63 protein-coding genes, 2 tRNA genes and 1 riboswitch (1 of these 66 cut by a window edge) are annotated in these 88,980 nt (G+C 74.4%); of the genes, 21 read left to right on the forward strand and 44 right to left on the reverse strand.

All coding sequences use genetic code 11. The features are described 5' to 3' along the window. The 3 genes from HCK00_RS19890 to hutU all read right to left on the reverse strand — a co-directional run. Positions 1–686: the 5' end (the start) of a formimidoylglutamate deiminase gene (locus HCK00_RS19890; protein WP_168103429.1), read on the reverse strand. The gene continues 703 nt to the left of window position 1, outside the view; the window shows 686 of its 1,389 coding nt (coding positions 1–686); its start codon is at positions 684–686; its stop codon lies off the left edge, out of view. Between the two features lie 119 nt (positions 687–805). After that, on the reverse strand, positions 806–2,113 hold the full coding sequence (locus tag HCK00_RS19895; protein ID WP_168103370.1) for an allantoate amidohydrolase: 1,308 nt from the start codon (positions 2,111–2,113) through the stop codon (positions 806–808). After that, positions 2,110–3,858: a urocanate hydratase gene (gene hutU / locus HCK00_RS19900; protein WP_240965739.1), complete on the reverse strand. Its 1,749-nt coding sequence runs from the start codon at positions 3,856–3,858 to the stop codon at positions 2,110–2,112. The genes HCK00_RS19895 and hutU overlap by 4 nt, the downstream gene beginning before the upstream one ends. Before the next feature lie 341 nt (positions 3,859–4,199). Here hutU and HCK00_RS19905 point away from each other — a divergent pair, with 341 nt between their 5' ends. Next, positions 4,200–5,966, forward strand: coding sequence for a type III PLP-dependent enzyme domain-containing protein (locus tag HCK00_RS19905; RefSeq protein ID WP_168103371.1), 1,767 nt, complete (start codon positions 4,200–4,202; stop codon positions 5,964–5,966). A gap of 109 nt (positions 5,967–6,075) precedes the next feature. On the opposite strand, the gene HCK00_RS19910 is transcribed toward HCK00_RS19905, so the two are convergent. The 4 genes from HCK00_RS19910 to HCK00_RS19925 form a co-directional block, all read right to left on the reverse strand. Then, positions 6,076–6,840, reverse strand: coding sequence for a hypothetical protein (locus HCK00_RS19910; protein ID WP_311765399.1), 765 nt, complete (start codon positions 6,838–6,840; stop codon positions 6,076–6,078). 175 nt (positions 6,841–7,015) lie between these two features. Next, complete coding sequence (locus HCK00_RS19915) at positions 7,016–7,402, reverse strand: VOC family protein (protein ID WP_168103372.1); 387 nt, start codon at positions 7,400–7,402, stop codon at positions 7,016–7,018. Next, positions 7,399–7,692 (reverse strand): ArsR/SmtB family transcription factor, encoded by a 294-nt coding sequence (locus HCK00_RS19920; protein WP_168103373.1) that lies wholly within the window; start codon positions 7,690–7,692, stop codon positions 7,399–7,401. The genes HCK00_RS19915 and HCK00_RS19920 overlap by 4 nt, the downstream gene beginning before the upstream one ends. Positions 7,693–7,789: 97 nt before the next feature. Then, complete coding sequence (locus HCK00_RS19925) at positions 7,790–8,743, reverse strand: MurR/RpiR family transcriptional regulator (protein WP_168103374.1); 954 nt, start codon at positions 8,741–8,743, stop codon at positions 7,790–7,792. A gap of 273 nt (positions 8,744–9,016) precedes the next feature. Between HCK00_RS19925 and HCK00_RS19930 the strand changes: the two genes are divergently transcribed. Next, entirely contained in the window at positions 9,017–9,424 is a 408-nt protein-coding gene (locus tag HCK00_RS19930; protein ID WP_168103375.1) for a hypothetical protein, read from the forward strand. 358 nt (positions 9,425–9,782) lie between these two features. Here HCK00_RS19930 and HCK00_RS19935 read toward each other — a convergent pair whose 3' ends face one another. Beyond that, on the reverse strand, positions 9,783–11,168 hold the full coding sequence (locus HCK00_RS19935) for a cystathionine beta-synthase (RefSeq protein ID WP_168103376.1): 1,386 nt from the start codon (positions 11,166–11,168) through the stop codon (positions 9,783–9,785). Between the two features lie 590 nt (positions 11,169–11,758). Between HCK00_RS19935 and HCK00_RS19940 the strand changes: the two genes are divergently transcribed. The 3 genes from HCK00_RS19940 (at position 11,759) to HCK00_RS19950 (ending at position 15,563) form a co-directional block, all read left to right on the forward strand. Then, positions 11,759–12,973, forward strand: coding sequence for an SGNH/GDSL hydrolase family protein (locus tag HCK00_RS19940; protein ID WP_375781987.1), 1,215 nt, complete (start codon positions 11,759–11,761; stop codon positions 12,971–12,973). A gap of 112 nt (positions 12,974–13,085) precedes the next feature. After that, a complete protein-coding gene (locus HCK00_RS19945) occupies positions 13,086–14,306 on the forward strand; it encodes an acetyl-CoA C-acetyltransferase (RefSeq protein WP_168103377.1) in 1,221 nt (406 codons plus the stop codon). A 396-nt stretch (positions 14,307–14,702) separates the two neighbouring features. Then, a complete protein-coding gene (locus HCK00_RS19950; RefSeq protein WP_168103431.1) occupies positions 14,703–15,563 on the forward strand; it encodes a hypothetical protein in 861 nt (286 codons plus the stop codon). A gap of 191 nt (positions 15,564–15,754) precedes the next feature. Here the strand turns inward: HCK00_RS19950 and HCK00_RS19955 are convergent, their stop codons facing one another. Then, positions 15,755–16,150, reverse strand: coding sequence for a hypothetical protein (locus HCK00_RS19955; protein WP_168103378.1), 396 nt, complete (start codon positions 16,148–16,150; stop codon positions 15,755–15,757). A gap of 98 nt (positions 16,151–16,248) precedes the next feature. Between HCK00_RS19955 and HCK00_RS19960 the strand changes: the two genes are divergently transcribed. Then, on the forward strand, positions 16,249–16,479 hold the full coding sequence (locus tag HCK00_RS19960; RefSeq protein WP_168103379.1) for a DUF4287 domain-containing protein: 231 nt from the start codon (positions 16,249–16,251) through the stop codon (positions 16,477–16,479). Between the two features lie 160 nt (positions 16,480–16,639). Here the strand turns inward: HCK00_RS19960 and HCK00_RS19965 are convergent, their stop codons facing one another. Together HCK00_RS19965 and HCK00_RS19970 are read right to left on the reverse strand one after the other, a co-directional pair. Then, on the reverse strand, positions 16,640–17,461 hold the full coding sequence (locus HCK00_RS19965; RefSeq protein WP_168103380.1) for a Bax inhibitor-1/YccA family protein: 822 nt from the start codon (positions 17,459–17,461) through the stop codon (positions 16,640–16,642). A 719-nt stretch (positions 17,462–18,180) separates the two neighbouring features. Continuing rightward, positions 18,181–18,263 (reverse strand) — tRNA-Leu (locus tag HCK00_RS19970). Between the two features lie 494 nt (positions 18,264–18,757). Here HCK00_RS19970 and HCK00_RS19975 point away from each other — a divergent pair. Both HCK00_RS19975 and HCK00_RS19980 read left to right on the forward strand, forming a co-directional pair. Continuing rightward, positions 18,758–19,591 (forward strand): ABC transporter ATP-binding protein, encoded by an 834-nt coding sequence (locus HCK00_RS19975; RefSeq protein WP_168103381.1) that lies wholly within the window; start codon positions 18,758–18,760, stop codon positions 19,589–19,591. Positions 19,592–19,680: 89 nt separating this feature from the next. Beyond that, positions 19,681–22,194: an ABC transporter permease gene (locus HCK00_RS19980; RefSeq protein WP_168103382.1), complete on the forward strand. Its 2,514-nt coding sequence runs from the start codon at positions 19,681–19,683 to the stop codon at positions 22,192–22,194. Positions 22,195–22,416: 222 nt separating this feature from the next. Here the strand turns inward: HCK00_RS19980 and HCK00_RS19985 are convergent, their stop codons facing one another. From HCK00_RS19985 to HCK00_RS20040, 12 genes are all read right to left on the reverse strand, one after another. Next, the gene (locus HCK00_RS19985; RefSeq protein WP_168103383.1) at positions 22,417–23,751 is read right to left on the reverse strand and encodes an SAM-dependent methyltransferase; all 1,335 of its coding nucleotides are present in this window, start codon (positions 23,749–23,751) and stop codon (positions 22,417–22,419) included. 487 nt (positions 23,752–24,238) lie between these two features. Beyond that, complete coding sequence (locus HCK00_RS19990) at positions 24,239–25,672, reverse strand: NAD(P)/FAD-dependent oxidoreductase (RefSeq protein WP_168103384.1); 1,434 nt, start codon at positions 25,670–25,672, stop codon at positions 24,239–24,241. 515 nt (positions 25,673–26,187) lie between these two features. Next, positions 26,188–27,174, reverse strand: coding sequence for a Ppx/GppA phosphatase family protein (locus tag HCK00_RS19995; protein WP_168103385.1), 987 nt, complete (start codon positions 27,172–27,174; stop codon positions 26,188–26,190). Then, positions 27,171–27,791 (reverse strand): DUF501 domain-containing protein, encoded by a 621-nt coding sequence (locus HCK00_RS20000; protein WP_240965741.1) that lies wholly within the window; start codon positions 27,789–27,791, stop codon positions 27,171–27,173. The genes HCK00_RS19995 and HCK00_RS20000 overlap by 4 nt, the downstream gene beginning before the upstream one ends. Before the next feature lie 107 nt (positions 27,792–27,898). After that, complete coding sequence (locus tag HCK00_RS20005) at positions 27,899–28,447, reverse strand: FtsB family cell division protein (RefSeq protein WP_168103386.1); 549 nt, start codon at positions 28,445–28,447, stop codon at positions 27,899–27,901. A 156-nt stretch (positions 28,448–28,603) separates the two neighbouring features. Continuing rightward, a complete protein-coding gene (gene eno, locus HCK00_RS20010; RefSeq protein WP_206320628.1) occupies positions 28,604–29,890 on the reverse strand; it encodes a phosphopyruvate hydratase in 1,287 nt (428 codons plus the stop codon). Between the two features lie 401 nt (positions 29,891–30,291). After that, complete coding sequence (locus HCK00_RS20015; RefSeq protein ID WP_168103388.1) at positions 30,292–31,083, reverse strand: LysM peptidoglycan-binding domain-containing protein; 792 nt, start codon at positions 31,081–31,083, stop codon at positions 30,292–30,294. A gap of 4 nt (positions 31,084–31,087) precedes the next feature. Beyond that, positions 31,088–31,250, reverse strand: a riboswitch (cyclic di-AMP (ydaO/yuaA leader). Positions 31,251–31,676: 426 nt separating this feature from the next. Beyond that, positions 31,677–32,543 carry a transglycosylase family protein gene (locus HCK00_RS27000; RefSeq protein WP_206320629.1) on the reverse strand — a complete coding sequence of 289 codons (867 nt, stop codon included), beginning with the start codon at positions 32,541–32,543 and terminating at the stop codon, positions 31,677–31,679. A 127-nt stretch (positions 32,544–32,670) separates the two neighbouring features. Next, positions 32,671–34,050 carry a cytochrome P450 family protein gene (locus HCK00_RS20025; RefSeq protein WP_168103389.1) on the reverse strand — a complete coding sequence of 460 codons (1,380 nt, stop codon included), beginning with the start codon at positions 34,048–34,050 and terminating at the stop codon, positions 32,671–32,673. A gap of 120 nt (positions 34,051–34,170) precedes the next feature. Next, positions 34,171–34,605 (reverse strand): DUF6479 family protein, encoded by a 435-nt coding sequence (locus HCK00_RS20030; RefSeq protein WP_168103390.1) that lies wholly within the window; start codon positions 34,603–34,605, stop codon positions 34,171–34,173. 85 nt (positions 34,606–34,690) lie between these two features. After that, complete coding sequence (locus tag HCK00_RS20035) at positions 34,691–35,830, reverse strand: nucleoside triphosphate pyrophosphohydrolase (protein WP_168103391.1); 1,140 nt, start codon at positions 35,828–35,830, stop codon at positions 34,691–34,693. A 172-nt stretch (positions 35,831–36,002) separates the two neighbouring features. Next, positions 36,003–36,644: a SurA N-terminal domain-containing protein gene (locus HCK00_RS20040; RefSeq protein ID WP_168103392.1), complete on the reverse strand. Its 642-nt coding sequence runs from the start codon at positions 36,642–36,644 to the stop codon at positions 36,003–36,005. A 796-nt stretch (positions 36,645–37,440) separates the two neighbouring features. Between HCK00_RS20040 and HCK00_RS20045 the strand changes: the two genes are divergently transcribed. Then, positions 37,441–38,496, forward strand: a complete 1,056-nt coding sequence (locus tag HCK00_RS20045) for an acyltransferase family protein (protein WP_168103432.1) — start codon at positions 37,441–37,443, stop codon at positions 38,494–38,496. Positions 38,497–39,157: 661 nt separating this feature from the next. Then, positions 39,158–40,195, forward strand: a complete 1,038-nt coding sequence (locus tag HCK00_RS20050) for a glycosyltransferase family 2 protein (RefSeq protein ID WP_168103393.1) — start codon at positions 39,158–39,160, stop codon at positions 40,193–40,195. A gap of 49 nt (positions 40,196–40,244) precedes the next feature. Here the strand turns inward: HCK00_RS20050 and HCK00_RS20055 are convergent, their stop codons facing one another. Together HCK00_RS20055 and HCK00_RS20060 are read right to left on the reverse strand one after the other, a co-directional pair. Further along, entirely contained in the window at positions 40,245–41,825 is a 1,581-nt protein-coding gene (locus HCK00_RS20055; RefSeq protein ID WP_168103394.1) for a serine/threonine-protein kinase, read from the reverse strand. Continuing rightward, positions 41,822–42,580, reverse strand: a complete 759-nt coding sequence (locus HCK00_RS20060) for a hypothetical protein (protein WP_168103395.1) — start codon at positions 42,578–42,580, stop codon at positions 41,822–41,824. The genes HCK00_RS20055 and HCK00_RS20060 overlap by 4 nt, the downstream gene beginning before the upstream one ends. A 523-nt stretch (positions 42,581–43,103) precedes the next feature. On the opposite strand from HCK00_RS20060, the gene HCK00_RS20065 reads away from it, so the two are divergent. Continuing rightward, a complete protein-coding gene (locus HCK00_RS20065) occupies positions 43,104–45,137 on the forward strand; it encodes a neutral/alkaline ceramidase (protein WP_311765401.1) in 2,034 nt (677 codons plus the stop codon). A 113-nt stretch (positions 45,138–45,250) separates the two neighbouring features. Here the strand turns inward: HCK00_RS20065 and mfd are convergent, their stop codons facing one another. From mfd to HCK00_RS20110, 9 genes are all read right to left on the reverse strand, one after another. Next, complete coding sequence (gene mfd, locus HCK00_RS20070) at positions 45,251–48,787, reverse strand: transcription-repair coupling factor (RefSeq protein WP_168103397.1); 3,537 nt, start codon at positions 48,785–48,787, stop codon at positions 45,251–45,253. Positions 48,788–49,162: 375 nt separating this feature from the next. Further along, positions 49,163–51,727, reverse strand: a complete 2,565-nt coding sequence (locus HCK00_RS20075) for an ABC transporter permease (protein ID WP_168103398.1) — start codon at positions 51,725–51,727, stop codon at positions 49,163–49,165. Then, positions 51,724–52,536, reverse strand: a complete 813-nt coding sequence (locus HCK00_RS20080; RefSeq protein WP_168103399.1) for an ABC transporter ATP-binding protein — start codon at positions 52,534–52,536, stop codon at positions 51,724–51,726. Before HCK00_RS20080 ends, HCK00_RS20075 begins: the two co-directional genes overlap by 4 nt. Positions 52,537–53,286: 750 nt before the next feature. Then, positions 53,287–54,186 carry an AraC family transcriptional regulator gene (locus HCK00_RS20085; RefSeq protein WP_168103400.1) on the reverse strand — a complete coding sequence of 300 codons (900 nt, stop codon included), beginning with the start codon at positions 54,184–54,186 and terminating at the stop codon, positions 53,287–53,289. A gap of 381 nt (positions 54,187–54,567) precedes the next feature. Beyond that, entirely contained in the window at positions 54,568–55,095 is a 528-nt protein-coding gene (locus tag HCK00_RS20090; RefSeq protein ID WP_168103401.1) for an SUKH-3 domain-containing protein, read from the reverse strand. A 1-nt stretch (position 55,096) separates the two neighbouring features. Beyond that, a complete protein-coding gene (locus tag HCK00_RS20095) occupies positions 55,097–55,624 on the reverse strand; it encodes a YwqJ-related putative deaminase (RefSeq protein WP_168103402.1) in 528 nt (175 codons plus the stop codon). A 543-nt stretch (positions 55,625–56,167) separates the two neighbouring features. After that, the gene (locus tag HCK00_RS20100; protein ID WP_168103403.1) at positions 56,168–57,580 is read right to left on the reverse strand and encodes a family 2B encapsulin nanocompartment shell protein; all 1,413 of its coding nucleotides are present in this window, start codon (positions 57,578–57,580) and stop codon (positions 56,168–56,170) included. Positions 57,581–57,859: 279 nt separating this feature from the next. Next, on the reverse strand, positions 57,860–60,490 hold the full coding sequence (locus HCK00_RS27810) for a terpene synthase family protein (RefSeq protein ID WP_311765402.1): 2,631 nt from the start codon (positions 60,488–60,490) through the stop codon (positions 57,860–57,862). Between the two features lie 158 nt (positions 60,491–60,648). Continuing rightward, positions 60,649–61,434, reverse strand: coding sequence for a bestrophin-like domain (locus HCK00_RS20110; protein ID WP_168103404.1), 786 nt, complete (start codon positions 61,432–61,434; stop codon positions 60,649–60,651). A gap of 1,517 nt (positions 61,435–62,951) precedes the next feature. Here HCK00_RS20110 and HCK00_RS20115 point away from each other — a divergent pair. From HCK00_RS20115 to HCK00_RS20125, 3 genes are all read left to right on the forward strand, one after another. After that, complete coding sequence (locus tag HCK00_RS20115) at positions 62,952–63,959, forward strand: SMI1/KNR4 family protein (RefSeq protein WP_168103405.1); 1,008 nt, start codon at positions 62,952–62,954, stop codon at positions 63,957–63,959. A gap of 7 nt (positions 63,960–63,966) precedes the next feature. Continuing rightward, positions 63,967–66,147, forward strand: a complete 2,181-nt coding sequence (locus tag HCK00_RS20120) for an SUKH-4 family immunity protein (protein ID WP_168103406.1) — start codon at positions 63,967–63,969, stop codon at positions 66,145–66,147. Positions 66,148–66,414: 267 nt separating this feature from the next. Continuing rightward, positions 66,415–67,443, forward strand: a complete 1,029-nt coding sequence (locus tag HCK00_RS20125) for a coiled-coil domain-containing protein (RefSeq protein WP_168103407.1) — start codon at positions 66,415–66,417, stop codon at positions 67,441–67,443. 68 nt (positions 67,444–67,511) lie between these two features. On the opposite strand, the gene HCK00_RS20130 is transcribed toward HCK00_RS20125, so the two are convergent. Both HCK00_RS20130 and HCK00_RS20135 read right to left on the reverse strand, forming a co-directional pair. Continuing rightward, the gene (locus HCK00_RS20130) at positions 67,512–68,639 is read right to left on the reverse strand and encodes a serine hydrolase domain-containing protein (protein WP_240965747.1); all 1,128 of its coding nucleotides are present in this window, start codon (positions 68,637–68,639) and stop codon (positions 67,512–67,514) included. 234 nt (positions 68,640–68,873) lie between these two features. Next, the gene (locus HCK00_RS20135; protein ID WP_168103408.1) at positions 68,874–70,325 is read right to left on the reverse strand and encodes a sensor histidine kinase; all 1,452 of its coding nucleotides are present in this window, start codon (positions 70,323–70,325) and stop codon (positions 68,874–68,876) included. Positions 70,326–70,615: 290 nt separating this feature from the next. Here HCK00_RS20135 and HCK00_RS20140 point away from each other — a divergent pair. The 5 genes from HCK00_RS20140 to pth all read left to right on the forward strand — a co-directional run bounded on the left by HCK00_RS20140 (position 70,616) and on the right by pth (position 75,313). Further along, positions 70,616–70,687: transfer RNA gene (locus tag HCK00_RS20140), tRNA-Gln, on the forward strand. A gap of 115 nt (positions 70,688–70,802) precedes the next feature. Then, positions 70,803–72,260: a bifunctional UDP-N-acetylglucosamine diphosphorylase/glucosamine-1-phosphate N-acetyltransferase GlmU gene (gene glmU / locus HCK00_RS20145; RefSeq protein WP_168103409.1), complete on the forward strand. Its 1,458-nt coding sequence runs from the start codon at positions 70,803–70,805 to the stop codon at positions 72,258–72,260. A 200-nt stretch (positions 72,261–72,460) separates the two neighbouring features. Then, on the forward strand, positions 72,461–73,438 hold the full coding sequence (locus tag HCK00_RS20150; RefSeq protein ID WP_168103410.1) for a ribose-phosphate diphosphokinase: 978 nt from the start codon (positions 72,461–72,463) through the stop codon (positions 73,436–73,438). A 354-nt stretch (positions 73,439–73,792) separates the two neighbouring features. Beyond that, entirely contained in the window at positions 73,793–74,455 is a 663-nt protein-coding gene (locus HCK00_RS20155) for a 50S ribosomal protein L25/general stress protein Ctc (protein WP_168103411.1), read from the forward strand. Positions 74,456–74,722: 267 nt separating this feature from the next. Then, a complete protein-coding gene (pth, locus tag HCK00_RS20160) occupies positions 74,723–75,313 on the forward strand; it encodes an aminoacyl-tRNA hydrolase (protein ID WP_168103412.1) in 591 nt (196 codons plus the stop codon). Between the two features lie 109 nt (positions 75,314–75,422). On the opposite strand, the gene HCK00_RS20165 is transcribed toward pth, so the two are convergent. Together HCK00_RS20165 and HCK00_RS20170 are read right to left on the reverse strand one after the other, a co-directional pair. After that, positions 75,423–76,349 carry an SDR family NAD(P)-dependent oxidoreductase gene (locus tag HCK00_RS20165; RefSeq protein WP_168103413.1) on the reverse strand — a complete coding sequence of 309 codons (927 nt, stop codon included), beginning with the start codon at positions 76,347–76,349 and terminating at the stop codon, positions 75,423–75,425. 14 nt (positions 76,350–76,363) lie between these two features. Next, a complete protein-coding gene (locus tag HCK00_RS20170; RefSeq protein ID WP_168103414.1) occupies positions 76,364–77,269 on the reverse strand; it encodes an oxidoreductase in 906 nt (301 codons plus the stop codon). A 65-nt stretch (positions 77,270–77,334) separates the two neighbouring features. Between HCK00_RS20170 and HCK00_RS20175 the strand changes: the two genes are divergently transcribed. Then, positions 77,335–77,952 carry a TetR/AcrR family transcriptional regulator gene (locus tag HCK00_RS20175; RefSeq protein WP_168103415.1) on the forward strand — a complete coding sequence of 206 codons (618 nt, stop codon included), beginning with the start codon at positions 77,335–77,337 and terminating at the stop codon, positions 77,950–77,952. A gap of 70 nt (positions 77,953–78,022) precedes the next feature. Here HCK00_RS20175 and HCK00_RS20180 read toward each other — a convergent pair whose 3' ends face one another. From HCK00_RS20180 to HCK00_RS20200, 5 genes are all read right to left on the reverse strand, one after another. Beyond that, positions 78,023–80,035, reverse strand: a complete 2,013-nt coding sequence (locus tag HCK00_RS20180) for a beta-galactosidase (RefSeq protein ID WP_168103416.1) — start codon at positions 80,033–80,035, stop codon at positions 78,023–78,025. Continuing rightward, a complete protein-coding gene (locus tag HCK00_RS20185; protein WP_168103417.1) occupies positions 80,032–80,886 on the reverse strand; it encodes a carbohydrate ABC transporter permease in 855 nt (284 codons plus the stop codon). Before HCK00_RS20185 ends, HCK00_RS20180 begins: the two co-directional genes overlap by 4 nt. Further along, positions 80,883–81,848, reverse strand: coding sequence for a carbohydrate ABC transporter permease (locus HCK00_RS20190; RefSeq protein ID WP_168103418.1), 966 nt, complete (start codon positions 81,846–81,848; stop codon positions 80,883–80,885). Before HCK00_RS20190 ends, HCK00_RS20185 begins: the two co-directional genes overlap by 4 nt. A gap of 175 nt (positions 81,849–82,023) precedes the next feature. Continuing rightward, positions 82,024–83,331: an ABC transporter substrate-binding protein gene (locus HCK00_RS20195; RefSeq protein WP_168103419.1), complete on the reverse strand. Its 1,308-nt coding sequence runs from the start codon at positions 83,329–83,331 to the stop codon at positions 82,024–82,026. A 562-nt stretch (positions 83,332–83,893) separates the two neighbouring features. Beyond that, on the reverse strand, positions 83,894–85,057 hold the full coding sequence (locus HCK00_RS20200; RefSeq protein WP_168103420.1) for an ROK family protein: 1,164 nt from the start codon (positions 85,055–85,057) through the stop codon (positions 83,894–83,896). Between the two features lie 279 nt (positions 85,058–85,336). Between HCK00_RS20200 and HCK00_RS20205 the strand changes: the two genes are divergently transcribed. Beyond that, positions 85,337–85,858, forward strand: a complete 522-nt coding sequence (locus HCK00_RS20205) for a hypothetical protein (protein ID WP_168103421.1) — start codon at positions 85,337–85,339, stop codon at positions 85,856–85,858. A gap of 77 nt (positions 85,859–85,935) precedes the next feature. Here the strand turns inward: HCK00_RS20205 and ppc are convergent, their stop codons facing one another. After that, on the reverse strand, positions 85,936–88,677 hold the full coding sequence (gene ppc / locus HCK00_RS20210) for a phosphoenolpyruvate carboxylase (RefSeq protein ID WP_311765403.1): 2,742 nt from the start codon (positions 88,675–88,677) through the stop codon (positions 85,936–85,938). Positions 88,678–88,980: the final 303 nt, after the last annotated feature.

Here is an 88,980-nt window from a genome sequence, read left to right on the forward strand (position 1 = left end):
GGCAGCCCGGCGGCGGGGACGGCGCGCACGGAGTGGACGGCCGCGCCGATCCGGGCGTGCGCCGCGGGTTTCAGCGCGGCGGCGCGCTCCGCCCAGGCCTCGGCGGTGCCGTCGCCGAAGCGGAGCTGCGGGCCCTCCAGCGGCTCTCCGCCGGAGCCGGAGCCCAGGCCGGCGGAGAGATAGGCGGTGTCGAGGAGGGTGATCCGGATGCCGGCCTCGGCCGCCGCCGCGATCAGCGCCTCCCCCATGGCGTTGGGGTCGGCGTAGCGGACGCCGCCGGGCGCGTGGTGGAGGTAGTGGAACTCGCCGACGCAGGTGATGCCCGCCAGGGCCATCTCGGCGTAGACCGCGCGGGCGAGGGCGTGGTAGCCGTCCGGGGTGAGCCGGGCGGCGGCCGCGTACATGACCTCGCGCCAGGCCCAGAAGGAGCCGGGCGCCCCGCCGGGCCGGGCCCGGGCCGCTCCCCCGCCGGACGCCTCCGCTCCCCCGCCCGGGCCGCCCGGGCCGCCGCCGGACTGCGTACGGCCGCGCAGGGCACGGTGGAAGGCGTGGGAGTGCGCGTCGGCCAGGCCGGGGAGGGTCAGCCCGCGCAGCGGCTCCGCTCCGGGCGGCGGGGCCGGGACGCCGGGGGTGACCTCGGTGATCCGCCCGTCCTCGCCGGTCACGACGGTCACCCCGGCCTGGATCCCGGACCCCGCCCCGGCCCCGGCCCCACCACCGCTTCCGTCACCGCCGCCCCGGCCGTCGCCGCCGTCGCCGCCGTCACCGTTACCGTCACCGGTCCAGGCGTACTCGGCCCAGTAGGTCAGGGGCACGCCAGTCCCTCCAGTACGTCGGCGAGCGCGGTGACCCCGGCGAGACAGTCGTCCTCGGCGGCGGTCTCGGCGGGTGAGTGCGAGACGCCGGTGGGGTTCCGTACGAAGAGCATGGCGGACGGGACGGCCGCGGAGAGGATGCCCGCGTCGTGTCCGGCGCCGGTCGGCAGCAGCCGGGCACCGCCGAGCAGCCCGGCGATCCGGTCCCGCAGGGCGTGTTCGAACTCCACCACGGGGGTGTACGACTCCCGGGTGACGCGCACCGTCACCCCGTCCCGCTCCCCGTGGGCGGCCGCGGCCCGTTCGACGGCGGTGACCAGCGCGTCGAGGGTGCGCTCGTCGGCGGCGCGCGAGTCGAGCCAGCCGCGGACGAGGGAGGCGATGGCGTTGACGCCGTTCGGCTCGACGGCGGTCTTGCCGAAGGTGGCCAGCGCCCCGGCGCGGTGGGCCTCCTCACGGGCGGCGAGCACGGTGTGCGCGTAGGTGAGCATCGGGTCGTGCCGGTCGGTGAGGAGCGTGGTGCCGGCGTGGTTGGCCTCACCGTGGAAGTCGAAGCGCCAGCGGCCGTGCGGCCAGATGGCGGAGGCCACGCCCAGGGGGTCACCGGTGCGGGCCAGGGTGCGGCCCTGTTCGACATGGAGTTCGACGAACGCGCCGATCCGGGCGAGGCGTCCGGGGTCGGGGCCGAGTCCGTCCGGGTCGTGCCCGGCCCGCTCCATCGCCGTGGCGAGCGTGGTGCCCCCGGCGTCGCGGAGCGCGCGGGCGGCCTCGGGGGTGAGCCGGCCGGTGGTGAGGCGGGAGCCCGCGCAGGCGAGGCCGAAGCGGGCGCCCTCCTCGTCGGCGAAGTTGGCGACGGCCAGCGGACGGGACGGGCGGGCACCCCGGGCGAGGAGTTCGTCGAGGGCGGCGAACGCGGAGACGACGCCGAGCGGCCCGTCGAAGGCGCCGCCGTCCGGTACGGAGTCCAGGTGCGAGCCGGTCACCACGGCGCCGGACCCCGCGCCGGGGCTGCCGGAGGCGCCGCCGGTGCCGGGTCCGCCGGACGGGGCCGGATCCGCGTCCGCGGGCTCGCCGAGCCAAGCCCACTGGTTGCCGTTGCGGTCCGTCTCGCAGCTCAAGCCGCGGGCGCGGGCCTGGTCGGCGAACCAGGCGCGGCAGTCGGCGTCGGCCGCGGTCCAGGCGTACCGGCGGTAGCCGCCGCTGCCGGGGTGACGGCCGAGGGGCGTGAGGTCGCGCCACATCTCCTGGAAGGACGCGCCGCGCGTCCAGCCCCGGACGGCGGGGGCGGCGGGGCTCATCCGGCCACCCCTTCCCCGCCGTTCCCGGAGCCCCCACCGGGGACGGTCCCGGGGACGCCGCCGGAGCCCTCGGGGCCGCCCTCGCGCATCGGGACGCGGACGCCGCGCTCGGCGGCGATCTCCTCGGCGCGCTCGTACCCGGCGTCGACATGGCGGATGACGCCCATCCCAGGGTCGTTGGTGAGCACCCGGCGGATCTTCTCCCCGGCGAGCGCGGTGCCGTCGGCGACCGTCACCTGCCCGGCGTGGAGGGAACGGCCCATACCGACGCCGCCGCCGTGGTGGATCGAGACCCAGGAGGCCCCGGAGGCGACGTTCACCATGGCGTTGAGCAGCGGCCAGTCGGCGATGGCGTCCGAGCCGTCGCGCATGGCCTCGGTCTCGCGGTACGGGGAGGCGACGGAGCCGCAGTCGAGGTGGTCGCGGCCGATGACGACGGGGGCGCGCAGCTCGCCGGAGGCCACCATGTCGTTGAAGCGCTCACCGGCCTTGTCACGTTCGCCGTAGCCGAGCCAGCAGATCCGGGCGGGCAGCCCCTGGAAGTGCACGCGCTCGCCCGCGAGCTTGATCCAGCGCGCGAGCGACTCGTTGCCGGGGAAGAGGTCGAGGACGGCGCGGTCGGTGGCGGCGATGTCGCGGGGGTCGCCGGAGAGCGCGGCCCAGCGGAACGGGCCCTTCCCCTCGGCGAACAGCGGCCGGATGTAGGCGGGGACGAAGCCGGGGAAGTCGAACGCCCGCCCGTATCCGGCGAGCTGGGCCTCGCCGCGGATGGAGTTGCCGTAGTCGAAGACCTCGGCGCCCGCGTCCTGGAAGCCCACCATCGCCTCCACGTGCCGGGCCATGGACTCCCGGGCACGGGCGGTGAAGTCGGCGGGCTTCTCGGCGGCGTACCGGGCCATGTCCGCGAAGTCCACGCCGACGGGGAGGTAGCTGAGGGGGTCGTGGGCGCTGGTCTGGTCGGTGACGATGTCGATCGGCGCACCCTCGGCCAGCAGCCGGGGCAGCACCTCGGCCGCGTTGCCGAGCAGTCCGATCGACAGCGGCTCACGGCGGTCGCGGGCCTCGGTGGCCAGCCGCAGCGCGTGCTCGGGACTGTCCGCGCGGACGTCCAGGTAGCGGTGGCCGATGCGGCGTTCGATGGCGCGGGGGTCGCAGTCGACGCAGAGGGCGACACCGCCGTTCATGGTGACGGCGAGCGGCTGCGCCCCGCCCATGCCACCGAGTCCGGCGGTGAGGGTGACGGTGCCGGCGAGGCTGCCGTCCCCCCGCCCGCGTTCCGCGAGCCGGGCCGCGACGGCGGCGAAGGTCTCGTACGTGCCCTGGAGGATGCCCTGGGTGCCGATGTAGATCCACGAACCGGCCGTCATCTGCCCGTACATGGTGAGGCCGAGCGCCTCCAGCCGGCGGAACTCCTCCCAGGTGGCCCAGTCGCCGACGAGGTTGGAGTTGGCGATCAGCACGCGCGGCGCCCACTCGTGGGTCCGCATCACCCCGACGGGGCGGCCGGACTGGACGAGCATCGTCTCGTCCGGTCCGAGGCCGCGCAGGGTGCGGACCATGGCGTCGAACGAGTTCCAGTCGCGGGCGGCCTTGCCGGTGCCGCCGTAGACGACGAGCCGGTCAGGGTGTTCGGCGACCTCCGGGTCGAGGTTGTTGCTCAGCATGCGCAGGGCGGCCTCCTGCGGCCACCCCCGGGCGCTCAGCTCCGTGCCGCGCGGCGCGCGCACGGGTCGCGGTCCCGCCATGGGCCTGCCTCCCTGCCGGGCCGGGCCTCCGCCCGACCGCATGGATTGATTCATTCACATGGTCGCCCCCTGAATATCTCTAGTCAACCAGGGGTGAACGCCCGTGCGGCGGGCAGAGGAAGGCTGCCTCCCGCCCCGTCCGCCCTCTCCTTCTCCTTCCTCTCCTCCCGCCGGCCCGCGGCCTCTCCCGCACCCCGCATCCCTCGCCCCTCCCCCCTTTTCCTGTCTCTGTCTCTTCCCCTGGCTGCCGCTGCGCCACCGGGACGGCCCGGTGGCGGAAGGAGCGGACGGCTCCCGGGCAGCGGAGGCGTCCTGACCCGCCTGATGATGGAGTTGGCACCATGACGAGCTATGAGGACGGACCCGGGCGGCCGGACGCCGGGACGGTGGCGGCTCCCCCGCCGGCGACCTCACCGGCGCCCCCGCCGGTTGCCTCACCGGCGGCGTCCGGCCGGAACACCAGGCCCGGCGGCGGCGCGGCCGGGGCCGGAGCGGCGGACGGGCCCCCGGCCGTACCCGGGACCCCGGCCCGCGCCGCCGGGGACACCGCGGCGGCCGCCACCGCCGCCGCTTCCGCCGCGCGGCGGGACCGGGCGGTGTGGGCCGCCGTCCGCCAGGGTCTCGTCGGCCCGGCGGAGCCGGTCGCCGGGTTGCTGGACGTGGCCGGTATCCGGGCCTCCGCCGCCGCGCTGCACGCCGCGTTCGCTGAGGTCACCGCCCCCGGTACGCCCGTCCTGCACTCCTTCGCGGTCAAGGCCGCGCCCCTGGTGCCCGTCCTGCGGCTGCTCGCCGCGGAGGGGCTGGGGTGTGAGGTGGCCAGCCCCGGGGAACTGGCGCTGGCCCGCGCGGCGGGGGTCCCCGCGTCCCATGTCGTCCTGGACTCGCCCGCCAAGTCGGAGGCCGAACTGCGGGAGGCGCTGGCGCTCGGGATCGCCGTCAACGCCGACAACGCGGAGGAGCTGTCCCGCCTGGACTCCCTCGTCGGCGGGTCCTCCCTCGTCGGCGGGGCTTCCGGCGCGCCGCGCGGGCCACTCGGCATCCGGGTCAACCCGCAGGTCGGCGGGGGTTCCATCGCGGCGATGTCCACCGCCACCGGCACCTCCAAGTTCGGCGTGGCGCTGCGCGACGAGGGGGCGCGCGACTGGCTGGTCCGCGCCGCCGTCGCCCGGCCCTGGCTGACCCGGCTCCACGCGCACACCGGCTCCCAGGGCATCCCGCTGGACCTGATGGTCCGCGGGGTGCGGGAGCTGTACGAGCTGGCGGAGGAGATCAACGCGGCGGCGGGGGAACGCCGCATCACCAGTCTGGACCTCGGCGGCGGACTCCCGGTGAACTTCACCTCCGACCAGGAACACCCGTCCCATCGCGACTACGCGCGGGCCCTGCGGAGCGCCGTGCCCGGCCTCTTCGAAGGGCGGTACGGGCTGGTCACCGAGTTCGGCCGGTCGCTGCTCGCCAAACACGGCACCGTCCTGGCGCGCGTGGAGTACACCAAGTCGTCGGGCGGGCGGCCGATCGCCGTCACCCACGCGGGAGCGCAGCTCGCCACCCGTACGGTGTTCGCGCCGGACTCCTGGCCGCTGCGGGTGGCGGCCTACGACGCGGCGGGCCGGCCGCGGACGGGACCGGAGATCGCGCAGGACGTCGCCGGGCCGTGCTGCTTCGCCGGTGACCTGGTGGCGCGGGAGCGCCCGCTGCCGCTGCTGGCGAGCGGCGACCTGGTCGCGCTGCTGGACACCGGCGCCTACTACTTCTCCAACCACTTCGCCTACAACAGCCTGCCCCGGCCGGCGGTCTACGGCTTCGCCGAGGAAGCCGTGGCGGCGGAGGCGGCCGGGGACCCCGAGGCGGCCGAGGCGGCCGGGGAGCCCGGCGAAACCGGGGCACCTGCCCGGCCGGACGGAACGGCCGCCCCGGACGGAACGGTCACGGGCGGCGGCCGGAGCGCGAGCGGCGGACCGGGCGGCGACCCGGCCGACGGTGGGGGCCGGACGGCGGAAGCCGCCCCCGGGGGCGTGCGGTTCGCACTCGTACGCCCGGCGCAGCGGATCGACGAGATCGTCGCCGAGAGCGGCGGTGACCACCGGGAGGCGCTCCTCGGCCTCTGACCTGCCGGAGCCCGGGGGCCGGGGCCCGCGCGTCGTCGCGGTGGGACGGCGCGGCCCCCTGCCCCGGACCCCCGTACGCCGGTACGTACCGACGGCTACGTACCGACGGCTACGTACCGGCGGCCTCGACGGCCCCGGCGCGCCCGGAGCTTCCGGTTTCCCGGGTCTTCCCGGCGCCCCCCTGTGCCGGCTTCCGTCCCCCCACTACGCCGGCGCCGGGGCGCCCCGGCCGCCTACGGGACGGCCCCGCGGCCCCCTTCGGCCGGGGCGGCGGGGTGGGCGCGACCGGAGCGGGAGCCGCGGGGACGGCCTTCCGCCTGCCGCCGCCCGGACCGGCGTCCCCGGCGGCGATGCCCGTCGTGCGGTACCCGTCGACCGCCGTGCCCACGGGGCCGCGCCCGGCGCGGTCGGCACGGAACCACAGCAGCGTCTCGTTCCGGCGTTCGAGGCTGCCCAGCCACACCGCCTTGGCCCACAGTCCGGCCCCGGCCCCGGCCAGCAGCAACCCGCCCGCCGCGGGGGCCAGCAGGGACGAGACAAGGGCCGCCACCGCGCCGGCGAGCAGCCACCAGCGGCGCCGGCGCCGCCAGGCCCGGACCGTCACGGCGCGGTCCTGGAGGAGATCCCGCCGTCCGGCGCGCACCGCGCCCCCGGCGAGTTCCCGGTAGCGCCCGCGGCGGAGGACGAAGGCGGCCACCGCGGCGAGCGGCAGCAGCGCCGCGCCCGCGAGCAGTCCGATCCGCGTTCCCACCAGGCTGACCGGGACCAGGGCGCCCAGCGCCGCGGCCACCAGCCCCGTCCACCACATCCACACCCCTGGTGCCCGTACCGCAACCGCCACCCGGGCCAGCACCGTCGCCGTCTCGCGCTTCACCGCGCGCCTCCTCACGTCCTCGCAGTGGTCCGATGTCTCCTTGCGAAACCTGTTCCGGTGAACGCGCAGTGTAGTGAGCGGCCATGAGAATCGGATGAGAGCGGGGGCGCCCTCCTTCACGGGCGTTCCGCCTCTCCGCGCCGCCTGGGACACCTCGCCCTCGCCCGGGGCGGCTCTACGCGCTGTGCGCGATCTGGATCAGGTTGCCGCAGGTGTCGTCCAGCACCGCGGTGGTCACCGGGCCCATCCGGAGCGGCTCCTGGGTGAACCGCACGCCCAGCCCGCGCAACCGGTCGAACTCGGCGTGCACGTCGTCCACGGCGAAGGACGTGACCGGGATGCCGTCCTCCGCGAGCGCCGCCCGGTAGGGCCCTACGGCGGGGTGGCCGGCGGGCTCCAGCACCAGTTCGGTGCCGTCGGGCTCCTCCGGCGAGACCACGGTCAGCCAGCGGTGTTCGCCGAGCGGGATCTCGGTCTTCTTCACGAAGCCCAGGACATCGGTGTAGAAGCGCAGCGCCCTGTCCTGGTCGTCGACGAAGACGCTGGTCAGATGGATTCTCATGGGGTGGTCTCCGGGGGTTCGGGCCGGAGCCACCGGTTCAGGAGCGGCTCCAGCGGCGCGGTGTTCAGATCGTGGAGTTTCTGACGACCCTGGCGCCGCGTCCGGACGAGCCCGGCGGCCTCCAGGACGGCGAGGTGCTGGCTGATCGCCTGGCGGGACATGCCCAGGCCGTGCCGGGTCGCCAGGCGCGCGCAGATCTCGAACAGCGACTGACCGCCGCGCTCCGCCAGTTCGTCGAGGATGCGTCTGCGCGTGGGGTCGGCCAGTGCCTTGAAGACATCGTCCGCCATGACGGCAGAATAGGCAAGCATCTGCTTGCCTATCAAGGGACGTGTGGACATCCCCCAACCCCGGCCTCACGGCCGGCGCCGCCAGTCGCTGTCGCGGTCAGTCGATGAAGAGTCCCCGGTCGGCGGCGCGGGCGTCGAACTCCTCCAGCCGGGCCTGCGCGTCGGGAAGCGCGTCACACATCGCCTCCAGCAGCACCCGGCCCAGCATCATCGGCGCACACGCGGTGTCGAACACCAGGCCGGTGCCGACGGCCGCCGGGAGCAGCAGGTCGGAGTGGCGGGCGACGGGCGCGAACGCGCTGTCGGCGACGGTCACCACCGTCAGCCCCGCGGAACGGGCGTGGTCCAGGGCCTCGGTCACCTCACGCGGATGGCGCGGCAGCGCGAAGCAGAGCAGGGCGCCGGCGCCGGCCCGGCGGGCCGCGTCGATCCGGTCGGCGAGCATCGTCCCGCCTTCGTCGAGCAGCCGGACGTCCGGGTGGACCTTGGCGGCGAAGTAGGCGAAGCCCCGCGCCTGGGCGGAGGCCGCGCGCAGTCCGAGCACGGGCAGCGGGCTGGACCCCGCCAGCAACCGGCCCGCCCGCTCCACGGGACCGGCGTCGGCGAGCAGGCCCGCCACCTGACGGAGGTTCTCGATCTCCGCCTCCACGGCCTGCTGGTACGGGGTGAGGGCACCGCCGGCGGGCGGGCCACCGGCCGGGGGCACCTCGCGGAGGTGGCGGCGGAGCGCCGGATAGCCGTCGAACCCCAGGGCGACCGCGAAGCGGGTGACGGACGGCTGGCTCACCCCGGCCAGCTCCGCCAGCTCCACGCTGGAGAGGAACGGCACATCGGCCGCGCGCCGCACCATGCAGTGCGCGATCCGGCGCTGGGTGGGCGTCAGCCGGTGGCCTTCGAAGAGCTGCTGGAGCCGCGCCGCGGCGGCAGCGGTTCCGCCCGGCCCGGCGGGCGGGTGACCGTCCGCCGGACCGGCGCCGGCGTTCCCCGGCCGCGCTTCCGGCGAGGTCGCGCCGTCCGCTCCACCGGCCCCGGTGCCGAACCTCCCAGACATCCCAGACATCCCTGAGGCACCAGGCATCCCAGACGTCCCGGCCATCGGAGCCTCCCACCGTCGGACCCCGCACGCGGCGCGAGCCATTCACCAACCTCAAACCCTGTATGAGTCTATGCAGCACCTCGCCCCCGGCGCGCCCGGCGGCCGAGGCCGGCCACCCCCCGCCACGGCCTGACGGGGGCCGCCCACCCCGGTCCCGGCGGTGAACCCGCCCGGATCGGGGGGTTAACCCCAGTGCCTCCGCCACACCCCGTCCTTAGCGTGGACGGCATGGAGACCCGTGACCCCGAGCTCAAGAAGGAACTCGACGCCACCTTGCAGGCCCGCCGGGAGCTGGGACCGGAGTACGAGTCCGAACTCGTCGACTCGTTCCTGGAGAAGCTCGACGGCGCGGTCGACCGCCGGGTGCGCCGGCAGCTCGCCGAACGCCGGATGATCGTCGCGCGAGGGACCCGCTCGCGGGGCGAGGCGGGCGGCGGCTTCGGCAGCCGGTACGGATTCGGCATCTTCTCGCTGGTGATGGCCCTGCCCCTGTCCGGGGTCGGCGCCGCGACGGCCGGCCTGCCCGGGCTGATCGTGACCTGGGTGGGGATCGTCGGGGTGAACGCCGCCCACGGCGGCCTGCTGCCCCGGTTCCGCAACCGCGAGAAGCGACGGGAGCCGGACGAGTGGGACTGATGCCCCTCTCCGGGCCTTCCTGAACCACCCCGCCCGGGAAAAACGTGCTGGGCGGGGACCGCCGCACCCCAGTGTGAGCACCAGGGGCGGGACGACGGCGGTCCCCGCCGATGGACACGGCCGCTCCTTCGACCGGGAGACCGTGTCCGGGCGACCACGGAGGTCCGGGAGCCGCTCCGGATGTCCTTGGCGCCGTTCGCGTGCCGGCCAGGTCACCTGCCCGATGTCCTCGCCGGCACCACCTACTCTGCACGGCCCGTGTTAAGCGCGTGCTGCCGGTGCGTGTCGGCCGCGTACCGTTCCCGGAACTCCCGGCGACCGGGCCCCGCCGCTCTCCCCGTCGCGCGGGAGGGATGCCCTACTTCGCCCTCCTCGCCAGGTAGGCCAGCAGGTCCTGGCGGCTCACCACGCCGGTCGGCTTGCCGTCGACCAGCACCACCGCGGCGTCGGCGCCCTCCAGTACGGCCATCAGGTCCGCCACCGGTTCGCCCGAGCCGACGTGCGGCAGCGGCGCGCTCATGTGCTTCTCCAGCGGATCGCCCAGCTCGGCCCGGCCGGTGAACAGGGCGTCCAGCAGCTCCCGTTCGACGACGGAGCCGACGACCTCGGCGGCCATCACGTCCGGGTGCCCGGCGCCCGGCTTGACGATCGGCATCTGGGAGACGCCGTACTCGCGCAGCACGTCGATCGCCTCGCCGACGGTCTCCTCCGGGTGCATGTGGACCAGCGAGGGCAGCCCGCCGTCCTTGTCGCGCAGCACCTCGCCGACGCGGGCGGCGGGGCCGCCCTCCTCCAGGAAGCCGTAGTCGGCCATCCACTCGTCGTTGAAGATCTTGCTCAGGTAACCGCGGCCGCTGTCCGGCAGCAGCACGACCACCACGTCGTCCGGGCCGAGCCGCCCCGCCACCTCCAGCGCGCCGACCACGGCCATCCCGCAGGAGCCGCCGACCAGCAGCCCCTCCTCGCGGGCGAGGCGCCGGGTCATCCGGAAGGAGTCCCGGTCCGAGACGGGGACGATCTCGTCGGCCACCTCACGGTCGTAGGCGTCCGGCCAGAAGTCCTCACCGACGCCCTCGACCAGATACGGCCGCCCCGAGCCGCCGGAGTAGACCGAGCCCTCCGGGTCCGCGCCGATGACGGCGACCTTTCCGCCGGAGACCTCCTTGAGGTACCGCCCGGTGCCGCTGATCGTGCCGCCGGTGCCGACGCCCGTGACGAAGTGCGTGATCCGCCCCTCGGTCTGCTCCCAGATCTCCGGGCCGGTCGAGTGGTAGTGCGACAGCGGGTTGTGCGGGTTGCTGTACTGGTCGGGCTTCCAGGCGTTCGGCGTCTCCCGCACCAGCCGGTCCGAGACGTTGTAGTACGAGTCCGGGTGCGAGGGGTCGACGGCGGTGGGGCAGACCACGACCTCCGCGCCGTACGCCCGCAGCACGTTGATCTTGTCGGTGGACACCTTGTCGGGGCAGACGAAGACGCACTTGTAGCCCTTCTGCTGGGCCACGATGGCCAGCCCCACCCCGGTGTTGCCGGAGGTCGGCTCGACGATCGTGCCGCCCGGGCGCAGTTCGCCGGACTCCTCGGCCGCCTCGATCATCCGCAGCGCGATCCGGTCCTTCACCGAGCCGCCGGGGTTGAAGTACTCGACCTTCGCCAGGACCGTCGCCGACAGCCCTTCGGTCACATGGTTGAGCTTCACCAGCGGGGTGTTGCCGACAAGCTCGATCATCGAATCGTGAAACTGCACGACGTCTCCAGGTGGTGCGGGTTCTCCGCGATCGGGGGCAGTCGCTGTTCAGGTGCCCGTACCACCAGCCTATTGCGCCGTAGCGCCCCGGCGCCCCGTGCGCCGGGTGTTGCGGGCGGGGCCGCGCCGGGCAGGAAACCGGTACGGCGCCGGCGGGCGGCGCCCGGGGAAACGGGGCGGTCATGGCGGGCACGGCACCATCGGCGCGGACGGCACGGACAGCCCGGACGGCATGGACGGCCCGCGTGCCCTGGGGAGCGGGGGCACCAGGGCCGGCGGGGGTGGAGCGGCCCGCGCGCACGGCACGGTCCGCCTGGAGAGCGCTGACGGCGCTGGTCCCGCCGGCGGCACCGGCCCGGCGGCGTCCGGCGCGGCCGTCCGCCGCCGGGCCCACGGGGCGGGCCGGCCGGCCCCCCCCCCCGCTGCCGCTGCCGCTGCCGCTGCCGGCCTGGATCACGCGGTCACGGCAGGTGGCACGGCCGTCCACCCCCGGGTCCACGGGACGGGCCCGGTGGGCGGGGCCGGAGTGGGCCGCCCGGACGGCGCGGGCGGTCCTGGCGGCACCGGCCGTCCGGCCGGGGGCCCGGCCCGTGGCGGCGCCGCTGCCGGGCTCCCGGGCGCGGGTGGCGCGCCGGATCGCCGCGGCGGCCGCGTACGGCGGGGGCGGGGCCGGGCTGCTGGGCGGCGCGGCGGTCGGGCTGCTGCTGGCGGAGGCCCGCTGGGCGCGGCACCTGGTGGGCACCGCCGGGGGTGAGCCACCCCGCGCTGACGGCCGCTACGGCCCGCCGCTCGCCGCCCGCTCCGGCGCGGTCCCGTTGCGCCTGGGCGTCCTCGGCGACTCGACCGCCGCCGGGCAGGGCGTCCACCGGGCGCGGGAGACGCCGGGCGCGCTGCTGGCCGCGGGGCTGGCGGCCGTCGCGGAACGGCCGGTGGAGCTGCGGAACGCGGCCGTGACGGGGGCGATGTCGGACGATCTGGACCGGCAGGTGTCCCTGCTCCTGGCGGACGCCGGGCGGCTCCCGGACATCTGCGTGATCATGATCGGCGCCAACGACGTCACCAACCGCGTGCCCGCCGCCCGTTCGGTCCGGCTGCTCGCCGGGGCCGTCGGCCGACTGCGCGCCGCCGGGTGCGCCGTGGTCGTGGGCACCTGCCCCGACCTGGGGACCATCGAGCCCGTCCGGCAGCCGCTGCGGTGGGTGGCGCGGCGGCTGAGCCGGCAGCTGGCGGCGGCGCAGACGATCGCCGTGGTCGAGCGGGGCGGGCGCACGGTCTCCCTGGGCTCACTGCTCGGCCCCGAGTTCGAGGCCAACCCGCGGGAGCTGTTCGGTCCCGACAGCTACCACCCCTCGGCTCAGGGGTACGCCACGGCCGCGATGGCCGTCCTGCCGGCGCTCTGCGCGGCGCTCGGCCTGTGGCCCGAGGAGGGTCCGGCCGGAGCGCCGGCCGGGGAGGCCCGCCCGGGTTCCGCGGCCCGCCCGGTCCTCCCGGTGGCCCAGGCCGCGGCCCGGGCGGCGGCGGAGAGCGGCACGGAGGTGTCGTACGCGGGGGTGGCCCCGGTGGCTCCCGGCGCACGCCGTGGTCCGTGGGCCCAGCTCCTGCGCCGCCGCCGGGGAGTCCCCGCCGCGGCGGGCGGTCCGGCTCCCGTGACGGCGCGCGGCTCCACGGACGCGCCGGCGGCTGGGGAGGGGCCGGCGACCGGGACCGGCGCGGTCACCCGTGCGCGGCCGGCCGCGGAGGTGGCGGCGCCGGCACCGGACCCCGCGGGCGGCACGCGTCCCGTGGCCGGTGAAGGGATCCGGTAAGCAAGCGCTTGGAAAAGAGTCCGTTCTCACACGGCGCCCGCCGTGACCCCGGCCGCTACGTGGGGGTAACTTCCAGTCGGAATCCCCGCACCGCCGTCCCCTGGGAGCCGTGATGCCCGAAGCCGTGATCGTCTCTGCCGCCCGCTCACCGATCGGCCGGGCCTTCAAGGGCTCGCTCAAGGACGTCCGCCCGGACGATCTGACCACCACGATCATCCGGGCCGCGCTGGACAAGATCCCGGAGCTGGACCCGCGTGACATCGACGACCTGATGCTCGGCTGCGGCCTCCCCGGCGGCGAGCAGGGCCACAACCTCGCCCGCGTCGTGGCCGTGCAGCTCGGCATGGACCACCTCCCCGGCTGCACCATCACCCGCTACTGCTCCTCCTCGCTCCAGACCTCCCGGATGGCCCTGCACGCCATCCGCGCCGGTGAGGGGGATGTCTTCATCTCGGCCGGTGTCGAGACCGTCTCCCGTTCGGTGAACGGCACCTCGGACGGGATGCCGGGCACCCACAACCCGCTCTTCGCCGACGCCGAGGCCCGCACCGCGGCCCGCGCCGGGGAGGAGGGCACCGGCTGGCACGACCCGCGCGAGGACGGCCTGCTGCCCGACCCGTACATCGCCATGGGCCAGACGGCCGAGAACCTGGCCCGCCTCAAGGGGGTGACCCGCCAGGAGATGGACGAGTTCGGCGTGCGCTCGCAGAACCTCGCCGAGCAGGCCCTCGGGAAGGGCTTCTGGGAGCGGGAGATCACCCCGGTCACGACGCCGGACGGCACGGTCGTCGGCAAGGACGACGGCCCCCGGGCCGGGGTGACCCTGGAGGGCGTCGCGGGCCTGAAGCCCGTCTTCCGCCCGGACGGACTGGTGACGGCCGGCAACTGCTGCCCGCTCAACGACGGCGCCGCCGCACTGGTGATCATGTCCGACACCAAGGCGCGCGAGCTGGGCCTCACCCCGCTGGCCCGGATCGTCTCCACGGGCCTGTCGGCCCTCTCCCCGGAGATCATGGGGTACGGCCCGGTCGAGGCGAGCGAGCAGGCGCTGCGCCGGGCGGGTCTGGCCATCGGCGACATCGACCTGGTGGAGATCAACGAGGCGTTCGCCGCACAGGTCATCCCCTCCTACCGCGATCTGGGCGTCGACCTGGACCGCCTCAACATCAACGGCGGGGCCATCGCCGTCGGGCACCCGTTCGGCATGACCGGCGCCCGCATCACCGGCACCCTGATCAACTCCCTCCAGTGGCACGACAAGCAGTTCGGCCTGGAGACGATGTGTGTCGGCGGCGGACAGGGCATGGCCATGGTCATCGAGCGGCTGAGCTGAGGCGGTCCCGGCCCCGGCGGCGGGCGGGGACGACGGGCGGGGACGACGGCTCCCCGCCCGCCGCCGGGGCGCCCCGCCGCGTCCGCTCCTCAACCGCACCCGAGCGCTCCTCACCTGCTCCCCGAGCACTCCCCAACACCTCCGCACCGCCTCCTCAACGCCTCCTCAACGGCGGAACGGCGCGCTGACCCCGTTGTGACCTAATCTCCCCCAGGATGTGATCTGCGCCGCTGTATGCCCGTTCTCGCAGCTCAGACGGTTGACTCAACGACGCGCCTCCACCCAGACTGCCCGTTCGGCGAGGTTCCGCGCCCACGGGGACACGGCCGGGCCGCCGAGCTGAGGTAGGAATTTCCGGGGGAGACGTCAAAACCGGGAGAGAATCCAGTGAGCGCCATGTCCATCGCCCTGCTGCTGGCCGCGTCCGCCGCCGCGGCGGCGGCAGTCGCGGCCTGTCTCGCCGCTCGCGGCGTGCGCCGGCGGATCGACGCCCTCCGGGCCGAGCTGGCGGCCCTGGGCCACACCGCTCCGGCCCCCCGGCGGGCCCCGGCCGAGGAGGCCCGCGAGGACATGCGGGAGGGCGTGCGGGAGGACATGCGGGAAGAGATACGCGCGGCCGTCACGCAGGCCCTGGCCGAGGAGCGCGAACGGGAGCTGGCGGAGGCCCGCGCCTTCTGGGCCGCCCAGGAGGCCCGGGACGCCGCCGACGCCACCTCGCTGCTCAGCGGTCTGACGGGCTGCGGCGAGGACGGGCCCGGCCTGCTGCCCCGCCAGCCCGACCCCGCCGGTCTGGAATCCTCCCCGGTGGCGGACTCCGTGACCGGTGCCGAGCTCTTCGAGGGCGACGAGGGCGACACCTCGGCCGAGATCGAGGAGCCCGCCGGTCCCGCCGAGCTGGCGGCCGCCCGCCGGCGTCACCCCTCGCACCCCGACTTCGCCTCGCACGCCGCCGCCGGCGTCCACCACGAGCGGACCATCGCCCTCCTCGCCGAACTGGCCGAGGACGGCATCCCGCTGGTGGATGTCCGCCCCGGCCCGCTCGGCACGCTGGACGTCTACGTCTTCGCGGACGGCACCACGGTCTGCATGACCCCCGGGCACAAGGAGACCGCCGAAGCGCTGTCCGCGGCGCTGCGCGAGGGCGCCACACCGATTCTGCTGGGCGGCTCCGCGGTGTCCGGGGCGTACGCGCTGACCTTCTCCTGCGGGCACGACAGCGTCTTCGTCCTCGCGGACCGCGTCATCGCCTCGCTCTGACCCGCCTCGCTCCGACCCGCCCCTCCGGGCTCCGCGCCCCGGCCGCCTCGCCACGGGGAACCGCGAAGGAGCGGCGGACACCTCCCGCCGGGGCCGTGATCACGATCCCTCCCGGCCTCACGCCGGGGCGACGCGGCCCGTGCCCGGCGCGCGTCCCGGGCCGCTCCGGCCGCGCACACCGCGCGCTGGGCTCAGCAGCCGCACCGCGCCCCCGCCGCCCGGACCAGCTCCAGCGCCTCGGCCAGCCGCTCCCCGGCCGCCTCCCCGGAGCCGGATCCGGACCCGTCAGCCGCACGATCCGCGTGATCCGCGCGCCGGCCGGAACCGCCGGCGTCAGCATGGCGCAGCGCCATCGCCAGATCGTGTCCCGCGACGGCCACCTGGTCGCCGACGGCGAACAGGCCTGCCTCCGGCATGATCGGCGGCTCCGCGCCCGGGCACTCGATACGCCGGGCCCGCACCGCCAACTCCCGCGCCAGCGCCAGCCCTTCGGCCGCGGCCCCCTGACGGAGCCGGCTCCGCGGGGCGGCCCGCAGTCGGTCGGCGAGGCGGTCCACGGCGGTCTCCAGCGAGGTCACGTCCAGCACGCCCCGAGCGTATGGGGCCTTCCGGACCATTGCCAACAGGCGAGCCCTCAGGCACGGTGACGTGAAGGACCAGCGTTTGGAACCGCCCGGAGGCGCCGATGTCCCAAGTGTTCTCGGAAGAGACCCACCGGAACCTGCTCTCCCGCATCCCCCACTGCACCGGCCGGGAGATCTCCGACTGGCTGCGCACCGTCGACGAGGGCCCGGCCCTCGTCCGCTTCGAGGAGAAGGTCAGCTGGCTGCGCGGCGAGCACGAGCTCGCCTACGGCCACGCCAAGGCCATCATCCATGAACACGACCTGAGGCGCGCCGCGCGCAGACTGCACTGAGGAGGCCCCTCCCGTCCGGCGGCGGACGACAAGCCACACCGGCGACCCTCACCCATCTCAACCCCTCCCCGTCACGGCATGCGAAGGGCCCGGAGGCAGCGGCCTCCGGGCCCTTCGGCGCGTCCCACGCGGTGCGGACACCACGGGCGGGGGACGGGGGTCAGTCTCCCCGCAGGATGGCGATCAGCCGCAGCATCTCCAGGTAGATCCAGACCAGGGTCAGCGTCAGGCCGAAGGCCGCCAGCCAGGACTCCTCACGCGGAGCGCCGTAGGCCAGGCCGTCCTCGACCTGCTTGAAGTCCAGGGCGAGGAACGCGGCACCGAGGACGATGCCGACGATACCGAAGATGATGCCGAGGCCGCCGCTGCGGAAGCCGAGGCCGTCACCGCCGCCGAAGACCATGAACAGGAGGTTGACCGCGGTCAGCAGCATGAAGCCGATCGCGGCGGCCATCACGAAGCGGTAGAACCGCTGGTTGACCCGGATGATCCGGGTCTTGTAGGCGATGAGCACGCCGACGAAGACCGCCATGGTGCCGAGCACCGCCTGCATCGGCGCGCCGGCGAACTGCGCGTTGATCGCGCCGCTGAGCGCCCCGAGGAAGAGGCCCTCGAAGGCGGCGTACGACAGGATCAGAGCCGGGGAGGGCTTGCGCTTGAACGACTGCACGAGGGCGAGGACCATCGCGACGAGCGCGGCGCCGATGGCCAGCCCGAGCGGCATCTGCATGATCCAGGCGATCGCCGCACCGACGATGACGGTCCCGAGCGTCATGCCGGTCCGCATGACGACGTCGTCCATCGTCATCCGGGCGGCCTGTGGCGGGGCGCCGTAGCCCTGCTGCTGTGCGTACGGGTTGGTGCCCGCGTACGGGTTGCCGGTCTGGACTGCGGGCCCGGCCTGCGGTGCCGCGTTGAAGCCCGCGTAACCGTTGTCGCGGCTGAATCCCCGTCGCGAGAAGACCGGGTTGCTGCTCCTCATCTCACTCCTCCATGGCCGCCCTGCGCGACCTTGCCCTCAAGAGTAATAGCCAGGCAAAAAAATCACCCTAGTGCCTGGGGAGGATCTTTTGCGGGTGCCGCCCCGAGGCCACGTCCCCCGCCGGCGGCCTCGGGTGAGCCCCGCTCGGAAGCCGCGGGTCCACGGCCCGCGACCGCGATCCCTCCTGTCAGCACAGACGCCGGGAAGAAGATTCCCGTTCCGGCCCGGCCCACCCGGCTCGCCGCCCGGTCCACCCGGTCCGCCCGGTCCGCCCGGGGACAGGGACCACACCTCCGTCGGGCCGCCGGCGCCCCACCGGCTACGCCGGCCGCCCGGGTTCCGGCTCGCCCTCGCGCGCGAGGGCACGGAGATCGCCGGCTTCGCCTGCGGCTTCCACCTGCCGCCCGGCACCCGGTGGTGGGCGGGCGTCGTCGACCGGACGCTGCCGGATGGCGTCGTCCGCGAGGACGGCCGCCGGACCACAGCTTCCCGGCCGGGCCACAGCACCGGCCGGTCAAGTCGTCCCGATGCCGATCGCACCCCCTGCCCGGACGTCGCCTCCGGCCGGGACGTCACCTCGTCTGCCAGGTGCGTGCGCTCGACCTCATGTGCCATGACACAGCATCAGGAACGCCGTGCGCCCACGGTGCGCCCAAAGGCCGGCGACAAGCCCCCGGAATTCGGTCGTTTCCGCAGGTCAGACCCCACGTGCGTGGGGGTGCCCGGAGCCGGACTCGAACCGGCACGGCCTTCTAGGCCAGTGAGGTTTAAGCTCACCGTGTCTGCATTCCACCATCCGGGCGGGATCCCCCATGACGATGCCGTTGGGGCTGGTCAGGCCTACGGGACCGCTCCCACGAAACGCGGTCCCCCCACGGCGCCCTCCGAGACTAGCCGGGCGCGTGACGCCGAACAGCCCGTTCCCGAAGGGTGGTTGTCTGATTTTATTGGCAGCTGAAGCCCCGTCAGAAGTCGCCCCCTGAGAAGCCGCTGCTGGTCCCGGTGTACCGGTCTGCCCCGCTCCGGCCAGGCTGTCGGTAAATGACGCGATCTCGATGGCCCCCGGCGGCCGCCGGGGCTCCGTGGTCATCCCCAGGGAGGAGACCGGGCGTTCGTGTAGCGCTCGGGAGGGCCCTGAATCTGGTTACGCGGACTGATCCGGACGCCACCGGGAAGCGGGACGATGAAGAGGTCCGGCCGCCGGTTCTCCCGGCGGCCGGGCCCGTTGCCGGTCCGCGTGGTCACTCCCGTGGGCCGGCCGGGCCTCCACACGTACCGGAACAGGAGAACTCCCCCGTGACCAGCAGCTTCACCGGCGCCACGGGCGCCGCCCCATCGACCGCGGTCGCCGCCCGCGCCACCGGCCTCACCAAGGTCTACGGGGAGGGGGAAACCAAGGTGGTGGCGCTCGACGCCGTCTCCGCCGAGTTCCGGCAGGGCGAGTTCACCGCCATCATGGGCCCGTCCGGCTCGGGGAAGTCGACGCTGATGCACTGCGTCGCGGGGCTGGACACGATCACCTCCGGTTCGGCCGCCATCGGCGGCACGGAGCTGGGCCCGCTCAAGGACAAGCAGCTCACCAAGCTCCGCCGGGACAAGATCGGTTTCATCTTCCAGGCGTTCAACCTGCTGCCGACCCTCAACGCCCTGGAGAACATCACGCTCCCGATGGACATCGCGGGCCGCAAGCCGGACCAGGATTGGCTGGAAAAGGTGGTGAAGACCGTCGGCCTGGAGGGGCGACTCACCCACCGGCCGAGCGAGCTCTCCGGCGGACAGCAGCAGCGCGTGGCCGTGGCCCGCGCCCTCGCCGGGCAGCCCGAGATCATTTTCGCGGACGAGCCGACGGGCAACCTCGACTCCCGTTCCGGCGCCGAGGTGCTGGGCTTCCTCCGCAACTCCGTCCGGGAGCTGGGGCAGACGATCGTGATGGTCACCCACGACCCGGTCGCCGCCGCCTACGCGGACCGCGTCGTCTTCCTCGCCGACGGCCGCATCGTCGACGAGCTGCACGGCCCGACGGCCGAGAGCGTGCTGGACCGGATGCGCTCGCTGCCCACGGGAGCGGCCGCCCCGCAGCGGGAGTCCACGCGGCCGGGCTCCGAAGGCACCGCCGCTCCCACGGGCTGAGCGCCGGCCCTCGGCGGACGCCCTCTCCGGCGGGCGGCCCCGGCCGGTTCCCCCGCCCCCTCCCGACACCTCCCACCCTGGACACACCCATGTTCCGTACCGCCCTGCGCAATGTGCTCGCGCACAAAGCCAGGCTGCTGATGACCGTGCTCGCCGTGCTCCTCGGCGTCGCCTTCGTCTCCGGCACCCTGACGTTCACCGACACCCTCGGCGAGGCGTTCAAGAAAAGCTCCGCCCAGAGCTTCGACCACGTCTCCGTCGCCGTCCGGCCCCACAGCGCCCGGGAGGAGGACCGCCCGAAGCTCGACGACGCCCTGCTGGAGAAGTTCGGGAAGCTGCCCGGCGCCGAATCCGTCACCGGCACCCTCTCCGGCTTCACCGCCCTCGCCGGCAAGGACGGCAGGCCCGTCGGGGACGGCTGGTCCGCCCAGGGCACCAACCACTTCCCCGGCCCCGACGGCGAGGACCCACGCCACCGGTTCACCGACGGCCGGGCACCGCAGGGCCCGGACGAGGTGGCCATCGACAGCCGCACCGCCGAGCGCACCGGCTACCGCACGGGCGACACCCTGCGGCTCTCCGCGGACGGCTCCGTGCGCACCCCGAAGATCACCGGGGTGTTCGACACCGACGACGGCAACGTCGCCGCCGGCGGCACCCTGACGGTCTTCGACAACGCCACCGCCCGCAAGCTGTTCGACGGCGACGAGTACGAGGAGATCACCCTTCAGGCCGCCGCCGGGACCTCGGAACGCGAACTCCGGCAGCAGGTGGCCCAGGTGCTGCCGGAGGGCCTGAAGGCCGACACCGGGCGCCAACTGGCCGACGAACAGGCCGAGATGATCACGGAGCAGACCTCCGCGATCAGCAACACCCTGCTCTACTTCGCCGCGATCGCGCTCTTCGTCGGCGTCTTCATCATCGCCAACACCTTCACCATGCTCGTCGCGCAGCGCACCAAGGAACTGGCGCTGCTGCGGGCCGTCGGCGCCTCCCGGCGGCAGGTGACCCGCTCGGTGCTGCTGGAGGCGTTCCTCATCGGGCTGATCGCCTCCGTCCTCGGCTTCGCGGCCGGCATCGGTATCGCCGTGGGGATGCGCGCCGCGATCGGCGCCACCGGGGCGGAGCTCCCGGACGGCCCGCTGGTGATCTCGCCCACGACCCCGCTCGTCGCGCTGGCCATCGGGGTGCTGGTGACGATGGCGGCGGCCTGGCTGCCCGGGCGGAAGGCCGCGAAGGTGCCGCCGGTCGCGGCGATGAACAGTGTGCACGCCGCGCCCACCGCGCGCGGGCTGGTGGTCCGCAACTCCCTCGGTGGGGTGATCACCGCGATCGGCGCGGCCATGCTCTTCCTCGGGGTCTCCGGCGGGACGACCGCGCTGCTGGCCGCCGGGGCCGCGGCCGTGCTGATCGGCGTGATCGTGCTGACGCCGCTGCTGTCCCGTCCGGTCGTCGCCGCCTCCGCCGTGGTCGTGGACCGCTTCGGGGTGGCCGGGCGGCTGGCGCGGCTCAACGCGGTGCGCAACCCGCGCCGTACCGCGTCCACGGCCTCGGCCCTGATGATCGGGCTGACCCTCGTCACCGGGCTGACCGTGGTGGCCGTCTCGGTCCAGACCGCCGTGGACAAGATGGCGGTGGGGCTGATGCGCGCCGACTACGTGGTCACGTCGGTCATCGGCCCCGGGCTCCACCCGGAGGTCCGCGAGAAGCTGGACGCGCTGCCGGAGGTGGCCGCGACCAGCCCGATGCGCCAGGGGAACGCCGATCTGGACGGCTCCTACCAGAAGGTCACGGGCGTCGACCCGGCGGCCGTCGGCAAGGTGCTGGACCTGGACTTCGCCGGCGGTTCCCTGGCGGGCCTGGCCGGCGGCGGCGCGCTCGTCGACCAGGAGACGGCCGACGCCGCCGGCCTGGCCACCGGTGACACCCTCACGCTGAAGTTCTACGACGACGACAAGACGGAGAAGCTGGAGGTCACCGGCGTCTACAACGGCAACCAGATGATCGACGGCATCTTCGTGGACACCGCCGTGATCGACCGCCACCAGGACAAGCCCCGGGACTACCAGCTGATGGTGGCGATGCGCGACGGGCCCTCCCCGGCGGCGGAGAAGTCGCTGATCGCGGCGTCCGACCACAACCCGGCCGTCCGCGTGCAGGACAAGGCGGCCATCAGCGAGGAGATCAGCTCGGTCGTCAGCCTGCTGCTGAACATGCTCTACGGGCTGCTGGCGATGGCCGTGCTGATCGCGGTGCTCGGGGTGGTCAACACCCTGGCCATGTCGGTCTTCGAACGGAAGCACGAGATCGGCATGTTGCGGGCGATCGGGATGGACCGCGCCCGGGTGAAGCGGATGATCCGTCTGGAGTCGGTGGTGATCTCGCTCTTCGGGGCGGTGCTCGGCATCGGGCTGGGGATCTTCCTGGGCTGGGCCGCCGGCACCTCCGTCCGCGACACCCTGGAGGCGTACACCATGACCGTCCCATGGGACCGGATCGCGCTGTTCCTCGCGCTGGCCGGGCTGGTCGGCGTGGTCGCGGCGCTGTGGCCGGCGCGGCGGGCCGCGCGGCTCAACGCGCTGGAGGCGATCAAGGCCGAATAGGCGCGCCACCCCGCCGTTCCCGGTCCCGGTCCGCCGTGACCGGGGACGGCGGCGCCACCGGGCCCCGGTCCGCGGTATCTCCCGCGGTCCGGGGCCCGGTCGCGGGACGGTCCGGGGCGGCGGACCCGCCGCCGTCTCCGCCGGTGGGCGGCCCGCCCGTGCCCTCTCCCCGGGGGCCGGCCACCGGCCGTCATCCGGTGGCCCGGGCCGCCGGCCGTCCCCTCAGCCGGTCCACTCCCGCAGCCGCAGCGGCAGCCCCGAGCCGCCGCCGGGCCCGGTGCGGACGGCGAGGACCTGGTTGACGCCGATGTCGTTGTGCTCGAACGCGATGGCGGACGCCGCCATGTAGAGCCGCCACACCCGGGCCCGCCCGGGGGAGACGAGCCGCAGCGCCCGCGGCCACTCGTCCTCCAGCCGGGCCACCCATCCGCGGAGCGTCAGCGCGTAGTGCTCGCGGATCGCCTCCACGTCCCGCACCTCGAAACCGGCCTCCTCCAGCCGGGACACCGTGGAGCCGAGCGGCGCCAGTTCACCGTCCGGGAAGACGTAGGCGTCGATGAACGCGTCGATCCGGTACGCCTCCTCGTCGGCGGCCGGGCGGCGGGAGATCTGGTGGTTGAGCAGCCGTCCGCCAGGGCGCAGCAGGCCGTGGAGGGTCGCGGCGTAGGCGCGGTAACGCTCCGAGCCGACGTGTTCCGCCATCCCGATGGAGGAGATCGCGTCGAAGGGGGCGTCGCCGACCTCGCGGTAGTCCTGGACGCGGATCTCCACCCGGTCGGTCAGCCCGGCCTCGGCGATCCACTTGCGGGCGTACGCGGCCTGCTCCTGGGAGAGGGTGATGCCGACGGCGTGCACCCCGTACTCGCGCGCCGCGTGGAGCACCAGCGCGCCCCAGCCGCAGCCCACGTCGAGCAGGCGCATGCCGGGACGGAGCGCCAGCTTGCGGCAGACCAGGTCGAGCTTGTCCCACTGGGCCTGTTCCAGGTCCGCGCCCTCACTCCAGTAGGCGCAGGAGTAGACCATGGAGGGGCCGAGCACGAGGGCGTAGAAGTCGTTGCCCACGTCGTAGTGGTGACTGATCGCCTTGCGGTCGCGTCCCAGGCTGTGCCGTCGTCCGGCGCGCGTGCGCCGGTTCTCCTCCGGCGGCGGGGACGGGGGCAGGGGCAGCCCGGGCCCGGTGAGCCGGATCAGCTCGCGGACGGCGGAGCGGGTGGCGGGGTCCCGGGCCGCGCCCACGAGGGCGGCCGGGCGGGCCGGGCGGCCTTTCCCGCCGCTCCCCGCGGTGTTCTCCCCCTCCCAGAGGAGACCGGAGAGACGGCCGAGCCCGTCGTAGAGGTCGCCCTCGATGTCGAGCTCCCCGGCCACCCACGCGCGGGCCAGGCCCAGTTCGCCCGGCCGCCACAGGACGCGGCGCAGAGCGCGCCGGTGGCGCACGACGAAGGTGGGTGTGCCGGCCGGGCCGGCCTCGCTGCCGTCCCAGGCGCGGATCCGTAGCGGGAACGGGGTTCCCAGCAGTTCCCCGGCGAGCGCGGCGAGCCGGGACGCGGCATCGGCCATGAGCGGTACCTCCCGTGAGCACATGCGGTGGGCGCTGAGGGTCACGGAGCGTGGGCCCCGGGGTCGCGGCACCGGTCAGCCGGTCGCGCAAAGGGTGCACGGGTGCAGGGGACGCACGGGTCGTCACGCTCCGCCGTCCTACGGAACCACCGGTGCGGCCGGGAAGCACAGTCCCTCGCCGGACAGAACGGAGGGCAACCGGACCGGCCGACCGGCCGGCCGGAACCGCTCCCCCGGACGGTCCCTCCCGGCCGTCCGCCAGGCAGGGCCCGCCCCGGCCCGTACCCGCCGCCCCGTCCGGCCGCGGCCACGGCCACGGCACGGCACGGCACAGCACAGCACGGCCGCGGGGTACGCGATACGGGGCAGCGGCCCGGGCGCCCCGGTGGCGGCCGGCCGGGCCCGGGCAGGCCGAAGGGGCGCCCGCCCCACGGATTCGGCGGACGCCCCTTCGGGCTGCTGCGTTACGGGGCGGTGCCCCGAGCGGTCAGGAGGCCGCTGCCTTCTCGGACTGCTCGGCCTTCCCGGACCCGGCGTTCCCGTGCCGGCCGGCCGGCACGGACCCGGCAGCGGCGGCGGCCGGAGCCGGGCGGGCCGCCTCGTAGAACTCCTCGCGCGGGTTCTCCATCGCGCCGAGGGAGACGACCTCGCGCTTGAGGAACATCTGGAGGGTCCAGTCGGCGAAGACCCGGATCTTGCGGTTCCAGGTCGGTACCGCCATGCCGTGGTAGGTGCGGTGGAAGTACCAGGCGGGGCGGCCCTTGAGGCCGATCTTCAGCCGCTTGCCGAGGCGGATCACCGCGACGCCCTTGTGCAGCCCGAGCCCGGCGACGGCGCCCTTGTTGGCGTGCTTGTACTCGGCCTGCGGGAAGCCGCGCAGCGCGGCCACCACGTTGTCACCGAGCACCTTGGACTGGCGCAGCGCGTGCTGGGCGCTCGGCGGGCACCAGGCGTTCTCCACCCCGGCTTCGCGCGCGGCGAGGTCCGGCACCTGGGCGTTGTCGCCCGCGGCCCAGATGTGGCCGCTGCCCTTGACCTGGAGCGTGGCCTCGGTGTCCACGTGGCCCCGCGGGCCGAGCGGCAGCCCGTAGCGGGCGAGCACCGGGTTCGGCTTGACGCCCGCGGTCCACACGATGGTGGCGGAATCGACCTCCAGGCCGTTCTTCAGCACCACGTGGCCGTCGACGCAGGACTCCATCGACGTGTTGAGGTAGATCTCCACGCCGCGCTTCTGGAGGTGCTCCCGGCCCCAGGTGCCCAGCTCGGGGCCGACCTCGGGGAGGATCTTGTCGGCGGCGTCGACCAGGACGAAACGCATGTCCTCGCGCCGGACGTTCGTGTAGTACTTCGCGGCGTCGCGGGCCATGTCCTCGACCTCGCCGACGGTCTCCGCGCCCGCGAAGCCGCCGCCGACGAAGACGAAGGTCAGCGCCTTGCGGCGGACCGCCTCATCGGTGGTGGAGTCGGCCTTGTCGAGCTGCTCCAGGACGTGGTTGCGCAGGCCGATGGCCTCCTCCACGCCCTTCATGCCGATGCCCTGCTCGGCCAGGCCGGGGATCGGGAAGGTGCGGGAGACCGAGCCCAGCGCGACGATCAGGTAGTCGAAGGGCAGCTCGTACGCCTCGCCGACCAGCGGCGTGACGGTGGCGACCTTGCGGTCCTGGTCGATGGAGGAGACGCGGCCCGTGAGCACCTCGGCCCGGGGCAGCACGCGTCGCAGCGGGACCACGACGTGGCGCGGGGAGATGCTGCCGGCCGCAGCTTCGGGGAGGAAGGGCTGGTACGTCATGTACGAGCGGGGGTCGACGACCGTGACGGTCGCCTCGCCGTACCGCATCTTCTTCAGAATGCGGCGCGCCGCGTACAGGCCGACGTAACCGCCGCCTACAACGAGGATCCGTGGACGCTCCGTGGTGCTCATGCTTCGAGTATCCAGCACGCCCCCAGGGGGGTTCGTGCGACCCTTCACAAGCACTTCCCAGGACCGTGCTACACTCCGCCGACCTGTCGGCGCCCGGCCGGTGCCGTGACCGGCCCGCCGGCCCCCTCTCCCCCTCCACACCGCCGCTGAGCTGCGGTTGTCGGGTACACAGCGAGTGGACCGCGCCGGCCGGGTTTCCCCGGCGCCGATCGGCCCCCCGGGCCGGATTCGGCGTCGGCCGCACATTCCGGGCCGTCTCCCCCGCCCGTCACCCCTTCAGGGGCCTGAACGGCCACTTTTTCATGTGAAGAGTTTCACGAACCCCGTTCCGGCACCCCGCGCGCCGCCCGCGCGGAGGCCCCGGAACCCCGCTCACCCGACGACTCCGCCGCTCAGGCGAGCCGCCATCCCGGGGGTCCACCCGTCCACCCGGGCTCCGGCCACGCCGGGTGAACGCGCCGTCCCGGCCGCCGAGGTGGACGCCCGGCGGGACGTGTACCGCAACCTGTAGGCGGTCAGGCCAGAGACCAGGCGATGCCGTCGAGGATGTCGTGTTCGCTGACGACGACCTCCGCCGCGCCGGTCCGCTCCATGATCGACAGCAGCACCAGGGCGCCCGCGGCGATCACGTCCACCCGGCCCGGGTGCATCACCGGGAGCGCGGCGCGCTCCGCGTGGGTCGAGCGCAGCAGCCGCTCGGTGACCTCGCGGACCCGCGCGACGGGGATCCGGGCGTGGTGGATGGCGCGCGGGTCGTACTCCGGCAGTCCCAGGGCAATCCCGGCGACGGTGGTGACCGAGCCCGCCAGCCCCACCAGCGTGCGGGCCTCCCGCAGCGGGACGGTCTCCTCGGCCAGGTCCAGCGCGGCGGCGATGTCGGCCCGGATCGCCGCGATCCGCTCCGGGGGAGGCGGGTCCGCGACCTCGCCGTCCCGGGTCAGGTGGCGCTCGGTCAGGCGGACGCAGCCGATGTCCACCGAGCGCGCGGCGCGCACCCCGGCGTCCCCCAGGACGCATTCGGTGGAGCCGCCGCCGATGTCCACCACCAGGTACGGGGTGTCCAGGTCGGCCCGCCCGGCCAGGTCGCGGGTGGCCCCGGTGAAGGAGAGCGCGGCCTCCCGGTCGCCCGTGATCACCTGGGGCTCCACACCGAGGATCTCCCGGACGCCGCGGGTGAACTCCTCGCGGTTCTCCGCGTCCCGGGTGGCGGAGGTGGCGACGAAGCCGACGCGCGCGGCGCCGAGGGAGCGGATGACCTCCGCGTACTCCCGGCAGGCGGCGAAGGTGCGCTCCAGCGCCTCGGGGGCGAGCCGGCCGGTGCGGTCCACGCCCTGCCCGAGGCGGACGATGGTCATGCGCCGGTCCAGGTCGGTGAGGGTACCGGTGGCCGGGTCGACGTCGGCGACCAGCAGCCGGATGGAGTTGGTGCCGCAGTCGACGGCGGCCACCCGGGTGGGCGCGGAGACGGCCTGGCCGGCCGCCGCGGCACGCGTGCCGGTCATCGGGGGTCACCTCCCGCCGGCGCGGCGGGAGCCGCCGGGGCCGCAGGAGCCGCCGGGTCCCCGGGGGCGTCCACGGCGGCGCCGCCCGGCTCCCCCGCCGGGTCGCAGGCGCTCACGCACGGGCCCTTGCGCCACCACTCGGGGAGCATCGCCAGCGCCTCGTCCCCCAGCGGGTTGACCCCGGGGCCCGCCGCGAGGGAGTGCGCGACCAGCACGTGCAGGCACTTCACCCGGTCCGGCATCCCGCCGGCGCTGGGGAAGCCGGGCAGCACCCCGACCGCGTCCCGGCGGGCGATGTAGTCCTCGTGCGCGGCGCGGTAGGCGGCGGCCAGCTCCGCGTCCTGAGCGAGCCGGGCCGTCATCTCCTTCATCACGCCCCCGGCCTCCAGGGTGCCGATCGCCGAGGCCGCGCGAGGGCAGGTCAGGTAGTAGAGCGTGGGGAACGGGGTGCCGTCCTCCAGCCGGGGCGCCGTCTCGACCACGTCCGGCTGCCCGCAGGGGCAGCGGTGGGCGATGGCGCGCAGGCCCCGCGGGGGACGGCCGAGCTGCTCCCGGAAGGCCGCGATGTCCGCCTCGGTGGGCGGGGTGGGGTCGGTCTGCGGAGGGGGCGTGTCCATGCCTGTGCGGATCTCTCCGGTGTCGGTTCGGATGGTTACGGGACGGTGCGGGGGCGGGCGGCGCGGGCCGCCGGGGGAAGGGGCTCGGGAGCGGCCGCCCGGCTGCCTCAGCCGCCGGCGTCCGACCGGTCGACGTCCCGCCACAGCTCCTCGTACCAGGGGCGGGCGGGCGCGCTGTCCCCGGGCCGGGGCGGGCCGTAGGCCCCTTCGCCGCTGTCGGCCCCGTCGGAGCCGTCGGCGCCCGCGCCGTCCTCGGCGGTACGCGGCACGACGTAGCCGGTCTCGCCGGGGCGGACGTAGTGCAGCCGCTCCCGGAGCTGCCGCTCGGCGAAGGCGTCGTCCTGCCAGCGGGCCTTGAGGTCGCGCAGTTCCTCGACCGCCGCGCGCGCCTCCTCGGTGCGGCGCTGCTGCTCGGCGATCTCCGACCGCATCTCGACCCACTGCCGCATCGGATAGGCGAGCGCCACCACCAGCGAGCACACGACGAGGGTGAGCAGCGCCGCGCGCCCGGTGAGCCGGTTGCGGCGCTGCGGCCGGGCCCGGTAGACGCGGGCGGCCGCCTGCTCGCCCAGGGCCTTCAGCCGGGTCGTGGTGGACACGGCGGCCGACCTCGCCGATCCCCTGGCGGGGACTTTCCTGTCACGCTCCGGGGCCATCGGCGGCCGGCCTCCTCATCGTGACTCATCGCGGCTCGTCATGACTCGCCGCGGCTCGTCGTGGCTCGTCGTGGCTCGTCGGCCGTTGCGCCGTCCCCGGCCACGGTACGGGACCGGGCCGGGGACGAGGCGTCCGGCGGGACCGCCGGGCGGGGGTCAGCGGCCGAAGCGCGGGAACGCGGAGCGGCCGGCGTACACCGCGGCGTCGTCGAGGATCTCCTCGATGCGCAGCAGCTGGTTGTACTTGGCGACCCGCTCGGAGCGGGCGGGGGCGCCGGTCTTGATCTGGCCGCAGTTGGTGGCGACGGCGAGGTCGGCGATGGTGACGTCCTCGGTCTCACCGGAGCGGTGCGACATCATGCACTTGTAGCCGCTGCGCTGGGCCAGCTCGACGGCGTCCAGGGTCTCCGTCAGCGAACCGATCTGGTTGACCTTCACCAGCAGGGCGTTGGCCGTGGCGCTGTCGATGCCGCGGGAGAGCCGCTCCGGGTTGGTGACGAACAGGTCGTCCCCGACGATCTGCACCTTGGCGCCGAGCTGGTCGGTGAGGGCCTTCCAGCCCTCCCAGTCCTCCTCGTCCAGCGGGTCCTCGATGGAGACCAGCGGGTACGCCTCGACCAGCTCGGCGTAGTAGGCGGTCAGCTCGGCGGCGGAGAGGGACTTGCCCTCGAAGGTGTAGGCGCCGTCCTGGTGGAACTCGGTGGCGGCGACGTCCAGGGCGAGGGCGATGTCCTGGCCGGGCTCGTAGCCGGCCTTGCGGATGGCCTCGACGATGAGGTCCAGCGCCTCCCGGTTGGAGCCGAGGTTCGGCGCGAAGCCGCCCTCGTCGCCCAGACCGGTGGAGAGGCCGCGCTCCTTCAGGACGCTCTTGAGGGTGTGGTAGACCTCGGCGCCCCAGCGGACGGCCTCGGAGAAGGACTCCGCGCCGATGGGGGCGATCATGAACTCCTGGATGTCCACGTTGGAGTCGGCGTGCGAGCCGCCGTTCAGGATGTTCATCATCGGGACGGGCAGCAGGTGGGCGTTCGGGCCGCCGAGGTAACGGAAGAGCGGCAGGTCGGACGCCTCGGAGGCGGCGTGCGCCACGGCGAGCGAGACGCCGAGGATGGCGTTGGCGCCGAGGGAGGACTTGTCCGGGGTGGCGTCCAGGTCGAACATCGCCTGGTCGATCAGCCGCTGCTCGGTGGCGTCGTAGCCGACCAGCTCCGGGCCGATCTGCTCGATGACCGCGAGGACGGCCTTCTCCACACCCTTGCCGCCGTAGCGGTTCTTGTCGCCGTCACGGAGCTCCAGGGCCTCGAAGGCGCCGGTGGAGGCACCCGAGGGCACGGCGGCACGGCCGGTGCTGCCGTCGTCGAGGCCGACCTCGACCTCGACCGTTGGGTTGCCTCGCGAGTCGAGGATCTCGCGGGCTACGACGACGTCGATGGACGGCACGAGCATCTCCTTCTGGGAATGTGACGCTGGGCGCAGTGGTTCTCCGCCGCGCTGGCGGCGCTGCGGCACGAGCCTAACGGGCCGGGCGGCCCGGGCCGTCCGCACGCCCGTCCGGCGAGACGACATATCCCTGGATATCCCCGGAAATTCCCGCGATTCGCCCGGCGGCCCCGCGATCCCCGCGCCCCTGCCCGGACGGGAGGGACGGGAGGGGCCGCCCGGCCCCGGGAACCGCGCCCCACACCTGCGGCCCGGAGCGCCCCGGAGGGCACGCCGGGCCGCTGGGGTGGCGGCGGTGTGGCGGCGGCGGTTGGCGCCGCCGCCCGGTGCCGGTGGGGCCGGCCTGCCGCCCTCCGGCCGTACGGCGCGCGAGGCGCGGGGCCCGCCCGCCGTACGGCGCCGCCGGGTCAGCTCAGGCGCAGGAGCTGCCCCGGGTAGATGAGATCCGGGGAGTCGATCTTGTCCCGGTTGAGGCGGTAGAGCGTCTGCCAGCCGCCCTTCAGATCGAAGGCCTCGGCGATCTCGGAGAGGGTGTCCCCCTCCACGACCTCGTACTTGCCCTTCACCAGCTTGGGCGCGGGCTTCTCGGCGGCTGCCGCGGCCTTGCCGGCTTTCGCGGTTCCACCGGCTTCACCGGCCTGCGCGGCGGACCCGCCCGGCTCCCGGCCCGCCGTCACCCCCGCGCGCCCCGGGCCGGACCCCTCACCGGCCTGCCCCTTCGGGTCCGGTGCGCGACCGGCCCGGTCCGGGCGGGCCGCCTCGTCCCGTTCGCCCGCGCCGAGCCCGCTGAGCGGGGCCACCGCGGCGGGCGCGCCGCCCGCCTTCAGGCCGCCCGCTCCGGCGCAGGTCCAGGCGCCCGGCCCTTGCAGGGCGAGCAGCCGCTCGGCCGCGGCGATCTGTTCCTCCTTGGTGGCCAGGTCGGCGCGCGGCGCGTACGTCAGTCCCCCGGCCGCCTTCCAGCTCGACTGCTTGAACTGGAGCCCTCCGAAGTGGCCGTTGCCGGTGTTGATGTCCCAGCGCCCACCGGACTCGCAGCGGGCGACGGCCTCCCAGGTGTCCACGGAGGCGGCGGAGGCGGAGTCGGAGGGGATGACGAGCGGCATGGCCGCGGCGGTGCCGGCGGCGCCGGCGAACGTGACGATACGACGTGACTTGGGCGGAGCGGGGCGCCGATGCCTGCCCTTGGCGGTACGCAGCATGAAACGTCTCTCTCACCGACGCCTGCGAGGTGAGCTGTCGGGTTCGGGCTGTGAGCGGCCCTGCCGAGTGCTCCCGCACTGGGCTTCACCCCAAGCCGGTCGGCCGCCGTGCGGTCCTCCCGGCACTTACCTGGGTCCCCCGCTCCTGCCTGCGGCGCTTGCGCGGCGACTGCCCGCCGACCACCGGCAGGACTCGGCGTGATGGTCGGCGGCGCCCGCCGGGGGGCGAGCGATAAGACGTTAAGCACATCAGGACAGGTGTGACAAAAACCGACATGCCGTCACGTTGGGCCAATACGGTTCGTCTTCGGCTCTCCCCCTCGCCGTCTGCGCAGGTGGGAACCGGGGAGGCGGAACGGGGCGCCCGAGGCGGCCGGTTCATCCGATGAGACGTACGACGGGGCTGCCAGGAGCGCCCGGGCGATCCCGTGCGGTGCCGTGGCGGCGGGTGAAGTCCCGCCCGGGCGGCGGCCCTTCCCGATGCCGGCGCATGACGGGGCCGGGGCCGTCGGCTCGTGTCCCGCGCGGAAACGGTGGGTGGGGCGCCTGCCGCCGCACCCCTGGGGCCCACGGCGGCGGCAGGGCGCCGGGCGTCAGCCGGAGGTGCCGGCCGACCAGTTCATCGCGTTGGCGGAGTACGTCCACGCGCCGGAGTCCGACCGGTCGTCGGCGGCGCCCGCGAAGACCGAGTCCGGCACGAGGGCGTAGGGGCCGGGGCGCTCCGTGTCGCTGCCCTCCGTCCCGCGGTCCGGCTTCGCGGCCGACGCGCCGTCACGGGCCGCGTGGCGGCCGGAGGACCGGTCGGCGTCGCGCTCGCGGGTCTCCTGGGCCTTCTCCTCGTCGGCGGCCTGGCCACGGTGCTTGCCGGCGCCAGCGGACGGGGAGCCGGACGGACTGGCACTGGGGCTGGGGCCGACCTCGATCACCCCGCCCAGCAGGCCGTCGGAGTCCTCGGGGGAGGCGGAGGGGGAGCCGCCGGGCTCCTGGGTGGGCTCGGGGGACGCGCTCGACGAGCCACCGTTGAGCAGCCCGCCGAGCAGGCCGCCCACCAGGCCGGTGGAGCCGTCCTTCCCGCTGGACTTGTCCCCCTTGACGAGTCCGGCGCTCGTCGCGCAGCCGGACCAGGCCCCCGGGCCCTCGGCCGCGAGCTGCTTCTCCGCGACCGCGATCTGCGCGTTGCGGCTGGCCTGGTCCGCGCTGGGCGCGTAGTTCAGGCCGCCGTAGCGCTCCCAGGCCTCCTGGGAGAACTGCAGGCCGCCGTAACGGCCGTTGCCCGTGTCGGCGCTCCAGAGACCGCCGCTCTCGCACTCGGCGACCTTGTCCCAGGTGGCGCCGGAGGCGGCCTGCGCACCCGTGGCGGCGAGCAGCGGAATCGCGATCCCGGCACCCGTCACGCCGGCCGTGACGAAGATCGCCGGGGCCTGGCGCGGTCTGCGGTGTCTGCCGTTGCCGGAACGCATGGTGTGCCTTTCGCCGTGGACCGAAGGTCGGGGGTCCCGCAGAAAATAACGGCGGTCCACCACCCGTCACAAGCCGATGTCGTGGAGATCACGCGAAGATCACGGTGGTGGCCCGGTCAAGGTTCCGTCAGGTGACCGGCCCTGAGCGGGGCGTGGTCTCCGCGCCTCCACGGTACCCGGCGCTTCCGGGCACCGGCGCGGGGGTGTCCGGGGCGGGCGGGAGCACCCCCGCGGCCGGGGTGAAGGAGACCGGGAGCGTCCGCAGTCCGCGCATGATCAGGCCGCCGCGCCACCGGAGTTCCGCCGGGTCGGCGGCGAGGGCCAGATCGGGGAGGCGGCGCAGCAGGGTGGCCAGCGCGGTGCGCGCCTCCAGCCGGGCGAGCGGCGCGCCGAGGCAGTAGTGGATGCCGTGGCCGTAGCCGAGGTGCTGGTTGTCGGTCCGGGCCAGGTCGAGGGTGTCGGGGTCGGGGAAGCGCTCCGGGTCGCGGTCGGCCGCGGCGAGCACGACGAGGACGGGGTCGCCCGCCGCGATCCGCCGCCCGCCGACGGTGAGCGGCTCGGTGGCGAAGCGCCAGGTGGCGAGTTCCACCGGCCCGTCCCAGCGCAGCAGTTCCTCCACCCCGGTGGCCAGCAGCTCCGTCTCGCCGTCGGCCAGGGAGCGCTGGAGCCGGGTCCGCTGTCCCGGGTCGCGCAGCAGCGCGTAGACCCCGTTGCCGATCAGGTTCACGGTGGTCTCGAAGCCGGCGAACAGGAGGATGAAGGCCATGGCGGCGGCCTCGCTCTCGGTGAGGTGCTCCCCGTGGTCGCTCGCCCGGATCAGACCGGAGATGAGGTCCTCGTCCGGGTCCGCCACCGGTCCCAGCGCCGCCCGCTTGCGGTGGATCAGCTCGCCGAGATAGTCCCGCATCTTCCGCACGGAACGGCCAACGCCGCCGCGCGGGGCCCGCCCGCCGGGGCCGGAGTGACGCATCATCATGCCGGCCCAGTCGCGGAAGTCGTCCTGGTCCTCGCGGGGGACGCCGAGCAGGTCACAGATGGCGAAGATGGGCAGCGGGAAGGCGAAGTCGTGGATGAGATCGGCCTCCCCGCGGGCCGCGAAACCGTCGATGAGCCGGTCGGTCAGCTCCCGCACCCGGGGCTCGAACGCGGCCACCCGGCGGGGGGTGAACGCCTTGGCCACCAGCCGCCGCAGCCGGGTGTGGTCGGGCGGGTCGATGTTGAGCAGATGGGTCATGAGATCGGCGCCGCGCTCGCCGGGGATGCCGACCTTGCCCTTGGCGTGCGCCGTCTCGGAATGGTGCGCCGGGTTCTTCGACAGCCGGGCGTCGGCGAGGGCCTGCCGCGCGTCGGCGTACCGGGTCACCAGCCACGCCTCCACCCCGCTGGGCAGGGTGGTGCGGTGCACGGGGCTGTGCTCGCGCAGCCAGGCGTACGCCGGGTAGGGGTCGTCGGCGAACTCCTTGCCGAAGAGGGTGTGCGGGCAGCGGGCGTCGGTCGTCTCGGGCACGCCCCCGACCGTACCGGCAGGTCACGGACGCGCCGGTGCCGGGCGGGCCCGCCGTGGCCGGTGCGCGCCGGGGCGGGCCGGCCGTGGTGATGTCCCCCGCGTCCGCCCCGGCGGCGGGTGTCAGCCCGTGCCGTGGCCGCTGCCGCCGCGGTCCCAGGCCGGGCGCTCGGGGGCGGGACCGCCGGCCTCGCCGCTGCCGGGCGCCTCCTCCTCCACGCCGTAGGGCCCCAGCTCGTGCGGGAGGCGCCGCTTGCCCTCCGGGGGCAGTTCCGGCGAGTGCTCGCGGTGGCCCTCGACCACGTCACCCGTGCCCGTCGCGTCCTGGTGCCCCGGCCCGTGGTCGGGAGCCGTGCGGTGGCCGTACTCCTCGCGTGTCTGCCAGGCGCCGGCGCGCTGCTGCTGCCCCTTCGGCACGCCGGGCTCGCGCGCCTTCTGCCGCCGGCCGAACGCCACGGCCCCGATCAGGAGGCCCACCACGCCCAGCCCGATCAGCAGAGGGCCGAGCCCCACCCAGAGGTCCTTCGCCGCCGCGATCTCCAAGCTCAGCTGATACATGATCCCCGGGTACCCGCCCCGAAGGGGGTCAATCCGGGCGCCCCGGGGACCACGGCGGGCTCGCGGGAGCGGCGGGCCCGGGGAATCAGGCGGGGCGCTCCGCCGCGCGGATCGCGTCGCGGTAGGCGCGGGACGTGGCGCGGAGCGCGGACTCCGGGTCGGTGCCGGCCGCCTCGGCGCGCGCCGCCAGGTCCAGCAGCGCCGCTCCGAAACGGGCGCTGGCGGTGTCCGGTCCGGCGTCCGGTCCGGCGTCCGCCTCCGGCGCCGCGGGCAGGGGCACGTCCAGCCCGGCGGTGCGGGCCCGGGCGGCCAGCTTGGCGGCCAGGGCGAGCGCGGGCTGTCCGAGCGGGATGCCCTCGGTGACCGAATCCCGGCGCTTCTCGACCGCCTTGGTCCGCAGCCAGTGCGCCTTGACCTCTTCCGGCGTCTCGGCGGTCTCCTCGCCGAAGATGTGCGGGTGACGGTGGACGAGCTTGTCCACGATGGTTCCCGCCACGTCGTCGATGGAGAACGGCTCCGTCTCGTCCTCCTCCGCGATCCGGGCGTGGAAGACCACCTGGAGGAGCACGTCGCCCAGCTCCTCGCGGAGCGCCTGCCGGTCCCCGTCCTCGATCGCCTCGACCAGCTCGTACGCCTCCTCGATGGCGTACTTGACCAGGCCCTCGGCGGTCTGCCGGCTGCTCCACGGGCACGCGGCGCGGATCGTGTCCATCACCTGCACCAGGTCCAGCAGCCGGGCGCCCGGCAGGTCGTAGGAGGCGGGCAGGAGCTCCAGCTCGGGCATCCGGAACCGGCCGGAGCCGGCGAGCCGGGCGAGGCCGTCGGTCAGCCGGGGATCTCCCTCCCCCGCGGGGAGGACGACGACCGTGCGGCCACCCGCCACCGGGCCGGCCGGCTCCCCGGTCCCCGTGTCCCCCGTGTCCCCCGTGTCCCCCGTGTCCCCCGTGTCCCCCGTGTCCCCCGTGCAGTAGGCGACCAGTTCCTCCGCGGACGGCGGCTCCTCACCGGACTCCACCGCGATGCCCGCCTCGCGCAGATACGGAAGCTGCGGATGGTCCGGGTCGGGGCAGAGCACGCGGTCGGCCGCGCGCAGGACGCTCCAGGCGGGCCAGGAGAGCAGGCCCGGGGCGACCCGGTGGCTGGTGGTGAGGAGGACGATACGGCCGTGGGCGGCCGGTGCGGCGGGCCCGGGGGCCGCTGTCGGATCCTGCGTCGCGTCGGTCACGGCATCGAACGTAACCCACCACGCGGGGGCGTCCGGCGCCGGTGGTCACCGCCCGCGGCTCCCCCGGCTCCCCCGGCGAGCACGGCCACCGGGTGGTGCGGCGCGTCGACCGGGCGCCGCCCCCGCCGGGGCGGGCGGCGGCGTCACGAGGCGGCGGGCGGCGGGTGGGCCGTCAGGACTGGCGGGCCGCCTCCGGGGTCGGCTTCAGCCAGGACTCCTGGACGGAGTCGAGCAGCACCTGCTTGTCGTTCCACTTGCCGAAGCGCGGGTTGACCTGGACGTTCATGCTCTTCGACGCCTTCTGGAGCGCCTCGACGACCTTCTGCTGGCCCTGCGGGCTGGTGCGGTCCGCACCCATGCTCTCCGCCAGCTTGTCCATGAGCACCTGGTTGCGCAGCGTCTCCTCCAGCATCGCGGGGCCGATGGAGTACTGCTGGAGCCACATCTCGCGCAGCCGGTCGGCGCCGCCGGCGGCCTCCTCCGCCTGGCCGCGGATCCGCTGGACCTCGGCCCGGCTGGCGCTCACCCCGGCGTCCGCGGCGGCCCGGGCCAGCACCTTGTCGAAGATCATGCTGTTGAGGGTGGAACGGCTGAGCCGTCCCGTGCCGGAGATGAGCGCCTTGGCGTCCCGCGACTCGCCCTGGGCCGCCCGGACGTCCGCCACCTGCGCCTGGACCTGGGAGACGGTGATCCGGTCGCCGTCCACCACGGCCGCGGACCCCGGATGTGTGTCGTCACCACAGCCCGTGAGCAGCGGCGTCGCGGCCATCAGCGCGACGGCGGAGAGGGAGAGGACGGACCGGCGGCGGTGCATGGAGCCTCCAGGCTTCGGGACTCCCGGCCCGGGCGGGGCGGGGAGGGCGGGCCGTGCTGCGGCGGACGATCGGTGCGGTGATCGATATTAGGTAGTCGGCGCGGCGGGAACCAGCACTTCTTCCGGACTCTTCTCGGATCCGCGTGACCGGCCCGCGGCGGGGCCTCCCCCGGCCGCTCCGGGGCCGTCGGATCGGAGCCGACGGGCCGGGGCCGACGGGCCGCAGCCACCGGGCCGGGGCCGACGGGCCGAGCCCGCCCGAGTCCCGTGCCGGTCCTGCCCGGCCCTGCCCGGCCCCGCCGTCCGCACGCCGTACCGCGCGGTGGCGGGCACGCCCGGCGTACCGCGCGATGAGGGCCACCCCCGGGGGGTCGCCGGTCCGGGCCCGTACCGGGTCAGGGGCGGCGACGCCGCTGGAGAGCCGTGAGCCGAGCGGCGCGAAGGCCCGGACCGGGTGCCGGAAAGCCGGAAAGCCGACGGGACCGGGGAACGACGCACGGCACGGAGGACCGGAGGACCGAAAGTTGGCCCGCCGTTCCCCTGGGCTTCGGCCGGGTGTCGCCGGGGCGCGGGAGTCTCGCCCTCCGGCGCGCGCCACCCCGCGCGCGCCGCCGTGCCCTCGTCGCCTCCCCTCCAGGTTGCCCCGTTGCCCTCCCAGGATCTGACCGCCGACGCCACCGCCGCCCCGGGATCCACCCCGGCCCCCGCCGGCCGGCCCACCGCGGACGCGCAGCCCACCGGCGCGGACCCGCGGCCCGCGCCCCCGGACCCCGCCGGCCCGGCCGGCCCGGCTCCCGTGTCGCCGGAGTCCGCACGTGCGGCCGGCTCCGCCGCGCCCCGCGAACACCGGTACGACATCGACCTCATCCGGCTGCTCTGCTCCTGCGGGGTGATCCTCGGCCATGTCGGCTCGGCGTTCATCGCGGCCGTGGCGCACGAGGAGGCGAACGGCCCGGCCGCGTACTGGGCGGGGATGACGGCGGACGCGATCAGCCGCTTCGCGGTGCCGATGTACTTCGCCATCGCGGGCTGGGCCGTCCTGGTGGGCGCGCCCCCGCGGGACGGGCGGCGGGTGTGGCAGCGGATCGTCAAGATCGGGATACCGCTGGCGGTGTGGACCGCCGTCTACCTCCTCTGGGGACGGCTGACCGGGAGCAACGAGGATCCGCTGCGCGAGCTGGCGCCGGCCTCGCTCCTCGCCTCCGTCCGCCCCGCCTACCACCTCTGGTACCTCTACACCTATCTTCCGGTGATCTCGCTGCTGGCGTGCGCCGCCCTCGTGCGCGCCGGCCGGCGGCCGTGGGGGCTCGCCGCCGGTCTGCTGGGGCTGGCCGTCGCGCCCCAGCTCCTGGCCGACCTGGGGGTGCTCACCGGCTGGGACATGCCCCGGTTCGGCTGGGGCTTCGTCGTGTACCAGATCGTGTACGCCGTCGTCGGGGCGCTGCTGTTCGCGCTGCCCGCCGGTGCCGCGGGGCGGCGGTGGCCCTGGGCCGTGGTGACCGTGGCCGCGGTGGGCGGGATCCTCTGGTACCAGCACGCGGTCCACTACGTGATCCCCAACGCGCATCTCCTCGTGGCACTCCTCCTCTTCGGGGCGCTGCTCTCGCTGCACCGGATCCGGGTGCCGGAGCGGCTGCGCCCGGCGCTGGGGAGACTGGCGGCCGCCGCGTACGGGGCCTACCTGGTGCATGTGCTGGTGATCGACGTGCTGGCGGAACCGGTGGTGTCCCCGCGGGCCGGCGTGGCGGGGGCGGCGCTGCTCACGGTCGCCCTCACCGTGGCGACGGTGGTGGTCTCCTTCGGGGCCAGCCTGGCGTGGGGGCGGCTGGGGCTGCGGCGGTGGCTCGGCTGAGCGCTCGTCCACCGGAGTCCCGCGCCGGCGCGCGCTCCATCGCGCCCTCCCCGTGGCACCCCTGTGGCCAGGCCCCCGTGGCACCCCACTGTGGCCACCCTCCGTGGCACCCCACTGTGGCCACACTCCGTGGCCACGGTGCCGGGCGAGCCGCACGCCCCGTGTCCCCGCCCTGCCACCGCCGGCTCCCGCCAACCGCCGGCCCCTGCCGGCGCACCCCTGCCACCACCGGCCCCGGCGCCGGTTCCGCGGGCCGCCGCCCGCCGCACCGACCCGACACCCGGCGTTCACCCGCCGCTCCCCGGGACGCCATCCGGCGGGGCCGCCGTTTCCCTACGGTTCCCCTGGTGCCGTGGCCGGGAAGGGGTGCCGGGAAGCGCGCGCCCCACATGGCGCGTCGCGCGGCGGAGTCCCACCCGTCCACCGGGCGTGCCCGGATGACGCGGGGACGCGGCGCGCGGGCATCCCGGCCGGAGGCCCGGGAGAACGCCGCACCGGACGCCGCGAGCCGGTGTCCCTCCCCGGCCACGGCACCAGCGCCCCGCCGGGGACACCCGGCCGCGGCCCCCGCGCCGCACACCCCGACCCCCGCCCCGAGAACCCCGACCCCGGGCGGCGCCACCGCGGCGCGCCACCGAACCCCGACAAGGCAGACAGACCGTTGACCAAGCTCTCCGTCATAGTCCCCTGCTACAACGTCGAGCGTTATCTGCCCGACACCTTGCACAGCCTGGCCGCCAACGCCGCGGAGCACATCGAGTTCATCCTCGTCGACGACCACTCGACGGACGCCACGTCCGAGATCCTCGACCGCGCCCGCCGGACCCTGCCCCGCGCCACGGTGATCCGGCAGCCGGAGAACGGCGGCATCTCCCACGCCCGCAACACCGGGCTCGCGGCGGCGAGCGGACGGTACGTCACCTTCCTGGACGGGGACGACTGGTACGGCCGCGGCCACCTCGACGACCTGCTCTCCGCCGCGGAGTCGCTGGGCTGTGACTTCGTCCGCACCGACCACGTCCAGTGCACCGGCACCACCCGGGTGGTGCGCCGCGCCCCCGCCCCGGTGCGCGGCACCGTCGTCCACCCCCGGGACACCATCACCCCGGCGCACAGGGAGACGATGGTGGACTACCCCTTCGTCTGGGCGGGCGTCTACCACCGGCGGCTCTTCGAGGACGGGGCGCTGCGCTTCGACACCGGGCTGCGCACCGCCGAGGACCGGCTGTGGACCTGGCGGCTGTATCTCGCCGCCGAGACGAGCGCGACCGTCGGCCTGCTCGGCGTCTTCTACCGGCGCGGGGTCACCACCTCCCTCACCCAGATCCTCGACGAACGCCAGCTCGACTTCCTCCCCGCCCACGACGCGATGCTCGAACTGGTGCTGGCCGACCCGGAGCGGGACCGCTTCCTGCCCAAGGTCGTGCGCACGTACTGCGCGCTGATCGCCTTCCACCTGGCGAAGGCCGGCCGCTACCAGCCGCGCGTGGCGCGGCGGCTGAAGCGGGAGGCCGCGGCGGCGCTGGGCCGGATGCCGGAGGACGTCCTGGAGCGGACGCTGGCGGAGATCGGCCCGGAGCGCGCGCGGCTGCTCGACGGCCTCCGGCCGGGCGGGGCACGGGGCCGCCGCGGTGGCCGGGGACCGGCCGGCACCACGGGGGACGCGGAGGCCGGCCGGGTACCGGTGTCCCGGGCCTGATCCCGGGGCCGGCCCGGCACCCGGCCCGGCGCCCGGATCCGGCCTGGGTTCAGCCCTGATGCACCTGGCGCTGCCGGTCCAGCGCGCGGCGCAGGTCCGCGGCCATCGGGTGGTACGGCCCGTAGAGCCGTTCGACGTCCCCGAGCAGGCGCGACTGCGTCTCGTGCGCCTCGCGGTAGGCGCCGACGGCGTGCAGCAGGGTGCCGATGCGCGCCCGGATCTCCAGCGGGACGGCGGGGCCGGCCGCGGTGTCCCGCTCGAAGGCGGGCAGCAGGGCGCGGTACTCGGCGATGGCGGCGGTCGCCTCCCCGATCTGCTCCAGGCACTGCGCGGCCTCGTAGCGGAACTGCAACGCCTCCCGGAACGCGCCGGGCCCGGGTTCGGCGGAGGTCTCGGCGGCCAGCCGGCGCAGTTCGGGCAGGGCGCGCCGGTACTGGCCGTCGTCGAGGAGCGTCGCGGCGTACTGCTTGCGCAGGCTGCGGACGACGGCCGACTGCTCGCCGTGGTGTTCGGCCGCGACGGGCAGGACGGAGCCGAGGACGTCCACGGCCTGGGTGAGCCGGCCCGCGTCCAGCAGCCGCTTGACCTCCTCGACGGCGTCCGCGACGACCGTCCGGCCGGTGCGGTGCGGCGGGGTCTCGCCGGGCGCCCGGCGCGGGTCGGGGATGACGGGCGCAGGGACGGACGGGGCGGGCTCCGGGACGGCGGCGGCCCCCTCCGGCCAGGGCGCGTGCGGGCGGAGGAAGGGACGGGTGGGGTCCAGCGGCCCGGGCGGGCGCGCGTAGGGCGAGGCGGTGGCGGACGAGGGCAGCAGCGGGGCCAGCGCCTGGTACACCTCCTGCGCCCCGGCCGGCCGGTGGCGCGGGTCCTTGGCGAGCAGCCGCAGCACCAGCGCCTCCAGCGGCGCGGGCACCTCGGGCCGCAGCTGCCGCACGGGCACCGGCGCGTCGTGCAGATGCTGGTGGAGGACGCCGAGGGAGGTGGCCGCCTGGAACGGCACCTGCCCGCTGAGGAGTTCGTGGAGCAGCACCCCGAGGGCGTAGAGGTCGGTGTACGGGCCGACGGCTCCGCCCATCGCCTGCTCGGGCGCCATGTAGGCGGGGCTGCCGATGGGGGAGCCGGTGTGGGTGAGGCGGGTGGTGTCGGTGTCGACGGCGGCGGCGATGCCGAGATCCAGCACGCTGAGGGTGCCGTCCTGGCGGATCATCACGTTCCGCGGTTTGAGGTCGCGGTGGACGACGGGCGCGGCGTGCACCGCGGCCAGCACCGCGCAGAGCTGCGCCGCCACCGCCACGGCCCAGGGCCAGGGGTAGGGGTCGTGCTCGGCGAGGTGGTCCGCGAGGTCGGCGCCCTCGATGTGCTGCATCACGAGGTAGAGGTCGTCGCCGTCGCTGCCCGCGTCGTGCACGGTGACCAGGCCGGGGTGGTCCACGCGGGCGGTGACCCGGCACTCGCGCAGGAAGCGGCGGCGCAGTTCCTCCGTCTCGGCCGCCATGCGGTCCGGGCGGAGCAGCTTGACCGCGATCCGCCGGTCCAGCCGGCGGTCGTAGCCCATCCACACCTGGCCCATGCCGCCCTGGCCGAGGAGCGCGGAGAGTTCGTACCGCTCGGCGATCACCCGGCCGTTCACCGGCGGCCGCCCCCGTCCTCACCGGCGCCGCCGCCCTCTTCCTTGCGGAGGAGGTCGCTGAGCTCGTCCAGCTCGGCGCGGACGCGGTCGATGCGCCGGGGCTGCGGACGGCCCGGGGTGGGCGTGGCCGGGTAGGGCTCGGCGGCCGGGCCGCCTGATCCGGCCGGGCCGCCCTGCGGCGGCGTGCCCGGCGCAGGGCCGGCCGGCGGGCGCAGGGGGCCGCGGGGCGGCCCGGGCTGCTGTGGGTGTGGCTGCGGCTGTGGCTGTGGCTGTGGGAAGCCGTACGCGGGCATCGTCGGCCCCTGCGCGGCCCCGGGACCGGCCGTGACCCCGTGGTTCACCGGGCCCGGCGGGTAGGGCCGCGCCGCCGGCATCCCCGGGTGGAAGGACATCGGCCCCGCCCCGGGCGGCCGTCCGGCCGCGAGTTCCTGATGGTGCCTGATGTCGACCACGAGGTAGTGGGCGGTGACGCCGACGGCCGTCATCAGCAGCAGGACCATGGCGACATCCGTCCGGCGGTCCTCCTCCGGCAGCTCGCCGACGACACCGAAGCAGACGGTGCAGAGCACCAGGATGCCGAGGAAGGCGAGCCAGTCCGAGGTCTTCCGGCGGAGCAGCGCGATCCGCAGCATCGGCACCCACGCCAGCGCCCCGAAGCAGATCAGCGTGAGCGTCACGAACACCACCCGCAGCACGATGACGTTCCGGTCGGCCGGGGGACGTCGCTGCGGAGGCACGGGAACAGGGCCGTACATGAATGCTCCTGGGGACGGGTGCCGGACCGGGGCCGGAGATCGGCTCAAAACGAGCGTATACGGGGACGCGGACGGGGCGTCATCCGTTGCCGCGTTCGGGCTCACGATCCGGTAAACGACTGCCCGTCGGGGCAGATCACCGCAGCCACCCGCCCGGCAAGGTCCGGACATCGGGCGAAAAACCGCCGAACCGGCGCTCGTCACCCGTTTCCCCAGGGGGTGTTACCGCGCGTAAGTCAGTGCCGTCCCCGCTCTTGACCCGCCGGTAACCCCGGTCCATCCTGAGCCCGACCCGTGGCGGAACGGACAGCCCCGGGCTGCCGGACCGCCCTCCCAACTCTCCGGGGGCTCCCGCATGCCGACACGGATCACACGGATCATCCGCTCCGCCGGCGACGGCCGGGGCCGTGCCCCGGGGGCGGGGGCGGCGCGGTCCCGCCCGGAGGAAGGCCCGCGGCCGTCCGGGCGACGGCCGCACCGCCCCGGCCGGAGCCTCCTCGCCGCCGCCGGCGCGGCTCTCGCCGTGCTCCTGCTCGCCCCGCTGACGGCCACCCCGGCGGGCGCCGCCGCGGAATCCGGCTCCGGCTCCGGCTCCGGCTCCGGCTCCGGCTCCGGCTCCGGCTCCGGCTACCAAGTGGGCGTGGGCATCGCCGACATCACCGGCGAGGCCGCCGAGGTCGGCATGATGGGCTACGCCCGGCTGGACCAGGAGACCTCCGGCATCCACTCCCGCCAGTGGGCCCGCGCCTTCGCGCTCGCCGACGGCGCCGGCGGGCGCACGGTCTTCGTCTCCACCGACCTCGGCATGATCATGCAGAGCGTCCATCAGGACGTGATGCGCCGCCTCGGGGAACGCTTCGGCGGCCGCTACACCGACTCCAACGTGATCCTCTCCTCCACCCACACGCACGCCGGCCCGGGCGGCCACTCCCACGACCTGCTCTACAACCTGACGATCCTCGGCTACAAGGAGAAGACGTACCAGGCGATCGTCTCCGGCATCGTCCGGGCCGTCGTGGCCGCCGACGCGGACCTCGCGCCGGGCACGGTGAAGATCGCCACCGGTGAACTGGACGGCGCCAACGTCAACCGTTCCCGGGAGGCGTTCGACCGCAATCCGGCGGAGGACCGCGAGCGCTTCCCCGGAGCCGTGGACCGCTCGATGACGGTGCTCCGCTTCGAGCAGGACGGGCGGCCGGTGGGCATGGTGAGCTGGTTCGCCACCCACGCCACCTCCATGACCCCGGAGAACACCCTCATCAGCCCGGACAACAAGGGCTATGCCCAGTACCGCGTGGAGCACGACGTGCACGGGGTGGACGGGGTGGACGGGGTGGAGCGCGGGGCGTTCGTCGCCGCCTTCCCGCAGTCGAACGCCGGGGACATGTCGCCCAACCTCCGCGAGGGCGGCGCCAAGGGCCCCACCGACGACGAGTTCGAGAACACGGAGATCATCGGCCGTCTCCAGGCGGACCGGGCGGTGGAGCTGTTCGACTCCGCCACCGAGGAGCTGACCGGCCCGATCGGCCACCGGGTGCGCTACGTCGACTTCTCCGGCGTCGAGGTCGGCGCCGGCTTCACCGACCACGGCCGGCCCGCCACCACCTGCCCGGCGGCGCTCGGCCAGGGCTTCACCGCGGGCGCCGAGGACGGCCCCGGCCCGGACATCGCCGAGGAGGGCGAGCTCGCGCCCAATCCGCTGCTCACCGTGGCCGGCGCCGTGGTCGCGCCCACCCCGGCCGCGGTCCGCGCGTGCCAGCGGCCCAAGCCGGTCTTCCTCACCACGGGCGCGCAGCGGCCCACCTGGACCCCGCAGATCCTGCCCCTCCAGCTCGTCCGCGTCGGGCAGCTGACGCTCACCGCCGTCCCCGCCGAGTTCACCGTCGTCTCCGGGCACCGCCTCCTGGACACCGTCGCGGAGGAACTGGGCGCCTCCTCACGCCACACCGTGCTGGCGGGGTACTCCAACGCCTACGCCGGTTACGTCACCACACCGGAGGAGTACGACGCCCAGCACTACGAGGGCGCCTCCACCCACTTCGGCCGCCACACCCTCCCCGCCTACCAGCAGGAGTTCGCGAAGCTGGCCACCGCGCTGCGGAACGGCGAGCCCACCCCGAGCGCCGTCCGGCCGCCCTGGCTCGGCGACCGGCAGTTCGACGTGAAGCCCGGTGTCGTCCTGGACTCCCCGCCGCTCGGCAAGCGCTTCGGGGACCTCGCCGAGCAGCCCGCCCCGAGCCACCGCCCCGGCGAACGTGCCGAGGCCGTCTTCCACACCGGCCACCCGCGCAACAACTTGCGCACGGAGGGCACGTTCCTGGAGGTCCAGCGGCAGACCGCGGACGGCTGGCGGACGGTCGCGACCGACAACGACTGGTCCACCACCTACCGCTGGAAGCGCGAGCACACCGCCGTCTCCACGGCCACCGTCACCTGGGAGATCCCGCCGGACGCCGAGCCCGGCGACTACCGCTTCCTCCACCACGGCGACGCCCGCGACCTCCTCGGCCGGATCACCGGCTTCACCGGCACCTCCCGCACCTTCACGGTGCACTGACACCCCGGCGCTCGCGCCCACGCCGCCGCCCCAGGACAGCGGCGCCCCCGGAACGCGGAGGACCATACCGGCCCGCTGCCGGCTCCCGTGACGCCCCGTCCCTCCGCCGCCCCTCAGGACCCCAGGATCGTCGTCAGGAACTCGCCCGTCCACGCCAGCAGTTCACGGCCGACCAGCGGCTTGCCACCGATGCGGGCCGTGGCCGGGCGCGGGACCAGCACCTGGTGGGCGGACGGCCTGAGCACCGCGCGCGGGTGGAGCCGCTTCAGCCGCAGCTCCTGCGACTCGCGCAGCTCCACCGGGGAGAAGCGGACGTTGGAGCCCTGGAGCGTGATGTCGGTGACCCCGCAGGCGCGGGCCAGCAGCCGCAGCCCGGCGACGAGCAGCAGGTTCTCCACCGGCTCGGGCAGTTTGCCGTAGCGGTCGGTCAGCTCCTCGCGGACGGCGGCGATGTCCCCCTCGGAGTTGGCGGAGGCGATGGCCCGGTACGCCTGGAGGCGCAGCCGCTCGCCGGGGGCGTAGTCGTGCGGGACGTGGGCGTCCACCGGGAGTTCGATCTTGACCTCCAGCGGCGGCTCCTCCTCCGCGCCGCCCTCCAGGCCGGCCCGGTAGTCGGCGACGGCCTCGCCGACCATCCGGACGTAGAGGTCGAAGCCGACACCCGCGATGTGCCCGGACTGCTCGCCGCCGAGGAGGTTGCCCGCGCCGCGGATCTCCAGGTCCTTCATGGCGACGTACATGCCCGCGCCCATCTCGGTGTGCTGGGCGATGGTCGCCAGCCGTTCGTGCGCCGTCTCCGTCAGCGGCTTCTCCGGCGGGTAGAGGAAGTAGGCGTAGCCGCGCTCGCGCCCCCGGCCCACGCGCCCGCGGAGCTGGTGGAGCTGGGAGAGGCCGAAGTTGTCGCCCCGCTCCACGATGAGGGTGTTGGCGTTGGAGATGTCGATGCCGGACTCCACGATCGTGGTGGAGACCAGCACGTCGAACTTCTTCTCCCAGAAGTCCACGACCACCTGTTCCAGCGCGGTCTCCGACATCTGGCCGTGCGCGGTGGCGATCCGCGCCTCGGGCACGGCCTCCCGCAGCCGCGCCGCCGCCCGGTCGATGGACTCGACCCGGTTGTGGATGTAGAACACCTGGCCCTCGCGGAGCAGTTCGCGGCGGATCGCCGCGGAGATCTGCCGGGTGTCGTACGGGCCGACGAAGGTGAGGACGGGGTGGCGCTCCTCCGGTGGGGTGGTGATGGTGGACATCTCGCGGATGCCGGTGACCGCCATCTCCAGGGTGCGCGGGATGGGCGTGGCGGACATGGTGAGGACGTCGACGTTGGCGCGGAGCTTCTTCAGCTGCTCCTTGTGCTCCACGCCGAAGCGCTGCTCCTCGTCCACCACGACCAGGCCGAGGTCCTTGAACTTCGTCTCGGACGAGAACAGCCGGTGGGTGCCGATGACGACGTCCACGGAGCCCTCCCGCAACCCCTCCAGCACGGCCTTCGCCTCGGTGTCGGTCTGGAAGCGGGAGAGCGCCCGCACGATGACGGGGAACTGGGCGTAGCGCTCGGTGAAGGTGTTCATGTGCTGCTGCACCAGCAGGGTGGTCGGGACCAGCACCGCGACCTGCTTGCCGTCCTGGACGGCCTTGAACGCCGCCCGCACCGCGATCTCCGTCTTGCCGTAGCCCACGTCGCCGCAGATCAGCCGGTCCATCGGGACCGTCTTCTCCATGTCCTCCTTGACCTCGGCGATGGTGGTGAGCTGGTCCGGGGTCTCCGCGTAGGGGAAGGCGTCCTCCAGCTCGCGCTGCCAGGGGCTGTCCGGGGCGAAGGAGTGGCCGGGCGCGGCCATCCGCGCCGAGTACAGCCGGATGAGGTCGGCGGCGATCTCCTTGACGGCCTTCTTGGCGCGGGCCTTGGTCTTCGTCCAGTCGGCGCCGCCGAGCCGGTGCAGGGTGGGGGCCTCGCCGCCGACGTACTTGGTGACCTGCTCCAGCTGGTCGGTGGGGATGTAGAGGCGGTCACCGGGCTGGCCGCGCTTGGCGGGGGCGTACTCGACGAGCAGGTACTCGCGGGTGGCGCCCTGCACGGTGCGCTGCACCATCTCCAGGTAGCGGCCGACGCCGTGCTGCTCGTGGACGATGTAGTCGCCCGCCTCCAGGGTCAGCGGGTCGATCGTCCGGCGGCGGCGGGCGGGCATCCGGGCGCCGTCCCGGCCGGCGGTCTTCTGGCCGGTGAGATCCGTCTCGGTGAGCACCGCCAGCTTCAGCGCCGGGTCGGTGAAACCGGCTTCGAGGGTGGCGCAGGAGACCTGGACCACCGACGGGGTGAGCTCCCCCAGGTCCCGCTCCAGCCGGGCCGGGACGCCCTCGCCGCCGAGGACCTCCACCATGCGGGCGGCGGTGCCGTGGCCCTCGGCGAGGTAGACCGCGCGCCACCCCTCGGCCAGCCGGCCCTTGGTGTCGGCCAGGGCGCGGGCGGTGTCGCCGCGGTAGCTCTCCGCGGCGCGCATCCCCAGCTTGACCGTGTCGCCGTCGTCCTCCTCGTCGGCCGCGAAGGGGCTGACCGACCACCACGCCATGCCCAGTTCCCGGGCCCGCTCCCGGACGTCGGCGAGGGAGCGCAGCGAGGCGGCGTCCACGTCGATGGGGGCCTCGCCGGAGTCCGCCATGGCGGTGGCCGCCCAGGACGCCTGGAGGAATTCCTGGCTGGTGGCGACGAGGTCGGAGGCGCGGGTGCGGACCCGCTCCGGGTCGCAGACGACCGTCATCGCGCCCTCGGGCAGGACGTCGAGCAGCAGTTCCATCTCGTCGACGAGGGCGGGCGCGAGGGACTCCATGCCCTCCACCGCGATCCCCTCGGCGATCTTGCCGAGCAGCTCCGCCAGCTCCGGATGCGCCCCGGCGAGCTCCGCGGCACGCCGCCGGACGTCCTCGGTGAGCAGCAGCTCGCGGCAGGGCGGCGCCCACAGACCGTGCTCGGCGACCTCCAGGGACCGCTGGTCGGCGACCTTGAAGTAGCGGATCTCCTCAACCTCGTCCCCCCAGAACTCCACCCGCAGGGGGTGCTCCTCGGTGGGCGGGAAGACGTCGAGAATGCCGCCGCGCACGGCGAAGTCGCCGCGCTTCTCGACCAGCTCGACCCGGGCGTACGCGGCGGCGGCCAGCGCCTCGGTGATCTCCTGGAGATCGGCGCCGCCCCCTTGCCGCAGGCTCACCGGCGTCAGCTCGCCGAGCCCCTTGACCTGGGGCTGGAGCACGGAGCGCACCGGCGCGACGACCACCTGCACCGGCCCGGCGGCCGGGTCGTCGGCCGCCGGGTGCGCCAGGCGGCGCAGGACGGCGAGGCGGCGGCCGACGGTGTCGGAGCGGGGGGAGAGCCGCTCGTGCGGCAGGGTCTCCCAGGAGGGGTACTCCACGACGCCGTCCGGCGGGAGCAGGCAGCGCAGGGTGGCGGCCAGGTCCTCGGCCTCCCGGCCGGTGGCGGTGACGGCCAGCACGGTCCGCCCGGCCTCCCGGGCCAGCGCGGCCACGGCGAAGGGGCGGGCGGCGGGCGGGCCGACCAGGTCGAGGTGCGGCACGCGGCCGCCCTTCGCGGCCTGGGCCGCTTCGGCGAGCGCGGGGTCGCGGACGACGGCGTCGAGCAGACCGTGCAGGCTCATGGAGGCTTTCCGTCCCGGGGGTGAGGGCTTGTGGGGGCAACGCGAGCTGCCCGGCACGTCGCCGCGCGGCCGGCGAGGGCGCACGCGGACGGGCCGGGTGATGCCCTCAGCCTACGTCGCCGCGCCGGCGGCCCCGCCGACAGACCTGCCGCCCGGCCACCGCTCCCGCCCGCGGACGGACGGCGGGCGGACGGACGGCGAACGGACGGCAGGCGGACGGACGGCGGGCGGGTCCGCCACCGGTGGATACCGGCCCGGACCCGCCCGCCGGCGGTACCGCGTCCCTCGCCCCGCGTCCCTCGCCCCCTCCGGAGCCCCGCGGGAGCCGGTAGGAGAAGCACGCATGAGCGAGGGCACGCGGGAGCAGTGGTCCCGCTACTCCGTCGCGATGGCGCCCAGGACGTTCATCCGCCCGGCCCGGAACGCCGGGACCAGCGCCGCGACCAGCCCCACCAGCGCGGAGCCGAGGAAGACGGTGATGATCGTCGGCCAGGGGATGTCCAGCACGCCCAGCCCCTCCAGCGCCAGGAGCTGCTGGGACGCCGCACCCCAGGCCATGCCGAGCCCCAGGCCGAGGCCCGCGCCGAAGAGGGCGATGACCACCGACTCCAGCCGGATCATCCGGCGCAGCTGGCGCCGGGAGAGGCCGATGGCCCGCAGCAGGCCGATCTCCCGGGTCCGCTCGACGACCGACAGGGCGAGGGTGTTCACCACGCCGAGGACGGCCACGATGATCGCCAGCGCCAGCAGCCCGTAGACCATGTTGAGGAGCTGGCCGATCTGGTCCTGGAGCGTCTGCTTGTAGTCGGCCTGGTCACGGATCTGGTACTGCGGGTAATCCTTCATCCGCTCCTTGAGCGCTGCGTACGCCTGTTCGGCCTTGCCCTCCTCGGCCTGGGCGAACATCAGGACGTTCGCCGGCATCTCGTCCGCGGGCAGGTAGCGCTCCACCGTCGCGATGGCGAGGTACATGGCGCCCTGGTCGAGCGAGGTGCCGTCGGTGGTGATCGCGGCCACCGTGAGCCGCGCGGTCTTCCCGCCGGTGAAGGCGACGGCCACCCGGTCCCCGACCTCGATGCCGTGCTTCTTCGCGTAGGCGGCCGGCACGGACATGGCGTCGCGGCCGTAGGCGGCGGAGAGTTCCCCGGCGTCCGTCTCGGTCCGCAGATCCTGCGCGTAGGTCGGATCGGCGGCGGCGAGCCGGGTCTTCTCCTTCTTGCCGTCCGGGGCGGTCAGCTCCGCGTTGACGTTCTTGTAGTCGGTGACATGAGCCAGGTGCGGCGCCGCGTGGACGGCCTTCGCCACCGCCGGGGTCAGCGGCTGGCCCACGTCGGAGGCGATGATGAAGTCCGCGCCGACCGTCTTGTCGAGCTGGTCGTTGGCGGAGGCCACCATGGAGGAGCCGACCACCGACAGCGCCGCGACCAGCGCCAGGCCGATCATCAGCGCCGCGGCCGTCGCCCCGGTACGGCGCGGGTTGCGCAGCGCGTTCCGCTCCGCCATCCGGCCCACCGGGCCGAAGAACCGCAGCACGACGGCGCTGATCGCGCGGACCACGAGCCCGGCGAGCAGCGGGCCGATCACCACGAACCCGATCAGGCTGAACACGATGCCCAGGGCGAGGAGCCCGGACCCGTCCCCGGCCGTCTCCGCGCGGGTGGCGAGCCACAGGCCCGCCGCGCCGGCGGCGGTCAGCAGCAGGCCGAACACGGTGCGCACGGTGCCGGTCCGCCCGTCGGCCGGGGTGCCGGCGTCGCGCAGCGCGGCCATCGGGGAGACCTTGCCCGCCCGGCGCGCCGGGAGGTAGGCGGCGAGGACGGTGACGACGATGCCGAGGAGGAGACCGACCAGCGGCGTGCTCGCCTTGATCGTCAGATCCGAGGTGTCGAGGTTCATCCCCACCGTGCCCATGAGCTGCATCAGGCCGACGGCGATCCCCACGCCGGCGGCGATGCCGAGCACGGAGCCGACCACGCCCAGCAGCAGCGCCTCGATGAGCACCGAGCGGTTGACCTGCCCGCGGCCCGCGCCGATGGCGCGCATCAGGCCGAGTTCCCGGGTCCGCTGGGCGACGAGCATGGAGAAGGTGTTGACGATCAGGAAGATGCCGACCAGGACGGAGATCCCCGCGAAGCCGAGGAGCGCGTACCGCATGAAGTCCAGGAACTCGCCCACCTCGTCCGCCGCGCTGTCGGCGGCCTCCTTGGCGGTCCGCACCTGGTAGCCACCGCCGAGTTCCGCGGCGACGGCCTTCTTGAGCTGCGCGTCGCTGGTGCCCTCCGCGGCGGTGAGCATGACGGCGGTGACCTGGTCGGTGGAGCCGAGCAGCTTCTTCTGGGCGGTGGGGCGGTCGAAGAAGACCAGCGCGGCACCGGGGTTGGTGGCGGTGAACTTCGCGATGCCGCTGATCCGGGCCTCGGTGGTGCCGGTGAAGGAGATGACCTTGACGGCGTCCCCGGCGGCCAGCCCGTGCTTGTCGGCGGTGTCGGCGTCGACGACGACCTCGGTCGGCCCGCGGGGGGCCTTGCCCGAGATCAGCTTCATCGACTTCTTCTCCTCCGGCCCCCAGTCGCCCGCGATGGTGGGGGCGCCGGTGGTCGGCGACAGGTTCTCGTTCCTGTCGTCGACGAGGGTGATCCGCTCGTCGTAGACGTCCGACTGCGCGCTCGCCACACCGTCGAGCTTCTCCAGCCGCTGCGCCGTGTCCGCCGGGATGGAGGCCGGCTTCCCGGTCTGCTGGGCGTCCTCGTTCCGCTCCGCCGTGACGGTGACGTCCGAGGAGGTGGACGCGAAGAGCTTGTCGAAGGTGGTGTTCATCGTGTCGGTGAAGACCAGGGTGCCCGAGACGAAGGCCACCGACAGCATGACGGCGATGGCGGAGAGCACCATGCGCCCCTTGTGCGCGACGAAGTTGCGCAGGGAGGTTCTGACCACAGTCATCGCAGGCCCCCGGGGGCGGTGTGCGCCGCGGTGCCGTCCCCGGACAGGCTGAGCATCCGCTCCAGCACGCGCTCGGCGGTCGGGTCCCGCATGTCGTCGACGATCCGGCCGTCGGCGAGGTAGAGCACGCGGTCCGCGTAGGCGGCGGCCACCGGGTCGTGGGTCACCATCACGATGGTCTGCCCCAGCTCGTCCACCGAGCGGCGGAGGAAGCCCAGCACCTCGGCGCCGGCCCGGGAGTCGAGGTTGCCGGTCGGCTCGTCCCCGAAGATGATCTCCGGCCGGGCGGCCAGCGCGCGGGCCACGGCGACGCGCTGCTGCTGGCCGCCGGAGAGCTCGGTGGGCCGGTGACGCAGCCGGTCCCGCAGGCCGACGGTGTCCACGACCCGGTCCAGCCAGGGCTGGTCCGGCTTGCGGCCGGCGATGTCCATGGGCAGCGTGATGTTCTCCAGGGCGTTGAGGGTGGGCAGCAGGTTGAACGCCTGGAAGATGAAGCCGACCCGGTCCCGCCGGAGCTGGGTGAGCTTCTTGTCCTTGAGCCCGGTGATCTCCGTGTCGCCGAGGCGGATCTCTCCGGAGGTGACGGTGTCCAGGCCGGCGAGGCAGTGCATCAGGGTCGACTTGCCGGAGCCGGACGGGCCCATGATCGCGGTGAAGCGGCCGCGCTCGATGTCCACGTCCACCTCGTCGAGCGCCATGACGCGGGTCTCCCCCGCGCCGTACGCCTTCACGACCTTGCGGGCACTCGCGGCCACGGCCGTATGTCCTCCGCTGCCCCCGGTCCTGGGATTCGATACAGCCGTTGTCACGGTTACTCCTCGTTCGTGTGTGACGCGCGTTGCGTGCGCGCCATCGGTGGTGTCTGGGGTGCCGGCGCCGTCCATGCGTTCGGCACGGTTCGTGGCCCCTGTGCGGAGGGAGCCGTGCGTGCCGTGGACGCGAGAGCGTGCGTGTCACGGCGGTGAGCGGTGTGGGAGCGGACGCGCCGGCCGTGCCGGAAGCGGCGGGTGCCGCTCCGGCCGGCCGGTGTCTCGCCGGCGCCCTGCCCCAGCCTGCCGATTGGGGCGGCGGCTCACGAGGGGGCAGGGCGCCGTGTGCGCGGTGGGGAAGGCCCCACCCCCACGATCAGGGCCTCCCCCCGCGCCGTGTGCCTCAGCTTACGGAGCGGCCGGGCCGTGACTCGTCCTCCGGCAGTACGAAACCGCTGGTACCGGGGGTACGGCACTCCCCCTAAGGGTCTCCACCCGGCGGAGGAGGGCAACTGCCGGGAGGCCCCCTTCCACTTCCGCTCCGCCCTGCGGCGCGCCCGGTCCCACCAGGGTGAACGACGGCACCGGCCGATCAGGCGGGCGAAAAGGATGCGTAGTACACGGATATCCCCGGGAGCGGACGCCACCCGGAGGGCGCGGGGCCGCGCCGGCCGGGGACGGCCCCACCGGCCCCACCGGTCCCAGCGGCCGCGGACCGCGGACCGCGGCCGCTGGGACCGGGCGGGTTGCGTCTTCCCGGCGGAGTCCGCCGGGAAGACAGGGGACGGCCGCCCCGCCCCTCTCCCCGGCTCAGCCGGCGTTCCGCGCGCCTTCGCCGTCCCGCTCCGGCTCCACGGGGATCCACAGCTCGGCGTCCGCCGTGGTCCCGTCCGCCGACAGCCGGGTGCGCAGGATCTCCGGCCCGGGCCGGCTCCGGTACGGGTTGGACGGGAACCACTGGGTGAACACGTCCCGCCACAGGTACTGGAGCGTGCGCGGGAACTCGCCGGAGCTTTCGAAGACGGCCCAGGCCCCGGCCGGGACGTCGAGCGCGTCCAGGCCCTCTGGCGCCCCGGCGGCGGTCACCACCGCGTGGTAGTAGTCGAGTCCGGTCCCCTCCGTGCGGTCCTCGGGCGCCGCGGGCAGCCGGTCGCTGACCCCGACGATCCCGCCGGGCTCCTGGTCCGACAGCTCCTCCAGCCGCCGCAGCGTCTCCGGCGGGATGGACCGGATGAACCCGGCGATCTCCGGGTTCATCCCCTCGTGCACCAGGGGAACCCGCACCTTCTTCCCCACGACGGCGAACCCGTCCTTCTCCACGATCCGGTACCGCATGCTGCTACTCCCTTCCACGATGAGCCGGAAGGACATCCGGGGCTGCGAGCTGAGCACGGCACCACCGCGCCGCGCCTCCCCCGGGCCGACACCGTGGACGGCGCGGAACGCCCGTGCGAACGCCTCCCCCGAGCCGTAGCCGTGGCGCACCGCGATCTCCAGCAGCGTCCCTCTCCCCGCGAGCACGTCGGCGCCCGCGACGGTCAGCCGCCGGCGCCGGATGTACTCGGACAGGCCCACCCCGGCGAGCGCGGAGAACAGCCGCCGCAGGTGGTACTCGGACGTCGCGGCGATCCGCGCCAGCTCCGCCGGTTCGATCTCCCGGTCGAGGTGGCCCTCGATGTGCTCCATGACCTGGTTGAGCCGCTCCAGCACCCCGGTCCCCTTCCTTCTGACCCGTCCCACGCTAGGAAGCGGCCACCCCACCGCACCCGACTTCCTGTGCCCGATCGGATCGGGCAGGCCCGGGCCGGATCAGGACCCGGCCCGGGGGCGCGTGCCCCTCGGGCAGGAGTCGGGGGAGCGCCGCCCGGGCGGTGGGGCCGGTCCTCCCGGAAACGTGGGTCGCACAGTGCGCGTATCCGCCCGGAACCGTCGCTCCCCACCGGCGCGGGGGCCCCGGCGGCGATCAGGAAGGATCTCAGGGGTGGTGACCGGCGGGGACACGGGGACCGCGGCGCCCGGCGGGGTGGCCTCCGCCGGGGAGGCGGCCGGGACGGCCCACGGGCGCCCCGCCGCCTCACGCGGGTGGAGCCCTCAGCCGGCGTCGATCGTCAGCCGCTCCGGCAGACCGCCGGTGACCAGGGTGACGAGAGCGGCGTCGATGCTGTGCCCCAGGAACCAGTCACCGGTGTGGTCCAGCCCGTAGACCCGGCCCTCGGGGTCGACGGCCACCACCCGGCCGCCGCCCGGCGCGTCCGCCCCTGGCTCCGGCGACTCCTCGCCCAGCGGGCAGATCTCCGTGCCCAGCGCCCGCCCGAGGTCGGAGAGGGTACGGGCCAGATGGAGGCCGCACAGCGGGTCGACGAGGAACGGGGTGGGCGCGAGCTGCCGCCCGGGGCCGGGACCGGCGATCCGCAGCCCGCCGAACTCCGCCCACACCTCGACGGCCGCCGGGAACACCCGGTGGCGGTGGCCGCCGGGCGACTCATGGGCACGGAGCCCGTCGGCCCACACCTCGGCCTGCCTGATGTCCCACCGGCCCGGGTGCCAGCCGGACTCCCGCAGCGCCGCCTCGACGGCGACGGGGAACCGGTCGGAGGCCGTACGGTCGAACGCGCGCACCTCAGCTCCCGTCCCCGGCGGACGCCGCCGCCGGATCGACCGCGCGTACGCCGAAGTGGTCCAGGAGGAGCCGGCAGGAGCGGCACGGAGCCGCGTAGCGGCCGTGCCAGGGGTCACCGGCCTCGCGGATGTGCCGGGCCGTCAGCTTCGCCTGCTTCAGCGCCTTCCGGGCCTCGCCGTGGGTGAGGGGGCGGCGGGCGGCGCGCTTGCTCCGGGCGGCCTCGACGGCGGTGAGATGGCGGGAGAGCAGCAGCGCCTCCGCGCAGCGCCCGGTGAATCGTTCACGCTCGGCGGTGCCGAGCCGGTCGAGGAAGTCCCGCACCAGGGGGTGGAGGACGGGCGGGAGATCACCGCGCCCGGCCGTGGCCGTGAGGGTCTGCCCGCGCACCGACAGCGCCGCGGCGACCGCGGGGAGGATGCCGTCCCGGCGGTGGCGGAGCAGGGGCGGGCGGCCGACGCCGCCGGTGCTCCGCCAGCTCAGGCGCGGGTCGCCCGGCAGTCTTGCCGGAAGGTCCTGGGTGGCGCTCATGCGGTGGGTCCCCTCCTGTGCAATCCCCCTCGTTGCGGGGACAGCCTGCCAAACGCCCGGGGAAACCGGAAAGTCCCGCGGACGCCCTCCGCGCGTCGCCCCACCGCAGGTCACCGCCGCGTGACAACTCGTCACGCAAGGACGGCGGACCCCCGAAAGGGTGATCCGAAGCGGCCGTGGAACGGAAGGGCGGACGGCCGGCGAACAGGAGTACGGAAAGGGGTGGCACTTCGCACCGGTCTCCGGCCCACCGGTCGAGTGGGATACGTCACACCGGCCCCTCGCCGGGGCCCTCGCTTCACGCTCCGTCGCCTGGTTCCGCCCGTCGGAACAGCGGCGGAATTCGCCCAATCGGCCTACTGCTGGCCGGCAGGGCCCGGGGCGGGTACGGGCGGCGCCGCCGGCGGGCCCCTCCTGGACCGCACCCCTCCCGGACGGCCCACGGCCCGCCCTCCCGGACGGCCCACGGCCGCGCCGGGCCGGAACGACCGGGCGGGGCAGGGCCGCACGCTCCTGCCCCGCCCGGTCGCGATCGGCCCCGGCTCAGCCCCAGTGGCCGAGCTCCACGTTCTCCAGGACGCCGAGGGCGTCGGGCACCAGGACGGCCGCCGAGTAGTAGACGCTGACCAGGTAGGAGATGATCGCCTGCTCGCTGATGCCCATGAAGCGGACGGACAGGCTCGGCTCGATCTCGTCCGGGATGCCGCTCTGCCGGAGCCCGACCACCCCCGAGTCCGCCTCGCCCGTGCGCATGCAGATGATCGAGCTGGTACGGGTGGAGGAGACCGGGATCTTGTTGCAGGGGAAGATCGGGATGCCGCGCCAGGCGGGCACCCGGTGCCCCTCCACCTCCACCGGCTCCGGGTAGAGACCCCGCCGGTTGCACTCGCGGCCGAAGGCGGCGATCGCCTTGGGGTGCGCGAGGAACAGCCGGGAGCCGCGCCGCCGGCTGAGGAGTTCGTCCAGGTCGTCGGGGCCGGGCACCCCGTGGTGCGGCTGGATCCGCTGGTCGTACTCGCAGTTGTGGAGCAGGCCGAACTCCCGGTTGTTGATCAGCTCGTGCTCCTGGCGCTCCTTCAGCGCCTCAACGGTCAGCCGCAGTTGCTGCTCGGTCTGGTTCATCGGCTTGTTGAAGAGGTCGGCCACCCGGCTGTGGATCCGCAGCACGGTCTGGGCCACGCTCAGCTCGTACTCGCGCGGGGCGCCCTCGTAGTCCACGAACGTGCGCGGCAGCACCGGTTCCCCGTCGTGCCCGGCCACCAGGTCGATGTCGGCCTCGCCGCTCCGGTTGGTGGGCCGCTCGCTCCCGGTGGGGACCCGCGCCAGCTGTTCCCGCAGCGAGTCGGAGCGCTCGGCCAGGGTCCGGATGTCGTCCCGGGAGAGGACCAGGACGGTGCAGTGCGTCAGCGCGCGGGCCGTGCACTCCCGGATGGCCTCCTCGGCGCCGAGGGCCTCGTGCCCGAAGTACGCCCCGTCCGCCAGCACGCCCAGGACGGCGTCCTCCCCGTAGGGTCCCGGGCCGACCTTCTCCACCTTGCCGTGCGCCAGCAGGAACACCTCGTCCGCCTCGGCGCCGAAGGAGGTGAGGACCTCACCCGGCTCGTACTCCCGCTGCCGGCAGCGCCGGGCCAGCTCGGCGAGGACCTCCTCGTCCCCGTAGCCGCGCAGGGCGGGGAGTTCGGCCAGCTCGGCGGGGACCACGTCGACGCGGTCACCGGTCTTGACGAAGGTCACCCGACCGTCACCGAGCGCGTAGCTCAGCCGGCGGTTGACCCGGTAGGCACCGCCCTGCACGTCCACCCAGGGCAGGGTCCGCAGCAGCCAGCGGGAACTGATCCCCTGCATCTGCGGTTCCGACTTGGTGGTGGTCGCCAGGTTCCGCGCGGCGGACGGCGCCAGGCTCTGGCGGCCGCCTCCCTGGTCCGTGAGGTTCTCCGTACCCGCTTCGACCGACATGTGTGGCGTCTCCCTCGTTTTCTGTGACGTACATGACCCATAGGGCCTGTATGGCCCGCACCAGCCCATACGGCCCATCCGGCCCATCCGGCCTGTACAGCTGGTGCGACCGGTGTGGCTGATGCGGCCGGTACAGGCCATGGGGGCCGCACGGCCCCCATGGGCCATGCGGCTCATACCGTCAATGCGTCTGAAAAGCCGTTAATCAGGCTTGTCATGAAAAGACTGGCAGGTGGTGGCACCGCCCGGCCATTACTCGAACGAGTGGGGTTGAGTTCCTCACCGGGCGGGCAAGGGCGGCGCGTCCGGCCGGTCCGCCCGCCGCGTGAGCGGCAGAACGGGCACGCCGGGCGCCTGGAACTCCCGTGCGCCCCCGTCCGGTCCGGCCCCGTCCGGCGCGGGGTGCCGCGGGTCCGGAGAGCCTGACCGGAACGGCAGGGGTGCCGCCGGGGGCGCCGGAACCGGCGAAGTGACCGCGGCTCCCCGGCCCACCGGGACTCCGGCGGTGACGGGAGCCCCGGCGGCGGCCGGCGCCTCCGCACGCGGCCGGGCGAGCAGTTCCGGGACGCGCGCCGCCGCCGTCCCCAGCCCGGTGGGCCCATACGGGAGGGCGCCGGTGCCCGGCCCGGCCGCGGCCACGGGGCGCCGCAGCTCGGCCTCCTCGTAGCGGTGGCAGCCGCGGTGCCAGCGGAGGATGCCGGCGAGCCACTGCTCCAGCTCCCGCGCCCGGCCGCGCAGCGTCTCCCGCACCTCCTCGTCGAGACGCGACCGTTCGAACAGCTCCGGCAGCTCGGTGGCGACGACGTACTCGAACTCGCGCATCCGGGCCGTCATCAGATCGGCGACCAGGCGCAGGGCGTCGTCGCTGCCGCAGCCGAAGAAGTCCTGGACGACGAGGACCGCGTTGTGGACCTCCCCCTCGAACTCGATCTCCTTGCGGAAGGAGAACAGGTCGTTGAGGAGGCAGGCGTAGTCGGCGGCGGCGTTCTCCATCGCCCGCACCGGGCGGTTGTGGTGGACCTCCTCAGGAACGGTGCGCCCGTGGGAGAGGCGGGAGAGGCTCATGGTGAACTCGGCGCCGAAGGTCTTGCGCCGCATCTCGATGTAGTCCACCGGGTCGGGGACACGGTTCTCCGCCGTGTTGCCCAGCTCCCACAGCCAGCTGCCCGTCATCTCCTCGACGGTGCTGCGGAACGCGCTGCGGGCCCCGGCCGTCATCGGGCCGGTGGTGCGGCACCACAGGTCCGCCAGGCCCCGCTCCAGCGCGTTCATCGCCACCGGTACCGGCTCGTGGTCGGAGAGCGGCATGAACGCGCCCAGCCGCTCCGTGCAGACCTTGGCGCCGGCGAGGTCCGCGCGGCGGCCGAACACGACCGGGTAGTAGTCGTCGCCGTAGGTGCCCCAGGTGAGCCAGCCCGTGGTCAGGTCGAGTTCGCGCGGGGAGGCGTCCGGGTGGATGCCCGCGGAGCAGAGCGCGAAGTCGAAGGCGCGCAGCTTGTGTTCGTCCCAGATCGCCGGTCCGGGCAGGCCGGGGACCGGTTCCAGCATCCCCACCGTGCGGGCCCAGCCGACGACGTTCTCCCGGGCCCGGTCCAGATGCGGGCTGAGACCGGTGGTGAACGGCATGTACAGCTCGGGCAGGTCCACCGGCCCCACCCGCCGGAACGGGGGGTGGCTGTGGCTGCGCAGCCGCCGCGGGAGGGTGGCGGCCACCGAGGACAGCGCGGTCACCAGGCTCGCCGCGGAGGTCCCCGGGCCGGCCGGGCCGTACGGCACGGCGGGCGGGACGGCGGGCACGGCCGCGGGGCCGTCCGCGCCGCCCGGGTGCGGGGCGCCCTCGGCCCCCTCGGCCGCCTCGGCCGCCTCGGGCCCCTCGGCTCGTTCGGCTCGTTCGGTGGCCCCGTTCATGTAGCGGCTGGAGCGCATGTGCCAGGCGTGGCCGCCGGACTGCCAGTCCTGGAGCCCCTTGGCGTAGGCGAGGACGGCGGCGCAGGCGGGCGGCGGCAGGGCGTGTTCCACGAACAGCGGGCCGAGCTCCGTCAGCACGGTGTGCTCGAACTGCTGGAGCCGCGAGGTGAGCAGGTCGTTCACGGCGTCGGCGGCCTGCTGCGTGGCACAGCCGAGGAAGTGCTCGAAGACGAGCACCCCGTTGGAGAGTTCGCCCTCCTGCTCGACCTCCCGCTGGTAGGAGAAGAGATCGTTCCGCAGGTGCACCGCGTCGGCGAAGGTGTCCCGCAGGACACGCAGCGGGCGGGTGTGGGCCACCGGTTCGGGCACCTCCGCGCCCGTGGCGTACTCCACGAGCCCGGCGGACCAGGGCGCGCCACCCACCTTGCGGCGCATCTCGACGTACTCCAGCGGGTTGGCGATCCGGCCGTCGGCGATGTTGCGCAGCTCCCACAGCGACTCGTCGAGGAGGTGGCGGGTGCTCGTCGCGAAACGGCGGCGCCAGGCGGGCGACATGGCCGGCACGGTCCGCGCCCACAGGTCGGCCAGACCGCGCTCGACCGGGTTCTCCGGACGCGGGGGCGGCTCCCCGGGGCCCGTGGCACCCGGCGGCCCCGGCTCCACCGGCATGAAGGCGGGCAGCCGGTCGAGGTAGGCGCGGGCGCCCTCGATGTCCTGGCCGTGCTTGAACCGCAGGAGGAAGTCGTCGTCGAAGAAGAAGACCCACACGTACCACTCGGTGACGAGGGAGAGCTTCGCGGCCGGGGTGTCGGGGTGGGTGTGGGCGCAGAGCAGGGCGTAGTCGTGGGCGTCGTGGTCCCGCTCGTCCCAGACGCCTGAGCCGTCGAGCATGCCCATGGCCCGGGCCCAGGCGCGGGATTCCTCCCGCGCGGTCTCCAGATGGGGGTTGAGCCGCGCCGGGTACGGCTCGTAGAACTGCGGCAGCCGGAAGGGCTGTGACACCGTCGGATTCTCCGTTCTCCTGCGAGGGGTTCACTGCTCGGGGTGCGGGGTGCGGGGTTCCGGGTTCGGGACTCAGGGGTTCGGTGTGGGCGGCGGCGCGGACGTGGGCCCGCCGGTCCGGTGCGCGGGGCGTGCCGGGGCGGCCTCGTGGCGCGAGGTCAGGGGGTGCCGGGGCCGAGGGCGGGGGCCGCCGCCGGGAAGAGGTCGAGGAAGGGCTCGAGTGCCTCCTCGGCGTCCCGGCTGAAGGTCGCGTCGAACTCCCAGATGAGGAAGAGCAGAAAAGCGATCAGGGCGCTGAACAACCCGGCGAGCAGCAGCTCCGGCGGCGAGGTGCCGATCCGCAGCGTGAAGATCATGCCGATGGTCACCAGCGCCCCGGCGATCAGGCCGAACCAGACCACGGCCGGGAGCTCCCCGCCGGCCATCTCGGCCCGGGCGTTGCGGGCGGCGTCGGCCACCGCGAGCTGGTCCACCATCGGCTGGTGGGACCGGACCTCCCGCGCGTCCCGTGGTTCGAGACGGGCGACGTACGCGCGTAACTGCCGGAACAGCTCCTCGGCCTCCGGCGACATCCGGCCCTGCTCCGACATGGCGGGCCACTCCTCGCGCGCCACGTGGCGGACGTAGGTGCCGACACGGTCGCGGACGCGGTCCCGGACGGCCGGGGACCAGGCCTGGGCCCGCTCGGTGACCTCGTGCAGCGCCTGGGCCTCGGTCCGCACGACGTCCTGCGCGGTGCCGCGCGCCTCCCAGCCGCCGGCGATGGCGAGTCCCAGGACGATCGCGTAGACCACCCCGATCATCATGGTCATGTACTCGATGACATCGGGGGTCTCCGTCGCGCCCGCGTGATCCCGGCCCCGGCGGTGCCGCAGCACCACGACGCCGAGGACGACGAGACAGACCGAGGCCATCACGATCGTCAGGACCAGCCATCTGGACATGGCACCTCCAGGGTCGGGCGGGCGGTCGCCCGCCGGGGGTCGGAAAGAGGGGGCCCGGCGCACGGCCGGGCCCCGTGACGCGTCACGCCCACCGGGTGGGCCGTCGGTCAGCGGGAACGTCCGCCGCCCCGGGACGAGCCGGAACGCGGGCGCAGGGCGGCGGCGGCCAGCACCGCCGGGGTGATGATCACCAGGACGAGCCGGGTCAGCGGAGGGCCGCCGGCGGCCGCCTCCCGCGGAGGAGCCGCGTACGGCCCGGCGGGCTCCGCCGCGGGCGGGGACGGCGGTTCGGGGTCCGGCGCGGGTGGCGCCGCGGACGCGGGCGGCGGGACGGCGCCGGGCGCGACGGGGGCGACGGGAGCCGGGGACGGCGGGGTGACCGGCACCGGGGCGGGCCGGGGCGGAGCGGGGGCCGGTGCCCCGGGCGCCGGTGGCCCCGACGAGGGCGGGCCGGGAGGGGGTGGTTCGGCGGGCGGCTCCGGCGGATCTGGCGGAGGTTCCGACGGCGGCCCGGACGGCTGTTCGGAAGGCGGCGGCTCGGTGGGCGGCGGAGGCGGGGTGGGAGGCGGCGGAGGCGTGGGGGCGGGCGGGGCCGGGGCGGGCGGGGGGGGGGGGGACGGGCAGGGCGGTGGCTCGGGCGGCCGTCCGCAGCCGAGCCCGAGGGTCACCTCCAGCCGGGGCGGTACCGGTCGCACCGCCACCCCGGCCCGGAGCACCGGGCAGAGGATGAGCTCCACCGCCACCAGGCCGGGCGCGCCACCCGCCCGCGTGATCCGCGCGTCAGAGACGGCGCCGCCCGTACCGCCGGTACCGGCCGCGGCCGGCCCGGCCGGTGACGGCGTGACGGACGGGACGGGCCCGGCCGGCAGTGCCGTGACGGAGACGGCGGACGGGGCGGGTGGGGCGGACACCGCGGACGGAACAGACATGGCGGACGGGACAGCCATGGGCGGCGGGGCGGACACCGCGGGCCCGCCCGCACCCCCGGCCCAGGCCGTCCCCGCGCCCACCGGGCCGGCCGGCTCCACCGCGTTCGCGTGGGCCGCACCGCCCGTGAACACCGCCGGCCCCAGCGTCAGGGCCGCGGCGCAGCAGAGGCGGGCCCAGCGTCCGCCGCCCGGAATTCTTCTCGATTCCCCCATGCCTCCAAGGGTGTGCGTCCACCGGCCCGCGCAACCGGCGCCGGACGGTACTTCCCCCGGATGGGGCAGCATCCGCCCGGATGTCCGAAATCCCTTGTGGTTCACGGCAGTTGGGAAAACGCGAACCAACCGGGACGGCATGGGGCGCAACGGTCCGCGGGCTCCGGGTGGGCGGCGTGCCGCCGCGTCCCTCCCGCGCGCACGCCGCCCGCGCCCCGGCCGTCGCGCCCATGGGCGCGCAACCCGGAGCCGGCACCGGGGACATGGGGCGTGACCTCCCGCGCACACCACCGCGGACCGCGCGGGGGGCGACATCCGCGCCCCCGGCACCGCATAGGCTGTGCGCAACACCGGACGCAGCAGGGGGCAACCGCCATGACGACAGGCCGGCCCGGGCTGGGGGCGCCGCCCAGCCCCCGGACGGGGGGACACCCCGCACCGCCGAACAGCGCCTACGCGGCGCAGGTCGTGCACTTCCCGGACCCGGTCCGGGCCGCGCGCCACCCCGGGGGCGTCCGGGTGGACGAGCAGGGCCGTCCGGACTTCTCCCCTTACGCCCGCGCCGCCGCCGAGATCGCGGACCCGCCGGAGGGCTTCGGCGTCGACGAACTCCGGCTCACCGACCACGTCTCCGCCAACGCCGCGCTGCACGCGGCGGGCCACGAGCTGTGGAGCAGCCTGCCCCCGGTCGCCACCCCGCACGGCTGGACCTGGCACCACGTACCGGACAGCCGCCGGATGGAGCTGGTCCCCACCGAGGTCAAGGCGCTGCTCCGGCACCACGGCGGGCTGGCCACCGCCGCCGTCGACCAGCGGAAGCGCGGCACGCGCCCGCTCCAGGAGACCCGGCCCGCCCATCTCCGGCTGCCCGCGAGCGGGCTCTGTGTCACCGAGAGCCAGGTGCAGGACGTCGAGGAGGACCTCGGTTACCGGCTGCCCGGCGCCTACCGCTCGTTCCTGAAGGCGGCGGGTGGCTGCGCGCCGGTCGGCACCGCGCTCGACGCCGAGCTGGGGCTCCTCGTCGACCAGCCGTTCTTCACGGTGCGCGGCGAACCCGCCGTCAACGACCTCGTCTACGTCAACAAGTGCCTGCGCGACCATCTCACCAAGGACTATCTGGGCGTCGCGTTCGTGCAGGGCGGCATCCTCGCGGTCAAGGTGAGGGGCCAGGCCCTCGGCTCGGTCTGGTTCTGCGCCTACGACGACGCGCGGGACCGGGACGGACTGAGCCTCCAGGAGCGGGTCGACCAGCTCCTGTTCCCCTGCGGTGACGACTTCGACGCCTTCCTGGCGCGGCTGGCGGGCAATCCGCCGGAGCTGGAGACGGTGGCCAACCTGATGGTGGACGGCGGCTTCGCGTACGCCGTCCCGGTGGAGGGGTGAGCGCGCGGTGGTGACCTTCGCGCAGGCGCAGGAGCGCGCGGAAGAGTGGATCAACGGGGATCTCCCCGGCTACCAGCACCGCGCCGTGCACGTACGGGAGTTCGACCTCGGCTTTGTCGTCTGGGCCGAGGACCGCGAGGACGGCCCCCGGTCGGACGGCGGCGGCGCCCGCATGGTGATCGCCCGGGACAGCGGTGACACCACGCTGTGGCCGGCGCTCCCCGTGGGCACCGTCATCCGTCACTACGAGGAGCGCTACGGCGCCACGCCGCAGGACGCGCCCCCGGCGGAGCAGCGTCCCCGGCGGGTGGACCTGGAGGCGACGAGTTTCCTGCTGACCCCACCCCAGTGGCTGCAGGACGCGGCGGACCAGCTCGGTATCCCGGACCGGCGGCGGGACCCCGCGCCGGACTCCCCGGCGGCGAGCGGCCCGGGGGCCTCCCCGGCCCCGCAGGCCCAGCCGGCCCCGCAGGCCCCGCAGGCTCCTCCGGCCCCCTCGTCGCAGGGCGGGGCGCCCGCCGCGGGGACCGCGTGGCCACCGGCCGAAGGGTCCGCCGCGGGCACAACGCCCCCGGAGCCCGGGCCCGCCGAGGGCGCCGCCGTCCACGGGGCGCCCGCGCCCACCGCGCACACCGCGCCCGCCACCGGCACCCCCTGGGCGGGGACGGACACCACGGCCGGTCCCGACGACGCCTCCGTCGAGCTGCCCGAGACGGTCTTTGCACCGCCGCTGACCGGCCCGGGCGCGGAGTCCCCCGCCGCGCCGGCCGGACCGCGGACCGGGAACGGGGACGAGGCGCGCCCCGGTGGCGCGACCCCGCCACCGGTCCCGCCGCCCGCCGGCCCGCCGCCCGTGACCCCGGCCGGCGAGGGGCCCGCCGCCGCGCCCGGCTCCAGCGGCGGATTCGGCCCGCAGTCCGGCCCGGCCACGCCGCCCGGCGGCAGGGCGCCCGGGGCCCCGCCCCCTCCCCCGCCCGGCGCCGCCGGCGGGGACCACCACCACGCGGCCACGATGCTCGCCGGGCCCAACCCCGGCGGCCCGTCCGTCCCCCCGCCCCCCGGACCGCCCGGAACACCCGGCGGCGCCACCCCGCCACCCCCCGGACCACCGCCACCCGCGCCGGGAACACCGCCCGGCGCGCGGCCGGCCACGCCGCCGGGGGCCGGTGGCGCGTACGGCTATCCGCAGGCGCCGGCCGGGGCCCCGATGGTCGGCCCCGGTTACATGGCCGTCCTCCGCTACCGCGCGCAGGACGGATCGGAGCAGCAGATCATCCGCCGCTCCGCCTACGGCACGCCGCACCCGGAGTGGCAGATCCTGCACGAACTGCGCTCCCGGAACGTCCCGCCGCAGCAGGTGCTGGAGCTCCACACCGAACTGGAGTCCTGCGATCTGCCGGGCGGTTACTGCGCGCGCATGATCCGCGAGACGTTCCCCCAGGTGCGGATCAGCCACACCGCCCCCTACGGCCGCGATCACGCCACCCGGCAGCAGGGCGTCCGCCATCTCATCGAGCACCAGGGCGAGTTGCACCAGGTCGCCGACGGCCCGGCGCGGCCCGCCCCGAACCGGGTGCCGCTGCCGCATCCGGGCCAGGTGCCGCCCGTCCCGCCGGTGCCACCCGAGGGACTGGCGCACGAACTGGCGCAGGCGTTCGGCCCGCAGGGGCTGTTCCGCTTCGACCAGCACGCGGTCTCCCGGCAGGGCGTGCCGCCCGTGGTGGGGCACACCCTGGTCGTCGCCGGGCTGCCGGTGGACTTCGGCCCGTTCTTCTGGGCGCAGGCCCAGCCGGGCCGCCCGGTGCCGACGCTGGCCGAGCTGGCCGCCGAGCGCGGCGTGGCGCCCGCGTCGGACGCCGGTTCGTATCTCGTGGTGGGCAGCGACTTCGGCCGCCAGCTCTGCGTGCAGTACGGCACGGCCAACATCGTCGCCGTGCCGCTGGAGGGCGGGCCGGGCGGGCAGCCGGTGCCGCCGCAGTTCGTCAGCACCGGGCTGCCGGAGTTCGTGCGCTGCCTGGCCATGCTCGGCCGGATGTGGCGGCTGCGGTACGGGCTGACGCCGGAGCAGGCCGGACGCTGGACGGTCGACTTCCAGGCGCAGCTCGTCGCCCTGGACCCGGCGGCGCTGGCGACCCCGGAGACCTGGTGGTCGGTGCTGCTCGAACAGATGTGGGACGGCTTGCTCTGAGCCGCGGCGGCCCGGGCGGGTGCGGGCACCTCCGGCGGTTCCGGCGGGGGTGAGCGTGACCGCCCGGCCCCGGCGCCCTCCTCACCAGGGGATTGCCCCTGTCCGCCCGCCGTGCGCCCACTCGGGCCGTTCCCGGTCCGGGCGGGATGACGCATGCTGGAACAGCGGGGACGGGAGGGGCGGAGTGTCGCGTCAGGAGCGGTCGAGTGGCGCCGGGAAGATGGGCGCCGAAGCGGATCTCCCCTCGGGACGAAAGGGCTCGAACGGATGAGTTCGTCTGTGCCACCTCACGGGTTCGCCAGGGTGCGTACCCCCTGGCGCGGTTACCGCCCCGAGCAGGTCGACGGTGCCGTCACCGGCCTCGTGACCACCCGGGACGGGGCGCTGGAGCGCGCCGAGGAACTCACCGCCCGCGTCCGGGAGCTGGAGGGTGAACTCGCCGAGCTGCGGGAGCGGGCCGAGAACCTCCCCCCACAGACGTTCGAGTCCCTCGGCGCCCGTGCCGGAGAGCTGCTGTCCTCCGTGGCGGAGGAGGCCGCCGAACTCCGCGACCGGGCCGAGGCCGACGCACGGTCGGTCCGCGAGGAGGCCGCCGCCACGGCCCGCGCCGCCGGGGACGCCGCCGCCTCCGACGCCGGCGCCGTGCGCGAGGAGGCCGACCGGCGGCTGGAGGAGGCCCTGGCCGCCGCGCACGAGAGCGCGGAGCGCATCCTCACCGCCGCCCGCGCGGCCGCCGACGAGGAGCGCGCCCGGGCCGGGGCCGCGCTGCACGAGGCGCGTGAGCGGACCACCGCGACCCTCGCGGAGCAGAAGCAGCAGAACAGTACCCGCCGGACGGAGGCGGAGCGGGAACTCTCCGCCGCCGAGGCCGCCACGGATCAGCGCGTCCGGGAGCTGACCGAACGCGCCGAGTCCGTGCTCGGTGACGCCCGTGACTCCCACGCCGAGGCCGAGGACACCGCCCGCCGGGAGCGGGACGACGCGGACGCCCGCGCGTCCGAGATCATCGCCCAGGCCAAGGCCCGGCGTCAGCGCATCGAACGGGAGACCGAACGCACCCTGCGCGACCACTCCGCCCGGCGGGACGCCCTCCGCGCCCAGATGGAACACATCCGCACCAGCCTGTCCACCATCACCGGCCGCGGCGGCCGCCGGGACACCGGCGGGGACACGGAACGGGAAGCGGGCCGGGACACGGCCCCCGGCCGGGAGGCCGCCGCGGAGCACGACGGCGGCAGGAACCACGCGAACGGCACGGGCACCCCGCCCGCCCCCCGCACGGAACGCTCACCGTGACCGGCCGGACAGGTAGGCACCAAGGAGTCGTCTCGTGCGAGGCACAGGTCCGGGCGCGCTGGTGCCTTTCAAGCGTTGTGGCAGAGGGCGCGGTCGATGAGAGTACGCAGGGCGGCTTCCTGGCGCTCCGCTGTCAGCTGGTCGGCGGGACGGCTGTGTGCTGAGACGGTGATGGTGCGCCGCCCATCGGCCGTGGTGGCAGTCATGATGAGGTAGCCGATACCGCTTCCGCCGTGCCCGAGGTAGCTGCCTCCGCAGGACAACGGAGTGGAGAACAGACCCAGGCCGTTCCGGGTGCCGACGGGGAAGCCGGAGTCCTGGGGCACAGCGACGGTCGTGCGCATGGCTGCGAGCGTGGTGGGCGACAGCAGCCGTCCCTTCACGAGGGCGGTGAAGAAAAGGTTGAGCTCGCGAGCTGTCCCGGTCATCGACCCGTCTGCCCCGCTGTCCATCGGCAGATAGGGAAGCGTGGTGTCGAGCAGGGGAGCGTCGACGGTGAACTGCTGATGGTTGGACGCATGCGGGGAACGGAGGAAGGGCCAGGTGCCGGGCGTCTCCGTACGGTGCAGTCCGAGGGGACGCAGGATGCGGGCATGTACCTGCTCCTCCCAGGAACGGCCGGTGACCTTTTTGATGATCATTCCGGCGAGCACGTAGTTGGTGTTGGAGTACTCCCAGTCGGTGCCCGCGGGAAATACCGGCGCATGGCGCATGGCCAGGGCGACCAGCTGCTCGGGCCGATATGTGCGCCATCGGTGGGTGTAGTACGTATCGGCGGTCTGGTCGGGCATCACCCCGGGCAGGTAATCCTGCAGACCGCTGGTGTGTTGCAGCAGATCACGGACCGTGACAGTCCAGCCGTCGTTGCCTGCACCGGTCACGACTCCGGGCAGGAGCTGCTCCACTGTCTGGTCAAGGCGGATGCGCTGCTCGTCCACCAGCTGCAGCATGACGCCGGCGACGTACGTCTTGGTGATGCTTCCCAGACGCAGGTAGCCGTTCCGAGGAACAGGGCGGCGGGTGATGAGGTCGCCGACCCCTGAGCGGGCGGTGACGGTCCCTTGCGGGGTTTCCAGGCGGACCGAGACTCCGGTGACTCCTGTATCGCGCAGTGCGTCGGCATCCTGCTGTACGGACCGGGTGATGGAGGCGGACTGCGTACCGGCCGAGGCCACGGTGGACTGCAGCATCGCCATGGCCAGCGCGAGAACAGCGGCTCTGGAGCATAAACGGTGAAAGAACACCATGCGAGGCTAGGAAGCCGCAGGTGCCACCGGCCATCCGGGCATCCGCCGGTTGTCATCGGGGGCCAACCGGATGGACAGTACTCCCGACCTCGCTCGCCTGCTCCATAGTCCCCTGGCACCGAATTCGCCAACGGCATAGCGCTCCGCCACCGGGCGTCCGCCGCAGGGGGCCGGGCGCGGGCGTCAGCCGGTCCGGTCGGGCAGCACCGCCGAGACGCGGAAGCCGCCCGCCTCGGTCGGTCCCGAGACGAAGCCGCCGCCCAGCGCCGTGACCCGTTCCGCCATGCCGATCAGGCCGTTGCCCCCGCTGGGCAGCCGGGCGTCCGAACCTCCCTCGGCCGCGGGGCCGTTCTCCACCTGCACGGCGATCTCGGATTCCCGGTGGGCCACCCGCACCCGGATCTCGGCGCCCGCCGCGTGCTTGTGCGCGTTGGTCAGCGCCTCCTGGACCACCCGGTACGCCGTCTGCTCCACCTGCGGCGCGCGGGGCCGGCCGGCGTCCCCCTCGACGAGGAGGTCCACCACCGTCCCGGCCGCCCGGGAGGCGCCGACCAGGTTCTCGACGTCGCCGAGGCCCGGCCCGTCGGCGGGGTCCTTGCCCACGGGCCGCGGCAGGGACTCCACCGCCACGGCCGCGCCCGGCCCGGCGCCGCGCGCCACGGGGGACGCCATCGAACGCGCCCGCGCCGGCGGGGAGCCCGCGGCGGAGCCGCCGGCCGGCGCGGGCACGGTGGCCGGCCCGGGGCCGGGGGCGGGCGCGGGTCCCGGCTCCGCGGGGGCGGCGGCCGGCGGCCCGGCCTCCGGGGCCGAGCGGAGGACGCCCAGCATCTCCCGCAGCTCCGTGAGCGCCTGCCGGCCGAGGTCACCGACGAGCCCGGCGTTCTTCGCCGCCCGCTCCGGGTCCTTCACGGCCACCGCCTGCAACGCGGCGGCGTGCACCACCATCAGGCTGACGCGGTGCGCCACCACGTCGTGCATCTCGCGGGCGATGCGCCGCCGCTCCTCGTCCCGGGCCCACTCGGCGCGCTCCTCGGCCCGCTCCGCCAGCAGCGACAGCTCCCGCTCCAGGCCGTCCGCGCGCTCCCGCAGGCTCTCCACCAGGCGGCGCCGCGCACCGACGTAGAGCCCCAGGAACACCGAGGGGGCGGTGAGGCCCAGGGCCATGAGGACCGGCGCGAGCACGGCCACCCACAACGGCGGCGGATAATCCGACTGCCGGATGTCCTGCTGGAACTGGATGAGCGTCACCAGCAGGGTGCCCGCCAGTGACATGCCCGCGAGGACGGCCGTGATCCGCCGGGGCACGTCGGAGGCGGCCAGGGTGTAGAGGCCGACGACGCCCAGCAGGAAGCCCATCTCGGCGGGGGTGACGGCCACCGCCACCAGCACCACGGCGATCGGCCACCGCCGCCGCACCAGCAGCGCGGAGCCCGCGGCCATGCCCAGCAGCACCCCGAGGAAGGCCGGGATCCCGGACTGGCCCGCGAACGCGACCCCCTCGACGGCGCACTCCGCGACGGACACCGCCGTCAGGGCGACGTCCAGCGCCATCGCGCGCCGGCGTTCCCACCACCACGGACCCGGAGGCGCGCCCTCCGCGCCCCGCTCCGCGGCTCCTGCCCCCGTTGTGGTCATAACGTCCACCCTACGGCCGTACCCACGGGTTTCCGTGGGGGTGCCCGCGCTTCGGCCGGGTCGGACGGATCCGGCCGCCGGAGGGCGGAGCGGACTGTTGAACAAGCGGGGGCTCCGCCGGGGCCCCCGCGCCACCGTCCGGCGCCGGGGCGGCCTCGCCGCGGCGTCATGGCGGTGCCGTCGCGGTGCCCTGGCCGGTTCCCGTCGCACGGGAGGCGGAAGGTGCGGCATAGTAGGACCGGCTGGAGCGGACGGCCGATAGGGACCGTCCGGTACGGCCAAGTATGCCATCCGCTGTGGTGTAATCGGCAGCACTGCTGGTTTTGGTCCAGTAAGTCCGGGTTCGAGTCCTGGCAGCGGAGCACGGTACCGCCCGCCCCGGGCCCCGGCCTCACCGCCGGGGCCCGCTGCCGTTCCCGGCGGAAAACGCCCCGGTATCCTGCGGGTGTCCACCACCCGAAGCCGAAGGGCACACCCGTGAGCGTCAACCGCCCGGCAGCCGTCGTCGTCCTCGCCGCGGGTGAGGGCACCCGTATGAAGTCGGCCACCCCCAAGGTCCTGCACACCCTCTGCGGCCGCTCACTCGTCGGCCATGTCGTCGCCGCTTCCCGCGAGCTCGACCCGCGGGAGCTCGTCGTGGTCGTGGGCCACGCCCGGGAGCAGGTCACCGCGCACCTCTCGGAGATCGACCCCGCCGCCTTCACCGCCGTGCAGCACCAGCAGAACGGCACCGGGCACGCGGTGCGGATGGCGCTGGAATCGCTGGCCGCCGCCGGCCGCCCGGCCGACGGGACGGTGGTCGTCGTCTGCGGCGACACCCCGCTGCTCACCGGCGACACGCTCGGCCGGCTGACCGGGACGCACGCCGCCGACGGCAACGCCGTGACCGTCCTCAGCGCCGAGGTGCCCGACTCCACCGGCTACGGCCGCATCGTCCGCGACCCGGCGGACGGGGCCGTCACGGCGATCGTCGAGCACAAGGACGCCACCGCGGAGCAGCGCGCCATCACCGAGATCAACTCGGGGGTCTTCGCCTTCGACGGGCGGCTGTTGGCCGAGGCGCTGGGCAAGCTCGGCACGGACAACAGCCAGGGCGAGGAGTACCTCACCGACGTGCTCTCCATCCTCCGCGAGGACGGGCACCGGGTGGGCGCGGCCGTCGCGGCGGACCACCGCGAGATCCTCGGCATCAACAACCGCGTCCAGCTCGCGCAGGCCCGGCGGCTCCTCAACGACCGGCTGCTGGAGGCCGCGATGCTGGCCGGCGTGACGGTGGTGGACCCGGCGACGACCTGGGTCGACACCACCGTCACCTTCGAACCCGACGCGGTGGTGCACCCGGGGACGCAGCTCCGCGGCGCCACGAGCCTGGCGGCCGGCGCCGAGGTCGGCCCGGACTGCACCCTGGACGACACCGCGGTCGGCGCCGGGGCCCGGGTGATCCGCACGGTGGCGGACTCGGCGGAGATCGGCCCCGAGGTGTCCGTCGGCCCGTACGCCTACCTGCGGCCGGGGACGCAGCTGGCGCGCGGCGCCAAGGCCGGGACCTTCGTGGAGATGAAGAACGCGGAGATCGGCGCGGGCACCAAGGTGCCGCACCTGTCCTACGTGGGGGACGCCACGATCGGCGAGGGGACCAACATCGGCGCCGCCAGCGTCTTCGTCAACTACGACGGCCAGGACAAGCACCGCACCACGATCGGGTCCCACTGCAAGACCGGCTCGGACAACATGTTCGTGGCCCCCGTCACGATCGGGGACGGCGCGTACACCGCCGCCGGCTCGGTCATCACCCGCGACGTGCCGCCCGGTTCGCTGGCCGTGGCCCGCGGGCAGCAGCGCAACATCGAGGGCTGGGTGGCGCGGAAGCGCCCCGGGAGCGCCGCGGCGCGGGCCGCCTGGGCCGCCCAGGAGGGCGAGGAGAGCGGCTCCTAGCGCCACCAGGCGCGCCGGGCGCCGCGGGGCGGGGGTCATGGAGGCGGGGGCATGGGGCGGCGCACTCGCGCCGTCACCGCCGTTCACCGCTGTGACCAGCGCCTCGTCACGGGAAAGGCCGTGTGGGGCGTACCGTGAGAACGCACCCGAAGTGCCCCTTCAGTTCCCCCAGAGTTCTGCCGCTGCCAAGGAGACTTGCTGTGACCGGGATCAAGACGACCGGCGAGAAGAAGCTGATGTTCTTCTCCGGCCGCGCCCACCCCGAGCTCGCCGAGGAGGTCGCGCACCAGCTCGGTGTGGGACTGGTCCCGACGAAGGTGTTCGACTTCGCCAACGGTGAGATCTACGTCCGCTACCAGGAGTCGGCGCGCGGCGCGGACTGTTTCCTGATGCAGAGCCACACAGCCCCCATCAACAAGTGGATCATGGAGCAGCTGATCATGGTCGACGCGCTGAAGCGCGCCTCGGCCCGGTCCATCACCGTGATCCTGCCCTTCTTCGGCTACGCCCGGCAGGACAAGAAGCACCGCGGCCGGGAGCCCATCTCCGCGCGGCTGGTCGCGGACCTGCTGCGGTGCGCCGGAGCCGACCGGATCCTCACCGTGGACCTCCACACCGACCAGATCCAGGGCTTCTTCGACGGCCCGGTGGACCACCTCTTCGCGCTGCCCGTCCTCGCGGACTACGTGGGCGCCAAGGTGGACCGCTCCAAGCTGACGGTGGTCTCCCCCGACGCGGGCCGGGTGCGGGTCGCCGACCGCTGGTGCGACCGGCTCGGCGCGCCCCTGGCGATCGTCCACAAGCGGCGGGACAAGGACGTGGCGAACCAGGTCACCGTGCACGAGGTGGTCGGTGACGTGAAGGGCCGCGTCTGCGTCCTGGTGGACGACATGATCGACACCGGTGGCACCATCTGCGCCGCGGCGGACGCCCTGTTCGCCAACGGCGCGGCGGACGTCATCGTCACCGCGACGCACGGCGTGCTCTCCGGCCCGGCCGCCGACCGGCTGAAGAACTCCCGGGTGAGCGAGTTCGTCTTCACCAACACCCTGCCGACCCCGGGCGAGACGGAGCTGGAGAAGATCACGGTCCTCTCCATGGCGCCGACGATCGCCCGCGCGGTGCGCGAGGTCTTCGAGGACGGCTCGGTCACCAGCCTCTTCGAGGAGCAGGCCTGACGGCCGGCGGGCCGCCGCCGCGCGGCGGTCCCGCTCCCCTCCGGCCGGCGGCCGGGTACCGGGTCTCCCCCGGGTACCCGGCCGCCGGCCGGTCTCCGGGCCGGGCCGGTCCGCCCGGGCCCGTGGTTCGGCCGGGTCCGTGATACGCCTCGCGGTGATCGACTTTGGGAGCGGCCCGTCGCACGGGTAGACTCACCGAGTTGCTCGGCGAGGGAGCCCCGCACCGGTGAGGTGCGGCGCATCCGTTATCGACGCGCTCTTCGTAGCAGGTCTGTCGTGGGCCGGGTGACGGCCGCCGGATCAGATCCGCGGCGGGACGGAATCCGCCCGTCGCGCCATACGAAGGGTGCCACCATGGCCGAGATCAAGATTTCCGCCGAATCCCGCTCGGAGTTCGGCAAGGGGGCGGCCCGCCGTCTCCGCCGCGAGGACAAGGTGCCGGGCGTCATCTACGGCCACGGCAGCGAGCCGGTCCACGTGGCGCTCGCGGGCTACGACCTGATGATGGCGCTCAAGACGCCGAACCCGCTGCTCCGTCTCGCCCTCGGCGACGGCAAGAGCGAGCTGGTCATCCCCAAGGCCGTGCAGCGCGAGGCGATCCGCGGCTTCCTCGTCCACGTCGACCTGCTGCTGGTCCGCAAGGGCGAGCGGGTCACCGTCGAGGTCCCGGTCTCCGTCGAGGGCGAGCTGGCCCCGGGCGGCAACCTGCTGGAGCACATGCTGGACGCGCTGCCGGTGGAGACCGAGGCCACGCACATCCCCGAGGGCTTCACCGTCTCCGTCGAGGGTCTGGAGGCCGGCGCCTCCATCCAGGCGAAGGACGTGGAGCTGCCCTCCGGCACCGAGCTGGCCGTCGAGCCCGAGACGGTGATACTGCAGGTCGTCGGTGCGCAGACCGAGCCCCTGCCGGAGGACGAGGCCGAGGCTGAGGCCGAAGGCGAAGGCGAAGAGGCCGCCGAGGGCGAGGGTGAGACCGAGGCCCAGGCCGCCGAGGGTGAGGGCGGCAAGGAGGGCTGAGCCCGTCCGGCCCGGACCGCCCGGCGCGGCGCCTCCGCGCGCCGTCCGTGCCGTGACCGCCGTCCCGCTCCGGCCGGAGCGGGACGGCGGTCGTGTCTTCCCCGGGGCGGTCCGCCGTGCCCCGTGCCGGCGGACCGCCCAGGGCACCACCGGCCCGTCTCCCGGGCCCCGGCCCCACCGGGTCGGGCCCCGGCAGGTCCCCCTGGTCCCGGCAGGCCCCGGCGGGCCCCACCGGAGACCCTTGATCCCGGCAGGAGAACACGACAGATGAGCGATGCGGACGGCCCCTGGCTGATCGCCGGACTGGGCAACCCCGGGCCGGAGTACGCGGGCAACCGCCACAACGTCGGCTTCATGGTGGCGGATCTGCTGGCGGAGCGGATGGGCGCCCGCTTCAAGGCGAACCGCGCGCGGGCCCAGGTCCTGGAGGGGCGGATCGGTGCCCCGGGCGCGGGGAGCCGCCGCGTGGTCCTCGCCAAGCCGATGACCTACATGAACCTCTCCGGCGGACCGGTGGCGCAGCTCTCCGGCTTCTACAAGGTGCCGGTGGAGCGGATCGTCGCGGTCCACGACGAGCTGGACATCGACCACGGCACCCTGCGGCTGAAGCGCGGCGGCGGCGACAACGGCCACAACGGCCTGAAGTCGATCACGAAGGCGCTGGGGCCCGACTACCACCGGGTGCGGTTCGGCATCGGGCGCCCGCCGGGGCGCATGGACGTGGCGGCGTACGTGCTGAAGGACTTCTCGGCGGCGGAACGCAAGGAACTGGACTACTTCGTGGACCGGGCGGCGGACGCGGTGGAGTGCCTGGTCCAGCAGGGACTGGAAGCGGCGCAGAGCCGCTACAACAGCTGACCCGCGCCGGGGCGGGGACTCCTCCGGGCCCCTCCCGGCGCGCCGTCCTTCCCGGGCCCCGCGCCGTCGGCGGCATGGGTGAGGCCCCGGGGCCGCCCGCGAGACGTGGTCAGGAACGGCCCCCGGTGGACTCGAGTGCGGGCGCGGGTTCCGGGGTCCGGGACCGGTGGCTCATCGCGAGGATGCCGTCCATCAGCCGGGCCGGGAGGAAACGGGCGAGGGGGATGATGAAGGCGGCGTCCCGGCCGAGGGTGTACCGGGCGCGCGGGCGGGGCGTGGTCGCCACCCTGGCGATCTTGGCCCCCGCCTTCGCCGCCGGCAGGGCGTGTTCCAGGAAGGCCGCGTTCGACGCCACCGTCGCCTTGATGAGACTGCCGTAGAGACGCTGGTGCCCGGGGCTCATCCCGGCGGCGAGTTCGAGGGAGACGGCACCGCTGCGGGCGGCCATCTCGGTCCGGACACCGCCGGGCTGGACGACGACCACCTGCACGCCGTGCGCCGAGACCTCGCGGCGCAGGGAGTCACTGGCCGCTTCGAGGGCGAACTTGGTTCCCGCGTACGCCCCGAAGACGGGCAGCGCGGCCACCCCGCCCACGGAACTGATGTTGACGATTCTGCCCCGGCTCCGCCGCAGGAAGGGCAGGAGCCTCTGGATGACGGAGATGTGCCCGAAGAGGTTCACCTCGAACTGTTCGCGCCACAGGGCAAGCGGGAGCACCTCGACGGGGGCGTTGATCTCGATCCCCGCGTTGTTGACCAGAAGACGCAGGACGCGCCGCTCGGGGTCGTCGGCGATCCGCCGGGCCAGGGCCTCGACGTGTTCCGGGACGGTGATGTCCAGGGTGACCGGTTCGATGCCGTCGGCCCGAATGGCGTCCGCCTCGCTGTCGGTGCGTACCCCGGCGAGAACGTGGTGGCCCATCGCGGCGAGGGCCCGCGCCGTGGCGGCTCCGATGCCGGACGAGGCGCCGGAGACAACGACGAGCTCATCCCCTCTCCGGGGGTTCTTCCGGGGGGCTTTCCCTGGACGGATCACAGCGGTGAGTCCTTTCACGAGGCGGAGGGCGCGGGCGCGTCAAGGGGGAAGCGCGTGCCGGTCAGTTCCTCCGACACCTCCCACAGCCGCCGTGCCGCCGAGCCGTCACGTGCCCGGGCGGCTCGTCCGGCCGGCGCCGGCGCACCGCGCATGCCCCACAGCCGGTCGGGGCCGACGTAGCTGTCGCCGGGAAGGTCCGCGGTGGCGGCGCACAGGGTGGGCAGGGCGCCCTCCTCGGCGCTGTGGGCGACCAGCCCGACGAGGAACTTCTCGACGCGGAAACCGAGGGAAGGCTTCTTCTCCGCTCGCATCAGGTTCGTCGAGGAGATGCCGGGATGCGCGGCCGTCGAGATCACGCGTGATCCCGCGCGGGTGAGTCTGCGCTGGAGTTCGGAGACGAACAGGAGGTTGGCCAGCTTGGACTGCGTATAGGCGGCGTTCGGCCGGTACGGCCTGCGCTCCCACTGGAGGTCGGAGAAGTCCAGGGAGCCGATCCGGTGCCCGAGCGAGGCCACCGTCACGACCCGCTCCCTGATGCGCGGAAGGAGCAGGTTCGTCAGGGCGAAGTGGCCCAGGTGGTTGGTCCCGAACTGCAACTCGAATCCGTCCGCGGTCCGGGAGAGCGGCCCCAGGGAGAGACCGGCGTTGTTGACCAGCAGATCGACAGGGCCCGGGAGATCGCGGGCGAACGCCCGCACGGAGGAGAGGTCGGCCAGATCGAGGGGGCGGACCTGGACCGGGCCCGTCATGGTCGCCGCCGCCGCTTCCCCCTTCTCCGGACTGCGTACGGCCAGGACCACTCGCGCGCCCCGCTCCGCGAGGACCCGGGCGGTGACGAGCCCGATACCACTGCTCGCGCCGGTGACGACGGCGGTGCGGCCGGTCAGGTCGGGAAGGTCGGCGGGGGAGAAACTCAACATGCCGCGAGAGTAGACACTGGAAACATTGTTGTCAATGAAAACATTGCGCCGAGTAGGCTGGCCCCATGCCTGACACCATCGAGCAGCGGCCCTACCACCACGGGAATCTCCGCGTGGAGTTGCTCAACGCGGCGGAGCGCAGCCTGCGGGCGCACGGGGTCGAGCAGCTCTCCCTGCGGGACCTGGCACGCGACATCGGCGTGAGTCACGCGGCGCCCCGCCGGCACTTCGCGGATCGCCGCGCGCTGCTCGACGCCCTCGCCGAGTCCGGCTTCGTGCGCCTGGGCGCGAAGCTGCGGGCCGCGGTGGACGGGATCGACGACGAGGACGAGCTACCCGCTCGCCTGCACGCGTTCGCGTCGGCGTACATCCGGTTCGCCACCGAGAACGCCGCGCTGACCGGGCTGATGAACTCCAGCAAGCACCGCCCGGGGGCGACCGCGGTCGCCGAGGCCTCCGCAGCCGCGTTCGGGCAGATCCGCGACCTGATCGAAGAGGGCCAGGCGCGCGGCGAGCTGGAGGAGGGCGACCCGGAGGGCATCGGGCTCATCCTCTACGCCACCGTTCTGGGGATCACGTCCATGCTCACCAGCGGCATGATCGAGCCGGAACGGCTGGACGGACTCGTGGACGCCGCGGTGACACATTTCCTGCGAGGCGCCCGCCCGGCGGAACCACGCTGACCGGACCGCGGATCACGCCCTGCCCCGGCCCCCGGCAGCGCATGGCCGGGGGCCGGGGCCGGGCCCGCTCTCAGCCGCCCGTACCCGATCGCACCACGCGGACCTCGCCGGCCGGCAGGTGCAGGGTTCCGCCGACGGGTTCGTCCCGGAGCATCTCCCGGCCCCGCGCCGCGACGGCCACGTCCTCGCCGGTGTGGTTGATGTAGAAGGTGAACGTCTCCTCGTCGTTGCGCCGTACGAGCACCTCGACGCCGTCCGGCAGGCTCGCCGCGGCCGCCGGAGGTGTCAGCGAACGCGCCAGGGCGAGCAGCGCGTCGCGGTCGAGCCCGGCCGACACATAGACCGCGCGGCCCCCGGACTCCAGGGAGCGGGAGGTGATCGCCGGGTGACCGCCGAGGGGGCCCCCGGCGTACCGGGCGATCACCTCGGCGTCACGTACCCGGAGGAGCTCGGTCCAGTCCGTTCCGCTCCACCCGTTGTCGAGCGTGAACCTCTCGCCCTCCTGCAACGGCCGGAACTCCTCGCACCACACGCCCAGGAGGTCGCGGAAAGCCCCGGGGTAGCCGCCGAGCCGCACCTGGTCGTTCTCGTCCACGATCCCCGAGAGGAAGCCCACCACGACCGTGCCGCCCGCCTCGGCGAATCCACGCACCCGCGCCGCCGTGCCGTCGTCGGTCAGGAAGAGGCCGGGCACGACCAGCACCTCGTAACCGGTGAGGTCGGACCAGGGCGGGAGCACGTCGATGGTCTCGTTCAGCCGCCAGAACGCATGGTGCCAGTCGCGGACGATGCGGCCGTAGGAGAGGTGGTTGTTGGGCTTGATCCCCTTCGTCAGCGCCCACCCGGCCTCGTCGTCGAAGAGGATGCCGACCCGCGCCCGGGGCGCGCGTGACCCCAGGACCGGCGCGAGGCTCCGCAGGTGGCCGCCGAGCGTGCGGACGTCACGGTGGACCTCGGTGTCCTCCCCGGCGTGCGGGACCATCGCCGAGTGGAACTGCTCCGCGCCGGCCCGGGAGGCGCGCCACTGGAAGAACAGAACGCCGTCGGCGCCGTGGCCGACATGGCTGAGGCTGTTGCGGATCATCTCCCCCGGTGTCTTGGCGCGGTTCCGTGGCTGCCAGTTGACGGCGCTGGTCGAGTGCTCCATGAGCAGCCACGGACGGCGCTCCGTCGTCATCGCGCGCATCCGGTCCCCGGAGAGGGCGACGTCCTGCTCCGGGACGGGGTCGGTGGAACGGGTGTAGTGGTCGTTCGCGACGATGTCCATGTGCCGGGCCCACCGGGGGTAGTCCACCACGTCCGGTTCGGCGCCGACCATGAAGTTCGTCGTGACGGGGAGGCCGGGTGTGACGCTCTTGAGCACCTCGCGCTCGGCGAGGTAGTGCGCCAGGAGTTCGTCCGAGGAGAACCGGTCGAAGTCGAGGACGAGGGACGGGTTCTTCGCGCCGTCACCGCGCGGCGGGAGGATGTGGCCGAAGTCGCGGTAGGTGTGCCCCCAGAACGCCGTGCCCCAGGCCTCGTTCAGCGTGTCGACGGTGCCGTACCTGCGGCGCAGCCAGGCGCGGAACGCCGCCGCCGAGGTGTCGCAGTAGCAGCGGCCGTTGCCTCCTCCCAGCTCGTTGCTGACGTGCCACATCACGACGTGCTCGCGGTGGCCGTAGCGGTCCGCGAGGGCGCGGACGATCCGGAGCGCGTGGTCGCGGAAGACCGGACTGCTGGGACACCAGCCGAGCCGGGCCCCCGGCCAGTGCTGCCGCATGTCGCGTTCCACCGGAAGGATCTCCGGATGGGCGGCCAGCAGCCAGGCCGGGGGCGCGGCCGTCGGCGTGGCGAGGTCGATGGCGATGCCGTGCTCCTCCAGGAGACCGACGATCTCGTCCATCCACCCCCAGTCGAACTCTCCGTCGGCCACCTCGACCAGGCCCCAGGAGAAGACGCCGAGCGAGACGAGGTTCACGCCGGCCTGCCGCATGAGGCGGACGTCTTCCTCCCAGACTTCCGTGTCCCACTGTTCCGGGTTGTAGTCGGCTCCGTAGCTCAGCCCGCGCGTGGGCCAGGCGTTGTCTCCATGAGACCAGGTCATCCCTTGACTCCTCCGGCGATGAGGTCGAGGCGCCAGAACCGTTGCAGGAACAGCACCAGGGCGGTGAGGGGAACGATCGCGAGTGCCGCGCCGACGATGGCCAGCGAGTAGAGGGACGGGGCGCCCGAACCGCGTTCGAGCAGGGAGTTCAGCCCCACGGTGAGGGGGAAGGTGCGGGTGTCGGAGAGCATGATGTACGGCAGCAGGAAGTTGTTCCAGATGCCCACGAACTGCAGCAGGAACACCGTCACCATCCCCGGCACCATGAGGGGGAGCACGACGGCGCGGAAGATCCGCCACTCGCCGGCGCCGTCGATCCGTGCCGCTTCGAGCATCTCCGCGGGGATGGTGGCCGCCGCGTACACCCGGCACAGATAGATCCCGAACGGGCTGACGATGCTCGGGAGGAGGACCGACCACTGCGTGCCGGCCAGTTGCAGGTCGGACAGGAGCAGGTACTGCGGGACCGCGAGCGTGATCCCGGGGATGAGCAGCCCGGCGATGATGGTGGCGAAGAAGATCCGGCCGCCCCGGAAGTCGAACTTCGCCAGCGCGTATCCGGCGGAGGCCGAGACGAGGGTGGACAGCGCCCCGCCGACCCCCGCGTACAGCAGGGAATTCAGCGCCCACAGGCCGTAGGCACCGTCGTCGTGGGAGAAGAGCCGGGCGAGATTGTCGAGCAGGCCCGTTCCGGGGGCGAAGGTGAAGGAGTTGAACAGTTCGCCCGGAGCCTTGCTGGCGGCGACGAAGACCCAGGCCACCGGGGTGAGGCAGTAGGCCGCTCCGGCCAGCAGGACCAGCGTCGGGAAGATCTTGGTCCGTTCGCGCCGTTCTCCGGCGATCCCGCTCATCGCAGCCTCCGCTTCATGGCGATCCGCACCGTCGCGAGCACCGCCGTGGACACCAGCGCGGTGCCGACGGCGAGAACGATGGATGCCGCCGCCGCGTCATGGAGGTTGTCCAGGACGAAGGCGTCCTGGTAGATCGCCATGAGCGGGGCCCAGGTGGTGGAGATGGTGTTCGTCAGCGGCTTGAGCATCAGCGGCTCGCCGTAGAGCTGGAGGGCGCCCAGCAGCCCGAAGATCGAGGTGAGGATCAGCGCCGGACCGACCATCGGCACCTTGATCCGGAGCGCGATCTGGACCTCGCCCGCCCCGTCCAGGCGGGCCGCCTCGATCAGCTGAGGGGGTATGCCCCGCAACGCCGTGTAGATGATGAGCATGTTGAATCCGGTTCCGCCCCAGATGGAGATGTTGGCGAGCGAGGGGTAGATCCCGCCCGGTTCGAGGAAGGGGATGTCCCCCCAGCCGAGGGACCTGGTGACGTGGGAGAACGGGCTGGTGCCCGCCAGATACATGAACCCCCACATCAGCGCCGCCACCACGCCCGGCACCGCGTAGGGGAGGAAGATCGCTGTGCGCCCGAAGCGCCGCAGCTTCACCCCGGGGGTGTCCAGCAGCAGGGCGAACAGCAGCGCGAGCCCGAGGGTGAACGGCACCGCGATGATCCCGTAGAGCGCCAGCCGTCCGAGCCCGCCGATCAGCCGTGGGTCGTCGAGGACCCCGGCGTAGTTGTCGAACCAGACGAACACGGTGGACCGGGTGCCGAGGGGGCCGCCGCCGACCCGCCGCTGGGCGAAGAAACTGGTCACCAGCGCGTACCCGATGGGGATCACCGTGAAGAGCAGGTACAGCAGCATCGCGGGCGCGCTGAACAGGTACGGCGCGAGGGCACGGCGGCGACGGCGGCGCGGCGACGGAACACCCTCCGTCGCCGGCGGGGTGGCCGGTTCGGCCGCGACGGGGTTGGGCATGCGGATTCCCTCTCTGGCACTTCGCGCTTCTCTTCGATCCAGGCCCCTCGGGCCTGTCCGGCGGATCACACCGGAGGGCACCGGACCACACCGGCGGCGCCCGGCGGCCCCGGCGCGGCGCCGGGGCCGGTGGGGAGCCGGCCCCACGCCTCCGGTGGACTCCGCCGGGGAGGGCTCAGCCCTCGTCGACCTCGAACTCCTGCTTCTTCAGATCCGCCACGACGGCCTTCTCCGTAACGGTCAGGACATCGGCCCAGGAGGTGCCGTTCCGGATGGCGTCGTTCAACGCGTCCGTGAAGGCCGAGGCGGCCACATCGGTGTTGGGGCCCCAGGTCACCGGGCGGGTGTCCCGGGCTATCCCGGCGACGGTCTCGTAGTAGTCGGACTGCTGCGGCATCAGGGCCGGCGGCTTCTGCGCGATGGCCGCCTTCTGCCCGGAGAGGGCGGCGGGGTAGGCGTTCTGCACGTTGAGGATCATCTTCGCGCCCTTGTCGGAGGCGTTGAGCCACTTCGCGAACTCGGCGGCCTCCTCGGGGTGCTCGGACCCCGCGGTGACGGCGACCGACGACCCCCCTTGGAAGGACACGGTGGGGTCGTCCTCGTCCCACCGGGGCAGGGGCGCGAGAGCCCACTTGCCGGCGGTCTTCGGTGCCACGCCGTGGACGACGCCGGGCGCCCACACGGCGGACGGCCAGGACAGCATCGTGCCGTCGTTCAGCTTCTGGTTGTACGTGGGCGTCAGGATCGGGTCGGTCGCGACGAGCCCGTCCTCGTACATCCCCTGGAAGAACTCCATCACCTTGCGGGAGTTCTCGCCGTCGATGCCGACGGTCCACCGGTCCCCGTCGATCGACCACCAGTCGTCGCCCGCCTGCGCCGCCACGGCGGCGAACCAGTCCCAGTTGTCGGTGCTCAGCGAGGCCATCGTGAGATCCGGATCCCGCTTCTTGATCGCGGCGGCCGCCTCACGGTAGTCGTCCCAGGTCAGGGGGGCCTCGACACCGTACTTGTCGAAGACGTCCTTCCGGTAGAGCAGCGCCATGGGGCCAACGTCCTGCGGCAGTGCGTAGGTCCGGCCGTTGAAGGTCGTCTGCGCCCACGAGCCGGGCGCGTACTCCTTCTTCACCTCGGCGACCCGGTCGGTGATGTCCGCCACCGCGCCGGCGACGATCATGCGGGGCAGTGACGGGTTCTCCACGAGGGCAAGATCGGGCGCGTTCCCGGCGCGGTGCGCGGCCAGCAGCTTGGCGGAGGACTGGTCGCCGCCGCCGGCGTCGGTGTGGACCACCTTGATGTCCGGGTGGGTCCGGTTGAACTCCTTGACCTCCTCGGCGCTCCCGGGCGCCCACGCCCAGTAACGGAGCGTGACCTTTCCTCCGTCCTGCGCCGTGGGGCCACCGGCCGAACAGGCGGGGACGAGAAGCGTCGTGACGGCGGTGACGACCGCCGCGGCCAGGAGTTTGCGGGATTTTCCGGTGCGCATGAAGGTCCTTCGACTCGGAGTGGGCTCGCTCTGCCGGCCGGCACGTCACGCCCCTGCTTGCGGGGGGTGACGAGCATCACCTTGGCCAGGAAAGTTTGTCAATATGGGTGACAAACTAAGTCGTCCCTTGGCTTTCGGGGACGCGGAGGGCGAGCGCCCGCCCCGGGTCCGGCCGGGCGCCGGGCCTCACCGTGCCGAGCGGGTGCGACGGCGGCTCCGCCCGGGCCGGTCGAGGCGGCGCCCGGTGGGGGCGTCGGGCCGGACGGAAGAGGAGCGTGCCCCGCGGAACTCCCGGACCCGCCCGAGGACTTGCGGCACCGGACAGCCGCAGGCCGGTGGAGGCCGGCAGGGGCGTGGGGCGCGACGACGCCCCGTCGAGGACGCGCCGGAGAGGCCCCCGGGCGAACACGGCGGAACGGCCCCTCGGGCGGGCAGAGCGGGGGGAGATCCGCGCCGTTCCCCGCCGGCGGCCGCCGTCACGAACCGCCGTGACGGGCGGGCCCGCGCCGGACCCGTGTGGCCCCGAGGCGGCACCGCGGGAGAGGGAGCGGCTACCGCGCTCTCACAGCTCGGATGCGGTGAGACGCCGGTAGAGGGCGAGTCCGGCCGCCGCGCGCGCCCATTCGAACGTGTCGAAGACCGTGACCTCGATGAGGGGCGGCTCCTCGGCGGTGTGCACCGAACGTACCCCCTCCTCGAAATCCTCCGGGTACGCGTCGAGAAGCGACGGACTGCCGCCCGTCAGGATCACCTTGTCGGGGTCGAGCAGGTTCAGGATGTGCCCGGCCGCCACCCCCATCCCCCGCGCGGCGCGTACCAGACGTGCGCGCGCCCTTCGGTCCCCCGCCTCGGCACGGTCGAAGACCTCGGCGGGCGTCCGCGCGCCGGGAACGTCCCCCACCACCGCCTCCCAGGAACTCTCGCCCCACAGGCAACCACGGTGACCACGAGGACAGGACGTGCCGTCGGACGCGACCCGGACGTGGGCGAACCGGCCCGCCCTGCGGTGGGCCCCGACGATGATCTTGCGATCGGCCACCAGCCCGAACCCGATCTCCCGGCCGTGCGAGATGAGGGCCAGGCTGTCCTGCCCCTCGGCCAGGCGGGGCCACTGTTCGAACGCGGTGAGCGCCACGACGTCGTCCTCGGCCCACACCGGAACACCGAACTCCCGCTGCCACGCGGAGCGGGCCGCGTCGGGGGCGACGGCGTAGAGGCCGACCCCCTCAGGGGCGCCGTCGATCCGCTCCGTGGAGCCGCACACGGCGAGCGCCGCCACCCGCAGACCGCTCGTCCCGGCCTCCGCCAGCCAGGCGCGGCAGCATGAGCCCACCACCGACGCGTCGAGGTCCCCGATCCGCCGGCGCCGCTCCCAGACCACCTCATTGGCCAGGTCGATCCCCACCGCGACGAGTTCGCCCGCACGGATGTGCACGCCGAGGAAGTGGAAGAGATCGGTCCTGGCCACCAGCACGTCGGCGGGCCGGCCCGTACTGGACCGCTGTTGCCTGCCCCCTTCGGCCACGAGGCCCGCGGCCTGGAGATCGCGGCCGATCGCGGTCATCCGGGTGCGCGACAGCCCGAGCTTCGCCGCCACCTCGCTCTTGGAGAGACCCCGGTTCCACAGGATGCGGTTGTAGGCCGCCTGCGTGGTCGGGTGCAGCCGTGGCCACCCCTCGCCGGCGGGGTCGGGAGGCGCGTGGTCATCGGGTATGGGCTGTGTCACGGGCCCATCCAACAGGAGTTCCCGTGCCCGCGCGCCGGTGCGGACGTTCCGCGGTGCTCACCTCCGGGGCCGTGCGATGGCCGGCACCGGCCGGCGCGCCCGTCCGGAGCACCGGTTCGCCGTGGGACGCCCCGCACCGCGCCCTCACCTCCGCGACGACGCGCGGCGGAGAGCGCGGGACGCGCCGGCGCGCTCCGGAGGTCACCCCTCGGCCCCGGAACTGCCTGGAGGGGAAGGAGGAGTTGACCGAGCGGATTGCCATGGCCAAGGATCGCCCGCATGGCCCCGTCGAAGTCCCCGCGCCGTCCCGCCGCCCGCCGGGCCGGAGAGAGCGCCTTCGGGCTGCTGCTCGCCGGCAAGCAGGTGCTGATGGCCGGGGTGGCGCTGCTGGTGGTGGTCGCCGGCTTCTCCACCGCGTGGGGGACCGCGCAGCACGCGATGCTGACCAAGGGCCGGGAGCGCGGCACCGTGACCCTGGAGCGCTGCGAGAACGAGGGGTGCGCCGGCCGGTTCGAGCCGGCCGCGGCCGGCGCGCCGGAGACGGCGGGCCCGCGCGAGGTCGTGATCCGCGAGACGGCCGGCCGGGAACCCGGCGACCGTCTGCCGGTGGCCCTCAAGCCGGACACGGACGAGGCGGTGCGGACGGGGATCGGCGGCGTGCTCCACACCTGGGTGCCGTTCGGCGGCGCGCTGCTGCTCGCGGCGCTGGTGGTGGCGGGCGGGCTGCGGATGCCGCGGACGGCCTGGGCCCTGGGGGCCACCGGAGCGGCACTGCTCGCGGGCGCGTTCCTGACCCTCTGACGCGGCGGTGGCCTCCGCGGCGGCGCCCGGGGAGGTTCGGAGCCGGACGAGCGCCGAACCTCCCCGGGCGTGTGGGATCAGCCCGTGTTGCGCAGCCCCGCCGCCACGCCGTTGACGGTGAGCAGCAGGGCCCGCGAGAGCAGCGGATCGGGCCGCTCACCGGCCTCGGCGGCCTTCCGCTGCCGGTCGAGGAGCGCGACCTGCAGATACGAGATCGGGTCGAGGTAGGCGTCGCGGATGCCGAAGGTCTGCTGGAGCACGGGGTTGGAGTCCAGCAGCCGTTCCCCGCCGGTGACCCGCAGCACCTCTTCCACGGTCAGCGCGTGCTCCGCCTCGATGGTGGCGAAGACGTGGCGCAGATCCTCGGGGACGAGGGTCTCCACGTAGTGCCGGGCGATGCGCAGATCCGTCTTGGCGAGCGTCATCTCCACGTTGGAGAGGAAGTTGCGGAAGAAGTGCCAGTGCTCGAACATCTCGCCGAGCACGTCGTCCAGACCGGCCTCGCGGGCGGCCCGCAGACCCGAGCCGACCCCGAACCAGCCGGGGACGATCTGCCGGGACTGCGTCCAGCCGAAGACCCACGGGATGGCGCGGAGCCCGTCGAGCCCGGCGCCGCTGTCGGGGCGGCGGGACGGCCGGGAACCGAGGTGCAGCTCGGCGAGCTGGTCCACCGGGGTGGAGGCGAAGAAGTACGCGGGCAGGTCCGGGTCCTCGACCAGCCGCCGGTAGGCGCCGTGGGCCGCGTCGGAGACGGTGTCCATGGCCGCGTCCCAGCGGGCCAGGGCCTCGCCGGACTGGCGGGGCGCGGTGTGCAGGGCGGACGCCTGGAGGGTGGCGGCGACGGTCAGTTCCAGGGTCTCCCGGGCGAGGGTGGGGACCAGGTACTTGTCGGAGATCACCTCACCCTGCTCGGTGACCTTGATCTCCCCCTCCAGGGTGCCCCAGGGCTGGGCCAGGATCGCGTCGTGCGAGGGGCCGCCGCCGCGGCCGACGGTGCCGCCGCGGCCGTGGAAGAGGCGGAGCCGCACGCCGTGCCGGTGGGCGACGTCCCGCAGGCGGCGCTGCGCGCGGTGGATCTCCCACTGGCTGGTGGTGATCCCGCCGAACTTGGAGGAGTCGGAGTAGCCGAGCATGACCTCCTGGACGTCGCCGCGGAGCGCGACGAGCCGGCGGTAGGAGGGGTCGGAGAGCATGTCGTCGAGGATGACGTCGGCGGCGCGCAGCTCGTCGGTCGTCTCCAGCAGCGGCACGATGCCGATCTTCGCCCAGCCCGCGTGCAGGTCGAGCAGGCCCGCCTCACGGGCGAGGACGGCGGCGGCGAAGACGTCGTCGGCGCCCTGGCACATCGAGATGATGTACGACTCGATCACCTCGGGGCCGAACCGCTCCAGGGCGTCGCCGATCGTCTCGAAGACACCGAGGGTCCGGGCCCCGGCGGCGTCGAGCGGGGCGGGCCGCGGCGCGAGCGGGCGGCGGGAGCGGAGTTCCTTGGCGAGCAGCCGGGTGCGGTAGTCCCGCGGCATGTCGGCGTAGCGCCAGGACTCCTCGCCGAGCCGGTCGAAGAGCTGCCCGAGGGCGTGGTGGTGGGCGTCGGCGTGCTCGCGGACGTCCATGGTGGCGAGCTGGAGGCCGAAGGCCGCGAGGGTGCGCAGGGTGCGGTCGAGGTGGCCGTCGGCGAAGAGGGTGCCGCGGTGGGCGCGGAGCGACTCCTGGACGAGGGCGAGGTCGGCGAGGAGTTCGGCGGTGCCGAGGTAGTCGCGGCCCTCCTGGTGGGGCGTGCCGGAGGCGAGCCGCTGCCGGGTGTTGAGCAGCTTCTGGCGGATGCAGGTCGCCTTGAGGCGGTAGGGCTCCTCGGCGTTGAGCCGCTTGTAGCGGGGGCTGATGCCGGGGAGCCGCTCCAGGTCGAGGGCGAGGGAGTCCAGGAGCGGCTGGGTGGCGCCGGTGTAGCGGACGGAGTTGGAGAGCAGCCCGCGGAGCTGGTCCACGAGGTCGAGCGCGTCGGAGATGCCGTGCTCGTGCTGGAGGATCAGCACCTCACGGGTGACCTCGGGCGTGACGTTGGGGTTGCCGTCCCGGTCGCCGCCGATCCAGGTGCCGAAGGTGAGCGGGCGGGTGTCGGCGGGCAGCTCGACGCCGACCCGGGCCAGCTCGGCGGAGAGGTCCTCCAGGACGTCGCCCACGGCCCCGGCGTGCAGCTCGTCCAGGTAGTAGATGGCGTTACGGGCCTCGTCGGCGGGCTCGGGGCGGACCACCCGGAGCTCGTCGGTCTGCCAGACCAGGTCGATGTTCTCCGCGAGCCGCAGGTCGTGCCGGCGGCGGTCGCCGCTGCCGGCGCCGGGGGAGTCCTCCAGCAGGGTGGCGATACGGCGGAGCTTGCCCAGGACGCTGCGCCGGGCGGCCTCGGTGGGGTGCGCGGTGAAGACGGGCCGGACGTTCAGATGGCGCACGGTCTCGCGGACGTGCTCGGGGTCGGCGTCCTTGAGCCGGTCCGCGGTACGGGCCAGGAGGCCGCCCTCGGCGGCGCGGCGGGCGCGGAGCTGCCGGCCGCGGTGCACCTGCTCGGTGATGTTCGCCAGGTGGAAGTAGGTGGAGAACGCCCTCACCAGTTTGGCGGCGGTGGGCAGATCGGTCTCGCCGAGGAGGCGGGCGGCGGCCTCCCCGTCGGTCCGGGTCAGACGGCGGACGCGCTCGACGAGATCCAGGAGGTCGGGTCCCTCCTGGCGGACGAGCGTCTCGCCCAGGAGGTCGCCGAGCCGCCGGATGTCAGCGCGCAGGGGGGCGTTGTCGTCGGTCTCGGGTGTGGGGTCGGCACTGCTCACAGGTGCTGGCTCCTCAAGTGGACGGGCACGACGGGCAGGGTGCGGACCGCGCTGTCCGGCGCACCCAGGATAGGCGCCTGGTGACCCGCGGCACCCTCCGGACCATTGACCCCACCCCATCCCCTGCCATACTTACGACGCCGTAGGTTACGCCCCCGTAGCCATGCCCCCGTTCGATGAGGGACTCCCCCCATGACCGCAGGTTCCGATGTGACCGACGACGTCAAGACCATCACCCGGACAGCCGGCACCCCCACCCCCCCCCCCCCCCCCCCCCCCCCCCCCCCCCCCCCCCCCCCCCCC

The sequence above is a fragment of the Streptomyces zingiberis genome (assembly GCF_012034935.1).
GTDB classification, from domain to species: domain Bacteria; phylum Actinomycetota; class Actinomycetes; order Streptomycetales; family Streptomycetaceae; genus Streptomyces; species Streptomyces zingiberis.

What these genes read in the sequence shown, in the direction of transcription:
- HCK00_RS19895 (WP_168103370.1), bottom strand. Translation starts at nt 2,113, where the DNA reads ATGAGCCCCGCCGCCCCCGCCGTCCGGGGCTGGACGCGCGGCGCGTCC.
- hutU (WP_240965739.1), bottom strand. Translation starts at nt 3,858, where the DNA reads ATGGCGGGACCGCGACCCGTGCGCGCGCCGCGCGGCACGGAGCTGAGC.
- HCK00_RS19905 (WP_168103371.1), top strand. Translation starts at nt 4,200, where the DNA reads ATGACGAGCTATGAGGACGGACCCGGGCGGCCGGACGCCGGGACGGTG.
- HCK00_RS19915 (WP_168103372.1), bottom strand. Translation starts at nt 7,402, where the DNA reads ATGAGAATCCATCTGACCAGCGTCTTCGTCGACGACCAGGACAGGGCG.
- HCK00_RS19920 (WP_168103373.1), bottom strand. Translation starts at nt 7,692, where the DNA reads ATGGCGGACGATGTCTTCAAGGCACTGGCCGACCCCACGCGCAGACGC.
- HCK00_RS19925 (WP_168103374.1), bottom strand. Translation starts at nt 8,743, where the DNA reads ATGTCTGGGAGGTTCGGCACCGGGGCCGGTGGAGCGGACGGCGCGACC.
- HCK00_RS19930 (WP_168103375.1), top strand. Translation starts at nt 9,017, where the DNA reads ATGGAGACCCGTGACCCCGAGCTCAAGAAGGAACTCGACGCCACCTTG.
- HCK00_RS19945 (WP_168103377.1), top strand. Translation starts at nt 13,086, where the DNA reads ATGCCCGAAGCCGTGATCGTCTCTGCCGCCCGCTCACCGATCGGCCGG.
- HCK00_RS19950 (WP_168103431.1), top strand. Translation starts at nt 14,703, where the DNA reads ATGTCCATCGCCCTGCTGCTGGCCGCGTCCGCCGCCGCGGCGGCGGCA.
- HCK00_RS19960 (WP_168103379.1), top strand. Translation starts at nt 16,249, where the DNA reads ATGTCCCAAGTGTTCTCGGAAGAGACCCACCGGAACCTGCTCTCCCGC.
- HCK00_RS19965 (WP_168103380.1), bottom strand. Translation starts at nt 17,461, where the DNA reads ATGAGGAGCAGCAACCCGGTCTTCTCGCGACGGGGATTCAGCCGCGAC.
- HCK00_RS19980 (WP_168103382.1), top strand. Translation starts at nt 19,681, where the DNA reads ATGTTCCGTACCGCCCTGCGCAATGTGCTCGCGCACAAAGCCAGGCTG.
- HCK00_RS19985 (WP_168103383.1), bottom strand. Translation starts at nt 23,751, where the DNA reads ATGGCCGATGCCGCGTCCCGGCTCGCCGCGCTCGCCGGGGAACTGCTG.
- HCK00_RS19990 (WP_168103384.1), bottom strand. Translation starts at nt 25,672, where the DNA reads ATGAGCACCACGGAGCGTCCACGGATCCTCGTTGTAGGCGGCGGTTAC.
- HCK00_RS19995 (WP_168103385.1), bottom strand. Translation starts at nt 27,174, where the DNA reads ATGACCGGCACGCGTGCCGCGGCGGCCGGCCAGGCCGTCTCCGCGCCC.
- HCK00_RS20000 (WP_240965741.1), bottom strand. Translation starts at nt 27,791, where the DNA reads ATGGACACGCCCCCTCCGCAGACCGACCCCACCCCGCCCACCGAGGCG.
- HCK00_RS20005 (WP_168103386.1), bottom strand. Translation starts at nt 28,447, where the DNA reads ATGGCCCCGGAGCGTGACAGGAAAGTCCCCGCCAGGGGATCGGCGAGG.
- eno (WP_206320628.1), bottom strand. Translation starts at nt 29,890, where the DNA reads ATGCTCGTGCCGTCCATCGACGTCGTCGTAGCCCGCGAGATCCTCGAC.
- HCK00_RS20015 (WP_168103388.1), bottom strand. Translation starts at nt 31,083, where the DNA reads ATGCTGCGTACCGCCAAGGGCAGGCATCGGCGCCCCGCTCCGCCCAAG.
- HCK00_RS27000 (WP_206320629.1), bottom strand. Translation starts at nt 32,543, where the DNA reads ATGCGTTCCGGCAACGGCAGACACCGCAGACCGCGCCAGGCCCCGGCG.
- HCK00_RS20030 (WP_168103390.1), bottom strand. Translation starts at nt 34,605, where the DNA reads ATGTATCAGCTGAGCTTGGAGATCGCGGCGGCGAAGGACCTCTGGGTG.
- HCK00_RS20040 (WP_168103392.1), bottom strand. Translation starts at nt 36,644, where the DNA reads ATGCACCGCCGCCGGTCCGTCCTCTCCCTCTCCGCCGTCGCGCTGATG.
- HCK00_RS20060 (WP_168103395.1), bottom strand. Translation starts at nt 42,580, where the DNA reads ATGTACGGCCCTGTTCCCGTGCCTCCGCAGCGACGTCCCCCGGCCGAC.
- mfd (WP_168103397.1), bottom strand. Translation starts at nt 48,787, where the DNA reads ATGAGCCTGCACGGTCTGCTCGACGCCGTCGTCCGCGACCCCGCGCTC.
- HCK00_RS20075 (WP_168103398.1), bottom strand. Translation starts at nt 51,727, where the DNA reads ATGACTGTGGTCAGAACCTCCCTGCGCAACTTCGTCGCGCACAAGGGG.
- HCK00_RS20095 (WP_168103402.1), bottom strand. Translation starts at nt 55,624, where the DNA reads ATGAGCGCCACCCAGGACCTTCCGGCAAGACTGCCGGGCGACCCGCGC.
- HCK00_RS20100 (WP_168103403.1), bottom strand. Translation starts at nt 57,580, where the DNA reads ATGTCGGTCGAAGCGGGTACGGAGAACCTCACGGACCAGGGAGGCGGC.
- HCK00_RS20110 (WP_168103404.1), bottom strand. Translation starts at nt 61,434, where the DNA reads ATGTCCAGATGGCTGGTCCTGACGATCGTGATGGCCTCGGTCTGTCTC.
- HCK00_RS20115 (WP_168103405.1), top strand. Translation starts at nt 62,952, where the DNA reads ATGACGACAGGCCGGCCCGGGCTGGGGGCGCCGCCCAGCCCCCGGACG.
- HCK00_RS20125 (WP_168103407.1), top strand. Translation starts at nt 66,415, where the DNA reads ATGAGTTCGTCTGTGCCACCTCACGGGTTCGCCAGGGTGCGTACCCCC.
- HCK00_RS20130 (WP_240965747.1), bottom strand. Translation starts at nt 68,639, where the DNA reads ATGGCGATGCTGCAGTCCACCGTGGCCTCGGCCGGTACGCAGTCCGCC.
- HCK00_RS20135 (WP_168103408.1), bottom strand. Translation starts at nt 70,325, where the DNA reads ATGACCACAACGGGGGCAGGAGCCGCGGAGCGGGGCGCGGAGGGCGCG.
- HCK00_RS20155 (WP_168103411.1), top strand. Translation starts at nt 73,793, where the DNA reads ATGGCCGAGATCAAGATTTCCGCCGAATCCCGCTCGGAGTTCGGCAAG.
- pth (WP_168103412.1), top strand. Translation starts at nt 74,723, where the DNA reads ATGAGCGATGCGGACGGCCCCTGGCTGATCGCCGGACTGGGCAACCCC.
- HCK00_RS20170 (WP_168103414.1), bottom strand. Translation starts at nt 77,269, where the DNA reads ATGTTGAGTTTCTCCCCCGCCGACCTTCCCGACCTGACCGGCCGCACC.
- HCK00_RS20175 (WP_168103415.1), top strand. Translation starts at nt 77,335, where the DNA reads ATGCCTGACACCATCGAGCAGCGGCCCTACCACCACGGGAATCTCCGC.
- HCK00_RS20180 (WP_168103416.1), bottom strand. Translation starts at nt 80,035, where the DNA reads ATGACCTGGTCTCATGGAGACAACGCCTGGCCCACGCGCGGGCTGAGC.
- HCK00_RS20185 (WP_168103417.1), bottom strand. Translation starts at nt 80,886, where the DNA reads ATGAGCGGGATCGCCGGAGAACGGCGCGAACGGACCAAGATCTTCCCG.
- HCK00_RS20190 (WP_168103418.1), bottom strand. Translation starts at nt 81,848, where the DNA reads ATGCCCAACCCCGTCGCGGCCGAACCGGCCACCCCGCCGGCGACGGAG.
- HCK00_RS20195 (WP_168103419.1), bottom strand. Translation starts at nt 83,331, where the DNA reads ATGCGCACCGGAAAATCCCGCAAACTCCTGGCCGCGGCGGTCGTCACC.
- HCK00_RS20205 (WP_168103421.1), top strand. Translation starts at nt 85,337, where the DNA reads ATGGCCCCGTCGAAGTCCCCGCGCCGTCCCGCCGCCCGCCGGGCCGGA.